Source organism: Algibacter agarivorans (genome assembly GCF_039543245.1).
Lineage (GTDB): Bacteria > Bacteroidota > Bacteroidia > Flavobacteriales > Flavobacteriaceae > Algibacter_G > Algibacter_G agarivorans.
Genome location: NZ_BAABJJ010000009.1, coordinates 1 through 98,811 on the forward strand (window position 1 = coordinate 1; position 98,811 = coordinate 98,811).

The 98,811-nt window shown below is 32.6% G+C and carries 93 protein-coding genes, 1 tRNA gene and 2 pseudogenes; 44 read left to right on the plus strand and 52 right to left on the minus strand.

What is annotated here, in order from left to right:
• Positions 1 to 579 precede the first annotated feature (579 nt).
• The 12 genes and pseudogenes from ABD935_RS16670 to ABD935_RS02830 all read right to left on the minus strand — a co-directional run bounded on the left by ABD935_RS16670 (position 580) and on the right by ABD935_RS02830 (position 10,904).
• A complete protein-coding gene (locus ABD935_RS16670) occupies positions 580 to 774 on the minus strand; it encodes a lipocalin family protein (protein WP_486303758.1) in 195 nt (64 codons plus the stop codon).
• A gap of 364 nt (positions 775 to 1,138) precedes the next feature.
• The gene (locus ABD935_RS02790) at positions 1,139 to 1,300 is read right to left on the minus strand and encodes a hypothetical protein (RefSeq protein WP_345190045.1); all 162 of its coding nucleotides are present in this window, start codon (positions 1,298 to 1,300) and stop codon (positions 1,139 to 1,141) included.
• Between the two features lie 495 nt (positions 1,301 to 1,795).
• Positions 1,796 to 2,275, minus strand: a complete 480-nt coding sequence (locus ABD935_RS02795; protein ID WP_345190047.1) for a CAP domain-containing protein — start codon at positions 2,273 to 2,275, stop codon at positions 1,796 to 1,798.
• A 1,253-nt stretch (positions 2,276 to 3,528) separates the two neighbouring features.
• Positions 3,529 to 4,674 (minus strand): ParA family protein, encoded by a 1,146-nt coding sequence (locus ABD935_RS02800; protein ID WP_345190049.1) that lies wholly within the window; start codon positions 4,672 to 4,674, stop codon positions 3,529 to 3,531.
• Between the two features lie 1,240 nt (positions 4,675 to 5,914).
• Positions 5,915 to 6,124, minus strand: a complete 210-nt coding sequence (locus ABD935_RS02805; protein ID WP_345190051.1) for a hypothetical protein — start codon at positions 6,122 to 6,124, stop codon at positions 5,915 to 5,917.
• Positions 6,125 to 6,128: 4 nt separating this feature from the next.
• Positions 6,129 to 6,920 (minus strand): hypothetical protein, encoded by a 792-nt coding sequence (locus tag ABD935_RS02810; RefSeq protein WP_345190053.1) that lies wholly within the window; start codon positions 6,918 to 6,920, stop codon positions 6,129 to 6,131.
• Positions 6,904 to 7,704: a hypothetical protein gene (locus ABD935_RS02815; RefSeq protein WP_345190054.1), complete on the minus strand. Its 801-nt coding sequence runs from the start codon at positions 7,702 to 7,704 to the stop codon at positions 6,904 to 6,906. Before ABD935_RS02815 ends, ABD935_RS02810 begins: the two co-directional genes overlap by 17 nt.
• A gap of 189 nt (positions 7,705 to 7,893) precedes the next feature.
• Positions 7,894 to 8,568, minus strand: coding sequence for an OmpA family protein (locus ABD935_RS02820; RefSeq protein WP_345190056.1), 675 nt, complete (start codon positions 8,566 to 8,568; stop codon positions 7,894 to 7,896).
• Positions 8,569 to 8,812: 244 nt separating this feature from the next.
• A pseudogene (locus ABD935_RS16585) lies at positions 8,813 to 8,968 on the minus strand (transposase); the annotation flags it as partial.
• A gap of 178 nt (positions 8,969 to 9,146) precedes the next feature.
• Positions 9,147 to 9,512 (minus strand): transposase, encoded by a 366-nt coding sequence (locus ABD935_RS16590; RefSeq protein ID WP_425550191.1) that lies wholly within the window; start codon positions 9,510 to 9,512, stop codon positions 9,147 to 9,149.
• A 154-nt stretch (positions 9,513 to 9,666) separates the two neighbouring features.
• Positions 9,667 to 9,786, minus strand: coding sequence for a DUF4372 domain-containing protein (locus ABD935_RS16595; RefSeq protein WP_425550192.1), 120 nt, complete (start codon positions 9,784 to 9,786; stop codon positions 9,667 to 9,669).
• 383 nt (positions 9,787 to 10,169) lie between these two features.
• On the minus strand, positions 10,170 to 10,904 hold the full coding sequence (locus tag ABD935_RS02830; protein WP_345190057.1) for a LytR/AlgR family response regulator transcription factor: 735 nt from the start codon (positions 10,902 to 10,904) through the stop codon (positions 10,170 to 10,172).
• Positions 10,905 to 11,840: 936 nt separating this feature from the next.
• Here ABD935_RS02830 and ABD935_RS02835 point away from each other — a divergent pair.
• The 9 genes and pseudogenes from ABD935_RS02835 to ABD935_RS02875 all read left to right on the plus strand — a co-directional run bounded on the left by ABD935_RS02835 (position 11,841) and on the right by ABD935_RS02875 (position 25,056).
• Positions 11,841 to 13,259: a T9SS type A sorting domain-containing protein gene (locus tag ABD935_RS02835; protein ID WP_345190058.1), complete on the plus strand. Its 1,419-nt coding sequence runs from the start codon at positions 11,841 to 11,843 to the stop codon at positions 13,257 to 13,259.
• 159 nt (positions 13,260 to 13,418) lie between these two features.
• Positions 13,419 to 15,197: a fibrobacter succinogenes major paralogous domain-containing protein gene (locus tag ABD935_RS02840; protein WP_345190059.1), complete on the plus strand. Its 1,779-nt coding sequence runs from the start codon at positions 13,419 to 13,421 to the stop codon at positions 15,195 to 15,197.
• Between the two features lie 733 nt (positions 15,198 to 15,930).
• On the plus strand, positions 15,931 to 17,262 hold the full coding sequence (locus ABD935_RS02845) for a TlpA family protein disulfide reductase (RefSeq protein ID WP_345190061.1): 1,332 nt from the start codon (positions 15,931 to 15,933) through the stop codon (positions 17,260 to 17,262).
• 631 nt (positions 17,263 to 17,893) lie between these two features.
• Complete coding sequence (locus ABD935_RS02850) at positions 17,894 to 18,652, plus strand: hypothetical protein (RefSeq protein ID WP_345190062.1); 759 nt, start codon at positions 17,894 to 17,896, stop codon at positions 18,650 to 18,652.
• A gap of 1,228 nt (positions 18,653 to 19,880) precedes the next feature.
• Positions 19,881 to 20,627, plus strand: a complete 747-nt coding sequence (locus ABD935_RS02855; RefSeq protein WP_345190063.1) for a LytR/AlgR family response regulator transcription factor — start codon at positions 19,881 to 19,883, stop codon at positions 20,625 to 20,627.
• 120 nt (positions 20,628 to 20,747) lie between these two features.
• Positions 20,748 to 22,742, plus strand: a complete 1,995-nt coding sequence (locus ABD935_RS02860) for an ATP-binding protein (protein ID WP_345190064.1) — start codon at positions 20,748 to 20,750, stop codon at positions 22,740 to 22,742.
• 369 nt (positions 22,743 to 23,111) lie between these two features.
• A complete protein-coding gene (locus tag ABD935_RS02865) occupies positions 23,112 to 23,846 on the plus strand; it encodes an immunoglobulin-like domain-containing protein (RefSeq protein WP_345190147.1) in 735 nt (244 codons plus the stop codon).
• Positions 23,847 to 23,993: 147 nt separating this feature from the next.
• Positions 23,994 to 24,092 carry a hypothetical protein gene (locus tag ABD935_RS02870; RefSeq protein WP_425550193.1) on the plus strand — a complete coding sequence of 33 codons (99 nt, stop codon included), beginning with the start codon at positions 23,994 to 23,996 and terminating at the stop codon, positions 24,090 to 24,092.
• Positions 24,093 to 24,225: 133 nt separating this feature from the next.
• Positions 24,226 to 25,056 (plus strand): annotated as a pseudogene (locus ABD935_RS02875) (ISAon1 family transposase).
• A gap of 130 nt (positions 25,057 to 25,186) precedes the next feature.
• Here the strand turns inward: ABD935_RS02875 and ABD935_RS02880 are convergent.
• The 4 genes from ABD935_RS02880 to ABD935_RS02895 all read right to left on the minus strand — a co-directional run bounded on the left by ABD935_RS02880 (position 25,187) and on the right by ABD935_RS02895 (position 28,471).
• Positions 25,187 to 25,259, minus strand: a tRNA-Met gene (locus ABD935_RS02880).
• A 119-nt stretch (positions 25,260 to 25,378) separates the two neighbouring features.
• Positions 25,379 to 25,561 (minus strand): CPXCG motif-containing cysteine-rich protein, encoded by a 183-nt coding sequence (locus ABD935_RS02885; protein WP_345190066.1) that lies wholly within the window; start codon positions 25,559 to 25,561, stop codon positions 25,379 to 25,381.
• A gap of 75 nt (positions 25,562 to 25,636) precedes the next feature.
• Complete coding sequence (locus ABD935_RS02890; RefSeq protein ID WP_345190067.1) at positions 25,637 to 26,461, minus strand: Two component regulator three Y domain protein; 825 nt, start codon at positions 26,459 to 26,461, stop codon at positions 25,637 to 25,639.
• A 99-nt stretch (positions 26,462 to 26,560) separates the two neighbouring features.
• Positions 26,561 to 28,471 carry an ABC-F family ATP-binding cassette domain-containing protein gene (locus ABD935_RS02895; protein WP_345190068.1) on the minus strand — a complete coding sequence of 637 codons (1,911 nt, stop codon included), beginning with the start codon at positions 28,469 to 28,471 and terminating at the stop codon, positions 26,561 to 26,563.
• Positions 28,472 to 28,622: 151 nt separating this feature from the next.
• Between ABD935_RS02895 and ABD935_RS02900 the strand changes: the two genes are divergently transcribed.
• Positions 28,623 to 29,006: a DUF983 domain-containing protein gene (locus ABD935_RS02900; RefSeq protein ID WP_345190069.1), complete on the plus strand. Its 384-nt coding sequence runs from the start codon at positions 28,623 to 28,625 to the stop codon at positions 29,004 to 29,006.
• Between the two features lie 203 nt (positions 29,007 to 29,209).
• Here ABD935_RS02900 and ABD935_RS02905 read toward each other — a convergent pair whose 3' ends face one another.
• The 14 genes from ABD935_RS02905 to ABD935_RS02970 all read right to left on the minus strand — a co-directional run bounded on the left by ABD935_RS02905 (position 29,210) and on the right by ABD935_RS02970 (position 43,821).
• Positions 29,210 to 30,256 (minus strand): NAD(P)/FAD-dependent oxidoreductase, encoded by a 1,047-nt coding sequence (locus ABD935_RS02905; RefSeq protein WP_345190070.1) that lies wholly within the window; start codon positions 30,254 to 30,256, stop codon positions 29,210 to 29,212.
• Between the two features lie 131 nt (positions 30,257 to 30,387).
• A complete protein-coding gene (gene porN, locus ABD935_RS02910) occupies positions 30,388 to 31,278 on the minus strand; it encodes a type IX secretion system ring subunit PorN/GldN (protein WP_345190071.1) in 891 nt (296 codons plus the stop codon).
• A 55-nt stretch (positions 31,279 to 31,333) separates the two neighbouring features.
• A complete protein-coding gene (gene porM / locus ABD935_RS02915) occupies positions 31,334 to 32,896 on the minus strand; it encodes a type IX secretion system motor protein PorM/GldM (RefSeq protein WP_345190072.1) in 1,563 nt (520 codons plus the stop codon).
• A 61-nt stretch (positions 32,897 to 32,957) separates the two neighbouring features.
• Complete coding sequence (gene porL, locus ABD935_RS02920) at positions 32,958 to 33,596, minus strand: type IX secretion system motor protein PorL/GldL (protein WP_345190073.1); 639 nt, start codon at positions 33,594 to 33,596, stop codon at positions 32,958 to 32,960.
• A gap of 77 nt (positions 33,597 to 33,673) precedes the next feature.
• The gene (porK, locus tag ABD935_RS02925) at positions 33,674 to 35,038 is read right to left on the minus strand and encodes a T9SS ring complex lipoprotein PorK/GldK (RefSeq protein WP_345190074.1); all 1,365 of its coding nucleotides are present in this window, start codon (positions 35,036 to 35,038) and stop codon (positions 33,674 to 33,676) included.
• Between the two features lie 162 nt (positions 35,039 to 35,200).
• Positions 35,201 to 36,367, minus strand: coding sequence for a formimidoylglutamase (locus ABD935_RS02930; RefSeq protein WP_345190075.1), 1,167 nt, complete (start codon positions 36,365 to 36,367; stop codon positions 35,201 to 35,203).
• 122 nt (positions 36,368 to 36,489) lie between these two features.
• On the minus strand, positions 36,490 to 38,994 hold the full coding sequence (gene topA / locus ABD935_RS02935; RefSeq protein ID WP_345190076.1) for a type I DNA topoisomerase: 2,505 nt from the start codon (positions 38,992 to 38,994) through the stop codon (positions 36,490 to 36,492).
• 138 nt (positions 38,995 to 39,132) lie between these two features.
• Complete coding sequence (locus ABD935_RS02940) at positions 39,133 to 39,900, minus strand: hypothetical protein (RefSeq protein ID WP_345190077.1); 768 nt, start codon at positions 39,898 to 39,900, stop codon at positions 39,133 to 39,135.
• 21 nt (positions 39,901 to 39,921) lie between these two features.
• Positions 39,922 to 40,737: a hypothetical protein gene (locus ABD935_RS02945; protein ID WP_345190078.1), complete on the minus strand. Its 816-nt coding sequence runs from the start codon at positions 40,735 to 40,737 to the stop codon at positions 39,922 to 39,924.
• A 75-nt stretch (positions 40,738 to 40,812) separates the two neighbouring features.
• Entirely contained in the window at positions 40,813 to 41,391 is a 579-nt protein-coding gene (locus ABD935_RS02950) for an LVIVD repeat-containing protein (protein ID WP_345190080.1), read from the minus strand.
• 258 nt (positions 41,392 to 41,649) lie between these two features.
• Entirely contained in the window at positions 41,650 to 42,501 is an 852-nt protein-coding gene (locus ABD935_RS02955) for an IS3 family transposase (protein WP_345190148.1), read from the minus strand.
• Positions 42,501 to 42,872, minus strand: coding sequence for a transposase (locus tag ABD935_RS02960; RefSeq protein WP_345190081.1), 372 nt, complete (start codon positions 42,870 to 42,872; stop codon positions 42,501 to 42,503). The genes ABD935_RS02955 and ABD935_RS02960 overlap by 1 nt, the downstream gene beginning before the upstream one ends.
• Positions 42,873 to 42,898: 26 nt before the next feature.
• On the minus strand, positions 42,899 to 43,357 hold the full coding sequence (locus tag ABD935_RS02965) for an LVIVD repeat-containing protein (protein WP_345190083.1): 459 nt from the start codon (positions 43,355 to 43,357) through the stop codon (positions 42,899 to 42,901).
• A gap of 17 nt (positions 43,358 to 43,374) precedes the next feature.
• On the minus strand, positions 43,375 to 43,821 hold the full coding sequence (locus ABD935_RS02970; RefSeq protein WP_345190085.1) for a hypothetical protein: 447 nt from the start codon (positions 43,819 to 43,821) through the stop codon (positions 43,375 to 43,377).
• Positions 43,822 to 43,969: 148 nt separating this feature from the next.
• On the opposite strand from ABD935_RS02970, the gene miaB reads away from it, so the two are divergent.
• From miaB to ABD935_RS03010, 8 genes are all read left to right on the plus strand, one after another.
• Positions 43,970 to 45,418, plus strand: a complete 1,449-nt coding sequence (gene miaB / locus ABD935_RS02975; RefSeq protein WP_345190086.1) for a tRNA (N6-isopentenyl adenosine(37)-C2)-methylthiotransferase MiaB — start codon at positions 43,970 to 43,972, stop codon at positions 45,416 to 45,418.
• A gap of 67 nt (positions 45,419 to 45,485) precedes the next feature.
• The gene (locus ABD935_RS02980; RefSeq protein WP_345190087.1) at positions 45,486 to 46,754 is read left to right on the plus strand and encodes a sigma-54 interaction domain-containing protein; all 1,269 of its coding nucleotides are present in this window, start codon (positions 45,486 to 45,488) and stop codon (positions 46,752 to 46,754) included.
• A gap of 137 nt (positions 46,755 to 46,891) precedes the next feature.
• Positions 46,892 to 47,398 carry an LPS assembly lipoprotein LptE gene (lptE, locus tag ABD935_RS02985; protein ID WP_345190088.1) on the plus strand — a complete coding sequence of 169 codons (507 nt, stop codon included), beginning with the start codon at positions 46,892 to 46,894 and terminating at the stop codon, positions 47,396 to 47,398.
• A gap of 126 nt (positions 47,399 to 47,524) precedes the next feature.
• Entirely contained in the window at positions 47,525 to 48,469 is a 945-nt protein-coding gene (locus tag ABD935_RS02990; protein ID WP_345190089.1) for a hypothetical protein, read from the plus strand.
• On the plus strand, positions 48,469 to 48,828 hold the full coding sequence (gene secG / locus ABD935_RS02995) for a preprotein translocase subunit SecG (RefSeq protein ID WP_345190090.1): 360 nt from the start codon (positions 48,469 to 48,471) through the stop codon (positions 48,826 to 48,828). The genes ABD935_RS02990 and secG overlap by 1 nt, the downstream gene beginning before the upstream one ends.
• Before the next feature lie 149 nt (positions 48,829 to 48,977).
• Positions 48,978 to 49,253 (plus strand): co-chaperone GroES, encoded by a 276-nt coding sequence (locus tag ABD935_RS03000; protein ID WP_345190091.1) that lies wholly within the window; start codon positions 48,978 to 48,980, stop codon positions 49,251 to 49,253.
• 97 nt (positions 49,254 to 49,350) lie between these two features.
• Positions 49,351 to 50,982 carry a chaperonin GroEL gene (groL, locus tag ABD935_RS03005; RefSeq protein WP_345190092.1) on the plus strand — a complete coding sequence of 544 codons (1,632 nt, stop codon included), beginning with the start codon at positions 49,351 to 49,353 and terminating at the stop codon, positions 50,980 to 50,982.
• A gap of 122 nt (positions 50,983 to 51,104) precedes the next feature.
• Positions 51,105 to 53,828, plus strand: a complete 2,724-nt coding sequence (locus tag ABD935_RS03010; RefSeq protein ID WP_345190093.1) for an outer membrane beta-barrel protein — start codon at positions 51,105 to 51,107, stop codon at positions 53,826 to 53,828.
• 176 nt (positions 53,829 to 54,004) lie between these two features.
• Here ABD935_RS03010 and ABD935_RS03015 read toward each other — a convergent pair whose 3' ends face one another.
• The 6 genes from ABD935_RS03015 to xrtF all read right to left on the minus strand — a co-directional run bounded on the left by ABD935_RS03015 (position 54,005) and on the right by xrtF (position 58,996).
• Complete coding sequence (locus ABD935_RS03015) at positions 54,005 to 54,517, minus strand: collagen-like triple helix repeat-containing protein (RefSeq protein WP_345190094.1); 513 nt, start codon at positions 54,515 to 54,517, stop codon at positions 54,005 to 54,007.
• Between the two features lie 166 nt (positions 54,518 to 54,683).
• Positions 54,684 to 55,067, minus strand: a complete 384-nt coding sequence (locus ABD935_RS03020) for a heavy-metal-associated domain-containing protein (RefSeq protein ID WP_345190096.1) — start codon at positions 55,065 to 55,067, stop codon at positions 54,684 to 54,686.
• 143 nt (positions 55,068 to 55,210) lie between these two features.
• Positions 55,211 to 57,475, minus strand: coding sequence for a TonB-dependent receptor (locus tag ABD935_RS03025; RefSeq protein ID WP_345190097.1), 2,265 nt, complete (start codon positions 57,473 to 57,475; stop codon positions 55,211 to 55,213).
• An 88-nt stretch (positions 57,476 to 57,563) separates the two neighbouring features.
• Positions 57,564 to 57,962 carry an HYC_CC_PP family protein gene (locus ABD935_RS03030; protein WP_345190098.1) on the minus strand — a complete coding sequence of 133 codons (399 nt, stop codon included), beginning with the start codon at positions 57,960 to 57,962 and terminating at the stop codon, positions 57,564 to 57,566.
• Between the two features lie 61 nt (positions 57,963 to 58,023).
• Positions 58,024 to 58,452, minus strand: a complete 429-nt coding sequence (locus ABD935_RS03035) for an exosortase F system-associated membrane protein (RefSeq protein WP_345190099.1) — start codon at positions 58,450 to 58,452, stop codon at positions 58,024 to 58,026.
• A complete protein-coding gene (xrtF, locus tag ABD935_RS03040) occupies positions 58,445 to 58,996 on the minus strand; it encodes an exosortase family protein XrtF (RefSeq protein ID WP_345190100.1) in 552 nt (183 codons plus the stop codon). Before xrtF ends, ABD935_RS03035 begins: the two co-directional genes overlap by 8 nt.
• 170 nt (positions 58,997 to 59,166) lie before the next feature.
• Between xrtF and ABD935_RS03045 the strand changes: the two genes are divergently transcribed.
• The 8 genes from ABD935_RS03045 (at position 59,167) to def (ending at position 67,943) form a co-directional block, all read left to right on the plus strand.
• Positions 59,167 to 59,622, plus strand: coding sequence for a GAF domain-containing protein (locus ABD935_RS03045; RefSeq protein ID WP_345190101.1), 456 nt, complete (start codon positions 59,167 to 59,169; stop codon positions 59,620 to 59,622).
• A gap of 237 nt (positions 59,623 to 59,859) precedes the next feature.
• Positions 59,860 to 61,392 carry a bifunctional phosphoribosylaminoimidazolecarboxamide formyltransferase/IMP cyclohydrolase gene (gene purH, locus ABD935_RS03050; protein ID WP_345190102.1) on the plus strand — a complete coding sequence of 511 codons (1,533 nt, stop codon included), beginning with the start codon at positions 59,860 to 59,862 and terminating at the stop codon, positions 61,390 to 61,392.
• A 302-nt stretch (positions 61,393 to 61,694) separates the two neighbouring features.
• On the plus strand, positions 61,695 to 62,723 hold the full coding sequence (locus ABD935_RS03055) for a rod shape-determining protein (RefSeq protein WP_019388210.1): 1,029 nt from the start codon (positions 61,695 to 61,697) through the stop codon (positions 62,721 to 62,723).
• Positions 62,724 to 62,746: 23 nt separating this feature from the next.
• On the plus strand, positions 62,747 to 63,562 hold the full coding sequence (gene mreC / locus ABD935_RS03060) for a rod shape-determining protein MreC (RefSeq protein WP_345190103.1): 816 nt from the start codon (positions 62,747 to 62,749) through the stop codon (positions 63,560 to 63,562).
• Positions 63,563 to 64,069, plus strand: coding sequence for a rod shape-determining protein MreD (locus ABD935_RS03065; RefSeq protein WP_345190104.1), 507 nt, complete (start codon positions 63,563 to 63,565; stop codon positions 64,067 to 64,069).
• Positions 64,066 to 66,003 (plus strand): penicillin-binding protein 2, encoded by a 1,938-nt coding sequence (gene mrdA / locus ABD935_RS03070; protein WP_345190105.1) that lies wholly within the window; start codon positions 64,066 to 64,068, stop codon positions 66,001 to 66,003. Before ABD935_RS03065 ends, mrdA begins: the two co-directional genes overlap by 4 nt.
• Entirely contained in the window at positions 66,003 to 67,280 is a 1,278-nt protein-coding gene (rodA, locus tag ABD935_RS03075; protein WP_345190106.1) for a rod shape-determining protein RodA, read from the plus strand. The genes mrdA and rodA overlap by 1 nt, the downstream gene beginning before the upstream one ends.
• A gap of 36 nt (positions 67,281 to 67,316) precedes the next feature.
• Positions 67,317 to 67,943: a peptide deformylase gene (gene def / locus ABD935_RS03080; RefSeq protein WP_345190107.1), complete on the plus strand. Its 627-nt coding sequence runs from the start codon at positions 67,317 to 67,319 to the stop codon at positions 67,941 to 67,943.
• 66 nt (positions 67,944 to 68,009) lie between these two features.
• Here def and gldC read toward each other — a convergent pair whose 3' ends face one another.
• Entirely contained in the window at positions 68,010 to 68,348 is a 339-nt protein-coding gene (gene gldC, locus ABD935_RS03085; RefSeq protein WP_345190108.1) for a gliding motility protein GldC, read from the minus strand.
• Positions 68,348 to 69,310 carry a gliding motility lipoprotein GldB gene (gldB, locus tag ABD935_RS03090; RefSeq protein ID WP_345190109.1) on the minus strand — a complete coding sequence of 321 codons (963 nt, stop codon included), beginning with the start codon at positions 69,308 to 69,310 and terminating at the stop codon, positions 68,348 to 68,350. The genes gldC and gldB overlap by 1 nt, the downstream gene beginning before the upstream one ends.
• A gap of 92 nt (positions 69,311 to 69,402) precedes the next feature.
• Between gldB and nadE the strand changes: the two genes are divergently transcribed.
• Positions 69,403 to 70,191 carry an NAD(+) synthase gene (gene nadE, locus ABD935_RS03095; protein WP_345190110.1) on the plus strand — a complete coding sequence of 263 codons (789 nt, stop codon included), beginning with the start codon at positions 69,403 to 69,405 and terminating at the stop codon, positions 70,189 to 70,191.
• A 103-nt stretch (positions 70,192 to 70,294) separates the two neighbouring features.
• Entirely contained in the window at positions 70,295 to 70,924 is a 630-nt protein-coding gene (locus ABD935_RS03100) for a response regulator (protein WP_345190111.1), read from the plus strand.
• Here ABD935_RS03100 and dnaG read toward each other — a convergent pair.
• The 3 genes from dnaG to ABD935_RS03115 form a co-directional block, all read right to left on the minus strand.
• The gene (gene dnaG, locus ABD935_RS03105) at positions 70,919 to 72,877 is read right to left on the minus strand and encodes a DNA primase (protein ID WP_345190112.1); all 1,959 of its coding nucleotides are present in this window, start codon (positions 72,875 to 72,877) and stop codon (positions 70,919 to 70,921) included. The genes ABD935_RS03100 and dnaG overlap by 6 nt on opposite strands.
• 345 nt (positions 72,878 to 73,222) lie before the next feature.
• Positions 73,223 to 73,633 carry an IS200/IS605 family transposase gene (gene tnpA, locus ABD935_RS03110; protein WP_345190114.1) on the minus strand — a complete coding sequence of 137 codons (411 nt, stop codon included), beginning with the start codon at positions 73,631 to 73,633 and terminating at the stop codon, positions 73,223 to 73,225.
• 94 nt (positions 73,634 to 73,727) lie between these two features.
• On the minus strand, positions 73,728 to 74,432 hold the full coding sequence (locus ABD935_RS03115) for a uracil-DNA glycosylase family protein (RefSeq protein ID WP_345190116.1): 705 nt from the start codon (positions 74,430 to 74,432) through the stop codon (positions 73,728 to 73,730).
• Positions 74,433 to 74,601: 169 nt separating this feature from the next.
• Here ABD935_RS03115 and ABD935_RS03120 point away from each other — a divergent pair, with 169 nt between their 5' ends.
• Complete coding sequence (locus tag ABD935_RS03120; protein WP_345190117.1) at positions 74,602 to 74,736, plus strand: 30S ribosomal protein THX; 135 nt, start codon at positions 74,602 to 74,604, stop codon at positions 74,734 to 74,736.
• Positions 74,737 to 74,738: 2 nt separating this feature from the next.
• Here the strand turns inward: ABD935_RS03120 and ABD935_RS03125 are convergent, their stop codons facing one another.
• The 4 genes from ABD935_RS03125 to ABD935_RS03140 form a co-directional block, all read right to left on the minus strand.
• On the minus strand, positions 74,739 to 75,467 hold the full coding sequence (locus ABD935_RS03125) for a hypothetical protein (RefSeq protein ID WP_345190118.1): 729 nt from the start codon (positions 75,465 to 75,467) through the stop codon (positions 74,739 to 74,741).
• Between the two features lie 6 nt (positions 75,468 to 75,473).
• Positions 75,474 to 76,232 carry a peroxide stress protein YaaA gene (gene yaaA, locus ABD935_RS03130; protein ID WP_345190119.1) on the minus strand — a complete coding sequence of 253 codons (759 nt, stop codon included), beginning with the start codon at positions 76,230 to 76,232 and terminating at the stop codon, positions 75,474 to 75,476.
• A 405-nt stretch (positions 76,233 to 76,637) separates the two neighbouring features.
• A complete protein-coding gene (locus tag ABD935_RS03135) occupies positions 76,638 to 77,675 on the minus strand; it encodes an RluA family pseudouridine synthase (protein WP_345190120.1) in 1,038 nt (345 codons plus the stop codon).
• Between the two features lie 2 nt (positions 77,676 to 77,677).
• Entirely contained in the window at positions 77,678 to 78,235 is a 558-nt protein-coding gene (locus ABD935_RS03140) for a PASTA domain-containing protein (RefSeq protein ID WP_345190121.1), read from the minus strand.
• Between the two features lie 326 nt (positions 78,236 to 78,561).
• On the opposite strand from ABD935_RS03140, the gene ABD935_RS03145 reads away from it, so the two are divergent.
• The 3 genes from ABD935_RS03145 (at position 78,562) to ABD935_RS03155 (ending at position 81,670) form a co-directional block, all read left to right on the plus strand.
• Positions 78,562 to 79,542 (plus strand): D-alanine--D-alanine ligase, encoded by a 981-nt coding sequence (locus ABD935_RS03145; RefSeq protein WP_345190122.1) that lies wholly within the window; start codon positions 78,562 to 78,564, stop codon positions 79,540 to 79,542.
• A gap of 122 nt (positions 79,543 to 79,664) precedes the next feature.
• Positions 79,665 to 80,120 carry a pantetheine-phosphate adenylyltransferase gene (coaD, locus tag ABD935_RS03150; protein ID WP_345190124.1) on the plus strand — a complete coding sequence of 152 codons (456 nt, stop codon included), beginning with the start codon at positions 79,665 to 79,667 and terminating at the stop codon, positions 80,118 to 80,120.
• Positions 80,121 to 80,131: 11 nt separating this feature from the next.
• Positions 80,132 to 81,670: a phospholipase D family protein gene (locus tag ABD935_RS03155; protein ID WP_345190125.1), complete on the plus strand. Its 1,539-nt coding sequence runs from the start codon at positions 80,132 to 80,134 to the stop codon at positions 81,668 to 81,670.
• A 456-nt stretch (positions 81,671 to 82,126) separates the two neighbouring features.
• Here ABD935_RS03155 and ABD935_RS03160 read toward each other — a convergent pair whose 3' ends face one another.
• From ABD935_RS03160 to ABD935_RS03170, 3 genes are all read right to left on the minus strand, one after another.
• Positions 82,127 to 83,740: a SulP family inorganic anion transporter gene (locus ABD935_RS03160; protein ID WP_345190126.1), complete on the minus strand. Its 1,614-nt coding sequence runs from the start codon at positions 83,738 to 83,740 to the stop codon at positions 82,127 to 82,129.
• Positions 83,741 to 83,852: 112 nt separating this feature from the next.
• Positions 83,853 to 84,212, minus strand: coding sequence for a hypothetical protein (locus tag ABD935_RS03165; protein ID WP_345190127.1), 360 nt, complete (start codon positions 84,210 to 84,212; stop codon positions 83,853 to 83,855).
• 193 nt (positions 84,213 to 84,405) lie between these two features.
• Positions 84,406 to 84,987, minus strand: a complete 582-nt coding sequence (locus ABD935_RS03170; RefSeq protein ID WP_345190128.1) for an NUDIX hydrolase — start codon at positions 84,985 to 84,987, stop codon at positions 84,406 to 84,408.
• Between the two features lie 132 nt (positions 84,988 to 85,119).
• Here ABD935_RS03170 and pyrE point away from each other — a divergent pair, with 132 nt between their 5' ends.
• Positions 85,120 to 85,764: an orotate phosphoribosyltransferase gene (pyrE, locus tag ABD935_RS03175; protein ID WP_345190129.1), complete on the plus strand. Its 645-nt coding sequence runs from the start codon at positions 85,120 to 85,122 to the stop codon at positions 85,762 to 85,764.
• A 90-nt stretch (positions 85,765 to 85,854) separates the two neighbouring features.
• Positions 85,855 to 86,250, plus strand: coding sequence for an SRPBCC family protein (locus ABD935_RS03180; RefSeq protein ID WP_345190130.1), 396 nt, complete (start codon positions 85,855 to 85,857; stop codon positions 86,248 to 86,250).
• A 20-nt stretch (positions 86,251 to 86,270) separates the two neighbouring features.
• Here ABD935_RS03180 and ABD935_RS03185 read toward each other — a convergent pair whose 3' ends face one another.
• The gene (locus ABD935_RS03185; protein ID WP_345190131.1) at positions 86,271 to 87,002 is read right to left on the minus strand and encodes a biotin--[acetyl-CoA-carboxylase] ligase; all 732 of its coding nucleotides are present in this window, start codon (positions 87,000 to 87,002) and stop codon (positions 86,271 to 86,273) included.
• A gap of 93 nt (positions 87,003 to 87,095) precedes the next feature.
• Here ABD935_RS03185 and rsfS point away from each other — a divergent pair, with 93 nt between their 5' ends.
• The 7 genes from rsfS to ABD935_RS03220 all read left to right on the plus strand — a co-directional run bounded on the left by rsfS (position 87,096) and on the right by ABD935_RS03220 (position 93,172).
• On the plus strand, positions 87,096 to 87,467 hold the full coding sequence (gene rsfS / locus ABD935_RS03190; protein ID WP_345190132.1) for a ribosome silencing factor: 372 nt from the start codon (positions 87,096 to 87,098) through the stop codon (positions 87,465 to 87,467).
• Between the two features lie 9 nt (positions 87,468 to 87,476).
• Entirely contained in the window at positions 87,477 to 89,483 is a 2,007-nt protein-coding gene (gene ftsH / locus ABD935_RS03195) for an ATP-dependent zinc metalloprotease FtsH (protein ID WP_345190134.1), read from the plus strand.
• A 132-nt stretch (positions 89,484 to 89,615) separates the two neighbouring features.
• Positions 89,616 to 90,224, plus strand: coding sequence for an LUD domain-containing protein (locus tag ABD935_RS03200; protein ID WP_345190135.1), 609 nt, complete (start codon positions 89,616 to 89,618; stop codon positions 90,222 to 90,224).
• A 1-nt stretch (position 90,225) separates the two neighbouring features.
• On the plus strand, positions 90,226 to 91,047 hold the full coding sequence (locus ABD935_RS03205; protein ID WP_345190137.1) for a phosphatidate cytidylyltransferase: 822 nt from the start codon (positions 90,226 to 90,228) through the stop codon (positions 91,045 to 91,047).
• The gene (locus ABD935_RS03210; protein WP_345190138.1) at positions 91,037 to 91,693 is read left to right on the plus strand and encodes a phosphatidylserine decarboxylase family protein; all 657 of its coding nucleotides are present in this window, start codon (positions 91,037 to 91,039) and stop codon (positions 91,691 to 91,693) included. The genes ABD935_RS03205 and ABD935_RS03210 overlap by 11 nt, the downstream gene beginning before the upstream one ends.
• Positions 91,686 to 91,952: an acyl-CoA-binding protein gene (locus ABD935_RS03215; protein WP_345190149.1), complete on the plus strand. Its 267-nt coding sequence runs from the start codon at positions 91,686 to 91,688 to the stop codon at positions 91,950 to 91,952. The genes ABD935_RS03210 and ABD935_RS03215 overlap by 8 nt, the downstream gene beginning before the upstream one ends.
• A 38-nt stretch (positions 91,953 to 91,990) precedes the next feature.
• Positions 91,991 to 93,172: a DUF6786 family protein gene (locus ABD935_RS03220; RefSeq protein ID WP_345190139.1), complete on the plus strand. Its 1,182-nt coding sequence runs from the start codon at positions 91,991 to 91,993 to the stop codon at positions 93,170 to 93,172.
• A gap of 73 nt (positions 93,173 to 93,245) precedes the next feature.
• Here ABD935_RS03220 and ABD935_RS03225 read toward each other — a convergent pair whose 3' ends face one another.
• From ABD935_RS03225 to ABD935_RS03235, 3 genes are all read right to left on the minus strand, one after another.
• On the minus strand, positions 93,246 to 94,328 hold the full coding sequence (locus ABD935_RS03225) for a hypothetical protein (protein ID WP_345190140.1): 1,083 nt from the start codon (positions 94,326 to 94,328) through the stop codon (positions 93,246 to 93,248).
• 115 nt (positions 94,329 to 94,443) lie between these two features.
• Positions 94,444 to 95,208 carry a hypothetical protein gene (locus ABD935_RS03230; RefSeq protein WP_345190142.1) on the minus strand — a complete coding sequence of 255 codons (765 nt, stop codon included), beginning with the start codon at positions 95,206 to 95,208 and terminating at the stop codon, positions 94,444 to 94,446.
• Positions 95,195 to 95,761, minus strand: a complete 567-nt coding sequence (locus tag ABD935_RS03235) for an RNA polymerase sigma factor (protein ID WP_345190143.1) — start codon at positions 95,759 to 95,761, stop codon at positions 95,195 to 95,197. Before ABD935_RS03235 ends, ABD935_RS03230 begins: the two co-directional genes overlap by 14 nt.
• A gap of 230 nt (positions 95,762 to 95,991) precedes the next feature.
• Between ABD935_RS03235 and ABD935_RS03240 the strand changes: the two genes are divergently transcribed.
• From ABD935_RS03240 to ABD935_RS03250, 3 genes are read left to right on the plus strand one after another with little or no spacing between them, the layout of a single operon-like run.
• Positions 95,992 to 97,434, plus strand: coding sequence for a circularly permuted type 2 ATP-grasp protein (locus tag ABD935_RS03240; RefSeq protein WP_345190144.1), 1,443 nt, complete (start codon positions 95,992 to 95,994; stop codon positions 97,432 to 97,434).
• An 18-nt stretch (positions 97,435 to 97,452) separates the two neighbouring features.
• The gene (locus tag ABD935_RS03245) at positions 97,453 to 98,379 is read left to right on the plus strand and encodes an alpha-E domain-containing protein (protein WP_345190145.1); all 927 of its coding nucleotides are present in this window, start codon (positions 97,453 to 97,455) and stop codon (positions 98,377 to 98,379) included.
• Between the two features lie 8 nt (positions 98,380 to 98,387).
• A complete protein-coding gene (locus tag ABD935_RS03250) occupies positions 98,388 to 98,765 on the plus strand; it encodes a transglutaminase N-terminal domain-containing protein (RefSeq protein ID WP_345190146.1) in 378 nt (125 codons plus the stop codon).
• Positions 98,766 to 98,811: the final 46 nt, after the last annotated feature.

Here is a 98,811-nt window from a genome sequence, read left to right on the forward strand (position 1 = left end):
TAGAAATGTATAATCAAAATGTAGCAGCTTAAATCTCGCAATTAATTGTCCACTTTTTTATTGCAAGTCCACAAAAGAGGAAAAAGGTTTTCTGGAGACAAAACTTCAGAATAACCCAGAAGATATTAAGCAACTCTATTACGAAGGCTTAAGCTTAGTATCATCAGCTGCTTATTATGATAAGAAAGGACTAGATGCAGATTGGGACTCATTGTTACGTAATGAAAAACGACGATTTGAGTTAGAACAACAAGTACATAACAAAGACGAGTTAGAGCGATAAGACTATCGCAACAAATAAAAATACAAGACAGGACGAAGCAATTCTCCTGTCTTCTTTTTTTGGATAAGAACGGATTCCAAAGGTGTCCTTTGGCAAGATCGCTTTTGAAATGGTCGTTAGAACAGTTCAAAAGCAATCTTGCCCTGCTATGTCTTAAAAGTTTCAACGACTTAAGTCATAGCTAGCCGTCTGTTCAAAAAGCCAAATGGTAAGGCGACTTTGGAAAGATTAAATATGTCCTCAAATGCTTAAATGATAAAAGCAGATGAGGACATTTTTTTAAAAGACAATAAGTCTTAAACCGTTCTTCGATACTCGATAATCGAACTACTACTAGATTTTAAACTTAGCATTGTTTTGGTTAAGGTCACAATTCCAAAGGAATCACTTGAGCCACCAATTGTTATTGTAAGCATATCTCCAGATATTGTATAGTTTAATGTTGTTGTATCAAAACCAACACAGGGTAATTCAATATCAATATGATCCAATGCGACGATAGTACTTGTTAAAATTGAAAGTACGTTGGGACAAGAATTTGTATATAGTGTTTCATTCCTATTAGAGTCTGTTGCAGATTAGTGCTCCCATTCTCCTAAAAAACGTGTTGATAAATGCCAATAAAATTCGTTTAAATGTCGTTATTAACTAAGGCTTGACTTACAAGTTTTTGGACTAGACAACTATATATTGCTTAATAATTCTTAAATATATTTAGCTCAAATACTTTTCTCGTTATTAATAACAGTAAAATCGATGTTGATAGTCTTAATTAATTCTTTTTTATATTTGTTTAACATGAAATAGTTTAGAAACGTATAGAGCAAGCCGTTTTTGTAGGGATAAAAGAAATGTTTAGATGTATAACATTGGCATTGTATGCTTATAATAAGCCTCTGTAGTGCTTTTATTTATATGGTTTTTTTCTCTTAATAAATATTCATCTATTCTATGGTGCGCTAATATTTTAAGAAGTAGAAAGCTATTTATGATGTTTGTATCTATTGTTTCTTTCATCCTATTCATTCTTCATAATGATTCTCAAAGGTTCATAATTCAGAAAAACTATATAAAAACATCTAACCCTCAATAAAAAATTATAAAATACAATGCTAGGATAGTAATAATAATTATATTTGGGTTTTTAATTTACTACTGTAATAATAACAAATACAAATTATCGCCAAAATGTGAAGACTCACAAGTGATAACATTGAATTGCAAACGTTTGAGGGCCATATAAGTAAACTAAAACCTAACCAAAAGCCTATTGAAAGGATTATTACTGAATCTACGAATATGGAAACGAAATCATGGGGCTGCATTGGAATAATTGCGACAACTATTAAAGACGTCTTGGAAGAAAAAAAAGTGCAGAAGAATGAGTACGGAATAATTGTTAGTATAAGCCGCCCGCAATACCTATACCTAAGCATCTCAATCAATTATATAGCATATAGATTAGGCTTTAAATTGGTTGTTTTCAGTTTAGTCTTTTTATAAGGCACAACATTATTTATAATAAAGTGTTGTGTAATAGTATCTATTTTCTTCAATACATTTTAATACACCAAAACCAATGTGGGTAAAATTACTTTCTATAACTCCTCTATGCTCTACACTTTTTATCCAAGCATTTACTACAGATTGTGCAGAAGAGTAAGCATATGCGACATTTTCTGCAACTTTTACAGCCCCTCTTTTCTTTAAACCTTCACTTCTCTTATAAAAATTATTATGATTAACGGTTCTAGTTTCTATCATATATTTACTATGTTGTATCGCATATGCTGTGGCGTACAAACTATCAAGGATTAAAGGTTTCTTATTAAGTTCTAATCTATGTAAATTAATGTAAGTTAAAATATCTTTTGACATCTTCCAATCATTATTATTTACCAAAGATAAATCTATAGACATATCACGTATGCCTTCTTCAGGAACACTACAGGAAATATTTAGTATTATGAATAAAAATACTAAATAAAGCAATCCGTAACTATGTTTTTTTGCAATCACAACCTTTATTTTATCTATAAAGATGTATTCAAAAAATTAATAATAGAAATATGAAGTAATAAGCGGGAGCTAATAATTTTAAATGGTTTTTCAATGAATAATTTTAAATAATGAAAATAATTTCAACTTTTTCAATCAGTATATAATTTAAAAGCTTTAGTTTTTTTAGTACAAAAAAAGACAACTACAACCAGCTATCTCTTTGATGTTGCTTTCTATTTCCTGTTGCCTTATTTACTCTAGTCTTACATGGTCAGGGATACGGGTATTTACACTGTACTTTGGTGTAGAAATTTCTTTTGTAGGAAGTGATTTTCCATTAGTACTTCTTTTATTTTTTAAATTTTCCCACTTATTGGGTGACTTTTATATTTTAATTTCGCTTGTGTAACTTCATATTCGGTATTAAAAGATGCCCAAGCCTTAGTGTTCTACATCCACAAAAATCACCAAGTGAGGTGTTGTTTAAAATACTGACACCATAATCATTTGGTAAAGTTGTTTGATTGAGCACAACACCTTCGTTAATTAGTGCTAAATCTGTTAGTCCAGTTATTGAGGATAAAACTCCAGAAAATTCTTATTAATTAGTTGGTTCCACTTAATTTTCAAGACTGGATATATCTCTTGAAGATTTCTTTAAACAAGGATTCTTGGACTAATCTCATTGATTATAATCCCATTTATTAACAATAAGAACCACTTATTACGTTTGATTTAATTACTAGAAAACAGCTAAATAAATTAGTTGTATGGAAAGAATTTATTTTAACTACTATAGAGGTAACAAATTTGTTGAGTTTATAATTTTAGCTTTTATTATATTATTTAGCTTGTTTTACTTAGAAAACTGGAAAATCTCTACTGCCATAGCTACATTAGTTTATTTTGTTTTTTTTGGAAGTTTAAGGAGCATTATTAATAAACACTACGTAAGAATTACCAATACCTTTGTATATATTAAGCTAAATAACTCTAAATGTTTTAAAATTTATAAAAATGAAATCAAAAACACTAGAACACTGGTTGGGAACACATTAGTCATTCTATTAAATGACAACAACCAATTAATATTTAACACAAAAAACATTCACGTGGATGATATAAATTTTTTACTAAAAATAAGTCAAGCCATGAAGGTAAAAAAGAATGACTTGATTTTGTCCCGTAATTAAACTGCTGCCTACAATTCAGCATCTTCAAATTACATATACATTGATTGAAATTTAAGAACCAAAATCTATTTGGTGCTTTAAAAAGTCCTTAATATCAAAGCTATTTTTATATTGATTTACCTTAAACTTTTTTAACACAAAAGTCTCAGCCTTGTTTTTAGAAAAAAATATATATAAATAGTTTTTCTTGAAAAAATTAAATTTATCACTAATTTTATACATCCAAATATCACTATTCATATCGTTATATGCTTGCCCCAATCTATCTTTAATTTCATTTTTCGTTAGCCCTATCAGATGAAAATATTGACTGTTTTTAGATTTGTTTTCCTTTTGGCTACTATTTACATTCAAAATAAAATCCAAATCTTCAATTACACCTTCCCTTTCATAAACTTTAGAAAATGTTTTTGTTGCATTTAAATCGATTTCTACATCATCATTATTATTAGAAATAATTTCATCAGCTAATTCTAAATAACTTATTGCTACAGAACTATTAGCGTCATATTCTATTATTGTTTTTCCTCTACTAGCAGCTTCAGGCAATTTAATGTTTAGGGGTATTTTGGCATTAAAAACTATAAATTTAAAATGCTCTATTATACTATTATAAATATGCTTATGTTCTTTCATGGTTCTGTTATACATCGTTATAAGAATGCCCTCAATATCTATTGCTGGGTTAATTTTCTTTTCAATATTATTAATTGTAATAAATAACTTTCTTAATCCATGAAAAGCAAAATGCTCACATTGTACCGTAACCAACACAGAATCGCATGCCGAAAGTGCATTAATCAAAATAACTCCCATTGATGGCGGGCAATCAATAATTATGTAATCATAACTTGATTTAAAAACACTCAATTTCGTTTTCATTAAATCATAGCCATATACCTCTTTACCTCCCAAATCTAGTTTTGCTAAATCAATACTAGACGGTATAAAATCAAAATATTGACTGCTTTTTAAATCCACAAACTGAGTAGGTTCTTTCTTTTTTTGTGTTAGAAATTGATACATGCCATGTTCCATATTATCAATCCCTAACCCTAAAGAAGCATTTGCCTGAGGGTCAGTATCTACTAGTAGTACTTTATTGTTCAAAATACCTAAAGACGCGGCTAAATTTATGGCTGTACTGGTTTTTCCAACACCACCCTTCTGGTTAGCAATTGCTAATATTTTACCCATAATTGATTTTTTGAAAGAGATAAAATTGTAAGTTAATTCAATAATATAAAGAATCTAAAATCAAGAAAATAAATGTGATTTATAGCTTATAAGTGTTATTTATCTTAAGCATCTGGTTATTATGAATAAAAAACACAACCTAACCTATTAAATTGGGTATTGTGGAAAAACAGGAAATGGATATATTACAACAAGGGTTTCTATCCAATATTTATAATTTAAGAATAGATGACATGAATAAATAGAAAGAGCCTCTCGGCATTAGTATTTACCTTAACTCTTTCATGAATTTTATTCATGTATAATTTAGGTGAAAACTAGTTGAACAGATAAGTAAACATTATTCTAAGCCTCCAGATCCATCCTAGAAAGTGGGATAAGATTAAATTTAAATAAAGATTAAATTTAGATTTAGATTTAAAGAACAACAAATATAAAATAAGCCCTATTAAATTTAGGAAATTCCATAATTACAACCACATATGATTTGGTTTATTTGGCATTAAATGCAGGGTTAAATTACTCTATAATTGATAGATCTAAATTTAGAATTCATAACTCCCATTTATCCGATGATTAGTTAGTTTATGGCGCAATAATTATGAAGATTATACATGTCGGTATTTAAAAGGAATACACATTGAATATTCACTAACAAAATAACAAAACCCATAAATTATAACTCAGAAATAAGTTTTAAAGAAAAACAAAGGCAGTCTAAATGAAGAAATCTATAATTTAAATACAAATGGGCAGGAAATTAGAGCTACCTATAATATCCACTTATATGTATACGGATACAGTTATTACTTTTTATATTAATTACTTATTTTTTATAAATACTTTTGTATTCTACCAGTACCGAAAGTAGGTTAAGTTCATGGTAGATTTGGGGCAAAAAAGGAGTGGTTTTCCACTCCTTTTTCTTTTATATACTATCAAATCTAATATTAAATTAGATGGTAAGCTTACCGTTTATTAAAGCTTGTTTTACCTTAAGATTGCTTTATGAGAAATTCGGTGTCGAATAAGTGTATTATTTGGGACAACTAGAAATGATGCCAGTACTCAAGTATTTTAACCGTCAAAAGGTCGTAGTTCAATTTTAGATTGAAATGCTAGCTTCATTTAAATAATATTAAACGAAAAATTATGTTGTTAAATAATAGAAATACGCTCAAGTGGACGCAACTCAAAATTATTCATTAAATTAACCTTAGCAAAATAGGGACAATATTAATTAAACCTTTAAAGATTGGTAAATAATTATAGCTGAGCCAATATCTTTATTAATAGCATATTTTATATCCAATACATTTACATCTAGTCTAAATAACTCGCCCAATTCTTCATTTATTAAAAACTCAAGTTTAGAAGGGGTACTAGCTACTAGCATTTTGATTTGTTTTTTCAAACCAATCTCTTTAGTTTCATTAATTAGTGTTTCCATGAATTTAAAATTTATATTTCGACAAATACGCTATTTCAATTGTGTGATAAAACTTTAATAAATCGTGATAAATAAAAAGTTGTCTTTCTTTTAAAGAAACGTGTTTAAAAGTTTGTATAGTTATTAGTTTAGCAGAAAGTTCTATAGCTAAAACATCTATATCTATATCTAAATAATCTTGCCATTGAAGAATATCAAATTCAAAAACTTTCTTATAACAATTAAACCAATCCTGTACACCCAACTTTTCAAAAAGATGCTTTTTTAACTTCTCAATACTTTTTTCATCTAACTCAAACTTTATACTTAAATTATCTGTTTCATTTCCATTAAATTTGAATTTTAGAAATTCAATTTCAATCTTAGAAAATCTAGCGGTGTTGTTACCCTTTAAATCCCTATAACAATTGGCTAAGTAATTCAAACAACTAGCTTTTATAGTATTAATACTGATGTGGTCCGAGCCTTCTGAATTTAGTAAATTGTTTATTTCACAACTAAATAAATTAGCTGTATTTCGAACCATGTTATTTACAAAATCTTCGGGTTTAAGTAAATTTAATTGAAAACCTTTTAAAACTAAATCGTACCAATTTGATGTATAAAATTTTATAAACAAACCTTTTTCAATCTCATAAAGGTTTTCCAAATCAACATCTAGAAATTCAGCTATTTCATTAACCGATTGCCCGTGTAGAGTAAGTCTTAAAAAATAGACTTCAACATTAGAAATACTCTGTGGATATTTATGAAAATCGCACAATACGTCTTTATACCTGTTATTGAGCATTATCATATAATAAAATTGCAAATTCTATATTAGAATATAGCTTTAATAACTCATCATAAATACCAAGTTTCTTTTCATTATAATTCAATCGCTTCAATGAAAATAATCTAACAATATTAGTAGCGGTGTTGTTAACTTCTAGAACAATAGACTCATTTGAAATGTTTTGTGGTTTTATAATATCTAATTGTAAAGCTTTTTTGTAAACATTAAACCAATTAGTTACCCCTAATTTTTCAAAAACGGCCTGGTTTAAAACTTTAATATGCTCTTTGTAAAGATTATTTTCAGTTTCAACTTTATTGCGCCTAAAACCTTTATACATGTCTCTTATGTATTCTTTCTCATTTTGACTTAGCTGGTCCTTAATCGCTTTATTTTCTAACTGTGAATGAATACTGTGCTCACAGGCATAATAAAAGCCTAAAATATCAACTTTAACCTCTTTAATTTTTTGGAGGGGTGTTGTAGTCTTAATGTACTTATCGCATATTGATTTTGTGAACTTCAATGCTTGAGTTTTTACTGTTTCATCTAAAAAATCAATCCTCTCAATAAGCCCTTTTTTGAAAGCTTTTGATGTAATTTTGTCGAAATTTGACGTTTTGAATTTACTTTTTAAGCTTGCACGTATCGAATAAGCTTTAGATTTTGGCAATTCTAAAAAATCAATTATTTCTTGCCTTGTATAACCATGTGCATATAACCTTATGTAAAATTGCTCAAAATTATTTAAGATAAAGCTATTTGAATTAGTTCGAGCATTATGCTCCTTAAATATTAGTGCCATAATTTTTATATTTAATCTAAAATCTTAATTTATTTTCAAATTAAAAACGTTGATGTAATACCCGTCGTTATAGGCTAATAATTGAACGTGTTGAATAATTAGATTTGAATCTTTTAAAAAACAAAAAAGTGCTGTTTTTCAACAACATCTTTATTAATTTATATTTAAGAATTGATTTTAAAGAAGTGCTTAATCGTTCTTTATAGTTATTTTTATATCTGATCTTCTGTTTAAAGTCCTTCCTTGCTCAGTTTCATTATTAGCTGCCGGTTGTTTTTCTCCAAAATAAGCCGTAGTAATACTACTTTCAATAATGCCTTTGGAAATCATATAGTCTTTTGTACTATTTGCCCTAGAATAAGATAATGTTTGATTGTAATCTTCTCCTGCGACATTATCAGTATGTCCTTCTGTATGAATATTTACCTTAGTCGCGTTTTCACATTTAGCTATTATATTATCTAAAATTGCTTTTGCATTATTATCCAATAGAGATAATCTAAATTGAAAATATATAATTTGTTTAGTGTTAAAATTTTCGATTTCTTTAGGTTGTAAGGCAACCGTTTCTCTAGCTACTGGGCATCCTCTATCAATGTTTTTATCATTAGGGCATTTATCTAAACTGTCTGGGATGTTGTCTCCATCAGAATCAGGACATCTAGAAAAGACTTTTAAACCTGACATATTTGGACATAAATCGTAAGTATCTTTTACGCCATCATTATCGATGTCAATTGGTTCTTCAATTAGTTTCTCTTTTGGGGTAGAACCGCATAAGTTGTATAATACCCCAATACTATTTTGGGAATGCTTAGTTAAATACTCTTTAAACGAGTGCTTATAAGTGGATTGCACAGCCATCCGAAAGTTTTTAAAAATCTCTAATAAATCTATGTTGCCTCTTGTAAGCGTTGTGGCAATTCATTTTCACATAAGAAAATAAGTTGATTTGTGTTTGTAGCTTGCCCTGAACCCTCTTAGATCATTAGCCCAGGTGATTACTTGCATAGTCTAAAGTAAGGTAAAAACTAAGGCAGATTCTTATTTTCTCCACAAAATTAGAAAACGCATATTTTTTCTTTACCACAGTTCTTTCTACAAGCTGAAGTAATAGGTACGATTTTAGGGCGATATATGTATGTGATCTAAAAGCATTTTTACTTGTACCCACAAAGGTTTTTATTTGTAGATTTTGCTTGATGACTTTAAAGAATAGTTCTATTTTCCAACGCTTCTTATATAAATCTGCCACTGTTATAGCTGTCCAATCCAATTGATTGGTGATAATTGGATGTTATCTTGTTTTCATCTTCTTTTTAGATATCTACAGGACGTAGTTGAGCTTGATCAACATCTGTTTCTTTGGCTTTGTTACGAGATAGGATTATAATCTCATCTTTAACGATATTTTGTTCTGTATCTTGTGGAAGGGGTAGTTCTTATACTGATTTATATATGGTATTTGTTTTTATGCGTATCACAAAAATATTCTCTGCCCTTATTCTTTGCTGCATTAAAGTGAAATCAAAATAAGCCCTGTCCTGTATAATTACTGTGCCTTTAGTAAATATTAATTGCTTTAATCCGAGCCTGTCATGTAGTTTAGCTTCGGTTATGTTTACGATATCTGAAATCATCATAGTATCATCCCAACAGATATGTATTTTAATACCACCTTTAGCTCTCCGAAACTTTGCCCAATTAAACATGCTTAAGCATAAGCAAATTGTAATACTATCGATGAGTTTGATACTTCGGTCTTTTATTCCTTTAATAATATGAGATTGGTAGTGTTTTGAGAGCAAGTGAATATAATGTGTTAGTAAAAAAGCTAATAGAGTGTTTCGAAGGCCTCATAACCACGATTTTTATTACCGTCACTCATTGTTGCGCGCTGAGCTTTGGGTCTATCCTAAATCTGCTATAAGGGCTTGAGACATGCCAATACCAGTAGAAATATCATTTAAAGCTGAAACATTTATTGAGCTGTCTGAAAGTTAAGGCTACTAATTGACGGTAGGTCTTATAGCTACTACAACCTTTGTCACTCTGATGTTCTTGAGTACAACGAGTAAGCAATCAGCGAGGAATTAAATCAATTATTTGGCGAAGTAATGGCTTGTTTGTATTTTTAGTCTGTCTGAAAAGTTTTACAAAAATTATTTTTAGTGTGCAAACCAAAAATAAGGGATTCTCAAGCTAATTTAAATCTTAAAATTTGAGATAGGTTTGGCTATTAATAAAAAGATATTTAATAAATGGACTTAATAAGGAACAAGTGTGTTTCTGAAAAAAAGTTTATATGTTCTGTGTAATCTCAACATTGTTTCCCTGTCCCGAAAGCTTTCGTGACAGCATGACAAAGGGATAGGTTCAGAATAGCCAAGGGCTAGTGCTCAGCATGACAATGGGATGCGCTCCATAGGATATAGAAATAAAATTAATTTAACAAAAGAGATGTCTTATTTTAAATTTAAAAACTTGTTTAAAGATTCCTGCCTTCTTTTTGCAATAGGTAATGCCTTGTTATTTAATAATTCGCAGTAATTCCCAGCAGTTTTATTAATATTATTTACCATATTTAGGTTTACAATATATCTGTGGTGTATTCTAAAAAACACACTTTTATTCAACATTTTTTCATACTCCCCAAGGTTTCTGCTAGAAACCCTGTTACTACCATTAGAAAGGTGAAAAATGGTATATCTGCCATCGGCTTCTAAATATACAATATTTTGCACAGGAACGAGCTCTACTTTACTAGCCGATGGTATAGCAATAATGTTATTACTACTTAATTTATGGCTATCCAAATTAGTAGCTTCTTTTTTTATTTGACTTATTGCCTTATCAACAACTTTAACCAACTCATTGATTTTAATAGGTTTCAATATGTAGCCCACAACATCTAAATTTATCGCCTTTATGGCATACTCATCGTAAGAACTAATAAAAATAGTTTTACTTTTTATGTGTTCTATACTTTCTAAAAAATTAAATGATGTTTCGTTTCCTTCTAGTTCAACATCTAGAAATAAGAGGTCTGGTAGGTAGGTGTAATACGCTTCTATACAGTTTTCTATATCATTTACTGTGGCAATAATATTTATATTCTTAAAATATTTATTAATGTAAATACTTAATAATTTAATGTTTTCAATATCATCATCTAAAATTAAGGCACTATATTTTTTCATTAAATTGATACTTTAAATTAAGTTTGTGACTTTTATGGATAATCTAAACATTAATAAAGAATAAATTGATCCTTATTATTAAAAAGGGAGTTTAATTAAAAAACTCCTTGTCTCAAATTAACCAACCTTAAAAAGGTTATCATAAATTGGCTTACTCAAATTTATGATATATTAAAATGTTTATCAACTCAATGTTTATAAGTGTTGAATATGAAGTATAAGTGTTTATGCAGATTAATTAATAGTATGTTTAAAAGCGGGGTATTTGAAACCAGAATATACTCTGGAAAAAGATAAAGCTCTGTGGTATACAGTTTGTTAAGTGTTATTCTTACAAAACTTATCAAACTATTATACTAATGCGAGCTAAACCTTAAAGAGTAATTGCAAGAAACTGCATTATAAAAAAAAAGGAGTTGAATCTTATCAACTCCTCTAATCAAAAAGCCCCATAAACCAAATGTCTCTCACATTTATTATGAATGTAATCAAATTTAAATTTGTTTAATGTTATTTAATAACATGAAGTAATAAATGTAGTTTGTCGCAGATAGCCGTTTGTAATATATTGAAAGTTTCGATTTGTCATGCTGAACTTGTTTATTTATTGCTATCTATTTTAAATTAAAATATTCATGAATCTTCGATTTCGGCATCTCATTTCAGTACTTCACCTTATCGCACCGCCATGTCAATTTCACGAGTGTACCGTAAAACCTCTGAAACAGATTCAGGATGACAGCGCGGTTTTGTCAAACCCAACCGCTTTCATTCCTTAAAACCTCTGATATCCCCACTTATAATCCACAAGAACCGCTTGTTACTCTATTTTAAAATTTTAGGATATTAACACGCATCTTTGTTTAGGTAAACTTTTTATGGGCAAATTATTGTTTATAAAAATAAGATTACAATTATTTAACCTAAAATTCTTTTATGAAAAAAAATGACTTAAAATCCTTCTATATGAGGTATGGGTTGTCGTTCTTGTTTTGTATGGTTTTGAGTGTTGCCACCGCTCAAATCTATATAGGCAATGGGGCAACATTACATTATTCGGGGGGCAATTTTGCATCTGGCATTATTAACAATAATAACGGAGGTGCATTTTCGGTAAGTGCAGATTATGTGCACAGTGCCACAAACTATGTGGGCGGCCCAGTGTCCTTTTTGGGGGCAGCAGGGCCTTTTAATGTTTCATTGGGCAGTGATGCCGTAAACAGGGCGCCTAATTTCACGTCTACAGATGTGGCAACAGTTAGCTACGATGTGGCAGGCGTGGCAACGGGAACAGTGCCACTCGGCTATAATTTAGCAGATGCCGAGCTTTACACGTTTACGGGATCTATTTCGGCGGTTAGTGCCACACCTTTGTCAACAACTACTTATGGAGGTGCTGCAGGAGCAACTGTGGTTCAGGTGTATGCTGATGCCAATGGTAAGGCTTGGAGCAAAACGCTTACGGTGGGAACATCTAAGGTAATGACTTTTGCTTCAATAAGCGCAGAGACAGATATTTTAACATTTAGTTTTACCGAACAAACAGGAGCTGCTACCATTGATGCTGTGGCACATACTGTAGTTGTTGAAGTGGCAAATGGTACCGACCTATCTGCTTTGGTTTCAAGCTTTACATTGTCAGCAGGTGCTACAGCAGTGGTAGGGAGTACAGCGCAGACAAGTGGAACAACATCCAATGATTTTTCAAATGATGTGACGTACAAAGTTACAGCGGCCGATGGCACAACAACTCAAGATTGGGTTGTAACAGTAACCGAGGCAGCTAGCGCAGAGACAGATATTTTAACATTTAGTTTTACCGAACAAACAGGAGCTGCTACCATTGATGCTGTGTCACATACTGTAGTTGTTGAAGTGGCAAATGGTACCGACCTATCTGCTTTGGTTTCAAGCTTTACATTGTCAGCAGGAGCTACTGCTGTGGTAGGTGTAGCTGCCCAAGTAAGTGGAACAACATCCAATGATTTTTCAAATGATGTAACGTACACAGTTACAGCGGCCGATGGCACAACAACTCAAGATTGGGTTGTAACAGTAACCGAGGAAGCAACTCTTGATATTGATAAGATCAATCTAAATACTTTTGCCCTGTATCCAAACCCAGTAAAAGCATCTAGCAGAAACGTAAACTATAACTTGCCAAATGGAGTGAGCCAATTGAATATTACGGTATATGATGTGTTGGGAAAAGTTGTTAGCCACTATCTTAATGCACCTAACAACTCGGGAGCTAATGAGGTGGCAAAACCACAAGTAGCAAAAGGTATTTATTTATTAAGGTTTTCATTTAACAATGGTGAACAACATATTACAAAACGCGTTGTTATAGAGTAGCCAGTAGTTATGCTAAATGAACACTTGTTACGGAGTTCCAGCATTTCAATTACTAACATTTTATACAATATAAAGTTCCTTAACAAATTTTAAAGAGGAAAAAAATAACAAGGTAATGGCAAACAGCCATAACAATTATAATTTTAAAAACAAAACACAATGAAAAAAATAGTATTATTCGCTGCTTTAATAGCAGTTAGCTTTACAACCTTTGCCCAAATAGGTGTGGGTACTTCAAGTCCAGATCCCTCGGCGGAACTGGAAGTAGCCAGTACAACAAAAGGACTTTTAATCCCTAGATTAAATGCTGCACAAGTAAGCACGCTAGGAGCTACAGCAGCAGAAGGCTTATTGGTGTATTGTACAGATTGTACCGTTCAAGGAGTGGCTTTGCCTGGCTTTTACGGTTTTACAAATGGTGCATTTGTACGGGTAAGCCCAACCTCTAGCACATCATCTAATTTAGATGCCGCATTAAGCGAAATTTATGAAGATCATGCGGGCGGTGACTCTAATGCTAATGGTACTGCGGTAACCTTGGCACAATTGCAAGAGTTGGGTATTACACCACAAGAAATTGTAAACCCTAATTACATTGCAGAATATCAAGCAGGCATTCAAGCAGTTTTGTTACTGTCTAACCCGCCTACTGTTGGAGAAGTAAGAACAATTTTATTAAATGTTAACCGCGATATGGTTTTTGCTGAGATTTTAGAAGACTCCAACTCTGTTGGAGGTGATAATAATGCCAATGGTATTGTTGTAACTTTGGAGCAATTACAATCACTAGGGTTATATGGTGTCAATGCAAATTTAATTGCAGGATACCAAGCAGAAATTCAGGCGGCTAATTATTTTAGCGACCCACCGTTAGCAACTGAAGTGCAAAACGTAATTTTTTATGTTAATGAACAAGCTGCTATAAATAAGATTTTGGCACAAGTGCTAGAAGACTCTGCCTCTACCGGTGGTGCCAGTAATGCCGATGGTGTAGCTGTTACTATAAATCAGCTTGAGGCTTTGGGTCTTAACAATTTAGACCCAGCTTTACTAGCAGACTACCAAGCGGCCATACAGGCAGAAACAGGGTTTAGTAACCTACCAACTATTCTGGAGCTACAGACGGTTATAGATGACACGAACCAAGCTGTGTTTTCAGCTGGGATACTTGCAAAAATAGGCAATGGCGAAACTGTAACAAACCAAGAGCTTCTTTATTTAGGCTTAACAAATTATTACCCACCCTTTGTTAACGAGTACAATACAGAGTTTACGGTTACTACATTTAGTAGTCCTGCTACTGTGGCCGAGGTACAGGCCGCTATAGACCAAGAAAACTCAGACCAACAAGCAGCAACACCTTTTGTATATAGCCCCGAAACTGATAAAATTTGGATGGACCGTAACTTGGGCGCTACTCAAGTGGCAACAGCTTATAATGATGCTGCGTCTTATGGAGGTTATTATCAATGGGGAAGAAATTCGGACGGTCATGAAAGTTCAAGCAGTACTGTTGTAGCGGGTCCTGTAGCTTCAGGTAGTGAAGGCTCTGATTTTATAACTAATGGCACCACGCCTTTTGATTGGTTAAGTACCCAAGACAACTCGCGTTGGAGTGGATCTGTTAAAGGGACAGAAGATCCTTGCCCTACTGGTTACCGCGTACCTACTAGTACGGAATGGGCTAATGAATATAATGTATTTAAAGGAGCAGAGAATAGAGTTGCAGCATTTAATTCTGTTTTGAAATTACCCTCAGGAGGGCGCCGTTTAAATGATAATGGGCTCATTGCCACTGCAGGCGTTTATGGTTTGTATTGGGCCAGTTCGGTGAGTGCTACAAACGGATCTAATTTAATTGTTTATCCTAATGTTGCTGGAGGAATAGGTGCCACTAATCGGGCTGTAGGAATGCTAGTGCGTTGTATCAGAGAATAAAAGTTTTTTTTTGTTATATTACATATAACCAAGCCTATTCAAGTAATGGGCTTGTATATTCTAAATCAAATAAATTATCTGCTAGAGCTGGTTTGCAACTAATGCCAACAGCTGGGTAATAAATAATTAAAGCCAAAAACCGTAGTATTTATTTGCTGCGGTTTTTGTTTTTTTAGGTAAGGTAATTAGCAGAAGTATAAATTTCATGATAAAGTAGGGTTTTACTTTGTTTTATTTATTCGTAACAAATTATTCTATAATAAAGGTGTTCAGGCATATCCTTCGCTCAAGCTCAACCCGATATAGGATAGACATTTATACATGGCAAGTGTATTTTATTGTATTAGCATTATGTTTAGAATATTCTGGAGAAAAAAGGCAGGGTGTTGTTAATAGAATTTAAAATAACATACTGCAAAGCATACAAAACAATTCTCAAAAAAGTGTAAAAGAACGGCGGTTATAAATGTTTAAACGAGCAGGAAAGGAACAAAGTATTTGCACAAAATAACTGTTTTGGCAACTCTTAATACACCCTACAAGTTTTCAGACACATTTAAACAGAAACACTTAAAACAACCCGATTATTCCTTATACCTCCCTATTATTACATAAGTTACAAGATTTAAGCTATTAATAGGTTATTTTGTTAACAAATAGACATGTTATTAGAATTAAATTTTAATAACAGTCAATTAAAATAAAAAACCTAACAGAAACAGCGTTAACACTTATGAAGCCATTTGTTTTATTACTACTACTCATAATAAATTTCAAAGTAAAAGCCCAAACTATAACGGGTAACCTAGTACAACACTCTGGGCAAACCATAACCCTTACAGGATTTAACTATTACCAAAACTACCAACTAGCCATAGATACGATAGATACATACGGAAATTTTGAATTAAAATACCCCGAAACCTATAAAGGTATGGCCATATTAAATACTCAAGATAATAGTAGTTTGGTATTAGTAGCCACAGAGTCAATTATAACGCTAAATGGTACACACCTAACAGAAACAGATAGTTTGGTATATATACAAGGTAGCCAAAACAACCAATACTTGCAATATGCCAAGACAAAAAGTGAAAGAGATGCCGCTTATATGGCATTAAAATACTTAGAGCCTTTATACAAAGGCAAAAAGGAATTGCAAAGCCAAAAACAATTTGCAAAAGCCATTACCAACGAAATAAAACGATTAGAACAAGCAGATGCTACCTTTTTAAATACATTAGACAAAACAGCCTATTTGCATTGGTTTATTCCTATGAAACAGCTAATCCAAGATATGCCAGTAACCTATAACCGCTATACAGAACGCATCCCCCAGAACATAGCTCAATTTAGAAACATTGATTTTAACGACCCAAATTTTAAAACCAGTGGCTTGTTTAGAGAACTTATAGAAGGCCATTATATGTTACTTGAAAACTCTGGTGGGACACTTGAAGAAATTTACGATAAAATGAATTTTAGTACCAATTATTTAATAAACAACTTAAAAGTCAACGATAGTTTGCTAAACATAGCAACAGTGAAATTATTCAATTACTTTGAAAAACGCAGTCTGTTTAAGGCATCAGAGTATTTATCATTACAATTATTAAAAGAAAACAACCAATGTTCATTACAAGATAATGTAAGGACAAAGTTAGAAGCTTACAATAAACTAAAAATTGGTGCAATAGCCCCAGAAATACAGCTAACGGCAAATAAAAAATTAAGTGAGATAGAAACCAACAAATTATTGGTTTTTGGTGCCAGTTGGTGTCCTAGTTGTAAGGATGATACTTTAAAATTACTTAATCATTACAAAGATTGGAAAGAGAAAGGCATAGAGATAGTTTACATAAGTGTAGATACCGATAAAATTGAGTTTGAGGGAGCTTATAGTGATAAACCCTGGAAAACCTATTGTGATTATAAAGGTTGGGATACCCAAGCGGCGCAAGATTATAATATAACAGGTACGCCAACCTATTTTTTATTGGATAAGGATAATACCATTTTAGCACGCCCAAACTCCGTAGTCCATGCCAATCTTTGGATTATGTAAATATTATAAATTCATTGTCCTAGTTATTGGTTTAGTTAGTTACACCTTTTTATTATAAAGGCTGTAACGTATTTCATAAATCAATTAGTAATTAAACATACCAAATATTACTGGTTTTTTTACACTTATTACATTACAATTTGAATACTTAGAAAGGTTATAGAATTTAGGCTTATTTAAATTTTTAGCCTAAGAATCTATAATGTTAAAAACCTTTATTGAAAAAAAACAATTGAATCTGGTAATATCCCAATTCTTAATCATTTAGAATTGTTCTACCTGCGATTATATGCCCATGTTTAACTATAAAATAAATAGTAGAATTTTTAGAGTTAGATCAAGTTGAAATTCCCTGCTAGCGGTCGTTTGCAATGAGTGCCGTAACAGCTAGGTAATAATAATTAAAACCAAGAACCGTAGTATTTATTTGCTTCGGTTTTTGTATTTGTAGGTAATGAGCAGAAGTATACATTACATAATAAAGTAGTGTTATACTTTGTTATGGGCAATTTGACAAACATTACGATTAAAAGAGATTAAGAAATTGAGGCTAACCATCTTTATGTAAAGTGAGTTTTGCGGAAAACCTTAGATAAAAGAGTACGCTAATAAATTACTAAAAATATAAAACATGAAAAAAACAAAACTATTTTTTACACTATTTTTAATTGCATTTACAATAATTAGCTGTTCTAACGATGAATCACAAAGTGAAAATGAAGAAGTAAATGCTACTGATTTAGCTAATACTCATAATCAAATTAAACAGAAATTTGATGATTTTTATTTATCAACAGTTATTCAACAAAAAAGTTCTAATAGTAAACAAGAGCAAAATGAAATAGAAGAATATGTTGATAAAGTTTTTGATGCAAATTATAAATATACTTTAGAAAATGGGCTAGAAGGGCTCTTTTCAGAATATGGTCTAAACCCTGAATTGATAAACGTTGTTGAATGGGCAATGGAAAATATTAATGATGAAGATTTATATTCAAAACTAAGTTCTGAATTTACTATTACCAACCAGCAAGATGTTAATTTAATTTTTTATTATATAGAGATATATAAAAAATTTGAATCAAACAAATTATCACTAAAAGGAAAATTTTCTAAGTATTCAAAAGTTAGTAGTGGTTGTGGTAGAGCTGTAGTTGGAACTATTCTAGTTACTGCAGTATTTATAGGAGTTACAGCAGCTACTGGTGGATTTGGAGGTGCAGGTGCAGCTGGATTTTTAGTTTCTAAGGGGTGGTCTATTTATAATGTAATTGCCGCGTGTTCCGATAGGGCGGTTTTACAAGAACGAGCTCCAGTCCCTTTCTTAGACGAAGAAGCTATTACTATAAAAGATTTGAATGAAATAGATATAGTTTTACCAACATTATAAGATATGAAAACAAAAATCTATTGGTTTATATTTGTTTGTATTCTTATAAGTTTTTGGCTTTATAATTTATATTACTTCGTGTTAGAAATAAAAGACAATAACTGGATATCCCTCATAGGAAATCTATTTATAAACTTATATATCTTAGGATCTATAGTTTATATTATTTACATGAAATTTTATAAAAAAAGCCCATAACAAATTATTCTATACCAAAGGTGTTCATGCATGCGCTTCGCTCAAGCGCAACCGTATATATTGGTTAGACGTTTATACAACTTAAGTTTGATTATTGATTAAAGATATTAAATTTAAGTATATAACCAGAAAGAACAAAAGAGAAAAGTATTTAATATGCACATTATAACAAGATTTTAAAAAAAATGGATTAAAGATCTGGTGGCAAGAAAACAATCTTATTTGATTGGGTTAATGCAAGTCATGTGCACTTAATTTTTAGGTCTGCAAAATAGCAACCCATGGAGTTGTTAAGAGGTTTTAAAAAAACATACGGCAAAACAAGTAATGCAAACCATAGAAAACAATCCTCAAGAAAGCAGAAAATAATGGCTGTTATGGATGTTTAAACGAGTAGGGAAGAAACAAAGTAATTGCACAAAATATCAGTTTTGACAACACAACAATAACACAACAGCAGCAAGCCAATAGAATTGTGGATTACAGAGGTAATAAAACAAAAGATGAAATAAGTAATAATCCAGTAGCAAGTTGATTTGTTGCAAATGCTGTTGATTATAAATACTCTAGTGCAAGAAATTTTGCAGGAGACGATACTATACTAAAAATAGATGAAGCAGGTTTTTTTTAGGGAAGTAACGGCACTCGTTGCAAACGAGCGCTAGCGGAAGTTTTATAAACCTAAAAAACTTTGGATCTGTAAACTATTTTGTGTTTTTACTATTTATTAGTTTAAAAATAGAAAACAATGAACTAAAAGATACTCACATTACCTTTATTTAATATCTCCCCTTCATGTCCAGTTTAAAATGGTAAGTCCAGCATTTAAAACTATTGAGTGTGATCGAGAAATACACTGGAACTTCCATAACTAGATAAATACCAATCCGAGATAAATAACCGAATATTTTTATATATTACCGATTATTACTTTTATAATCCATTTGTAATCTTTGGTTAGTTATCTTTCGGTGTTCATTTTGCGAATTAACTTTTATAAATAGAAGTTAATTATAATATTACAAAATTTATGGAAAATTTTACTGTTTTAATTGTTGATGACGAAATTGAAAACATCGACTTACTTAAAGTTTATTTAAAAAAACATTATAAATCTTTAAATACGGTATATACTGCCGGTAATGTAAACGAAGCCATAGATCAATATATGGAGCATTACCCAGATATTTTAATACTAGATATTGAGTTGGATAACAATACCACCTGTTTTCAAATATTAGAAAACATACCTAATACAACTGCACAAATCATTTTTGTTACCTCTCATAAAGATTATGCTATACAGGTCATAAACTCAGTAAAAACGGCAGCATATTTAGTAAAACCTGTTAAACCAACAGACCTTATTATAGCTTTAGATAAAGCAGTAAGTAATATTGAAACTAACAATGCCTTATCAAATAGTAATATAGATAAGCAAACACATTATTTAGACTATATAGCTATTCCCTCTTCTAACAAGATAGATATTATACATCCTAAAGATATTGTGTATTTACAAGCAGAAGGAAGATATACAATTTTTCACCTTACCAATGGCAATCATAAAATTGCTAGCCGTAATTTAGGTGAGTATGAAAAACAATTAGACCCAAAACTGTTTTTTAGAATTCATCATAGCTATATTGTTAATCTTAATATGGTAATAAATATTAATAAATCTGCAGGCAATTATTGTGAGTTATTAAATAGTAAAGCATTACCTATTGCAAAACGAAGGCAAGAAAAGCTACATAAATTTCTAAAAATTAAATAAGTTAGTCCTGATTTTAGCTTAAAAAAAACATTTTAAAAATTATATTGTCCAATCTTTTCTCATATCGAAAAAAACTTAAATTTTAAGAGAATGATATTATGTGTTAATTATAAAAAACAAATGCTCGTTTTACTATTACTTTTTTTTAGTACTAAATTAATTTGTCAAGATTCTTTAAGTACTTCGCATATAGACACATTAGCTATTATAGACAACCATATAAAAAAAGCAGTGGGTTACCAAAGTGTAAATATAAAAAGTGCACTACAACACATTGAAGCTGCTTATGAACTGGCAGAAAAGATTAATGACACTGCATTAATAATTAAGATTAATTATGGATTTGGGCTTATGTATAAAGGAATTGAAAAAGACAGTTTAGCTAAACAACATCTTCTTAGAGCTATAAATTTATCAATAAAGACAAATGATATAACTTCTACTAGAAATTCATATAATCTTTTGGGATTGATAGAGGATGAGATGTTAAATTATTCTAAAGCCATAGAATATTATAAACTTGCATTAGTTTATGCTGAGGATGAAAAAGACAAGCTAGCTACAAGAACTAACTTGTCAAAGGTGTTTTTCAACTTAGGGAAAAATGATTTAGCCCAACAGTATACTGAAGAAATATTAATTTATTTTAAAGGAAAGGATTATTACGAATTTGGCGTGGATGAAAAGAATGTATTGTTAACAACTTATATCAATCTATCTAACTTAAAAAAACCAAAAGAGGCTATAAAACTTTTAAAAGAGTCTTTAAAGATTATAAAAACAGATTCAAATTTGAATTTTAGATTGCCTCTTGTTTATTCAAGTATTGGGGAATTTTATGCCAAAACATCGTTTAAGGACAGTACTATTTTTTATCTAGATAAAGCATTAAGTAAAGCTAAAGAAATTAATTTAGAAGAAGAAGTATTAATAAATTCATTTCTAATTTCTTATTATTCCCTAAAATATAAACAAAACAATAAAGCTTTAAAGTATCTTGATTCAGTTTTTTATTTTAGCGGTAATAAATTAGGAAAAGAGGTAGTTAATATTCCTGTAGATAGTTTGTCATTTGAAGTTTATAAAGCTAATGGTCTTTATAATAAAGCTACAAAACATGCTGTTAATTTTATAAGTTACCAAGATTCAATATCAAAAAATAAAGTAAACGACTCTTATTTAGAATTTGCTAAAAAATATGAAACAGAGAAAAAGATACAAGAAAATGAGCTTCTTAAAAAAGAAAATGTGATCAAAGAGCTGGAGGTTGGTAGACAAAAAACAGCGCGTAACTACTTAATGATTTTTTCAGTATTAGGTTTTGTAACTTTAAGTTTCACATATAGTCAGCTAAGAAGTAAAAGAAAGACAGCTAGTGCTTTAGCTAAGCAAAATGATGTTATTTTACAACAAAAAATAGCTTTACAAAAAAGCAATGCCAATAAGCAAAAATTATTTGGAATAATTTCACACGATTTGGTAAACCCATTTAATGCAATATTAGGATATACAGAGCTGTTAGATAAAGACTATAACAATTTTAATGAGCAAGAACGCAAAAAATTCATAAGTATTATCAATAACTATGCTAATAACAATTACAATCTTACAAGAACATTATTAGATTGGGCAAAAGTACAGCAAGAGCAATTGATTGTTAATAAACAAATGATAAACTGTAAAGAGCTTATAGAGAATGTTATACAGCCATACAAAGTAATGGCGGATAAAAAACAAATAGAAATAATAACCAAGAACATTCCCAATAATATAGAAGTGAGCATCGATAAAAACATGACGCAAACCATTATTGGCAATTTATTTGTTAATGCCATAAAATATACATCACAAGGAGGTAAAGTAGAGTTTAACCTCATAAAAAATAAAAATGGCACAATAAATATTGAAATTCAAGACAATGGTTTAGGCATGTCTCAAGAACAGCTAGGCAACTTGTTTGATATTACCAAAGTTACTTCCGTTAAGGGTACTAACCAAGAGAAAGGTAATGGTATGGGGCTTATTTTGTGTAAAGAGTTAATTGAGTTGCAAAATGGTAGTTTAAAATTATTTAGCCAATTAAATAATGGGACCAGAGCAGTAGTTAACATTTGAACGTCTTAGTTTTTATTCTCAGTTTTGTGAGGTAAACTTATCTCTCATATTGGGTTTGGTTGTACAAAACTTGTTACAGAAATTTAACCTTTCAATATTATTCATAAAATTGATATTTAGAATAGCCTAAATATTGTTAAAAATTATACTAGCAAAATCCTTGGTAGTTTGTATTCTGTAAAATTAATGTTGGGTTGTATCGAGAGCCGTTAGATAACAAGACAGGTCGTGAAATTACTGCTTGCTTTTATGAACCTGAAGAACTTATTCTTTAAAAGAGGTCTAATTGCAATGAAGCCTAAATAAGATAAAAATGAGCTCTATTTTCCAAATATTAAAAGTATTTGCAATAAGTTTAGGATAGTCGAAATTTTAAGCGGTAGTGACCCAATAACGGTTCCTGTAAACACAACATACTCAGACACTGAAGTAACTGCAACAGATAATATTGATGGTGATATTGCCACAAATATCATAACAGTTAACTCTGTGGACACATCAAATTCAGGCAGTTACACAATTACTTATAATGTAACTGATGCAACAGGAAACAAGGCTATTGAAGTAACACGTACTGTTAATGTTATTGCTTCTTTTACTCAATCAACAAACTCATCAACAGCATCAGAAAATGCAGAAACAACAACCTACACCATTGTTCTTGATGCAGAACCAACATCAGACGTGGTTATTGATGTAAGTTCTAACGACACAGGAGAAGCAACGGTCTTACCAAGTGCATTAATCTTTACTCCAGCAAACTGGAATACACCTCAAAAAATCACAGTTACAGGAGTTGACGACAACCTTGTTCAAACAGATACTATAACCATCACGGCAAGTATTAATGATGCAGCGAGTGCTGATGAATATGATGCTGTTTCAGACCAATCACATACCGTTACACTAACGAATGATGATGCAAGTTCTTCATCTAGTGGGTCAAAAAGAGTTTCAAAAAAAATAGCTCAAATTTTCGAAAATTCATCTGACGAAATATTATCTACTCCAGATATTCTCGGTAAAGAAGAGCCCTGTTCAACTTTACAACCCCTTTCTCAAAACATAAAAGAAGGAGATCGTAATGGCCAACATTCATCATAGGAAGGAGCAACAATTACTGAGGTTAAAATCCTTCAAGCTCATATCAATCGATTAGGGTTTGCCTCAGGAGCTGTTGTTGGAATTCTTGGGCCAATTACTGACGGAGCTATTAAACGCCGTAGATGGCTGAATAAATCAAGCAAAGAAATTGTTCAAAGAGATTGGAATCTAGTAGCACAGGGAACTCGTATGACCATAGAGTTCGCTGCTTTTTTAAAAGTATTTAATAAGTACCAAACCCAATGATTGTCATACTATTGGCGGATTCTATGGCGTTAATGGTAAAAAACTTGGTAGACAATATCGTGGTTATCTAAGTGAATTTAAAGATTGGAAAGATAAGCCTCATGCCAAAGAGTGGCTCATATTTCCTGAGAACATGGGTCAACACCTGTCTATTGATGAAACAGCCCTGTCTAAAGGCGAACTCTATACCATTATTACCAACAAAAAAGCAAAAGGTAAAAAGGGGGCTATCGTAGCTATTCTTGCTGGCACCAAAGTTGAACCTATTATAGAACAGCTCCTTAAAATACCAAAAGGAAAAAGAAACAAGGTCAAAGAGATAACTCTGGATATGGCCAACTATATGAAAATGATTGCTAGAAAGTGTTTTCCCAAGGCTATTTAGGTCACAGATAGATTCCATGTACAAAAGTTTGCTCTTGAAGCTTTGCAAAATATTAGAATAAAACACCGTTGGGAAGCTATCGATATAGAAAATGAACAAATCAAACAGGCTAAATACAGTGGACAAGAATTTAATCCCCAAGCATTTGGCAATGGAGATACCAGAAAACAACTCCTAGCTAGAAGTAGATACTAATTATATAAAGCTCCTGATAACTGGACGCAAAACCAATACCTAAGAGCTAAAATTTTATTTGAGCAATACCCTGATATAAAGAAAGCTTTTAATCTAGTGCAAGGGCTTAGAAATATATTCAATACAGCTACTTCTATACAAACAGCTTATACCAAAATAGCCCACTGGTATAAAGATGTGGAACAAACAGGATTTTGAGCATTTAATACTATTGCAAAAACTATAACCTTAAACTATAGGGCTATCTTAAATTACTTCATCAACAGAAGTACCATTGCTCCAGCAGAATCTTTCAATGCTAAGATAAAAGTGTTCAGAAGTCAATTCAGAGGTGTGAAAAACATAGAATTCTTCCTCTTTAGGTTAACGCAAATTTTTGCCTAAAACACAACAATTAGGAATGATCCGTTTTTTGTTTTACAAATGTTTTACAGAAAATAAAAAAAGCGACTGTATTTTATTAAAACCAGCTTGTTTAAACAGATAAAGCACTGTTTTCAGTGCTTTATCTTAGTAGCGGGAACTGGACTCGAACCAGTGACCTTCGGGTTATGAGCCCGACGAGCTACCTACTGCTCTATCCCGCGATATAATCAAAAATAATTCACTTAGCTTTTAACTTTCGGTTCATAATGCCGACCAAATTATTTCGGACTGCAAATATACAATCCTTTTTATGTTTCTACAAGCATAAATTTAGAAAATATTACTGTTCGATGCTATTTGCCTGAAACTCTACTAATTCAGTATTTACAAACAGTGTAGATACTTGAATTGGATTGCAACAAACTTCACAGTCTTCAATATAGGATTGTTTAAAAACCGAACTATCTAAGAGCACAGATATAGTCTCCCAACAATATGGGCATGTAAAATAATGTTCTAGCATAGAAGTAAAACTAAAAAAAACCATCAAAATTGATGGCTGTTTTTTAACTAAATTATAAAAAATTCACTTTAATATTTATTCTTTTTCAATATCCATAATCGCTGCAGAATTTTGTAATTCCAAATGCATTAAAGCAGGACCGTTTTTACTAGAAATACTTGTGTACTCTTGGTTTAAATTATTATCACTTACCATTATGGTATTTAGTTTTGTTAAGCTCATAAACTCCATTGGTAAATCTCCTGTAAATTGATTAGTCGATAATAATAATTCTTCTAAATCTTTTAATTGAGCTATTTCCGAAGGAATTTCACCATCCATTTTATTATCCATTAAACTTAACTTTTGCAACTTAGATAATGCATAAATCTCATTTGGAATATTACCAGTTAAGAAGTTACTTCCTAATAACAGCTCTTTCAAATTAGTTAAACCCATTATTGCACTAGGAATTTCTCCTGATAATTTATTACTATATAACTTTAAAGATTCTAATTTTTTTAACCCCCCTAATTCTGAAGGAATAGACCCTTCAAAACCATTCATAAATAACTCAAGAGCTTTTAATTCTTTTAAATTACTTAAAGTCGTTGGGAGCGTTCCTTTAAGTTTATTAAAACCTAAGTTCAACACCTTTAAACTAGTTAAGTTTCCTATCTCTTGTGGTAAGTTACCATTAAGGTTATTAAATTTAAGATTAATTTCAACTATTTTATCATTTTCAACTTTTACACCATACCAAGTATCTACAGAAGCATTTAAATCCCAAGTGGAATTCCATTCCGTACCATTAGTAGCGTTGTATAATGCCAATAAAGCATCTTTTTCTGTGGAGGATATATTAGCAAACGAATAAGCTGTTGTAAACAAACATATTGCTATTAGTTTTAGAGTTTTCATGTTTTGGTTTTAATTTGGGATTAATTCTCTAACGAAACTAGCTCAAAAGCAGACGAAAACCTATTTTAATCGATAAAATACACAAAATTTTAACATATTCTAATCGACGAACTGCTCAATTTCAAGCTGAATGACTTCCCATTTATCCATAAAACCTTGTAAGTCAGTCTTCATTTTTTGATAATTCTCAAAGAAGTTTGGCTTAGAAGATGCTTCCTCATAATTAATTTCAAGTTCTAAATCTATCTTTTTAATATCGTGTTCAAGCTGATTGATTTTGGACTCTACATTACTCAGCTTATTGTTTAAAGATTTTATTTTTTTCTGATCGTCATAAGATTGTTGTTTCTTAACCTTAGGCGTTTCTTTAACAACGGTTCTTTTTTCAACCTCACGAAGATTCTCAACTTTTCGCTGATCTAAATAGTAATCGATATCTCCTAAATATTCTTTTAACTTATGGTCTTTAAATTCATAAACTAAATTGGTCAGGCCTTGTAAAAAATCACGATCATGCGATACTAAAATCAACGTCCCTTCAAAACGTTTTAACGCTTCCTTTAACACATTTTTAGATTTAATATCCAGGTGATTGGTTGGCTCATCCATAATGAGCACATTAAAAGGCTGTAACATTAATTTAGCTAATGCCAATCGGTTACGCTCACCTCCAGAAAGTACACGCACGTATTTATCCGCCTCATCCCCTCTGAACAAAAACGACCCTAAAATGTCCCGTACTTTACTTCTGTTAGTTTCATTAGCAGCATCAATCATCGTATCTAAAACAGTCTTACTACCATCTAAATATTCAGCTTGATTTTGAGCAAAATACCCTATCTGCACATTATGCCCTAACTTTAAATGGCCATCATACTTTATATCGCCCACAAGCATTTTAGCGAGTGTAGATTTCCCTTGTCCATTTTGTCCAACAAAGGCCGTTTTACTATCTCGCTCAATTAACAAATCAATATCTTTTAAAACTTGATTATCACCATAATTTTTAGATATCTTTTCAGCCTCAACCACAACCTTCCCTGGTGTTATTGATACTGGAAAATTAAGTGTCATTACACTATTATCATCTTCATCAACTTCTATTCTATCAATTTTATCGAGCTTTTTAATTAACGACTGTGCCATAGTCGCTTTTGATGCTTTGGCTCGAAACTTTTCAATAAGCTTTTCGGTTTGGTCTATTTGTTTTTGCTGATTTTTTTGAGAAGCTAATTGTTGTGTCCTTAACTCTTCACGCAAGACCAAATACTTGGTATAAGGTTTTGGGTAATCATAAATCCGTCCTAAAGAAATCTCAATAGTTCTGTTTGTCACATTATCCAGAAACATTTTATCGTGCGATACAATGGCCACTGCACCGGAATAATTCTTTAAAAAGTTTTCCAACCAAATAATAGACTCAATGTCCAAGTGATTGGTTGGCTCATCCAAAAGTAAGATATCGTTGTTTTGAAGCAGCAACTTTGCCAGTTCAATACGCATACGCCATCCACCAGAAAACGTATCCGTTAGTTTATTAAAATCTTGTCGTTTAAAGCCTAAACCTTGAAGTATTTTCTCGGTATTACCTTGATAATTATAGCCTCCTAATATTTCATATTGATGCTGAAGCTCGTTAATATCGATCATAAGTTGATGATACCCTTCACTTTCATAATCCGTACGCTCAGCCATTTGGGTATTCACCCCTTCCATTTTAGCCTCCAACTCCTTAATTTCTGTAAACGCTTCATAGGCTTCTTCAAGCACCGTTCTTCCTAAAATAAAATCGATATCCTGTTTTAAAAATCCAATTTTAAGTTCTTTATCGGCCGCAATTTGTCCCGTATCAGGTTCCATTTCTTTTGATAAAATCTTGAGCATGGTAGACTTACCAGCGCCATTTTTTCCAATAAGCCCAATCCTATCGCCATTACCAAGTTTAAATGTAATGTCTTCAAACAAGTATTCACCTTGAAATGAAATCGATAAATTATGAATGTTCATCATAGAAATGTAACTTTTATTACAGACCATTTTTATTTAAATGGTATTTTTGTTTTAAATTTTGTCTTTAGGAAAATAACAATTTCAAAAGAAACTTCGACATAAAATCGAGAAATATTTTTTTTATTGCGCATGCAAAAGTACATTAAATTATATGTTTAAAAAAGGAACAAAATTATATAGTATTTTAACGGGAACTTGCCCAAAATGCCATGAGGAATCCATGTTTAAAAACAAGAATCCTTACATCCTTTCTGAAGCGTTAAGTATGCACGAAAACTGTAGTAATTGCAAAACCAAATACAAAATAGAACCTTCATTTTTCTATGGATCCATGTATGTAAGTTACCCAGTAGGCATTGCGTTTGCCACAGCAGCTTTCGTAATTTCATTTTTTGTGTTTAGAGCCAGCTTACATGTTATTTTCATATCTATAATAGCCACTTTAATTATTTTTATGCCTATTATTCTCAGACTTTCAAGAAATATTTGGATCAACTTTTTTATGAGCTACGATAAGTCTTTAGCTAAGAAATAATTTAATTTGGGCGCCTGCAGGCAGGCAGGTTACCACACTACCCTTCGTCTGCGCTCAGGACAGGTGGTCAGGCTTTCTCTACTCGCGCTCTTCGAGAAGCTCAAACAGCTAGCCTGTGTTGAGCGCAGTCGAAACGTTTAATCCTTAACGCAAATCAACCCCCATCTTTTGTTTACAGAACAAACTTCAATATTCTAAAAAACTTATAAACCAAAACGCTTAATATCAATTTCGCTTTCTAAAGGTAATTCATTTTCAATAAAATCGAAAAGTTGTTTAGCCACATAAGGCCCTATCATAACCCCACGAGTACCTAAACCATTGAGTACAAATAGTTTTTCATATTTGCTGTGTTGTCCAACTAAAGGTCTTCTATCCTTAACCGTTGGTCTAATACCAGCGACTTGATTAACGACTTGAAACGGACAATTAATAAGTTTTTTAAGCTTATTCAAAAGAGATTCTTTTGCAACTTCGGTAACGTTATGACTTAAATCTTTCCATTCGTAAGTAGCTCCAACTATATACAAATCGTCACCTATAGGAATTAAAAAAACACCAGCCTTTAAAACATAATTGATATTTAAATCTGGTGCATGTATGATCAGTAATTCCCCCTTTGCAGGTACTAATGGCAAATTATTGAAATAAGGATTTTGTTTAACACCATAACCCTCTGCGAATATTATGTTTGTTGCGGTTATATTTTTGTAATGAATGGTTTCGCTTTCAATTTGTAAGGCATCATAGTTAAAAGCGGCTTCAAATAATAATTCGCTTTTCAACAAATTAGATTTATAAGCCTCAATCATAGTTTTCACATCTATCCGCCCTGTTTCTAAAACTTCTCCAAATCCAAACGGTGCATCAATACTAGCGTTATTATCATTCTTAATAATTTTTGGAGAAAGATATCGTGAAAGCAACGGTTTATCTGAAGCAGCAAACCAATCATTTTGTTCTTCCAGAGAAGCAAATTTTCTATAAACAGGAATTTTATAATCCAACTTGACGCTGAACTCTTTTTCTATTTTGGCGTAAAGTGGCAATGCAATATCTAGTTGCTCTTCGCTCTTCCAAACGGATGTAAAGCGTTTTAACACCACAGGGTTATATAATCCGCCCGCAACTGTAGATGATTGCTGGGAGGCGTTATCAAACACCACAAACGTCTTGTTATTTACTTTTAATTGCTCGCAAAAACTAATACCAGCAATGCCTATTCCTATAACTATATAATCTACTTGCATAATTTGCAGCTAAGATAATTAACTACCTTGGGACAAGCCCACGAGGTATTAAAATTCCAAAAAAAAGAAAAAGAAAAAAAAAACGCCCACTAAAAAAGTGAGCATTTTAAATATTTCTTTAATCTTAAGACTTAATATGTCCACATATCCAATTCAAAATCTCTAATTTTATCTTTAATTCTTTCAGACTCTAGAAGTTGCATCAATGCATTTTGAGTTACATATTCATTAACTTTTCTGTCGCCTTGCACATTTTCCTCTTTATAAATATATCCGTGAAAACGTCTTGCATTTAAAACATGATCGAAAGAATAAGGAATGGAACTGTTTTCATTATTAAATGATTTAGCTTCGTGCAACACGGCTCTAGCATCTGGGAAAAACACCCAAAACAAAGGCACTAAGTCTGGTTCAGCATCATCAATAAAGTTAACATCTGGAGCTACTGGAGCAATACCCAACAATCTGTATTTCATTTCAGCTTGACGCTTATCAAAATACCAAAGTCCTTTAATATGGTACTCCTTAATATCAGCAGCAGTTATACTTCTTTTGTTAATATACTCAGCAGATAACTCTTCACCAGCATTTATTTGTTCAATACCCAATTCTGTAGTATCAACCATGGTTAACGCTGCTTCAATGTCTTTTAAAGTTCGTTTTGTTGTAAAATAAGAATCATCATAAATGTTTTTTATTTTCCCATTTTTAATGTTCTTCATAAGTACATCATACAACGAGCGTCTATTTTTACCAATATTATTGGTATCAATAGGATAGTATAGCGGGAAATTTGAACGTTCGTCAAGAACTACTTTTTCCCAAACCATCTTAGAAAACAAGATGTCTCTATCGTCAACATAACCATATTCTAACGGTTTATCATTGTCAACTGCCTTTTGCGCTTCTGTTCTTACCCCAATTTCCTCAGGGCTTTTAGCGTTTAATATATTAGCTTGAGCAAACATACTTGACGCTGTAAAAACAGTAACTACGGTTAATAAAAAACGCTTTAAATTCATTTTATTTTACATTTTAATTCTCTGTAGTAAAAACTTAATGTTACTACTACTGATTTTAGTTTGTTAACTCAACAAAAACTGGAGATACTTTTTTAAGTATCACGCTAACGCCACTGGCTTTAGCTTCAATATCAAATATTTGAACACCAGACCCACGTTTAGCTTTAGCTAATGCTTTTTGTGCTCTACTATCTAACTTGTTTCCATTAACATTTATTGTTGGTTGTCCTGGAACTTTAAATTTAAATCCAGTAACACGCAATGGCAATTCAAAATCGAAATCATCAAATTTAGCTCCAATAGTTGAAATTTTAAGACTATTACGTTGCATTTTTAATGCTCCATCTTCACCTCTTACCGTTCCTGTTGGTTTTGGTAAATCTTTAATTCTGAATTTTGCGTTATCGCTAACTTTACCGCCATCTGGTAACGTACCTGTAACATTAATAGTTATCTCTCTTCCTTTTATAGTTTGTGCATCCATGATGTATTTACTACCACCTGCCCTAGATAAACCTTGAGCACTAGCAGTAACTTTATTATCAGGAATACCAGCAAATGAAATAGTCATTGGGTTTTTAACACCTCTGTATACTACATTCATCTTATCAGCAGAAATAGTTGCTGAATTAGGTTTTGCAACCGTTGCAAATGATGATTTTACTGGTACAGGAATTTCTTCTCCACCTTCACCAAAGAACAAGTTACCTTCTATTTTGTGTTCACCTACACCGCCACTTCCTATTTTCAACTTTACTTTACCATCTTCAATAGAATATTGGTTTTCCGTAAGCTTTCTACCATCTAAAGTCAATTCAACTCTACTAGGTTTAGTAGAAGCATCTTTACGACCTAAAACGATTTGACCATCAAACTGCTCACCATTAAAATATGCCGATTTCGAGGTCTCCATTAAGGTTGTATAGTTTGTCATGGACACTTCACTAGAAAGTGTTCCTTGTAACATGTTAGATAACACCTCAGATTCAGTCGTTTTAATATCTGCTTGAAGCTGTGTCATTTTAGTTAAAGACGCTACTAAAGGAAATCCTTTGTAGTGGTATTCTAACCAATTAACTTTGATACCATCTCGATTAATAACTTCATCAGTAGCAAACTTGGCATTAACTTCTTTAATTACAGACTCCATGCCTTTCTCGTCTGCTAATACTTTAGCAACACCTTCTCTGAATCCTGTTATTTGATTTAAAAACTCTTGACCATCATCTTTTAACTTGTCGCCTTTAAAGAAATTATTATCAAGGTAATCCCCTTTATCCATAATTTCATAATCCGTAGGGTCATCAAGTTTAGAAGTCATTTTACCTTTTAAATCTTCTAAATAAGCATCAAATTTATGAGCTAAGTCATCTATTTGGTCTGCTTTAGCTTTTAAAGGCTTATATTTTTCTGGTTGATCATCAGCTTTTACTTCTAAACTAGCAACAAAACTGTTATTTCTTGCTTCAGTTGCTACATTAGACTCAGTAAGCTTTTCGTTCATTAATCCGAAGGCTGATAGCACTTCTTTCGACATATTTAAAGCTAGCATTGCTATAAATATTAAATACATCAGATTAATCATCTTCTGTCTTGGTGATAAATTATTTCCTGCCATGTGTAATTAGGTTTTATTTGGTTAATTAAAGTAATTTGGGATTATTTATTAACGCTCCTAATTATTTATTCATTGCAGATAACATACCTCCATACACGCCATTTAAAGACGATAAGTTTGATGCTAAAGATTGCATTTGCTCTTTTAATTTACCAGCATTTTCAATAGACTCTTCGTTGATAGTCGCTTGTTTATTAATGCTTTCTAATTGTACTTTGTATAAGCTGTTTAATGATTCCATTTGAGCTGCAGCTAACGATAATTCCTCACCATATTTTTTACTAGCTTCTATAGAATCTACAGTAGATGACATGTTTTTAGCAGCGCCTTCAAAGTTTTTGATGCTATCGCCTAAACTCGCCATTAATTCGCCATCAATTTGTGCATCTTTTAATAACTCATCTAATTTTTTAGATAATAATCCTTGTGGATTTTCTTTTGCTCCTTTTTTGCCTAATTGTTGACCTCCAGCTAATTCTGGATATACTAAAGCCCAATCTAATTCATCATCAACGGGTTCGAATGCTGATAATGCAAATATAATTGCTTCGGTTACTAAACCAATAGTTAACATAACGTTACCTGTTAGTGGTCCAATTTCGAAGTGAATAATTTTGAATAGTGCTCCAACAATTACAATTGCTGCTCCTAATCCATAAGCCATGTTCATGAACTTTTTGTTTGCTTTTGACTTTGCCATAATTTTCGGTTTTTAATTTAAGTAGGTTATACTTAAGTAGGTTAATTAAATAGTATTATTATTGATTTGATTCTAAATTATTGTTTCCCGTTTTTTGTTACTGCTGTCCCCATATAATCTTGAACGGTTCTGAAACCTATATAACTTCTTGCTGAATCTGCGTATTCGTAATCTCTAGAACTAACTTGTAAAAAATATGCCACATCTTTCCATGAGCCTCCTCTTACCACTTTACGTTTATTATCACGATCATTTACACTCGGATTTATACTTGATGAGTATTCATAAGATGAAGGATCATAAGATGCATTCACCCATTCTGACACATTACCTGCCATGTTGTATAAATTATAATCATTAGGCTCATAAGATTTAGCTTCAACAGTATATAAAGCCTGATCTGCTGCATAATCCCCTCTTACAGGTTTAAAGTTTGCCATAAAGCAACCTCTATCACTTTTAGTGTAAGGTCCGCCCCATGGGTATGTTGCAGCTTGTAAGCCACCTCTTGCGGCATACTCCCACTCTGCTTCAGATGGTAATCTAAACGTATTTACCATAGCAGCTCCTTTTTTAGATTTTTGATAAGAATTTTTGTTAATGGTTCTCCATTCACAAAATGCTTTTGCTTGAGCCCAAGTAACGCCAACTACAGGATAATCACTATAAGCATCATGCCAAAAATAGTCGTTATGCATCGGTTCGTTATAAGAATACGCAAAATCCCTAATCCAAACTGTAGTATCTGGATACACTTCAATTTCTTCTTTAATAATGACGTCTTTACGCTTAACACCTCTGTTCCTAGCAGCTTCCTGGATATCCATATAGCTGTATTGAAACTTAAATTTTGTTACATCCCAAGTACGTTGCCCATTATAAGCTTCTTCCATTGGCAGATACATAGTATCCATAACTTCAGTATAATATTCATCTGGATATTCTGATGTATCAAATATTAAATCTACATCTTTATTAATCTTTCTACCTTCATAACCTGTTGGCCCTAAGCCTGTATAGTTATCAAACATATATTGTTCGTAAACCGACATATTAGCTGTATCTGCATCTTTAAACGCATACTCGCCAATGCCTCCATCTTCAGGTATTTTACCAACCTCATCCGCTAAAACAGCAAGTTTCATCCTAACTATGGAATCTCTAACCCAATTAACAAACTGGCGATATTCGCTATTTGTTATCTCTGTAGCGTCCATATAAATAGCTCTGACAGTAACGGTTTTTGCAGGTGCATCATTTACACCAGCTAAATCATCATCTGCCTTACCCATAATAAACGCACCACCAGGAATAAGTTCCATACCATAAGGTTTTTCTGGATGCCATTTTTTTCCTTGAACACCTACTAGTTCGCCTCTCTCTTTAGAGCCACAACTTGTAAGTATTGCTAATACTGCGGTTAATAATATAAACTTCTTCATATCCATAAAAACTCGAGGTTAATTATTTAAGCTTCAATTTCGAGAGCGTAAACATATTTATATATTTCCTAAAAAACAACTTTTTATCTAAAAAAATAACATTTCATCGTAAAAAAATAACATTTCAACGATGAAATTGGTAGTTTAACTATGCTTTGTCTTTTACACACTATTCTTTTGGAACGCCTTATACCAACGATCTGGCACTTTATTATTGCAAGCATCGAGGTAATCTTGATGCATGCAAGGTAATAACGTATGTCTTTTTAATTTATTATTGACTTCTGCCAAAAAAGGAATCTCAATCCACCATCTTCCTGTTTTATTACTCTTATAAAACACTAATTCTTGAGATTCTACTAGAGTGATGAATTTTTGATAATTTCTATCTTCTGAAAAATCATCATCCTTTACTCTAAAATTAACGCCCTCAATAAAATACCAAAGCATCTGTGACACTAACATTGACGTCATTTCATCATCCTTTGATGGTTTGTATTCATAAATCCCAAAAGATGTTACCTTATTACTAATACCGGCATAACGGGCTATGGCACAAATTTCTTTACCATCTAAACCGTTAGGCGAATATTTTTGTTTTAAACTTACCTCCGAACCTTTTAACGATGTTAAATCAATACTAACAATATTAGCATCTCTTAAAACGGGCTCTACAACAGTAATATCATTTGAAATCTGCCCCAATCTATAAGACTCAAAATATAGACTTTCCATTAAATCTATTTCTTCTTGCGAATTGAAATAGGTTTGGTAACCAATGGTGGCATAATTAAAAAGATTGTAAGGTTGGTCTAAAATAATCTTACCTACAAAACTATTATTTTTTATAGGTTTTGCAGAGTCTCCCAAATTAAATTTAGAATCAACATTTACAATATTGACCATGGGTATCAAACTATCGTAAGCCCTATAATTTGCATAAGTAAGGTCTTGCGAACCTCCTAATATAACTGGGATAATATTCTTTTTAACAAGAATAACAATTGCTTCTTTTAAAGCAAAATAGGTGTCTTCGACGCTTTCTCCCTTATTAATATCGCCTAAATCTGCAACTATTGTATTCCAACTTCCTGGGAAAAGGCCGTAGAATGATTTACGGATTTCATCTAATTGAAACTCTTCTCCTATATAATCAACATCGTTTCTATTTTCTAAAACACCAATTATGGCAATATCAACATCGTCTAAATCTGGAATACCATGCTGATTAGAATGGATCCTAAGTTTTCTTCCTAGTGCTTGTGTTGAAAGCAGCTCGTTGTGAGCTAATACCTGATCTGAAACTGGTGAGAGAAAATTAAAATTCATTAAGGCTTAATTATATCTTTATCTTTTTTACAATTACTATTATAATAAAGCTAAACAGGAACAAAGCTAAAAAATAATATGATTATCCAAATACCTAATAATGGGTATTTTAAGCAAAAAAATTACTTCTTTTTTACAGGAGCTTTCTTTTTTGTTGCTTTTTTCTTGGTTACTCTTTTCTTTGGTGCATTGGCTTCTATTATAGCTTTGGCTTCATCTAAAGTCATTTCAGAAACATCTACAGTTTTAGCCAATTCAACTTTAATCTTACCCTTTAAAACATTATGTCTGCCCCAACGTGCTTTTTCCACACGAATGCCTTCATCTTCCCAATTATGGATAACCTTATCTATTTCTTTTTGAATTTTGGTCTCAATCAATTCAACAATATCTGCATCAGATAAATTATCCCAATCGTATTTTTTATTCACATTAATAAACATATTGTTCCATTTTATAAATGGTCCAAAACGTCCTTTACCTTTTTGAACTGGCAAATCTTTAAACATATAAATTGGTGCGTCTGCTTTTTGTTTTTCTTTGATTAAAACAATAGCGTCATCAAGTTCTACACTTAAGGGGTCTGTTCCTTTTGGCAATGAAACAAAAGCATCTCCAAATTTTACATAAGGCCCAAAACGGCCATTATTTACTAGTATTTCTTCACCTTCATAATTACCTAAGTTTTTAGGAAGCTGAAACAAATCCATAGCTTCTTCATAAGTAATGCTACCCAATTGCTGATCTGGACTTAAACTTGCGAATTGAGGTTTCTCTTCATCGTCGACCGTTCCTATTTGAACCATAGGCCCAAATTTCCCTAAACGCACACTTACACGTTTACCAGTTTTTGGGTCTTCACCTAAAATACGTTCACCAGATTCTCTTTCAGCATTTTCTTTTACATCTTCAACTACAGGATGAAAACCTTTGTAAAACGATTTCATCATTTCAATCCAATTTTCGTTGCCTTCCGCAATTTCATCAAAATCAGCTTCTACTTTAGCAGTGAAATTGTAATCCAAAATCTGTTCAAAATGATTGACTAAAAAGTCTGTAACAATCATACCGATATCTGTTGGCACTAATTTTCCTTTATCTGAGCCTACTTTTTCAGTAAGTGTTTTGTCTTTTACAGTACCAAGTTTTAATATTAACTGAGAATAGTTTCGTTCTTCTCCTTCAACAGTTCCTTTTTCAACATAATTTCTATTTTGAATCGTTGAAATAGTTGGCGCGTAAGTTGACGGACGACCAATTCCTAACTCCTCTAATTTCTTAACTAAAGATGCTTCTGTATATCTTGCTGGTGGACGAGTATAACGTTCTGTTGCTGTAATGTAATTATTAAGCAGTGTTTCATTAATTCTCATTGCTGGCAACATCCCATCTTGCTCTACATCTTCATCATCAGTACCTTCCAAATACACTTTTAAAAATCCATCAAAAGTGATAACCTCCCCATTTGCAGTAAACGTTTCTTTGTGTGTTGAAGCACTAATCTTAACATTGGTACGCTCTAATTCAGCTTCACTCATTTGCGAGGCAATAGAACGTTTCCAAATCAAGTCATATAAACGTGCTTGATCTCTATCTATATCTACAGAATGGACTGAAAAATTTGTTGGCCGAATAGCCTCGTGCGCTTCTTGAGCACCTTTTGCTTTTCCTTTATAATTTCTTGGTTTGCTATATTTTGAACCAAATGCATCTTTAATTTCTGCCTCAGCGCCTTTTCTAGCTTCATCAGATAAATTAACACTATCGGTTCTCATATAAGTAATTAAACCAGCTTCATAAAGGCGTTGCGCCATAGTCATGGTTTTACTTACTGAAAAATATAATTTACGAGATGCTTCTTGTTGTAATGTTGACGTTGTAAATGGTGCTGCTGGAGATTTTTTAGCTGGCTTTTTTTGTAAATCAGCAACTTTAAAATCCGCATTAGCGTTTTGTTCTAAAAATTTCTGAGCTTCTGCTTTAGTTGAAAAATTCTTTGGAAGTTTTGCTTTGAACGTTTGCCCATCTTCATTTGAAAATTCAGCATCTATTCTATATGATGCTACAGGTGTAAAACCTTGAATTTCTCTTTCCTTTTCAACAATTAAACGCACTGAAACAGATTGTACACGTCCTGCTGAAAGCCCACCTTTTACTTTTCTCCAAAGTACTGGAGATAACTCATAACCCACAATTCTATCTAATACACGACGTGCTTGCTGTGCGTCTACTAAATCGTAATCTATCCCTCTTGGATTTTCAATGGCTTTTAGAATAGCCGTTTTGGTAATTTCATGAAAAACAATACGCTTTGTTTTGTCTTTATCTAATTTTAGAGTTTCTGCTAAATGCCACGCAATAGCTTCCCCTTCGCGATCCTCATCACTAGCTAACCAAACCATTTCTGCTTTTTTAGCCAAATCTTTCAGCTTTTTTACAACTGCTTTTTTGTCTTTAGAAACTTCATATTTTGGTTTAAAATCACCATCAACATCAACCCCTAATTCCTTGGAAGGTAAATCGGCAATATGCCCGAAACTAGATTCTACTTTAAAATCTTTTCCTAGAAATTTTTCAATGGTTTTTGCCTTAGCAGGTGACTCTACTATTACTAAATTCTTCGCCATACTTCATTTTTTGAAGCTACAAATGTATATGAAAAAAAGTTTATCTGTAGCATTTTATGGATTATCTGTGTATTATTTAAATAAAAAAACCTGCTTCTAACACTTTAAAAGCAGGTTTCTTGTAGTGAAAAAATATTTTTATTCGGTTATTTTTCCAATTTTATCAATATCACTTTGTTCGTTAAAACCTAGTGTTTCTTTATATATAAAATAAAGCGGTATAGCAGCAAATGATGCCGTTACAAATACCCCTACAAAACACATAAGCATACCCACCATTTGAGCTAAAAATCCAGAAACAACCATTAATCCAAAGGTTATTAGCCATTTTTTGTTCCCTAATTTAAAACCAACTTTTACAATCTCTGACGCAGACATATCTGGGTTAAAGGCATAAATCACATTCATTAACGCAATAGGCACCATAACATATATAATAGGAAAAAAACAAAGCAACATAGCCACTAGACTAACAGCTAACATAATAGCCCCAAGCTTTATAGTTTTGCCTAGGTATGGCTTTTTAAAAAAATAAAAATAATCGTCAGATGTGGCTTCATTAAAATCTTTAGTCTTACATATTCTATATAGTGCAGCTTTTAATCCTAATCCTATAGCCATTGCAAAAAACATAAACACAATCATTACCAAATAAAAAGGAATTAGGAGCGCCATATTTAGCTCCCCTCCCTGTTGCATGGAATCAGGATCTAAAACGCCCATTGCTATTAAAGGTAGATACATAACAAGGTAAAGAGGAAGCATTAATAACATGGTTAACAACATGGTAACCAACCCTTGCACCCATATTTTTTTAAAAAGCTCAATGGATTTGTTAAAAACATCTCCAAAATCTAAATCCTTGGCATGCTCAACTTTTTCTAATAAACTGGTCATTGTATTCATAATATAAAAGGCATTTAAATATTAATAATCTGAATCGTCATTAACTCCTATTTGTTCAATCTCGCTATACGTATTAAAACCTATTACCTCTTTATAAATTAAAAATACAGGCAGATAAACAATAGCAATGGTAAAGAAAAGCCCAATACCACAGGCCAACATACCCAACATTCCTAAAACACCCGTAACAAACATAGTCCCAAATGTAATGAGCCATTTTTTGTTCCCTAGAGCAAAACTTGCTTTTACAATTTCTATTTCGCTTAAATCTGGATTGTTAGCCAGAATGATTGCAAAATAAGCTAATGGCACTAACACATAAATATATGGGATAAAAAGCAACAACTGAGCAACGGCTGATATTAGCGCATGAATAATCCCTAACATAAATACTTTGGTGAAGTAACTTTTATTAAAAAAATAAAAATAGTCGTCGTTTACATTTTCCCCAGAATCTACTTGCTTGCAAATTCTATAAAACGCTGCAACAAAAGCAAGTGTTAATGTACTTATTAAAATTGTTTGAGGTATACTATAAATCGCATTTTGCGAATAGAAACCTGTAACTGTTTCAAAACTAAATCCATTATTTAAATCAAAAGGATCTGGCGCAAGGCCAATGAGCCTAAAAGCAAAGCCAATACAAACAGCAGCAATTACAAGAAACAGCATAATTAAAAAACCTTTGAGCCATACTTTTTTAAAAAGCTCGATAGATTCACTTATAATTGTTCCAAAATCTAAAGGTTTCGCATTGCTTATCTTTTTTAATAAAGTCTCAAAAGTATTCATTCTTGGTGTAGTTAAATTAAGATTTAAAGGTAAATTATTTTTCAAAAACAGTTGCAATATAATACAAACAAAAAATCCCACATAAATGCAGGATTCTTAATTTCTAAAATTTTGGAATATCTATTTTAACGCAAACGTGCTTATAAGATCTACTCCATCATTCACATAATCATATTGATATAATGTATCGTCACCAATCATGAGCAGAATATCCTCTAAAGGAATCACATCTTTAGATTGAATATCTTTAAAAACTTTAGCCATACTTATATTGAGTGGATCAGCTTTGTTAAATAATTTCAAACCAGAAGTCCCATCACAAATAAATAAGGTATTGCCTTTAATACCCAATCCGTAAGGATTATCAAGCCCATATCTTTTGGCTAATGTTGGATTTTTTTTATCGGTAATATCTATAACCTCAAGCACACTTTCCAATTGTCCACAAGCATTGCCCCCACGCAAAGTTACATAGGCATAATTTCCATCAACAACCACAGGGTCACAACCTTCCCAATGTGTAAACTCAGAAACATATTCTGGCAAAGATGGATTAACCAAATCATAAATATACATTCCATTGGTGCTACCTAAATATAAATAATCATCTGCTTGAAACATAGTTTCTATATTCCATCCGGCATATTGGGTATTTGCAAGTACTGGCTCCGCTAAATTCTGAATATTAAAAATACTCATTTCATGGTTTCCTACGGTATATAAATAATTATCTACTATTTGAAAACGCGCTAAAGAACCTCCTGTTCCAGTAGTAGATTCGGCAGCTGAATTTAAAACAGCACCATCTTCAAAAGCAATATCTATTAAACGCTCATCTACTTTTTTACGTCTTTCTGTGCTTAAGGTCCAGCCTAAAACAATATCGGTATCATAATTTATCCGTCCATAATCAACAACATGTCTTATCCTGAAATATGGCTACAGGTTAAAATTGAATTAAGCTGATAATTTATATACCATATTAGGTGTTTTATAGTCTAAAGATAAATGTAATCTTATTTCGTTGTATAATTTAATTGCATTTTTTGCAGCTCTCTTAGCGTGACTCACGTTATCAAAGGTTTGGTCTAAATAAAATTCATCTTTTAAGATTCCGTTTACACGTTCTGCCATAGCGTTTTCATAACAATGATTTTCTTCGGTCATACTAATGTCTATCTTTTTTCTTTTCAATATTTGAGTGTATACGTTGCTGCAATACTGTATTCCTCTATCAGAGTGGTGTATGAGTCCATTACTATTTTTAGCTTGGTAAATGGCCTTATTAAGTGCTCTTACGCATCCTTTAAGTTCTAGGCTGTCACTAAGATCATACCCCACTATTTTCCTAGAGTACATATCAGTTATTAAAGCCAAGTAACAAAATCCTTTTATGGTTCTAATGTAAGTTATATCACTCACCCAAACTTGGTTAGGCCTTGTCACTTCTAGGTCTTTTATAATGTTATTGTACTTATAAAATCGATGATGCGAGTTAGTAGTTCTGCTACTATATTTCTTTCTAAGTGTTAGCATTTGATGTTTTCTAAGGACATTAAATAGTGTGTCTCTACCGACTTTAAGATTGGCCTTTGTAAACTCATCATCCAATGATACCTTAAGTTTACGCACGCCTTCTCTGGGAAGGGATCTGCGTCTTTTGTGTACTATTTCAATAATCTGTTGTTCAAGTTTTAAACGCATATCAGCTCTAGATTTGTATTTATAATACGCATCACGTTTAAGTCCAAAACAATGTGTTATAGTCGTTAAAGAAGCAAATCCCTTAGATTTTTCTTTAGCTTTGATTAAGGCTTTATACTTAGCTTTTTTTTTAGTTCAGCAACAGATTTATAGCCTAGATCTTCAGCAGCTACTTCAAGGTAAGAATCCAGTACTAAAGCATCTAGGTCCTTTTTGAGTAGTAGTTTTTTAAGCTGTTCAATTTCCTTTTGAAGTTCTTTGATTCTAGATATTTCGTCTTTTGTTTCCACTTTTACTCTTGTGTTCATTAAGTCTTTACGATTGTACTTTTTAATCCACTCATTAACGGTTGTAGGGGCAATAGAGTAGAGTTTACATAGTTCACTCTTTGTGTGTTTTCCGGTTGTAAGTTCGGCTAAAATTTTTAATTTGAAAGGTTCACTGTAACGTCTAATTACTTTGTCATTTTTGTACATAATGTTTAAAATTATGTAGCCTTTATTCAGGACGGGTCAACATCTGCTTCAACGGGAATATTATAATTATAAACGTTAAATACATCTTTTAACCGCTCTACTAAAGACACTGTATTAATATTCGAAATATCAAAAACCACCAAATCGGTACCACTATCAGCATATAAGAAATTATCTTTTACAGAAATATCTTCATTAATCGGGATCTCAATAAACTTAATAGCCCTTGGTGATGCTGGATTTGAATTATCAATTACATGAACACCATCTAAATCGCCAATAAAAATATAATCTTTATAGGCATAGATTTTGCCTGCTTCTTTAATAGGCTCTGGCACTGTAACCTTAACCGCGCTCCTAAAGGCCGTTTTACTCATTAATTGCGGGGTTGCTACTTGAACAAATTCATAATCGGCATCGTCGTTTTTATCACAAGACAAAGCCATTATAAAAAGTAGTGGCAAAAAAAGGTGTTTCAATTTCATAATAGATAATTTTTAATTCAATATGTATAATGTAATGAAGACTCCAAGCCTTCTATATGTAATATGACTTCATTACTACCATTAATTTGTAGCTGTGTTAAATCAAATGAAACTGTTCTTTCAAAAAAAGCAAGACACAGTTCTTCATTTATTAATTGAAACTTTAAATAGCGTTGTTCTGGCGATGATTCAGCAACTGCTCCAGAATCCACTAAATTAAATCCCCAAGTATTACCATTGCAACCAGAAGCGCCTATCTCAATATGTAAACAATCGTTTGTTATTTCCGCATCAATAAAAGTGAAATTTGCTGAATTCAGTTTTTCATATAAGTCATGGCTAATAATTGTTGTCTCATCACATATTCCACTAGAACGATTAATATCATCGTTATCATCACATTGCATATTTATAAAACACAATGCGAGAGGAATAAAGAGAAAAATGGTTTTGACAGACTGCATTTTTAGATATTTGGGTTTTATTATAGATACATGAAACGCTTTTTGGTTGCGTAAATTATAAAACAAAATTCAACTGCCACTTTGTCATAACACACAAATAAATTGTATCTTTGCATGCTTATTGAAAGATACGATTTTCTAACAAACTATGGAAAAGATAATAGACGAAAACAAACAGGGCCAATCTTTAGTTTTAGAACAAAAAGAAGATAACAAACGGAAACTTTTTATTGAAAGTTATGGCTGCGCTATGAATTTTAGCGATAGCGAAATTGTAGCTTCCATAATGGCTGACCAAGGTTTTAACACAACTAAAAATCTAGAAGAAGCCGATTTAGTTCTGGTTAACACCTGTTCTATTCGCGATAAAGCAGAACAAACCGTTCGTAAACGTTTAGAAAAATACAATGCTGTAAAACGCGACCATAACCCTAAAATGAAAGTAGGCGTTTTGGGTTGCATGGCAGAACGCTTAAAAACAAAATTTCTTGAAGAAGAAAAAATTGTTGATTTAGTTGTCGGCCCTGACGCTTACAAAGACTTACCAAATCTTTTAGCGGAAGTTGATGAAGGTCGAGACGCTATAAATGTTATTCTTTCAAAAGAAGAAACCTATGGTGATATTTCTCCTGTGCGTTTAAACACCAATGGTGTTACCGCTTTTGTATCCATTACCCGTGGCTGCGATAATATGTGTACCTTTTGCGTAGTCCCTTTTACACGTGGTCGAGAACGCAGTAGAGCCCCACAAAGCATTATAGAAGAAGTCAACGATTTATGGAATAGAGGCTATAAAGACATTACGTTACTTGGTCAAAATGTAGATAGTTACCTGTGGTATGGCGGAGGACTTAAAAAAGAATTCGACAAAGCCAGCGCTATACAAAAAGCAACTTCGGTTAGCTTCTCGAAGTTATTAGAACTTTGTGCCAAAGCACAACCTAAAATGCGAATTCGTTTTTCAACGTCGAATCCACAAGATTTAACTTTAGATGTAGTTGAAACCATGGCTAAATATGATAACATCTGCAATCATATTCATTTACCAGTACAAAGTGGAAGTAATCGTATTCTAAAAGCCATGAATCGTTTACATACCCGTGAGGAATATTTTGAATTGATTGATAATATTCGAAAAATCATTCCTAACTGCGCTATTAGCCAGGATATGATTGTTGGTTTCCCAACGGAAACCGAAGAAGATTTTCAAGACACAATATCATTAATGGAGTATGTTAAATATAATTTCGGGTATATGTTTACGTATTCGGAACGCCCAGGAACTATGGCTGGTCGAAACATGGACGATGATGTTCCTGAAGAAACTAAAAAACGAAGACTACAAGACATTGTAGATTTACAAAGGGCGCACAGCGAAATTAAAACCAAAGCATGGCTTAACACCACTGTAGAAGTATTGATTGAAAAAGAATCAAAAAAATCAGACAAGCAATGGTCTGGTCGCACACCTCAAAATATTGTTTGTGTATTTCCAAAAGGAAATCATAAAATTGGAGATTTTGTAAATGTAAAGGTTACAGATTGCACAAGTGCTACGTTGATTGGGGAGGCAGTAGAATTATCAATGAACAATTAATAATGAAAAATTATTTCAATTAAAAATCCGTTTTTCATTATTCACTTTTAATTTTTAATTAAAAAACATGGAATCAGTTCAAGCTATAAAACAACGTTTTGGTATTATTGGAAATACACCATCACTAAATCGCGCTATTGAAAAAGCAATTCAGGTTGCCCCTACTGATATTTCGGTGTTGGTAACTGGCGAAAGTGGTGTTGGTAAAGAAAGTATTCCTAAAATAATTCACCAATTATCACACAGAAAACACAACAAATACATTGCTGTAAACTGTGGTGCCATACCAGAAGGCACCATAGATAGTGAGCTTTTTGGGCACGAAAAAGGTGCGTTTACAGGAGCAACACAGACCCGTGAAGGCTATTTTGAAGTAGCCGATGGTGGCACTATTTTTTTAGATGAAGTTGGCGAATTACCACTAACCACTCAAGTACGTTTATTGCGTGTTCTTGAAAATGGCGAGTTTTTAAAAGTCGGCTCTAGTAAAGTACAAAAAACCGACGTACGCATTGTAGCGGCCACGAATGCAAATATGTTTGAAGCCATACAAAAAGAAAAATTCCGAGAAGACTTATACTATAGGCTAAGTACCGTAGATATTCATTTACCACCACTACGCGAACGACGGGAAGATATCCATTTACTGTTTAGAAAATTCGCAAGTGATTTTGCTTTAAAATACAAAATGCCAACGGTTAAACTTACCGAAAACGCTATTCAAGTACTTGTAAAACACAGATGGAGCGGTAATATTCGTCAGTTGCGCAATATTGCAGAACAAGTTTCTGTTTTAGAACAGAACAGAACGATTACTGCCGATACTTTAAGAAGTTATTTACCAACAACAGGAAGCAACTTGCCTGCCATTATAAAAACATCAAAATCTGAAAGCGACTTTAGTAGCGAACGCGAAATCCTTTACAAAGTATTGTTTGACATGAAAGCGGACTTAAATGATTTAAAAAAGCTTACCATGGAATTAATGAAGAGCGGCAACGTTAAAGATGTTGAAAAAGATAACGAAACCCTGATTCAGAAAATTTACGGTAGTGGTGATGAAGAAGATGCAGATTACGAAGAATCCATAGACAACACAGAAGTTTTATCCATTCCAGAACACGGTTCAAATAATGATGACATTCCAGTTGCTCTAGATAAATACCACTTTGCTGAAGAAATTGAAGAAGAAGAGACTTTATCTTTACATGATAAAGAATTAGAATTAATTAAAAAATCCCTTGAACGTCACAGCGGAAAACGTAAATTAGCAGCTGCAGAACTTGGTATTAGCGAACGTACTTTATATAGAAAGATTAAACAATATAACCTGTAAAAAGTAAGCAGTTCTCAGTCAATAGTTGGCAGCAAAACACAATCTAACGAAAAATAAATCGTTTAAAATTAAACTTTTGTCATTCCGGAGTTTATGCAGAGCGCAGTCGAAGTAAAGGCAGGAATCCACTTTAACAAATGAATACAATAAAATATTTAATAGCAATAGCATTATCACTAACACTTGTAGGCTGTGGCTTCTACTCATTTACGGGCGCATCTGTCCCAGCAGGAACAGAAACCTATCAAGTAAATCGTTTTGAAAACACATCGCTACTTATAGAACCAGGTTTAGAACGCGATTTTAAATTAGCCCTTGAAGATTTAATCCAAAATCAAACCAACTTAAATTTGGTACCCTCTAAAGGCGATTTAGTTTATGAAGGCGAAATAACAAACTATAGAATTTCACCAACTACTGCCACATCACAAAATACGGCAGCACAAAATAGATTAACAATTAGTGTTAAAGTACGGTTTTATAATACAAAGAAAGAAGAAGACGATTTAGAACAATCCTTTTCATTCTTTTATGATTACCCTGGAAGCGCACAACTTGTAGGCTCACAAAAAACAACAGCTCACGAGGAGATATTTGAACGCCTTACGCAAGATATTTTTAATGCTACACTTGCTAAATGGTAATTATTAGTCACCGTTTTCAGTCGCAGTAACAGTTGTTATCGTTTAAAATTAAATCATTTTGTACTTTTTTTAACTTTGAGTCTTAGCGCCTTTGTGCGAAAAAAATCATTAAATTTGGCTCAGCCAATGGAGAAAACAGATTTCATACATACGCTTCAAAACCCACAGGTTATAACGCATCAGCAAACTGAAGCCGTAAAATCTATTATCGATAAGTTTCCTTATTTTCAATCTGCCCGCGCCATTTACCTAAAAGGCTTAAAAGACCAGAGTAGTATTGAATACAACCAAGAACTTAAAATCACCGCAGCACATACTACAGATAGAAGTATTTTATTCGACTTTATTACTTCGGAAGCTTTTATTCAAAATAAAATATCTCAATTCATAAAGCAAAATACGGCGCATTTAAAAGGTCTTGATGTTAGCATTGAAGATATTTCAGTTGAAAAAAGTGTTACTATTGACGATGCTTTGAAGCAACAAATTAAAGATACCGATGGTGTTTTAGACCCCGCTTTATTTCAACCTAAAGAGGCGCGTCCTAAAAAAGTATCAACTTTTATTTTAGATGAATCTGAAATTATTGAAAATGTTACTGAAGAAACAAAAACCCAAGAAGCATCAGCCGATGACATTTTGAATTTAGGAAAACCACTTCAGTTTGATAAAAGAGAATCCCATTCTTTTAACGAATGGCTTAAGCTAACACGTTTTAAACCTATAGACAGAAAACAAGAAAAGGAAGAAGCTCCCATTGAAATTAAAACTTCAGAAGCATTAGAAAAAGAAAAAAAGTTTGAGCTTATTGATAAATTCATTTCTGAGAATCCCAAAATAAGCCCTAAGAAACCCTTAACGCAAAAAGGCAATTTAGCCAAAGCACAAATGATACAACCTGAGTCTTTAATGACAGAGACTTTAGCCCGTATTTATGTGGAACAAAAGAACTACAAAAAAGCGATTCAATCTTATAAGATTTTAAGTTTGAAATATCCAGAAAAAAGTGGTTTCTTTGCAAACCAAATTAAAGCAGTAGAACAATTACAAGAACAAAATAACAAGGAATAATGAGTACGTTTTCAATATTTTTAGCCTTAATCGTTGTCGTAGCATTTTTACTAATTGTAGTAATTATGGTTCAAAACCCTAAAGGCGGTGGATTATCATCATCTTTTGGTGGCGGTGGCACACAACAATTGGGTGGTGTAAAAAAGACAACTGATTTTTTAGATAAAAGCACATGGACTTTAGCAACATTACTTTTGGCATTAATTTTACTTTCAAATGTAGCAATTAACAGAGGTGGTGATAATTTAGATTCTAAAGCTTTAGACCCAGACGCTACAACAACAGCGCCAATTGCTTTACCAGATGTTCCAGCACAAACAACAAATGATGCTGATATAACAAATGACACACCAGAGTAATTTTGCATTACAATAAAACAAAAAATGCCAACTTTAAAAGTTGGCATTTTTTGTTTCTGCAAGTTTGTCAGTTCCTAAATATTGGCACATTTTTAGTATAACGCTTAAGCGTTAATTTAAATTTTTAAAAATAAAAAAACATATAACAAATGGCATTAAACATTAAACCATTAGCAGATAGAGTTCTTATAGAACCAGCTGCTGCTGAAACTAAAACAGCATCAGGAATTATTATTCCAGATAACGCTAAAGAAAAACCTCAAAAAGGGACTGTTGTAGCTGCTGGAAAAGGCACTAAGGACGACCCTATTACAGTAAAAGTTGGCGATACTGTTTTATATGGTAAATATGCAGGTACTGAGCTTAAACTTGAAGGCACTGATTATTTAATCATGCGTGAGAGCGATATACTGGCAATTATTTAAATTGTCATTCCTGCGAAGGCAGGAATCTTATCAAACAAAAACTAAATTTTAAATACAACAGATTCCTTTTTCCAAAGGAATAGAAAAATTTTTCATTATGGCAAAAGACATAAAATTTGATATTGATGCACGCGATGGTTTAAAACGCGGTGTTGATGCATTAGCAAATGCAGTAAAAGTAACATTAGGTCCTAAAGGACGTAACGTAATTATTAGTAAAAGTTTTGGAGCACCACAAGTCACTAAAGATGGTGTTACTGTTGCTAAAGAAATTGAGTTAGATAATCCACATGAAAATATGGGTGCTCAAATGGTAAAAGAAGTGGCTTCTAAAACCAATGATTTGGCTGGTGATGGTACAACAACCGCTACCGTTTTGGCTCAAGCAATTGTTAAAGAAGGTTTAAAAAACGTAGCTTCCGGTGCTAATCCAATGGATTTAAAACGTGGTATTGATAAAGCTGTTGAAGCTATTACCGCAGACTTAGATAAACAATCTAAGCAAGTTGGTAATTCTTCTGAAAAAATAAAACAAGTTGCTGCTATTTCTGCAAATAACGATGATACTATTGGTGAACTAATCGCTACTGCTTTTGGTAAAGTTGGTAAAGAAGGGGTTATTACCGTAGAGGAAGCAAAAGGCATGGAAACTTACGTTGATGTAGTTGAAGGTATGCAATTTGACAGAGGGTATTTATCACCTTACTTTGTAACTGATGCTGATAAAATGATTGCCGATTTAGAAAATCCATACATTTTATTATTCGATAAAAAGATTTCTAACTTACAAGAAATTCTTCCAATATTAGAGCCTGTAGCACAATCTAGTCGTCCTTTATTAATTATTGCTGAAGATGTAGACGGACAAGCTTTGGCCACTTTAGTAGTAAACAAATTACGTGGAGGACTTAAAATTGCAGCCGTTAAAGCACCTGGTTTTGGAGACAGACGTAAGGCTATGCTTGAAGATATCGCTATCTTAACTGGTGGAACTGTTATTTCTGAAGAAAGAGGGTTTACTTTAGAAAACGCAGATTTAAGCATGTTAGGTACTGCTGAAACGGTAACCGTTGATAAAGACAATACAACAATTGTAAATGGCGCTGGAGATGCTAAAGCGATTAAAGCTAGAGTCAACCAAATTAAATCTCAAATTGAAACTACAACTTCAGATTACGATAAAGAAAAACTTCAAGAGCGTTTAGCTAAATTAGCTGGTGGTGTTGCGGTACTTTACGTAGGTGCAGCTAGTGAAGTGGAGATGAAAGAAAAGAAAGACCGTGTTGATGATGCTTTACACGCAACCAGAGCTGCTGTAGAAGAAGGTATTGTTGCCGGTGGTGGTGTTGCCCTAGTAAGAGCTAAAGCTGTTTTAGAAAAAATCACTACTGAAAACTTAGATGAAACTACTGGTGTTCAAATAGTAAACAAAGCTATTGAAGCGCCTTTACGTACCATTGTTGATAATGCAGGAGGCGAAGGCTCTGTGGTTATCAATAAAGTTTTAGAAGGTAAAAAAGACTTTGGTTATGATGCTAAATCTGAACAATATGTAGACATGCTTAAAGCGGGTATTATCGACCCTAAAAAAGTAACCCGTATTGCTTTAGAAAATGCAGCATCTGTAGCTGGAATGATTCTTACTACAGAGTGTGCTTTAATCGATATTAAAGAAGATGCTCCTGCTATGCCTCCAATGGGCGGTGGTGGTATGCCAGGCATGATGTAGTCGAAAAACGAATCGTCATTAAATATCAAAAACGCTTCCAAAAATTTGGAAGCGTTTTTTTATTTCTAATTTTAAACTTTTTATAATTTCATTAGTCATAAGAACTAATCACAAACCAACCTATGTCTAGAAAACTTGTTTTTTCTATTGTTTTTGCGTGCATTTCAAATTTTATTCTATGCCAATCACAAGTCAGTGGTAATATTATAGACCCTCAAAATCAACCTATCGAATTAGCTTCTGTAGTTTTATTAAACCCCAAAGATTCAACCGTAGTTAATTATTCTATTACAGATAACAAAGGCCATTTTAAAATTATAGAACCCAAACAAGGCCCCTTATTATTCCAAGCCTCATCATTAGGCTTTCAGGCATTTTACAAAACTATTCGGTTAGATGGCAAACCCATAGATTTAAAAAACATAACATTAAAAGACGATATAAGCACTTTAGATGCTGTAATGATATCTGCAGTAATTCCCATTCAAATTAAAAAAGACACTATAGCCTTTAATGCCAATTCGTTTAAAGTGAATCATGATGACACCATTGAATCTCTATTAAGCAAACTCCCAGGTGTTGAAGTTGATTCTGATGGAAAAGTAGTGGCACAAGGAAACGAGGTAGCTAGAATTTTTGTTGATGGAAAGGAGTTTTTTGGCGGCGACCCTAGTATTGTTTTAAAGAATCTTTCAGCTGATGCTATTTCAAAAGTAGAAGTGATTGATAAAAAAAGTGATGAAGCCGAATTAACTGGCGTTGATGACGGTAACAAGGAAGTGATTATTAATTTCACATTAAAAAAGACTAAAAAAAACCAAGGCTTTGGCAAACTATCAGCAGGCACAGGGCTGGATAGTCGATATTTTAGCAACCTCAACTACAACCAATTTAATCCTAAAACACAAATCTCTGTTGTTGGAAAATTCAATAATATCAACATTACAGGTTCAAATATTCGTGGTTTTTTACAAAATGCGAATGGTATAGCCGATGATTCTGATGATGATAAAAATAATAGTTCCCAAATACAGCGACCTCTAAGCGGATTTTTAACCACTGGTGTTGCTGGGCTTCACATCGGGCACGAATTTAAAAAAGATGAATCTTTTAATGCTGACTATTTTTATAATCACACCAATAATAATAGGCTTTCATTTGCCAACCGAATTACCTTTTCTGGAAAAAATAATTTCAATTTTAATTCTGATAATGATTTTAAAAACACCACCAACAATCACAACTTAAATTTCAACTATCAAAACAAATCACATAAAATGCATAGTTTGCACATTAATGGAGGGTTTACTTCGGATATTAGAACAAATGTATTGGATAGAAAGGGACGCTTTATTAACGATTCTAACGAATTGGTAACCACAAATAATTCTGACCTTAACACTAAAAACGACAGACAAACAGCAAGGCTGAATATTAATTATTCCCAACGTTTATTAAAACAAGGACGAAATTTCAGTACAGGTCTTAACACCACAATTGCCAATAGAAATTATGACAACACGCAAAACACATTTATTACGCGTAACATAGGAAAGCCTAATGAATCCGAAAGAGAACAACTTACTTTAAGAGACGAAGCGGTTAAAAACACGCAACTTTATTTGTATTTTAATTATACCGAACCGCTTTGGGAGCAACATTATTTTAAAATTCAAGGAGTCGTTCTCAATAAGATAGACCAAGAAGATGCGCTGCAATCTAGAACAACAATTTCAGATAACAATAAAGAAGAGCGTCTTGATTTTAAATTTAAAAATACTGAAAGACGCTACACTACAAGATTTTCCCATAACTATAACTCAACCAAATGGCATCTATCCTACGGAGCCGAATTACAGGATTTAAACAGAGCGTTTGGTGCAGATGGCGATATGCCTTTAATTAGAAATCAGTTTTACTTAAACCCATTAGCAACTTTGCAATTCAAGCCCAAACGTGCCGTCAAGTATCGTTTTACATACAAACGAATAATAAAAAGTCCGCGAACTTCACAAATTACGACGATTGTAAACGACCTAAACCCCTATTTTATTAGAACAGGGAATCCTAATTTGAGAACTGAAAAGGCAGATGTGATTACTTTAAATAACACGATTCATGATTTTAAATCGTCCTTAAGTTTTTATTCTAGAATTCAGTTTCAGTATATTGAAGATGCAATCATTTCGAATGTATTGATTGATGATGATTTTATAAGAACCAGAACCTATGAAAACGGTGGCAACAATAAACGTTTAAGAACAAATTTAAGTCTAAGTAAAAAAATAAAGACACTAGGGATTAGATATACATTAAAAAACAAAAATCTATTTCAAACATCTAATGCCCTTGTAAATAATGAATTGAACGATGTTACCACCCAAGATTATCTGTTTAGCCTCTCTTTTGAAAATTCTAACAAAAGCACGTTTGATGTCAAAACCGGTGCCTCTTATAGCACTAATAAAACCGCCTTTTCTTTAGTTGATGATTTAGATAGAACCTTTACCAAACAGAATTATTTTGCCTCTTTTGATTATGAATTTTCCAAAAAACTTAACCTCAACACGCAATTAGACTATATTGTTTTTACGGATAACAAATTTACCAATAATCAAGAATTACCAATTTGGAACGCTGCCCTATCCTATGCATTTACAGGAAATAAAAGGAACATTTTAAAATTAGTACTTATTGATATTCTTGATAAAAACGTTGATGTTTTCAGACGAAGTACCGTTAACTATTTTGAAGAAACCACCACCGAAAGCTTGGGGCGTTATGTTATTTTGAGTTATACGTATAAGTTGAATGGTGGAAAACGGAAGAAAACAAAAAGGAGTTGATGAATATTTGAAGGGCGGTTTAATGTAAAGCTAAAGCTCCATTTCTATAGTGAAACAATCCCGATAGCTATCGGGACAACACAAGTGAACTTTATTAGTTGCTAAAAGCAATTTAGATAAATTTTTCTACAAAATAAAAGTTGTCCAGTCTAATATATTAAGTCCACTCTACTCAACTATAAAAAATCATTGATATCGAATGCACTTGCTTGTGCAACAGTTCCAGGAACTAAAACAAATCTAATGTCAGTTACTCCTTCCACAAGAGAAGAAAGAAACACCTTACCAACCTGTATACCAACCATTTCGACAACCGTTACAGAGGCAAATGCTGGCTCTTCATCTGTACCTAAGTTTTGTAATTGGGAAACAGGTAAGGACAACCAAATAGAAGAATCTCCAGTTATATATGCATAAACTAAGCCATTGTCAAAAATATCTTGCGTTAACTGAGGTACATCAAATTCATTTTCCCCTAAAACTAAAGTCTGATCTGCTAACAACACAGATACTATACCTCCATTTCCAGGATCTCCTTGGTCACCCTTTTCCCCTTGTAGTCCCTGTACGCCTTGAGCACCAACTGGTCCTTCTGGTCCTATAGCACCATCTTCAGTTGAACATGAAAAAGCTAAAATTACTAGAAGTGATAATACAATATAATTCGTTTTTGATAAGATTGTTCTCATAAGGTTAATTTTAGTTCTTTTTAAATTCTCTTTTATGTTTTCCAACCAACATTAATTTCATAATATCCAGTTTTAAAACGTTAAAAAAACGAATTTAAACTTTTTTTATTAAAAATGACCTAAACCAAGTAAAAACATGTTGAGCTAAAATCACCTATTACAAATTTCAATGGGCGTCACCCTCATGAGCACCACCTTTATCTTCATGCTCCTCTTTTACCGCTTCATCACGATATTTACAACATGGATGAACCGCAGCATAGGCTTCATCAGTTGCTTTTATTTCTTTAACATCATGTCCTGCAGCTAGCACTTGTTTTTGTATAGTGTTTACATCGGTTTTACGGTCGTCATAAATTAATTTTAATTCATGCGTATCGATACTCCATGTGGCAAATTTCACACCTTTAGTATTTAAACATGCTTTTTCTATACGTGCTTTGCACATACCACAAATACCATCTACTTCCATAGAAGCTTTGGCGTTTTTGTTTTGCGCAAAAGTTGTTGAACCTATTAGCAATAGTGTAATGATTATTAAGTTTTTCATGATTTTTTGTTTTATTTTTTGTCATTCCTGCGAAGGCAGGAATCCACTTTAATCTAATTAAGTTTCTATTTAAAAGATTCCTGCCTTCGCAGGAATGACAGATTGTTTTTAACGCATCCTTTTAATTTATGAGACTCCCTTTTTCAATGGAGTCTGTAACGCAATCCTGCAAAGTACATACTTCCAAAAATGGGACCATATACAAACGTACTATCAAAATTCGCTCCAAACGGGTCCTCCACCCCTAAAATCGGGTTGGGTTGCCTAACGTTAGTAATATTTTCGCCGCCTAAATATACTTCAAATTTTGGAGAAAACACTTTGGTTATTTGAGCGTTTAAAGTTGCTACTGTTGGCGTTCTTTCTGGTAATTGATATTCAACAGCATTAGTAATTGTCGAGGCATAACGTTGGTCGCTTAACCAATTAAACGTAACATCAAATTTCCATCGTCCTAGTTTGCCTTCGTCTTGATGCATTTTATAACCCACATTAGCAAAGAAACGATGCTTTGGTGTTAACGGCCTTTCTAATCTACCCGAATTGTAATCGGTTTTTACATCGTAAAACTTATACGCTATCCGTAAATCGAAATGTTCAAAAGGGTTATAATTAAACTCTACCTGAAAACTATTAGCAAAGCTCTTTCCGTTAAGATTATAAAAATTAATCTCCGTAGGGTTTTCCCAATCTACTACAACTTGATTTTGAAAATCGGTTTTATAATAATCTAAAGTGATGTCCGCTTTGCGTCCAAACAAATTAAAACCTTGCAAATATGACAACCCATAATTCCAAGCAATTTCAGGATCTAAACCATAAACACTACCTCCAGAATTTAAAATATTAATTTGTCTTGAGGTTGAAAACATTTGTTGATTTTCGGTAAAAATATTAGCGCTTCGTTTCCCTCTTCCAAAGGATGCTCTAAATGCAGATTTACTCCAAGGCGAATATCTAGCATGTATTCTTGGAGTTATAAATGTTCCTAATAAATTATGGTTATCTATACGAACACCAGCGGTAAGATTAAACAGTTCTAAATTATTGAAACTATATTCAAAAAATGCCCCTACCGAGTTTTCAGTTCTTTCATAATCCGTTGCATTCACAAATTCGTCATAATGGTCGTAAGTATAACTTACTCCAGTTTTTATTTTATGCCTAGAATCACTAATGATAGAATTATAAATAGCATTTGCATACAAACTATTATGAGTAATATCGTATTGGTTTAGCCCAAAATAGGAGTCTTGTTTATGACTACTAAACGCCGTTTGCACGCCAAGACTTTGCCAAGGGATTTCAGGGTTTACATAGCCAAATTTTGTAGATATTTCGTAACGTCTTGTATCAATTTCACTTCCCCATACTTCGTCTCCGCTCAGCACAGGGCTATTTGTAGTTAGCTTATCCGTTTCAGGTCTAAAATCCAGCTCACCCGTTTGTTTTTCATCATTTAAAAACTTCAAATTAATAAAAGTAACAAAGCCTTTTTTGGTATCGGTATATTGCCAACGGTTCATGACATTAACCTGATTGAATTTTGGCATATCCAAAAAACCATCATTATTTACATCGTGTTCCTTATTGTGCGTGTTTCCATGAATATACAATCCTGTGTGCCACTTATTACTCACTTTAGCATTTATGTGTGTGTTCAGTTCTAAACGCTCACTGGTTGCACCATATAAATTCACAAACAGCTTATCATCGGTTGATGGTTTTACCAATTCGGTATTAATTTGTCCCGCAATACTTTCAAAACCATTAACCACACTCCCGGCACCTTTGGTAATTTGAATACTTTCTACCCAAGTTCCGGGGATAAAACTTAAACCATAGGCTTGTGATGCACCTCGAATAGACGGAATGTTTTCGGTAGCAATTAAAATATAGGGACTCGTTAATCCTAACATTTTGATTTGACGTGTCCCCGAAATAGCATCGGCAAAATTAACATCGATGGACGGGTTGGTTTCAAAACTTTCAGAGAGGTTACAACAGGCTGCTTTCAACAATTCATCACTACTTACGTTTATGACATTTGCAGCTTTAAAATAGGATTTTGCAGTGGTTTGCCTTCTTGATTTTACAGTAACTGCACCTAAATTATCCGTAGGTTCTAACCGATGTTTTATATTTTGTGATGTACTAATAGTTAGCGTGTCTGTTTTAAAACCGACGTAACTAATCACTAATTTATGGTATTCTGGTTTGTATGAAAGCCTAAAATCACCATTAATATCGGTTACTGTTCCAACTTCAGTATTCAACCAATACACATTCGCACCAGCTAAACCAATACGCTCGTTTTTTTCGTTCGTTTCCATAATCACACCCTTAATATTCTCTTGAGAAGTCATAAACATGGGAAGCAGTACTATTATATATAGTAGGTTTTTCATTTGATGTTTTGAAAAATTAATAATGTTTTACACTATAAAAGACAATAGGTTTCTACCTTAGTAGAAATAAAAAAAAAACATTAATAAATCAAATGATGAAAACTTGGTCTAAAACCTGAATATCGGTAACCAAATTAGGTGGGGAATAATCTTTATGAGGAATGATTTGTTTTGGCAAACCTTCAAAATCATTAAGGTAAGCATAAGCAAATGCTGTAATAAATTGTTGTTGTTCGAAGTCTAAATCTTCAAACGAAGAAAACTTTAATTCATCTTGACCTTCAACAACATCTATTTCATCCTTACAGCATGTTTTCTTTTGCAAAATTTCCAAAGCTTCCATTTTACATTTTTCAGCTTCAACAAAAACAGCAACATCTACTAGAACATCACCACAAAAATGCTTTTCAACAGTAAATGACACCGTTGAAAACAAAACGAGTAACGCCATAATAGACGAGAAGCTTTTATATAATAATTCTTTCATTAAGAGACAAAAATACTAAAAAAACAAAAGTTCAACTGCTATTTTATTAAATGATTAACACTTAATTTTTAAGCTTATGATAATAAAACGCTGGCAATAACAAGATTAAAATTATAGGTTGAATTAAAAAACGACGCACATTAAAAAACAAATAATAGTCTTCTTGTCTTGGGTTAACAACAAAATACAAATACACCATCATAAGTAGAACAAACGCTATGGCGTAAATAATGACTGAGAATTTAATAATGCTTTTATCTCTAAAAACAAGAAATAAAATAGCCAATGAAATTAAAGCATTTAAAACATAACGCAAGATTGTAAAACCCACTAATTTCAATACTTCACGCCTAGGACTATCTATGTATAAATAATCGTTTTGAAAGAAGGTTAAATACGGGTCATAAAACAAAACATCTTCAAAAAAGCGAATTAAAATAAGCATTAAGACTAAACCAAAAAGCAATATATATTTAGCAACTTTATGCATTTTTATTTTTTAATTTAGAAAATCGATTCACCCAAAAAATCCATAGTAAAAAAACCATCCCATAAATAATGGCTGGAAAAACAACGGTGTGCATAACATCTTCATATTCTGGATAATGATACATGCCAATAGTTAAAATAACAATACGCAATAAGTTTACAACATAAATTAAAACACTTCCCGCAAGGATGTAAAAAAAAGTAGTTTTAAGTTTTCCTGAAAAAGCCACTATAAAAGACACAAATAGAATAATAACGCTAATGGCATTACACCCTTCAATAACACGTGCTAAATACTTGCCATTAACAAAAACTTTCATGGATGGCTCGTCTGGATGCGGTAAAACTTCCGAATGGTACCCAAAAGAATCAAGTAGCGATTCTGTTTGTTTTGAAACTAAATGCGTCATGTAATCTGGATAGAATTTAGAGCCATCTGAATATTGCAAATACAGTTTATAAACTACAGACAAAACGACGTAAACCAATAAAAAAGTAATGATAAACTTTATAACCGACTTATATTTTACAAAAAGTGCTTTCAATTAATATATGAGTTTTTTCATTCCCACCTTTAGTCTACTCTCAAGATAAACTTCGGTGGAAATCTCTTGTTTTTTTTGAACTCCCCTAGATAAAAGGATTTATTAATTTTATTAAAACGGAATATCGAAATTACAGCTTTTTAAATACTTTTACCAAAACTTTTGTCTTTATGATTTTTAAAAAATTAAAACCACAAGTAGAAACTATTGTATCGGATACTAAAAAAACGGTAAATGAACGCCTTTTGAATATTTGCAAATTACTTGAAACCCATATTAACTATTATAATTGGGTAGGTTTTTATTTTAGAAATGGACATAAAGAAGAACTCCTTTTAGGTCCTTATGTAGGCGAACCTACAGACCACACGATTATACCTTTTGGGAAAGGCATTTGCGGACAAGTAGCCGTTAGCAATAAAAATTTTGTTGTTCCAGATGTATCTGCTCAAGATAATTATATTGCTTGTAGCATAACGGTTAAAGCTGAAATAGTTGTACCAATTTTTGTTAATGGTAAAAACATAGGACAGATTGATATTGACTCTAATACCCCTGACCCGTTTACTGAAGCTGATGAACGGTTTTTAGAGTTTGTTTGTGCTAAAGTTTCTGAATTACTTTAGTGAAATAAATTAGACCTTTAAGTCCACGACAGCTAACGGGATTAATAGCCTGTCAGGTATGGAAACACCGCATTGTTAACAACTCCTTATTTTAGTTAAAAAAACACCTCCTTTTTTAATAATTCTAAGCCACTTTTTTAAAGGAAATAAGTACTTTTGCAATTATTTACAAATTTCGGCATAAAACACTGAAAGACAACAAAAAAATTTCATTTCTAAAAACATAACACAGCACGAATGAGCAACGAAAAAACCATTAAATCGGCATTAATCTCGGTATTTAGTAAAGACGGTTTAGAGCCTATTGTAAAAGAACTTGACAAACAAGGTGTAACCATTTACTCAACTGGCGGTACTGAAAAATTTATTAACGATTTAGGTGTTCCTGTTGTTCCTGTTGAAGATGTGACTTCCTACCCTTCTATTCTTGGTGGTCGTGTTAAAACCTTGCATCCAAAAGTATTTGGCGGTATTTTAAACAGACAAAATCATGATGGTGATGTTGCTGAATTAGCAGAATATGAGATTCCACAAATTGACGTGGTTATTGTGGATTTATATCCGTTTGAAAAAACCGTAGCTTCTGGAGCGAGCAACCAAGATATTATTGAAAAAATTGATATTGGTGGCATTTCGTTAATTAGAGCGGCTGCAAAAAATTATGCTGATGTTATTTGTGTATCATCGGTTGATGATTACGCGGAGTTTTTAGAATTAATTTCTAAAAACAATGGCGTTATTTCAGAAGAAAACAGAAGACGTTTTGCTGGAAAAGCATTTAATGTATCGTCGCACTATGATACAGCTATTTTTAACTACTTCAACAAAAACCATGATGAAACTGTTTTAAAGATCAGCGAAACTAACGGAAAGGTTTTACGTTATGGCGAAAACCCACACCAAAAAGGGTTTTTCTTTGGAGACTTTGATGAGTTATTCACAAAACTTCACGGCAAAGAACTAAGTTACAACAACTTACTAGATGTTGATGCTGCAGTAAACTTAATGAACGAATTTAAAAATGACGGACCAACATTCGCTATTTTAAAACATAATAATGCTTGTGGTTTAGCGCAACGCGACACCTTACACCAAGCTTATGTTGACGCTTTAGCTGGCGACCCAGTTTCTGCTTTTGGCGGTGTTTTAATTAGCAACAAAGAGATTGATTTAGCTACTGCTGAAGAGATTCATAAATTATTCTGTGAAGTGGTTATTGCACCTTCTTTTTCTGCGGAGGCATTAGAAATACTAAAAGGCAAAAAGAACAGGATTTTATTAGTTATTCATGATATTGAATTACCACAAACAAACGTCAGAAGCTGTCTGAACGGTGTTTTGGTTCAAGACAGAAATAATATTACAGATACTGCTGAAGGCTTAAAGAACGTTACTAATACAGCACCTACCGCTAATGAAATAGACGATTTAATATTCGCTTCAAAAATTTGCAAGCATACAAAATCGAATACGATTGTTTTAACAAAAAACAAACAACTGTGCGCTAGTGGAACTGGACAAACCAGTCGTGTTGATGCTTTACAGCAAGCTATTCATAAAGCACAATCATTTAATTTCGACTTAAATGGAGCGGCCATGGCCAGTGATGCATTTTTTCCGTTTCCTGATTGTGTAGAGATTGCTAAAAACGCAGGAATATCTGCCGTTATTCAACCAGGTGGTTCAATAAAAGACCAATTAAGTATCGATTACTGTAACGAAAACGGTGTTGCTATGGTGATGACTGGCACACGTCATTTTAAACATTAAAATTCCTGTGGAAGCAGGAATCTCATTGTTTTTTATTGACAGCCAGAAACTCTAGGTGATGTAGGATTTTGGCAGATAATGCGTTTGGGATTGCAGTAGAAAACCCACAGTGAGGCAAGAGCGAGGATTTGCAACGTAAAGCCCGACCCTTGTGGTAACGCCCAAAAAATTATCGTTAAAACGCATATCGTTTATTGAGTTTATGTCTTTATGAATTTTGAGCGTTATATAACTCAAATATTTAGTAACTTTTATTACATTTACGGGATACGTTTTAAACCACTTAAAAATATTTTTAGCACATGGGATTTTTTGATTTCTTAACTGAAGAAATTGCAATAGATTTAGGTACTGCAAATACACTTATTATTCACAACGATAAAGTTGTTGTGGATGCACCTTCTATAGTAGCTCGCGACAGGATTTCTGGCAAAATAATTGCCGTAGGTCAGGAAGCCAGTTTAATGCAAGGTAAAACCCATGAAAACATTAAAACCATTCGCCCATTAAAAGATGGTGTAATTGCAGATTTTGATGCTTCTGAGCAGATGATAAGTATGTTTATTAAAAACATACCGGCGCTAAAAAAGAAATTTTTCACACCTGCACTGCGTATGGTTATTTGTATCCCATCTGGAATTACAGAAGTGGAAATGCGAGCGGTAAAAGAAAGTGCAGAACGTGTTAATGGCAAAGAAGTATATTTAATTCACGAACCTATGGCTGCGGCTATTGGTATTGGCGTTGATATTATGCAACCGAAAGGAAACATGGTAGTTGATATAGGAGGTGGCACTACAGAAATTGCAGTTATTGCCTTAGGCGGCATTGTTTGTGATAAATCGGTTAAAATTGCTGGTGATGTATTTACAAACGACATCGTGTACTACATGCGTACGCAACACAACTTGTATGTGGGTGAACGAACTGCTGAAAAAATAAAAATCCAGATTGGAGCGGCTACTGAAGATTTAGAATTACCTCCTGAGGACATGAGTGTTCAAGGTCGTGACTTATTGACTGGAAAACCAAAGCAAGTGTCCATTTCTTACCGGGAAATTGCCAAAGCTTTAGATAAATCCATTTTACGTATTGAAGATGCTGTTATGGAAACCTTATCGCAAACACCTCCAGAATTAGCTGCCGATATTTACAACACAGGTATTTATTTAGCTGGTGGTGGTTCTATGCTACGTGGTTTAGATAAACGTTTATCACAAAAAACAGATCTACCTGTTTATATTGCAGAAGACCCATTGCGTGCTGTAGTAAGAGGAACTGGTATTACACTTAAAAATTTACCTAAATACAAAAGTGTATTGATAAAATAGAGCACCAAATAGCTCCATAACCCATGCAACAGATTATTAATTTTATAATTAGGAACAAAAACTTCTTGTTGTTCTTGTTGCTGTTTTGTGTGTCGGTTCTATTCACCATTCAATCCCATTCTTATCATAAAAGTAAGTTTATTAATTCAGCTAACTTTTTAACTGGTGGCGTTTATAATTCCGTGAACAACATAAGTGATTATTTCAATTTAAAAGCGCAAAATCAGTTATTAGCTGAAGAGAATAAAAGATTGCGGGTTCTTATAAGCAATTCAGGAATAAATGCAGACACCACGTATATCGACAGCCTTACTTATAACAAATCATACCGTTTTTACACATCAAATATCATAAAAAACAGTTATTCACTAAACAATAATGTGCTAACCATTAATAAAGGAACAAATGATAGTGTTAAACAAGATTTTGGAGTTATTTCATCTAAAGGATTAATTGGCATCATTGATAAAACAAGTAATAATTATGCCACTGTATTATCTATTTTAAATACGACTAGCAGAATTAGTGCACAGCTAAAAAAAACCAATCATTTTGGAACCTTAACCTGGGATGGAGACTCTCCAGAGTTCACACAACTTATTGATATCCCTAAAATTGCACCTGTGAAAATTGGTGACACTATAATTACATCGGGGCGTTCGTCCATTTTTCCTAAAGGCATACCTATAGGCATCATTGAGGGTTTCAAACTTGACCAAGCTGAAAATTACTATGAAATTAACGTAAAGCTATTTAATGACATGACCAATATTGAGCATGTTTACATTATAGAAAATGTTAATACTGAAGAAATCAATAATTTGTTAATCACTAATTAAATGAACAGTATTTTATCTATACATTCCATTCGCTTTATTGTTTTAGTATTCGTGCAGGTTTTAATATTAAATCATATTAATTTTTTAGGCTATATAAATCCATATATATACATCTTATTTATTGCATTATACCCTGTTAAAAACAATCGTTCTATTTTAATAATATTAAGTTTTTTATTAGGTATAACTATTGATTTATTTTTAGACACAGGTGGCATTCATGCTGGCGCATCTGTATTTATTGCCTATATAAGACCTGTAATTTTAAAATCTTCTTTCGGTACCATTTACGAGCATCAAACCGTAAAATTTAACACTGTAGATTTTGGCACAAAACTCACCTACTTCACTTTACTAACTGTTCTGCATCACATCGTTTTGTTTTCTTTAGAAATATTTAGCATTTCGAAAATAATTTTAGTGCTACAAAAAACGTTATTCTCAAGTATATTTACTATTTTATTGAGTATCACTGTAACTATTATTTTTAGTAGGAAAACCAAATGAGACAATTTTTACTTTTCATTTCCATTATTCTTGTTGGTGTTTTATTTATTTCAAGACTCTTCTACCTCCAAGTTTATAATTCCGATACCCAAACCTTATATGAAGACAATGCGATTAGAAAGGTTTATGACTACCCCAAACGTGGCTTTGTTTACGACAGAAATGGAGAGTTATTAGTAGCCAATCAACCATCGTATGATGTTATGGTTATTCCTCGTGAAGTAGAACCTTTAGATACGCTCGAGTTTTGCTCTTTATTAAAAATTGATAAAGAAAAATTCATAAAGACATATCAAAAAGCAAAGCGATACTCCCCTAGATTACCTTCTGTATTTGTATCGCATTTATCCAAAGAAGACTATGCTGTTTTACAGGAAAAAATGCGAAAATTCGAAGGCTTTTACATTCAAAAACGTTCGCTCAGAAATTACGAAACCTCTATTGGAGCTAATGTACTTGGTGATATTGGAGAAGTAAATAATGCCATTATTAGAAAAGACCCCTATTACAAAATGGGTGATTTAATAGGAAAGCAAGGCGTTGAAGCCTCTTATGAAAACATACTTCGAGGCGTTAAAGGCATTAAGTTCATCCAAAAAGACCGATTTAACAGAAATATTGGCCCTTATAAGGAAGGCAAATTTGACACCATACCTGAACAAGGAAAAGACATTACAATAACTATTGATGCCCAACTTCAGGCTTATGGCGAACTATTAATGAAGAACAAACGTGGCGGTGTTATAGCCATTGAGCCGGCTACGGGAGAAATTTTAGCTATGGTAGCTGCCCCTACTTATAATCCCAATATTTTGGTAGGTAGAGACCGCTCAAAAAGCTTTACAAAACTCTATAATGACTCCATAGCAAAACCACTTTTTAACAGAAGCTTGCAAGGCGTTTACGAACCTGGGTCGCCATTTAAATTAATGAATGCATTGATTGGCTTGCAAGAAGATGTTTTAACTCCAGAAGAAACCGTTACTTGCTATGCAGGTTACAAATATGGTAATCGGTTTATGAAATGCCATTGTAACAGAGGCACCAGAAATAATATGATTAGTGGTATACAACGTTCTTGTAACGCCTATTTCGCAACCACTTACAGAAAAATTTTAGATAAAGAAAACAATGCATCTAAAGGTATCGACAATTGGAGCAAACATGCCAAAAGTTTTGGTTTAGGTCAATTTTTAAACAACGATTTATATGTAGGTCAAAAAGGTAGAATTCCAGACAGAGCCTATTACAAGCGTATATATCCAAAAACATTTTATTCCACTTATACCATATCCAATGCTATTGGCCAAGGCGAAGTGGCCACAACACCAATTCAATTAGCAAATATGGTTGCCGCTATTGCTAACAGAGGGCATTATTACACACCACATATTATAAAAAACATAGAAGGAGAAACGCTACCTGAGCAATTCACAAAACCAAAATACACGACTATAGACAAACAACATTTTGACCCTGTAATTGAAGGTATGCTACAAGTGTATAAAAAAGGAACAGCAGCTTCATTACAAGTAAAAGATATTGATATCTGTGGAAAAACAGGAACGGTTGAAAATTTCGTAAAAATTGATAGTCTTAAAACACAATTAACCGACCACTCTATTTTTGTAGCTTTTGCGCCTAAAGACAACCCTAAAATTGCTATTGCCGTTTTTGTTGAAAATGGGTATTGGGGAAGTAGGTTTGCAGGTAAAGTGGCAAGTTTAATGATTGAAAAACACATAAAAGGGAACATTACAAGAACAGATTTAGAAGAATGGCTTTTAAAACATAGCTTAGAAAAAGAATATGCTAAACCTTATTCTGGCGAACCATTTAAAATTAATGGATATACAACTTTACAAATAGTTGAAGAACAAGAATATTATAAGCTAAAAAAAGAATTAAACAGAATTAATAAATCTACAAATTGATGATTAGGGATACTAACAGACATTTTAAATTCGATTGGATTACCATTATTCTTTTCTTTCTATTAGTTGGGTTTGGTTGGTTAAATATATTATCTGCTTCGCACACAGGTACGACGGTTAATTATTTCGATTTCTCGCAACCTTTTGGTAAGCAACTTATTTTTATTTTCTTAACCTTTGGTTTAATTATTCTTTTATTGGCTATTGACTCTAAATTTTACGAACGATTTTCCAGTGTTATATATATCGTCTCGATGCTGTCTTTAGTTGGTCTTTTTATATTCGGAAAAAATGTAAATGGCGCAACGTCCTGGTATGCTATTGGAGGGATGACTATCCAACCCAGTGAATTTGCAAAAACAGCAACAGCACTTGCCGTAGCCAAATATGTTAGTGACTTAAACACTAATATTAACTCACTTAAAGATCAAATACGAACTTTTATAATCATCATTATCCCTGCAGTTTTAGTATTACTGCAAAATGATACTGGCAGTACCATAGTTTACGGTGCTTTCTTTTTTGTTTTGTATCGAGAAGGTTTACCAAAATATTATTTAACTATTGGTGTTGCGGTCATTCTACTATCTATTTTATCATTAAAATTCGGAGCAATAATAACTACTGGAATAGCGTTTCTTTTCGTTATTGGCTTTCATTTTTTAAGCAAGAAAAAATTAAGAATATTTCAATCTGTATCTATTTTAATTGCTGCTATAGCGATTTCATTTGGTGTAAAATTCTTTTATCAAAGTATATTACAACCGCATCAACAAGACAGGATAAGCCTATGGTTACGTTTAGAAAAAGACCCTGAGAAGCTTGAAAAAATGAAGCAAACCTTTGCTTATAATTTAAATGAATCCGAAAAAGCCATTAGTTCTGGCGGGTTTACCGGTAAAGGTTTTATGGAAGGCACCAGAACTACAGGAAAGTTTGTTCCAGAACAACATACGGACTACATTTTTAGTACAGTTGGCGAAGAATGGGGCTTTTTAGGAAGCGCCTTTGTTGTCATCACCTTTGTTCTGCTCTTACTGCGCATTTTGCATTTAGCCGAATTACAAAAATCGCAATTTAGTAGAGTATATGGCTATGGTGTAGCCTCAATTATATTTATACATTTCCTTATTAATATTGGTATGGTTATGGGTTTAATTCCAACCATTGGTATTCCTCTGCCTCTATTTAGTTACGGTGGCTCAGGGCTTTGGGCATTTACTATTTTAATATTTATCTTTATTAAATTAGATTCCAACCGCATCAACGAATGGTAAGTCGGTCGATAATCGACATTTTATAATCTCACTCAAATGAAGAATCATCTCTTTTTAAGTTTTACACTGCTTTTCATTTTTAACTGTTCCAGTACTAAAAACACTGTAAAGTATAGTTTTTCTGCGGAAGAAGTCAAGTTGATTATGAATGCCGATAGCTTAAAACCCATGCGTGTTTATAAAATAAACAATAAAAAAGATTCATTATTATTAAGAACAAAAAGTGCGTACATAAAAGTAAATCCAAAAGATGTTATTCTTCAAAATTTCGTAAAACGTCTTTACGTTACGGTTAGAGATAGTATATCTATGGGTGTGGGTATTGCAGCACCTCAAGTTGGTATTCTAAAAAATATTATTTGGGTGCAACGTTTTGATAAAGAAAACTTCCCGTTTGAGGTGTATTTGAATCCTAAAATCACTAAATACTCCAATAAAAAACAAACCTATAGAGAAGGGTGTTTATCAATCCCTAACAGAACAGATACCTTAAACAATAGAGCTTATTCAATTACTATTGAATACAACAAAATGAATGGTGAACACAAAAAAGAAAGCATTGAAAGCTTTACATCCGTTATTTTTCAACATGAGATAGACCATTTAAATGGAATTTTATATTTAGATCATTTAAAGAAAGAAATAAGTGATTTAAAAAACTAACGCTATTTTTATTTTTTGGCTTATTAAGAAAATCTCAAAACAAAAATAACATAGAACTCATTTTAACTACTTCTTATTAATCTCCAGCTTTTCAGCAAAATAATCACAAAAATCTTTCATGGTTGCTGTCATTTTTTCATCTTGAGTGGCTCGATTAAACGTATCGCTCATAGCGACTAAGGTTTGATGAAAAAACACTTTCATTTCATCAACGGGCATATCTTTAGTCCATAAATCTATACGCAGGGTTTCTTGGGTTTTAGCATCCCAAACAGCAAGCATCATGGCTTTGGCTTCTTCATTGGTTATACCGCCATCTTGCGCAGTCCAATGTAGTTTTTCGGGCACACGATTTTCATCCAATTCAACATTAAGTTCTATTTTAGAAGTCATTGTATTTGCCATTATTTACGGGGTTTAAACTTTGAGTTGTTAAAAATATCTTCAGTACTTGTTATCAGCATCTCTTTTAAAGTCACATCATTTTGTTGCATATATGCGCGCACAATTTGCCAACCAATATACTGGCCTAAACGTCCTGGTGAATCGGCATCAATTTCTTCTAAATAAAACTTAGAAAATGGTGCAGGATTTATAAATCTACTTGGCAATTTAGAATCGGTACTAAAAAGCAATTCGCGTTCTACAAAAAAACGCCAGATATAACTTTCGTTAGCTATGGCCCAATCTAATTGTGTTTCTGTATATCCAATACGTTCTGAATCGGTTTTAAACGGGACAACTGCTTCTTTAAAGTAGAGTTGCTTCCCGAAATAAATCATTTCATCCAATAAGGTTTTATTCTGAGCTTGATAGATATGTTTTTTGGCATACGCTTCAGCCAAATCAACAACCATTTGCTCCTTCTTTAAAAGGGCTCTTAAATATTTGGGGATGCTTCCGTAAAACTCATGGTCATTTCCTAAATATGTATCTAAAGCTATCACCACAATGCTATCTGTTACAATAACTTTATTTCTGTAATCTACATCGTTTGTAGTGGTAATAATTCTTGGTGGATTAAACTCAGGAAAATAATATTTTAGATGATTGAATAACGATGCTATTTCAAATTCAATGCTTTCAAAATTCTCAAACGTTTTACCAACTTCATGAAACAATTGAACTTGTAAAGTATCTGCTTTTTTAGCTAACCAAAAAGAATCGTTAAACTTTTCTGAAAACATAAAAGGGTAGGCCGTTTTTAATTTCGGCAAATCATTTGGGGCAACCTGAGCAAATAATTCATCAAAACGCTCCACTTTAATATCCGTATTTATTTCAGCTATATCATGCTCTAACTGGTTTTCTTTTTTACAAGAAACAGCTATTACAATAAGTAGTAAAAACAATAATTTTGATTTCATATAAAACTTAAACGACATAAATTTTTATAAATTGGGCGTATGCGCTATTTTTGTTCGCAAAGGTACTACTATTAGAAATAAATTCATTTAAAATGCAAACAGAAAAAGTTGTTGATTATATTGTAAATTGGCTTAAAGATTATGCCACAAATGCTGGTGTTAATGGTTTTGTAATAGGAATTTCCGGAGGTATTGATTCTGCGGTAACATCAACTTTATGTGCAAGAACAGGTCTGCATGTTTTGTGTATTGAAATGCCCATTCATCAAGCCGAAAGCCATGTTACTAGAGCGCAAGAGCATATTGAACAGCTTAAAGCCAGTTTTAGTAATGTTAGTGATGCGCGTACCGATTTAACACCTGTTTTTGAAGAATTTAAAACTGAAGTGTTTTCTGATGCCGACCAAGCTACCGTAGATATGGCATTAGCAAATACCAGAGCTCGTTTACGCATGACAACCCTTTACTACTATGCTGGACTATATAAATTATTGGTTGCAGGAACTGGAAATAAGGTTGAAGATTTTGGTGTTGGCTTTTATACAAAATATGGCGATGGCGGTGTAGATTTAAGTCCGATCGCAGATTTGCTAAAATCGGAAGTATATCAATTAGGTGAATTTCTAAAAGTATCTGAATCTATTATGAATGCGGCTCCAAGCGATGGATTGTTTGGTGACACTAGAAGTGACGAAGACCAAATAGGTGCCTCTTACCCAGAACTGGAGTGGGCTATGAAAATGGATGACCAAGGCAAGACTGCTGATGATTTTTCAGGAAGAGAGCAAACCGTTTTCAAAATATACAAACGTTTCAACAACAGCAATAAACATAAGATGATTCCTATACCAATATGCGAAATTCCCAAGAATTTTATATAATTTTTGCAGAATATTTAAAAAATTTATATCTTTACATTCAGCTTATTCTCTCAGATATATCTATAACTCAATAAGATATACATAAAAAAAAAGCTACAATATTATGATAAAATTATTAATAGCAGACAACCACCCGATTACAAGAAAGGGACTTGAAGTTCTTTTCTCAGCAGCACCCAACATAAAAGTTGTTGGAAGTGTTGATGATGGCGAAGCCATCTTAGAATTTGTTAAAAAAAACCCTGTAGACATTATTTTAACTGAAGTCGATTTCCCTAAACTTAATGGGTTAACGGTTTTGCGTTATTTAAAAAATGATTATCCAGACATTAAAACAATTATTTTTAGTGCGCAACCCGAAGAGGTTTACGCCATTAACGCCATTAAAGCTGGTGCATCAGGTTACTTAAACAAATCCGTTAATGTAATAACCATTAACGAAGCCATTTTAAAAGTAGCAGATGGTGGGATTCATTTAAGTAATGATTTAACACAACAATTAGCCTTTGGCACTAGAGTCAATAAAGGCGGTACTTTTTACAAAAAACTATCTACTAGAGAAGCAGAAGTATTAAAACTTCTAACTATTGGTAGAAAAAACAAAGAAATTTCTAAAGAGTTAGATATTAACGAAAAAACAGTTAGTACTTATAAAGCGCGCTTAATGCGAAAACTTAAAGTTACTAATTTGGTAGATTTAGTTAATCAAGCTAAACTTAGCCAACAATTATAGAACTCGATTTAGTTTTCTGGACAACAACATTTTTAGACCCGAATAGTCTTTTACTTCTTCAAGTATATTTCTATTCGTGTCTATTTTGTTTTGTAGTGTTTCTTGCTGGAATTCTTTTACCTTTTGGTCTATTAAATAACACCGAAGACTCAAAATAGTTTCGCTAACAAGTTGTGCAACACTTTGTAGTTTTTCCTTTGGAAAAATATTCATACGGTTCCAGTCATCGAGCGTATAACGTTCGTCTTCCATTAAAATAGTTGTAATTTCATTAGACATTTCTGTATCTACAGAATTGATAAATGTCTTTAATTTAAAATCCGCGTCTTGATTTAACCGATCTATAATAATGTAATACAGGGTTTTAAATTGCTCATTTGTAAACTCCATTTCATCGTCTTGCAAATCTAAAAACACTTTTTCGAATACTTTAGCTTGATGAATTACAGGCTCTAAAACCAATTCGCCTTTATCATTTTCTTTTAAAACCAAATCTTCAAAGTCTTCTGTTTTATTTCCATAAAGCAATAACACTTCAATAATTTTTCGCTCTAAAACATATTGAACATCAACTTTCTCAAGAGGTTGTTGATGCTTGATAACCTCAAAAGCTTTTTGTTCTTTTTGGTACTGTTTATTTTCTTCTTGAGATTCTTTTTTATTAATTTGCGCTAAGGTACTGAACAAGACATCCTCACTAATATCCATAATTCTAGCGCACTCTTGTATATAAATCTCTTTTTTGATTTGATCGGGAATTTTAGAAATACTATTTACAATATCTCTAACCGTATCCGCTTTTTTTATAGGGTCATTTTTAGAATCTTCAAATAAAATAGACGCTTTAAATTGAATAAAGTCTTTAGCATTATTTTCTAAATATTCAGATAACTCTTGAAGCGTATTTTGTTTAGCAAAACTATCTGGGTCTTCGCCTTCCGGGAAACTACAAACCTTTACATTCATACCTTGCTCCAATATCAAATCTATACCACGAAGCGAGGCTCGCATACCGGCAGCATCTCCATCAAAAAGTACGGTAATATTTTTTGTAAGTCGGTTTATCAATCTAATTTGCTCCGAAGTTAAAGCTGTTCCAGAAGATGACACCACATTTTTTATTCCTGTTTGATGAAACTGAATCACGTCCGTATAGCCTTCAACCAAATAACAATTATCCTCTTTTGCTATGCTTTGTTTTGCATGATAAATACCATACAACACTTTACTTTTATGGTAAATATCGCTCTCTGGCGAGTTTACATATTTTGCGGCTTTTTTATCGGCAACAAGGATACGTCCGCCAAACCCCAATACACGACCACTCATACTTTTTATTGGGAACATAACACGCCCTTTAAATCTATCAAAGCGCTTATTTTCCTTAACAATGGTAAGCCCTGTTTTTGCTAAATAATCAATGTTATAACCTTGCTTTAAGGCTTCATCCGTAAAGGCCTGCCACTCGTTTAATGAGTAACCCAAATCGAATGATTTTATAGTGTCTTCTGTAAACCCACGCTCTTTAAAATAACTTAAACCAATCGATTTTCCTTGGTCGGTTTTATGTAGTATTTTTTGAAAATAAGTATTAGCAAACTCACTTACCAAATACAAGCTTTCACGTTCGTTGGCTTGTTCTTTTTGTTCGTTTGATTGCTCAGTTTCTTCTATTTCAATATTATATTTTTTGGCAAGGTATTTAATAGCCTCGGGATAAGTAAAATGCTCATGCTCCATGAGAAATGAAACGGCGGTTCCTCCTTTACCTGTTGAGAAGTCTTTCCAAATTTGCTTTACTGGAGACACCATAAAACTTGGTGAACGCTCATCACTAAACGGACTTAAACCCTTAAAGTTACTACCCGCTTTTTTAAGCTGCACAAAATCACCAATAACCTCCTCTACTCGGGCGGTATCAAATACTTGATCTATGGATGATGGTGATATCAAACGCTTTAAATTTTCATGGCTTATATACCAATTCTGTATTGAAATGACCGCAATAAAACGCCCTTTCCTCCTTTCTTCATCAATATAAAAAGAAACCGTAACTATGGCTATGCTTTATTTTTCTATTTCGTAGAAAGAAAAAAATCATCATTTTCATTTACAGTAATTTCAATACAGAATTGGTATTAGACCGTAAATGTAATACAAAATAAAACATTTCTCAATAGTTAACTACTATTGCCAAATTAAAAACAAAACTAAAAGTAATCTTTTTGAGCACAGTAAAAAACCACCGTTAAAAACGGTGGCTTTGGTTTTCAGATTAGACCCAAAGGGTCATAACACTCATTTTGAATCATGATGCTCCTGATATTTTACATATCGTCTTATCATAGCTTCATCTAAGCCTACTGTACTTACAAAATAACCTCTTGACCAAAAATGATTGCCCCAGTAAGGTTTCTGCTTTAAATTTGGATAGGTTTTAAAAAGTTTGATGGCCATCTTTCCTTTCAATATACCCATATATTCTGAAACGGAAACCTTTGGCGGTATTGAACAAACCAAGTGGATGTGGTCTTTTTGAACATTCAATTCAATGACTTGAACATCTTTCCATGTACTGATTAATTGCAAATCATGCTCAACCAATGATTTGACCATTCCCTCAAGTATCTGAAAACGATACTTGGGCGTGAAGACAATGTGATAGTCACATTTGTAATACTCATGCGTTAATTTTCTATATTTACTCATCTTAAAAAGTTTTAGATGGGCAAAGCTAAAAAATGGCAGAGCCTTTAAAACATGACCACCGTCAAAGACGGTGGTTTTTCAATGAGAAATAAATTTAAAAGAACTCGCGATACTGCATCACTCGAAAATCGAAAGTATTAAATTTAGGGTTTTTAGCCTTGAGTTGTTTATAAAGTGGTATTCTACTTATTGAAATATTTGCAGCTCCAGATCCTGAGGTTAAAGAAACCGTTTTTATTATTTTATTTGAGGCTCCAATGGAGCTTGTGCTTGGCGCAGTAGAAGTAATCAATCTAACAGGTAGTTCAAATTTATGTATTCGTGGCACTTCATTAGAAACCAATTCCAATTTTAAATTATAGGTTTTTAAATGTCTTCTAAAAAAATACTCCGGACCATTTTTACTGTTTCCCCCGGTAAACAAAAGGGTGTCTATGTTTGGATATTGCTCTAAATAACCAATAACATCTCTAAGTTTGATGTTTTTCATTCCTAAATCTGAGGCATCAATTTTATCGCGTTCAGCACTTTCAACAATATCACAAACCCCTATTTTATTTTTAATAAAAAATGCTTTCCGTTCTTCAATAGCCTCATTAGAATTATCATACCGTAAATTCAAATTATGAATTTTATCGAGAAATAACCAAAGTGAATTATAATAACTTCCATAGCAAAAATCTACGTCCTTTTCTAAAAGTTCCCTAGTAGAAAATCTTGGTGGTGGTAAAGTACCAACAATAAGTTTTGTGGTATCCTTTTGAATAAATGGTTTGTATGGATGTTTGTGTTTGAACATAGTTGTCATTCCTAGCAAAGGCAGGGGTCGTATTAATTAGAACGTAATTTAAATATGGATTCCGAACTTCTAAGGAATGACAGTAATTTTAGAAAATTCAGTTACTCTAAGTTATACCAAACCACATTATTTTTGTATTTTATGAATGTATCAAATAAAACTTAAAATTATGGGAAAAGGCGATAAAAAAACAAAACGTGGTAAAATAAACAGAGGCACTTTTGGTGCTAGACGACCTAGAGTAAAAAAAAGACGTTCCATTGAAACTAAAATAGGCATTGGCAATAAGGCGAAAGTGAAATAGCATTAACTATCTAGCTCTTTTAAAAGTTTCTCAACTTCTATGATGGTTGTTCTATAAATACGTTTGTTTGGTTTAGTCATATGATTTGATTCGGCATAGACATCATTTAAAATTTCTTTAGCATCTTCATCTTTTTTTATACTCAGCAGAAATTTGGCTAATATGAGTCGCTCTTCATAAAACGAGTATCTTATATCAATTTGTCTTAAATTGGTTTCTGCATTTTCCATTTTACCTAGACGTTCCAAGGCTAATCCGTATAAAAACTGTGTTCTAGATTTTTTAAATTCTGGATGATTTTTAATTTTTTCAGCATAAAAAACAACCTTGTCACAATCTTCAATATTAAAATAAGCTTCAATTAACTGCTTGGTCACATAATAATTATTTTGGGATCGATCCTCTAAAGCTTCTAAATATTGCTCAATGGCATGGTTATAATCTTTAATTTCTAAATATGCATCAGCAAGATTTACTCGATTTTGATAGGATTCTGAAAATTCTAACCGCTTTTCTAAATCCCTAACTTTTATTGTTGGATTAATAACCTGTGCAATGTCATTGCTAATTTTTTCAGCGTCACGCTTATTATAAACTTGGGTGATTAAATAAATAATACATCCTATAGGTCCTAAAAAAAGAATTACAAACCACCAATAGTAAGCATTTCTATGGGTATATAGGTGATATAAACAATAGGCTTGTAAGGCAATGATTAAATAATAGTACATATAAACCTATCTAATAAAAATCAACTCTGTTTCGCTGCTCATAGGCTCGCTAAAATTATAACCTTCATAATTAAAGCCTTTTAAATCGTCTAAGGTTTTTGCATTAGTATCAACAATATAACGCGCCATCATGCCACGAGCTGCTTTTGCAAAAAACGAAATCACTTTATAGTTACCGTTTTTAAAGTCTTTAAAATTAGCGGTTATCACGGGAACTTTTAAGGCTTTTGTATCTACAGCTTTAAAATACTCGTTACTGGCTAGGTTTAAGAATAACTCATCATCTTCAAGTTCTTCGTTTAAGGCTTTGGTAATATCTTTTTTCCAGAATTCGTAAAGATTCTTTTTCGCACCAACTTTTAATTTTGTTCCCATTTCTAAACGATATGGTTGTATTAAATCGGTTGGTTTTAGCAAACCGTATAAACCAGAAAGAATCCGTACGGTGTTTTGAAGGGTTTCTATTTTGTCTTGTGGAATGGTGTAAGCATCCAAACCACGGTACACATCGCCATTAAAAGCATATACGGCAGGTCGTGCATTTTCTGGATTAAAAGGTAGTTCCCATTCTTGATTACGCTGATGGTTTAATTGCCCCAAAGCATCAGAGATACTCATGAGTTTTGACAAACTTTTTGCCGATTTACTTTTAAGCAGTTTATTAATACGTTCTGATTGTGGCAAAAAAACAGATTCTGTATGCTGAGTGGTTGGCAGCGGGCTTTCAAAATTGAGCGACTTTGCAGGAGATAATACTAATTTCATAGAAAATTTACTTTTTCATTTCAAATTTACAATTACTATTTTACTTTAAAACTTTAAGGTTAGAATTATTTGTAATAGGGCTATAAATCGAATTGATGTTCTTGACTTAGAATTGGTATAAACATTTTTGATTGAAGCTAAAAACAGAAAAAACAATTATAGATTTATGAATTTGATAGTGAATAAAATACATCGTTATAGCGTGAATAATCCATCTGCTAGAATTAGTTATGCATTCAAACATTAACACCCCTTCTATTTTCTAGTATTGTCTCGTCCTTCATCCTCATTATGAAGTCCCCAAAAGACCTACCTGTCAGCCTTTTTGTAAAATAACATTTAATTATTAAAATTTGATGAGATGTTGAAACAAGTTCAGCATGACAAACTGAAAACGGTAAAAAACTAATTCAACTCTTGATTCTTTGTGTAATTACGCCACTTTTCAATACACTGCTGCATATCGTCTGGAATTTCGGTATCAAACTGCATAAACTTACCTGTTGTAGGGTGCTCAAAACCCAATGTTTTAGCATGTAGAGCTTGCCTTGGCAATACTTTAAAACAATTGTCTACAAACTGCTTGTATTTAGTAAAAGTGGTACCTTTTAACACCTTTTCGCCTCCGTAACGTGCGTCATTAAATAACGTATGCCCAATGTGTTTCATATGCACACGTATTTGATGCGTGCGCCCCGTTTCTAACTTGCAAGACACTAGAGTAACATACCCCAAACGCTCTAAAACCTTATAATGGGTTACTGCGGGTTTGCCTTTTTCGGCTTCATCGTCAAGAAATACAGTATTTTGAAGTCTGTTTTTAGGGTGGCGCCCTATATGGCCTTCAACAGTACCTTCTTCTTCGTCCATATTTCCCCAAACTAGGGCAACATATTCACGTTCACTGGTTTTATTGGCAAACTGCGCCGATAAATGCGCCATGGCTTCTTCGGTTTTAGCAACTACTAAAAGTCCGCTGGTATCTTTATCAATTCTATGTACCAACCCTGGGCGTTCGCTAGAGTTATTTGGTAAATTATCAAACCTATGGATTAATGCGTTTATTAATGTTCCAGAATAATTTCCATGACCTGGATGCACAACCATTCCAGGGGATTTATTGACTACTAAAAGATCGTCATCTTCATAAACGACATCGATATCAATGTCCTCACCTACCAATAAATTTTCGAATGGCGGGTGTGAAAACAATACTCTGATGTTATCAAAAGGCTTTACTTTATAATTAGATTTTACAACGACATCATTAACAAAAATACTTCCGTTTTTTGCTGCAGATTGAATTTTGCTTCGTGTAGCGTTCTCAACAAAATTCATTAAATATTTATCGATACGCAAAGGCGCTTGCCCTTTATCTACTGTAAATGCGTGGTGCTCGTAAAGATCGTTTTCGTCCGGTAATTGCGGTGTATAGTCGTCCATATTTACTGCCTGTTGCCGTTACCAAGAACCAAATCAATAATAGAGGTTTTGGCCAACTTATCACCTGCTTTAAGCGTTTTCCCTTTATGGGTTAATTTTAATACCATGTCTTTTCCAATATTATCAACATAAGTTATTTCGCCTACTTTAAAGCCTAAAGCTTCTAAGGTTGGTTTCACCTGTCTATAGGTCTGATCTATTAGGTTCTCTGGAATATTCATTTTCCTGTAACCCGATGGATTAAGCGTGATATATATTTTTCTGTTTTCCTTTACTTTAGTTCCCGCTAATGGCTCTTGCTCAATAACCGAAAACTTAGGATAATCTGGATTGTAGTTCGCGGAGTCTTGAATTTTCATAACCAGATTATTATCTTTTAATTCTAATTCTGCCACTTTTATAGATTTTCCTTTAAGCTCTGGCACAGTTTCAAAATCGCCATGATTTGTCGTTACATTTAACCACTTTAAAAGGATAAAACACAAAACAACTACTGCCACAACTGCCAATAAAATTTGCTTAAAAAAGGTTTTACTGGTAAGAAATTTAATGATGCTCATTTATAGAATTTTCAATTAGGCAAATATATAAAAACAGAACTGTTTTTTCTTTTGCAATATATATGATATTTTAGCTTAACTAATAATAGATACGTTTTATTGTTGGTTTTTGGTTGTAAGTTCACAGAATTAGTTTTAAAGTTTAAATGTTTGGGCGTTACCCAAGGGTCGGGCTTTTGGCAGTCGCTCTCTGCGAGGAGCTTCAACAAATGCCTCAATCCCTAACACGGTGAATAACTCCATTTAAACGATATTGAACTAAGGTTCATGTTTGCACCAATTAAAAGAAAGATTCCCTTCTTCAAGGGAATGACAAAAGAATATATATGAAAAATATTGCTATCATCATGGGAGGGTATTCAAGCGAATACAAAATCTCATTAACAAGTGGAAATGTCGTTTTTGAAACGTTGGAAACGTCAAAATACACGCCTTACCGCATCCACATCTTTAAAGACAAATGGGTTTATGTTGATGAAGACGACATGGAATTCCCTATCGATAAAAATGATTTCTCAATAAATGTAGGCAGTTACAAAGTTACTTTCGATTGTGTTTTCAATGCTATTCATGGTTCGCCAGGAGAAGATGGTTTCATGCAAGGTTATTTTGAGCTGTTGAATATCCCGCATACCAGTTGCGACATGTATCAAGCCAGTTTAACATTCAACAAACGTGATTGTTTAAGTGTTTTAAAACCTTACGGCATAAAAACGGCAGAGTCGTTTTATTTAAACCTTGGAGACACTATTAATGAAGATGCTATTATTGCTAAAGTTGGTTTGCCTTGTTTTGTTAAAGCCAATAAAGCCGGAAGTAGTTTTGGCATAAGCAAAGTGCATAAAAAAGACGATTTGCAAAAAGCCATTGATGTTGCTTTTAAAGAAGATGATGAAATTATAATCGAATCGTTTTTAGATGGGACTGAAGTTTCTGTTGGCGTGATTACCTATAAAGGTGAAACCAAAGTGTTGCCAATTACTGAAATAGTTTCTGAAAATGATTTTTTTGATTATGAAGCAAAATATTTAGGAAAATCTCAAGAAATAACACCTGCTAGATTAACCAAAGAACAGGAAGAAAAAGTAAATAGAGAAGCTAAAAAAGTCTACGAAGTTTTAAAAATGAAAGGTTTTAGTAGAAGCGAATTTATTTTTAAAGATGGTGAACCTCATTTACTTGAAATGAATACCGTTCCAGGATTGACTAGAGAAAGCATTCTACCACAACAAGCTGCCGCTGCAAATATTTCTTTAGCTGAATTGTTTGACAATGCTATTAAGGAAGCTTTGAAAAGCCTCCCTTAATCCCTCCAAAGGAGGGAAACTAATTATGAATAATAAATTTTAGAATCTTATATTTACAATATTTTAATTTCTCCCCGAGCCTGTATTGAGCGCAGTCGAAATAAGGAGATTAAGAGAAGCATATGAAACGAGCATTATTTCCAGGGTCTTTTGATCCACTAACTTTAGGACATTATGATATTATAAAACGTGGCGTTACGCTTTTTGACGAAATCATAGTTGCCATAGGCGTAAATGCCGATAAAAAATATATGTTCACCGTTGATCAGCGTAAAACATTTATTGAAGAGGCTTTTGCAGACGAACCCAAAGTAAAAGTGGTTATATACAAAGGACTTACTGTTAATTTCTGCTTAAACATTGGTGTTGAATTCATTTTACGTGGACTAAGAAATCCAGCAGATTTTGAATTTGAAAAAGCCATTGCTCATACCAACAGAGACCTTGCCCCTATTGAAACTGTGTTTCTTTTAACCTCGGCCGGCACGTCTTACATTGCGTCTTCTATTGTGCGCGATGTGATTAGAAACAATGGAGATTACACCAAGTTGGTTCCGGATAATGTTAGGGTGAAATAATAATTCATGGAATGAAATCTAAACTAAAATTCAAGATTTATGTTCTCGCCTCTCTAATTATATTAGCATCTTGTACTGATAAGAAAACTTCAAAAACTGAAACAGATTTTTGCTCAAATATCCACAGAAATGAAAGTATGATGCTTTCTAAAGAACTTGAAGATTTCACGCCTTTAATGCAAGACAAAACTGGCGTATATGTACTTGAAGATGGAAGTGGTTCCATGGTTGTAAGAGCTTGGCTAACTGAATATGCTGAAAAAACCATAGATATTCAATACTTTATATTTTCAACAGATAATGTAGGGCTTATTGCTTGCGATTATTTAGTAAGAGCAGCAGACCGAGGTGTTAAAGTGCGCATAATTGTTGATGATATTATGGTTGATGCTGAAGCATCAGATATATTAACGTTTAATTCTCATGAGAATATTTCGGTTAAAATATATAATCCTGGAGTTAATTTAGGTAAAAACATCTTTCAGAAAATTGGAAAATTTGCTACAGATTTTAAATCTGCTAACCAAAGGATGCACAACAAAACCTTTATTGTTGATGACCAAGTAGTTATTACAGGCGGCAGAAACATTGCTGATGAGTATTTTGATTACGACCATGAATATAATTTTAGAGATAGAGATATTCTTTTAATAGGCAAAGAAACTAAAGCTGTAAAGAAATCTTTTAATGCATTTTGGAATAGTGAATTAAGCATAGATATTACCCGTGTTGTTGAAGATGAATCTAAAAATACACCTAAGAAAAACAGGTTTGATAAACTTCATGAATATGCTTGCAATCCTGAAAATTTTTGGCCACAAGTAAGAAAACGAATTGAAAATTTGCCAGAAACATTTAATGCCATTAAAAATTCTGGCGATTTAGTTTGGCTAGACCATGTTAATTTTATTTCTGATATGCCTGGTAAAAATGATGGACAAAATGGCTTAAGTGGTGGCGGCATTTCTACTTCTGCACTCATTGATTTAGTTAAAAGCGCCAAATCATCAATTGCCATTCAAACACCTTATTTAATTACCTCAAAACTGAGTCAAGATCTATTTAAAGAAGCTGTTGACCGTGGCGTAAAAATCAGAATACTAACCAATAGTTTAGCATCGACCGACAATTTAGAAGCTTTTAGCAGCTATCAAACGGATAGAGAAGACTTATTAAAAACTGGAGTACGAATATTTGAGTTTAGACCAGACGCTGCCGAACGAAAAAAAATAATGACGGGAGAACTACAAGCAGAGTTAGCGTATGCACCTATATTTGGGCTTCATGCAAAATCTATGGTTATTGATAAAAAAACGACCGTTATAGGCACTTTCAATCTTGACCCTAGAAGTGCTAACTTAAATACAGAATGCATCGTTATAGTCGAGTCTAAAAAAGTGTCTGATGGCGTTTTAAAAGGCATGGAAATAGAATTTAAACCCGAAAACTCTTGGGAAACTACATTAGATTTCAATCCCGATTCTGAAGTAAGCAACTATAAACGCTTAAAAACTTGGACTAGAAAAATAATCCCTAAATCGATTTTATAAATAGCAGTTTTCAGTAACAATAGCAATTTTCAGTTTGAGTACGTTTAAATTAATAGTTTGAAATAAGCTTGAAACTTTAAGAGGTTACAAATATCTCTTTTGGCTTTCGATATTACTCATTTACAAATTTGTAATACCGATTTAGATCATTACTTGACTTTGTAAAAAATTTCAGCTACCTTCGTTTACATGTGCTGAACTTGTTTCAGTAACGTCGGATATAAAACATTAAACGAACCTTACAAAAACAAAATAACATTCAAATAAAAATAAGTTAGCAAATAAATGCGTTAGGGATTGAAGTGGAAATCCTTTTTAAAAATTGACAGAAACAAAGTATGGATAAGAACTAAAATTTAACAGATTGCCACAGTCGTTCCTCCTTCGCAATGACGTTTTAAAAAGATTGTATCGTAAAGCCCGACCCTTTTCGGGGTAACGCCCAAAAAATCAAAACTAAAACTTATATTCTGAAAGCCCTTTGGTGAATGACTCTGGGTTTTCCGCTAGGTGATAGCGTGGGTCGTCAATATCTTCGACAATTACTTCTCTAAACTTTGGGTTTGATTTATACAACAGTATTTTACAATCTTCGCTTAAATGTTTTAATTTAATCTTCTTACCCGCTGCTTCGTATTTTTCTACTAAACTGAAAATAGCTTCGATAGCGGAATGATCGCTTATTCTGGATTCAACAAAATCTACTTCAACATGTTCTGGATCGGTTTTAATATCAAACTTATCGTTAAAAGCTATTATAGAACCGAAAAATAAAGGCCCCCAAATTTCGTAAATCTTAGTACCATCTTCTCGTAAACGCTTGCGAGCACGAATGCGTTTTGCGTTTTCCCAAGAGAACACCAATGCACTAATAATAACACCTGCGATTACGGCAATTGCCAAATCGAAAATAACCGTTAATGCAGATACCGCTATTAAAACAATAACATCGCTTAAAGGGATTTTATTAAGAATCCTGAAACTACTCCAAGCAAATGTGCCGATAACAACCATAAACATAACACCTACTAGTGCTGCAATAGGTACTTGCTCTATAAGTCCGGATGCGAAAAGGATAAATATTAACAGTAATACTGCAGCAACAATACCTGAAAGTCTGCCTCTACCTCCTCCTTTAATATTTATAAGTGATTGCCCTATCATTGCACAACCGCCCATACCTCCAAAAAATCCGGTAACAATATTGGCACCACCTTGTGCTAAACATTCTCTATTTGCGTTACCTCTAGTTTCGGTTAACTCGTCAACTAAATTTAAGGTCATTAAAGATTCAATTAAACCAATGGCTGCTAGAATTAAAGCATAAGGAAAGATAAACTTAAGAGTTTGCAGGTTAAAAGGTACTTTGCTAAAAATATCTGTTTGAAATTGAGGTAATCCTCCTTTTAAGCCTTCTCCTCCACCATCACGAATAAAACTTCCAACAGTAGCGACATCTATATTTCCAAAAATCGCAATTGCTGATACTACCAAAATAGCTATTAAAGCTTCGGGTAATTTTTTAGTAAGCTTTGGCAACCCAAACATAATTCCCATGGTAAGACCTACTAAACCTAGCATAACCCATAGTTGATTACCTGAAAACCAATCGCCATTTACATCTTTAAACATCCCCAATTGTGATAAAAAAATCACAATGGCCAATCCGTTTACAAAGCCCATCATTACAGGGTGTGGTATCAATCTCACAAACTTGCCGAGTTTAAAAACACCGGCTAGCATTTGTATAATTCCCATTAAAATAACGGTTGCAAACAAATAATATAAGCCCAACTGCTCGCTTGCTTCGCCCATAGCGTTACCTTCGGCAACCAAACTCACCATAACAACCGCTAATGCTCCTGTTGCTCCGCTAATCATACCTGGACGGCCACCAAAAATAGAGGTTATTAAACCAATCATGAATGCTGCATATAACCCAACCAGAGGGTCAACACCTGCAACAAATGCAAAGGCTACAGCTTCGGGAACCAAGGCCAACGCAACAGTTATTCCACTTAAAATATCGTTTTTTGCGTTGGCTGCACGCTTTCTAATAAATTCGGTCATGGTTTATTTTTTGAAGGTGCAAATTTACGCTTAATATGTTGGTGTGCAAGTTAGAAGGATTATAATTTACTTTCCATTGATACTACAACGTTTAAGGAATTAAACACTTCCGTTATTCTAACCAAGATAAGGCTTCATCTCTTTTTTGAAATATTTTAATATTCCAACTACTATTCTTATTGATATCTATTAAGGTTTCAGTGGACATTAAACCACCATTAGTACCAATTACTACTGCTATAGCTTTTAGCTCGTTTAACTTTCCAATAAGCTTTTGAGCTTCAAAAGTATAACTATAAGGATGTTTTTTATTGATTAAAACTGAAAATGGTGCTTCAAGGTTGGTAAGTAAAAAATCATGATATTCATCAACCATAATTTCATCCATAACAATACCTTCTTCTACTATAACTTCAGCTAAGTTCTTTTTCAGAATATCAATAGTACCAAATGACAACTTATAACTTCTCATAAATATCGTTCTATGAGAGCATTAAACAACACATTCAGACTAAATAATTACGTGTAATAGCACTTACAAACCCAAGTCAATCATTTTATTTAACACAAAGGTTAATTATAAAGTTATTTCTAAAGAAATTGTAGTTTTGAAAGTATTCATTTTATGAAGATGAATATTTACTATACCTTATTTAATAGCAAAATTAGACCAACGACTTAATATTGGCATAAGAGTTCCCTAAAGCCTTTTCAACTTGCCCGTTGTTTAGCCATTCCACTTTTGTAATGCCCTCTTCTTCTTGGGCATATAAATTACCATTAAAACTGGTTTTCATTTCAAACCAATAGGTTATTTTTATTTTATAACGTCCGTTGCGTTTAAAAATATGATATGTAGTTTCTAAAGGCTTAGTAATTTGTAATCCAGCAACACCTGTTTCTTCACTAACTTCCCTAAGCGCTGTTTCCTCAATAGTTTCTTTACCTTCTGTTTTTCCTTTTGGTAAGTCCCATTTATCATTTCTGTATATAAACAAAATTTCGCCATTGTCATTATAAACTTTTCCGCCGCCAGCAATGACATTGGGTAATTTTTTTAAAAACTTTTTTAAAAGCTTATCTTCATTTTTGTGAATCAATCGTGCTTCACTTATAGCTGATGTGTTAAGTTTTCTTATAATCTTCACAATATTTGCCGTACTCAGCAAATAATTTTTAAAGTTAGTTTCTTTTTCTACTACAGTAGTTAAAACCATTGGCTTATCTCCAACAAAAACTTTATACATGCTTAGTTATGATTAATAATTTGATATGGTAAAAATATCATTTTTAGTTACAAACTATACATTGTTGAAAAAAATATTTTTAATAATCAACAACTCCTAAAAAAAATTAAATTTATATGTAATTTTGCTCACATGATTTTTAACAAAGACACCGCCAAAAAAACCGCTGAAGTTTTATTACAAATTAATGCTATAAAACTTAGCCCAAAAGCCCCGTTTACTTGGGCATCAGGTTGGAAATCGCCTATTTATTGCGACAACCGTATTGTATTATCTTTTCCACCTATCCGTAATTACATTCGCGAAACCATGGGGAAACATATTGAAAAAGAATATGGAAAACCAGATGCTATAGCAGGTGTTGCCACAGGTGCCATTGGCATAGGTATGCTGGTTGCAGAATACCTAGGGTTACCATTTATTTACGTAAGACCAGACGCTAAAGGTCATGGCCGTAAAAACCAAATTGAAGGTTTTATTGAAAGCGGACAAAATGTTGTGGTGGTTGAAGATTTAATCAGCACAGGAAAAAGCAGTTTAAATGCAGTAAAAGCATTGAAAGAAGCAGGCGTAAAGGTAAAAGGCATGGTTGCCATTTTTACTTATGGGTTTGATGTGGCAGCCAAAAATTTTGAAAAAGAAAACATACGCTTAAATACTTTAAGTAATTACGAAAACTTACTTGAAGAAGCTTTAGAAACCAATTATATTTCTGAAAAAGAATTAAAAACATTACTGGAGTGGAACACTAATCCTAGTGAATGGAACGCTAATTGATACACTAACGTAAAGCTGTTTGAGTTGTTAAGACGTTTAGTCGGATACAAATTTTCAATCAACTTAACAAATAATAACTTAAACACCATTATGAATTTAGAATCCCCAAAAGTTAGTGTTAGCAAATCGCCAGAAGATGTTTTTAACTTTTTAGCTGATGTTAAAAATTTCGAATCTTTAATGCCTGAAAACATTAGCAAATTTGAAGTTTTAGGTGAAGACAAATTTCTTTTCGCTTTAAAAGGCATGCCAGAGATTATCCTTAAAAAGAAAGAAGTTATCCCACCAAACAAAATTATTCTAGGTGCTGCTGGAGGAAAAATAGATTTTTCACTTATTGCAAATATTACAGAAGTAGATGCCGCTTCAAGCGATGTAAAACTTGATTTTACTGGCGATTTCAATCCTATGATGGCGATGATGATAAAAGGGCCGATCACTAAATTTATTGAAACACTTGTTACTAGTATCCCTAAAGCTATTTAGGGTCTAGTAGTAAACACTAGTTAGTACAACAATGAAACTTCTTTTAAATCGAATGATTTTATAATATTATCTTCTAACAATATTTGAAGATTTCCAGAATCGGAAATACCTTTTATAAAACCAGAAAACATCAAACCTTCTGCATCTTTAAATGTTGACGGTTTATTTTTTCTAAAAAGACGCGTTTCATATTCAGCTTTTAAAACATCGTACTTTCCGTCTTTCAACAATGAAAAACAATCCTTTAAATTATTTAGAATAGCGATTGCTAATTCATTTAGATCATAAACTTTGCCAGATAGTATTTTTAATGATGATGCTTTAGGTAAATTTTCGAATTCTGTTTGATTTACATTCAAGCCAATACCAATAATAGACGCATTAATTTTGTTCTGCTTTATGACATTTTCAATCAAAATACCACAAATTTTCTTGTTTGCTGACAAAATGTCGTTAGGCCACTTGATACTTAATCGAGAAATTGAAGAAAATTGAAGCGTCTTCAACACGGCCAAAGCCGTAACTATACTGATATAAAAAGGGTGTTCCAATTGAAATTCGGACATATCCTTAAAGACACTAAACGTGAGGTTTTTAGACGACTGAGAACTCCAAATCGTTCCCATTTGCCCTCTACCCTCTGTTTGTTTTTCCGTAATTATCGCGGTATAATCATCCACAGTTTCACTAGCACTAAGCTTACGCAAATAGCTATTAGTAGAATCGGTGGCATCAAGTTTGATTATATGCATATTGAAGTTCTTTTTAGGCTCTAAAATCTTATGATTATTTTAAAGTATAAAGAACTAAAAAAATAATAACTTTGCACAAATTAAATAAATTTAATGGCGAAAGAAAAAATAAGCTCAGACCAATTAATATCAGTAGTAATTAGTGGCATTGAAGACGTTAAAGGTAAAGAAATAAACATACTAGATTTAAGAGATATTGAAAATACGGTTTGCGATTACTTTATTATATGCGAAGGAACTTCAAATACACAAGTAAACGCCATTGTAAACTCCATCCAAAAAAAGGTAAGCAAAACGCTTAAAGACAACCCTTGGCACACAGAAGGTCTTGATAATGCAGAATGGGTATTAATAGATTATGTAAATGTTGTTGTGCATGTGTTTCAAAAACATATTAGAGAATATTATGATATTGAAAGCCTTTGGGGTGATGCAAAAACAACAGTTATAGAAACTAGTTACTAAAAAAACGAAATGGCAAACGATAAAAAAAATATAAAAGATAAAAAACCGAAATTTAGTCCATACTGGATTTACGGAATACTTATAGCTATTTTCTTAGGTTTTCAACTGTTTAGTAGTGGAAGCTACCAAGAGGGTAATCTAACAACACCTTCAGACTTTTTTAAATATTTAGAAGATGGTGATATTGAAAAAGTTGACATTGTAAAAAATACTCGTGTAGCAAAAGTGTATTTAACTAAAGATGCCGAGGCAAAAGAGATTCATAAAAACTCAAAACCTCAAACCTTTATACCTTCTGCTACGAAATTACCGAACTATAAATTTGAATTTGGAGATCTTCAAAATTTTGAAAATCAACTAAATGAAACCACTAAGGACCTTGCAGTAAAACCTGTAGTTACGTTTGATACCGAAACTAATGATTGGGGCAATTTATTGATGGGAATCCTTCCTTTTATCTTATTAATTGGCGTTTGGATTTTCATTATGCGTAGAATGTCTGGAGGTGCTGGTGGAGGTGCTGGAGGACAGATTTTTAATATTGGAAAATCCAAAGCAAAACTTTTTGACCAAAATACCGAGGTTAAAACAAGCTTTAAAGATGTTGCAGGACTTGAAGGCGCTAAAGAAGAAGTTCAAGAGATCGTAGACTTCCTTAAGTTTCCAGAAAAATACACGACACTTGGTGGTAAAATACCAAAAGGCGCATTGCTTGTAGGCCCTCCAGGAACAGGTAAAACGTTATTAGCAAAAGCGGTAGCTGGCGAAGCTCAAGTCCCTTTCTTTTCATTATCTGGTTCAGATTTTGTTGAAATGTTTGTAGGTGTCGGTGCATCTCGTGTTAGAGATCTATTCAAACAGGCAAAAGAAAAATCTCCTTCTATCATTTTTATAGATGAAATTGATGCCATTGGTCGTGCAAGAGGAAAAAATGCCATGTCAGGAAGTAATGATGAGCGTGAAAACACTTTAAACCAATTATTAACTGAAATGGATGGTTTTGGCACAAACACAAACGTTATTGTGATTGCTGCAACAAATAGAGCCGACATTTTAGACAAAGCCTTAATGCGTGCAGGACGTTTTGATAGACAAATCTTTGTTGATTTACCAGATGTTCGAGAACGTCAAGAAATATTTGAAGTACATTTAAGGCCTCTAAAAAAAGCTAAGAATTTAGATTTAGATTTCTTATCTAAACAAACCCCTGGTTTTTCTGGTGCCGATATTGCTAATGTTTGTAATGAAGCTGCTTTAATTGCAGCTAGAAACGGAAAAAAAGCTGTTGACAAACAAGATTTTCTTGATGCAGTTGATAGAATTATTGGTGGTCTAGAAAAGAAAAACAAAATCATCACACCTAGCGAAAAACGCGCTGTTGCTTTTCATGAAGCTGGTCATGCTGTTACAAGTTGGATGTTAGAACATGCAGCGCCATTGGTAAAAGTCACTATTGTGCCTCGTGGTCGCTCTTTAGGTGCCGCTTGGTACCTGCCAGAAGAACGTCTAATTGTTAGACCAGAACAAATGCTAGATGAAATGTGTGCTGCACTTGGTGGTCGTGCTGCAGAAAAAGTGATTTTCAATAAAATATCTACTGGTGCATTAAGCGATTTAGAGAAAGTAACCAAACAAGCTAGAGCTATGGTTACCATTTATGGTCTTAGCGATAAGGTTGGGAATTTAACCTATTATGATTCTTCAGGGCAAAACGAATATGGTTTCACAAAGCCATACAGCGAGCAGACTGCAGAATTGATTGATAAAGAAATTTCAGATATTATTGAAAAGCAATATAAACGTGCTATAAAATTGCTTGAAGCCAACAAAGACAAACTTACACAACTTGCAGAAGTACTTCTTGAAAAAGAGGTTATTTTTAAAGATAATCTTGAAAAAATATTTGGAAAACGTCCTTTTGAAAAAGAAGAAGCTGAAAAACCAAAAGTAGATACTGAGAAACCTAAAGAAGAAAGTGTAAAACCAAAAGAAGCAAACGAAACTATTGAAGAATAACTTGAAAGCGAAAGCACAACACATCATAAATGTTAAGCTTTTAGTAAAAATCTTAAATTAATCGTAAGGTTAATTTAAGATTTTTTATATTTGATAAAACTCAAAAAAAACCTCTCATTAGCAATAAATTAAATGAGTCTTTTTAGAAAAATATTTGGCTCCAAATCTGACCGTTCAGAAGAAGAATTAAAATCTGACGACAGAGGTAAATATATGCCAGAAGTAAAACTACCAATAGACGAAAGGTTTACTATAAACTTTAAGGCTAATGGCGGAAAGTTCTTGTATTGCGAAAATTTAACTGAAGTTTACACTAATTTAGATTATATCCTTGCTGAAAATGATTGGGAAGAAGAGCAGGTATTATTACTTGATGACAATTTAAAGGATAAGTTTAAAAATTCTAATTTACTCCCAACTAAAAAGATAAGTGAATCTACTTTTTTCTTAACTACTTGTGAAAACTTAATTGCCAACGATGGCTCTTTACTTATCTCATCGAAACAAATTTTTGAAAAAAAACTACATGAATTACCTTTTAACTTTATTGTATTCGCTACAACGAGTCAAATTGTAGAAAATATAGGTGAAGGTCTACGTGGTATAAAATCTAATAACAGACAAAAAATCCCAACTAATATTACAACCATAAAACATTTTAAATCTGGTGATGAAAAAGATTTTTTGAGTTATGGAAGTAGCGCAAAAAACCTATATTTGTTGCTTTTTGAAGATTTATAGAATGAAAGAAACGCTTACCCGATCACTTTCTGGTTTAATCTATGTTGTTTTATTGCTTGTTTGTTTATGTTTTGAACAACTACTTAGCGCACTATTTTTTGTGTTTGGCTTAATATGTATGGGTGAATTCAAAAAACTCATCCAGCTTAAAAGCTATATCCCCTATTTAATTTTCATTGCCTTATATGCAGTTTTCGGCTATTGGCAATCTATTTTAAATACTAACACGGGCTTAAGCGAAGCTACACAGATACTTTTAGTACTTTCTATTTTTGTTGAGCTATTTTTAATAAAGGATTTATTTTCTGAAAAAGCTATACCACTTTTTGCTACCAAACGATTTTTACTCACAACATTCTACCTATCAAGCGCTTTTGTTTTTTTAATCTTGATTGCAAATTATTATGAAGATTACAAACCTGATATATTGCTTGGTGCTTTCGTTTTAGTTTGGGTAAATGATTCTTTTGCCTATTTAGTTGGTAAAAACTTTGGAAAACAGAAGCTTTTTGAAAAAATTTCACCTAAAAAAACTATTGAAGGTTTCCTTGGCGGTTTGTTTTTTTCATGTGTAGCAAGTTATTTTATCGCTACCTTTACCGAAACATTAAGCTTCACAAGCTGGCTAATATTAAGTATTATAATTAGTGTTTTTGGCACATTAGGGGACTTAATAGAATCTAAGTTTAAAAGACAAGCAAACGTTAAAGATAGTGGAGCAATCATGCCTGGGCATGGTGGTTTATTGGATAGATTAGATAGCATTATTTTTGCAGCACCATTTATATATTTATTTTTAAGAATTTTACATTATGTTTCATAAAGAAGGTCATAAAATTATAATCACAACACTTATTATTGTTGTTGGATGCATCCTATTAGCTGATAATCTTATAGCTATTACATGGCTTAGAACTGTCATTATGATTGTATTATTGGCGTTTTTGATTTTAATTCTTCAGTTTTTTAGAAACCCAAAACGAAATACCGTTCCAAACAACAAACAAGTAGTATCTCCTGTAGATGGTAAAGTGGTGGTTATTGAAGAAGTTTTTGAAAAAGAATATTTTAAAGAAAAACGTTTACAGGTTAGTGTATTTATGTCGCCACTGAATGTTCACGTTACCCGCTACCCGATTGCTGGCAATGTTATTTTTAGCAAATACCACCCTGGTAAATATTTAGTAGCATGGCATCCTAAAGCGAGTGAAGAAAATGAGCGAACTACAGTAGTTGTAGAAAACGAAACTTATGGTAAAGTGCTACACAGACAAATTGCGGGAGCACTTGCAAGACGTATTGTAAACTATGCAAAACTTAACGATAAAGCATCTCAAGGTAGTGAATCTGGATTTATAAAGTTTGGTTCTAGAGTAGATTTATTTTTACCTTTAGATACTAATATTAAAGTGGTATTGAATCAGAAAGTTCGTGGGGGAGAAAGTATTATTGCAGAAATTAATGGGTGATAACGCTATAGACATAGAATTCCAACAAGCTGTAGATCGGGTAAATGCACACAACGAACCCTTTCCTGCAGACACGCTTTTAAAGCTTTATGCATACTATAAAAAGGCAACAAACAATTACAGCAAACCTAAAAGCAAGAAGCCTATTATAAACGCCTTTAAAACTAATGCTTTATTTCAGGTAAAAAATATTAGCGAAGATGAAGCCAAACAAGAGTATATAGATTTGGTAAATAATTATTTTTTATATAGAACATAACAAATCTTCTTAGAAGATTAGAATGATAAATAATTAAAATGAAATACTTCTTTTATCTTCTAGCATCTTTTTTTCTTTTTAATTGCAACAACTATAACTATCTAAAAGACAATTACAAAAACAACATTAACTTGGTAAAGACACACACCAAAGTTATTGAACTAACAACTAATTACGGTAATTCTAGAATTTCTATAGTGCCAGAATTACAAGGCAGAATTTTAACCAGCTCTTTTAATGGAATAGACGGAATATCTAATGGCTGGATAAATAAGAAAGAGTCTTTGATAAATTTACAAAATATTGGAGGAGAAGAACGTCTTTGGTTAGGTCCATTGGGGGGGCAATATTCCTTTTATTATCAAAACATAAATCCCTTAGACGAAAATAACTGGAAGGTACCGGATGCCATTGCTAATGGTGAATTTGAAATTACAAATAAAAACGAAACCTCAGTTACAATGACAAAAGGCATGAAGCTTATAAACCATTTAGGAACAACTTTTAACTTAAAAATCAATAGAAAGATAAGTATTTTAGATAAGTCTGAAATTAAAAACAAACTATCAATAAATTTTGATGAAAGCATAAAACATGTAGCTTATAAAACCACTCATAGTTTAGTAAACAAAGGATTAAGTTCATGGTACAAACAAACTGGTTTGGTATCACTATGGAGCGCAAATATGTTTGTGGGCACAGATAATACCACAGTTATTATCCCTTTAAAAAAGGCATCATCACTTGATAGCATCTATAAGTACATGGGGGACCTAGATGCAAATAGATTGCAAATTAAAAACTCTAATATTCTATTATTTAAGGCAGATGGTAAATACCGAAGTAAAATTGGAATCCCTAAAAGCTTAGCACCTTCCGTATATGGCTGCTATACGAAAGACAAAAAAAGATTAACCATTGTACAGTATTTGGAAACCAATGATAGTTTATATGCTAACTCATATGTTACCAAACAAAAAACCCCGTATAAAGGCGAAGTTATCCCAATATACAATGATGGACCAATGGATTACTCTCCTACCAACAAACACAGCTTTTTCGAGCTAGAATCCACATCCTCAATGCGAGAATTACAACCAAAAACAGATACATTAAAACACTGGCATAGTGTCTACCATTTCTCGGGTGATGAACATAAACTAAATGAACTGTCTAAAACACTTTTAGGTATTGATTTAAAAGATTGTTATTTGGACTAGTTAACCTTTTTCGATAACGGCAACTTGACATTTAAGAGAAAAAAATGCTGCTTTGGCTATTTTTAAGTTTCGACTAATCCATATCAAAGCGTATACCTAAAGAAATATTATTCTGATCTATAATCTGATCTTTAAAAATAGGAGACAAATCATATTTTATATAAAGTGCTGTATCATCAAACGCTAAATAAGCACTTAATCCATAAACTAAATTAGACGTGTTAAAACCGCGTTTTTGCTTGTCTTTAATACGTTCGCCGTCTAATTCGTATTTTAGTTTCTGACGTGTACCAATATTAAAACCCGCATAACCACCAACACCTATTTTAAATTTATTATCGGTTGAATACCTAAAATACGTATCCTTATCTATTCGTTTTGAAGGACCGAACTCAAAATGCATTGGAAACACTAAGTTGGTCATTGATAATTTTGATTTTTTAAGATCTTCAGGAAACTCTTCTAAAACTGTTTGGTTGCCTTGTTGTGCAAAATAGGCATTTTTATCGGGCTTTAACCCATTTATTTGAATGGAATAACCATATTTAAAGCGTAAAAAATTAGCATTATTAAAAACGCGTGTTTTCCATGCCCAACCTATTTCAAGAAACCGTGAACCGCCAAACTTATATGGTGAATCGTCAAGTTTTTTTCCTTCAACGATGGCATTGTTTAATCCAAAGGCTAAAACGAAATCGCTTGAAGTACGCCTATCATACTTTCTGTTTTTTGGTTTATCATCCTCTTGTTTTCCAAAATAAACAAAGCTAGTATCACCATCTTCACTTCCACCTATTCTAAACATCATTTTATCCTCATCGGATGAAGACCTATCCGGATTTCTGTTTAATAAAGATATTTTATTTTCTAAAATGATAATACGATTCTCAATATTTAAGGCATGTTTTTTAGCAGCCTCTTTTTTAAGTTTTTGAGCTTCTTCAGTAGTAACTTCACCATTATATAACTGTTTATTAATAGCTTCAACTTTTTCTTTCAAAAAATTTCGTTCATCATTTCTAATATCTTCTTTTTTAGCTTTTAATTCTTCGATTTTATCTTTGTTATTCACATTTTGAATCGTGTATTGTGCATTGATTAATTGCACGCTCAAAGCTAGTATTAGTAGCACTAAATACTTAATAATTGTTTGCATAACTGTTCGTTTTTGCCCATAATGGGCATTTATTAAAGATTGATTTGATGATTTTTTATAAATTCAAATGTGAGTTTTCAATGATGAGATTCCTGCTTTTACAGGTGTATAAAAATTAATCGTTACGTTGCGCTACAGCAGTTTTTACCGAATTGTAACTTGATCTTAAGGCTTCAAAAACCTTACTTCTGAATGACTTATCTAACTCTGCTTCAACGTCTTGAAGCAAATAATCAGCGTCAACCACACCGGTAGTTTCATTAATTAGTTTATTTAATCGTATTTCTTTTTGCGCTTCAATTAACAATGCATCAATGTCTTCATCTGTAACATTTTTATTATCAGCTTTCAATGCTTGTACTTGGGCAACAATATTTTGTATTCTTTGATCTTCAAACGTTAGATTTTCTTTTGGCAACTCAATTAAGCCCATTTGAATATCTTTTTCCTTTGAATTCGTTTTTCCCTCAACAACTTTTGTTACGGTGCCTTTTATCCTGTTTTTGTTTACTAATTTTTCAGGTTTTGATTTCTCAATGGTTTCAGCTTTATCAATATTATTTACCTTTTCAATCGTGTTCAAGCCTTTTTCTCCAATATGTTCTGAAATAATTTTAATGGTTTCTTCTTGCTGAACAACCTCTGGAGTCACGACTATTTTTGGTATTTCCTCAAAAACTACATCATTATTTAAAAATTGAGAAACCACTAACAAAACCCCAATAATACTTGCTGCTATACCAATCCACCAATAGGTTTTGTTATTTTTATCTTGATTATCTAATCGCTTTGACAATATATTCCAAGCATCTGCTGATGGCTTTAAAGACCTTTTATCAAGCTTTTCCTTTATATGTTCTTCAAATTTAATTGGTGCCATAGTCTGAAGTTTTATTTAATTTTTTAATTTTTTCTTGAAGCATTTTACGTGCTTTAAATAACTGCGATTTTGATGTGCCCGCTGTAATGTCTAGCAAATCTGCAATTTCATGATGCTTATACCCTTCAATAGCGTACATTATAAACACCATTTTATACCCCTCTGGCAAGGTATCTATTAGTCGTTGTATATCTGCAACTTCAATATTGGTATTTATGTTATTGGTATAATTATGTTTAATCGTTATATCTTCAATAGAGAACTCAATTTTTTTTTGCTGTCGTAAAAACGAAATAGACTCCCTTACCATAATGCGCCTTATCCAACCTTCAAAACTGCCTTTGTTTTTAAAACTCTTTAAATTAGAAAACACTTTAAAGAACCCGTTAAGCATAGCTTCTTCGGCCTGCTGAATATCTTTTGTATAATACCTGCAAATACTTAACATTTTTGGCGCATGCATTTCAAACAATACATGTTGCGCTTCACGATTATTTTTAATCGCTTTTTTAATCAATGCTGATTCGTTTTTATGGAGTTGAATAACTTTCAAAAAATGATTTTAATTGGTACTCTATTTATAAAGACGCAAATTTTATGCAAAAGGTTGCCTAATGATTTATTTTTTATTGAAACTATAAAAATCACAATTTAAAACATAAAAAATAATTAAATTTAAAATTATTATCAATAAAAATTATAAATCATTGATTAATTTACAGCAATTATCATAATTCGTTGAAAATTACTTAAAATATTACTACATTTATGAAAAGTGATACTATGAACAATAAACACTTATTTTCTTCTTATGATTTACTTCCAAATACTTGGGACGAAATGTATAGCATTGATTCAGACATACGTTCTCAATATGATATTATCAATGAATATCTACGAAGTACATCACCGGAGATTCTCTTTAAAAAAGAAGAACTTTCCAAACAATTATTTATGAATCAAGGAGTTACATTTACAGTATATAATAACAATGAAGGTATTGAAAAAATATTTCCTTTTGATATTGTTCCCAGAATATTAACAGCATTTGAATGGGAGAAAATTGATAAAGGTATTAAACAGCGTATAAAGGCACTCAACCTTTTTATTAAAGATATTTATCATGATCAATTCATTATTAACGATGGCATTATTCCTGCCGAATTAATTTATTCTTGTCCTAATTTTTTAAGACAAATGAAAGGGGTAAAAGTACCTCATGATATCTATGTTCATATTGCAGGAGTTGATTTGATTAGAAATAATGACGGAGAGTTTTATGTACTTGAAGACAATTTAAGAACACCTTCAGGAGTGAGTTATATGCTTGAAAATAGAGAAATTTCTAAACGTATATTCCCAGGAGTTTTATCCAAGAACCAAATAAGACCTGTAGCAAATTACCCTAATTTATTGTATAATAAACTTAAAGAGCTTTCTGACCAAAACGACCCTAACATAGTATTACTAACTCCTGGCATTTACAATTCGGCTTATTATGAACACACAACTTTAGCACGGCTTATGGGTATTGAATTAGTAGAAGGAAGTGATTTGGTGGTAAAAGACCATTTTGTTTTTATGAAAACTACCAATGGTCTAAAACGGGTTGATGTTATTTATAGACGCGTTGATGACGAATTTTTAGACCCCTTAGAATTTAACGCGTCGAGTACATTAGGCGTTGCCGGTATTATGGCTGCCTATAGAAAAGGTAATGTAAACATTGTAAATGCACCAGGCACCGGTATTGCTGATGATAAAGCCATCTATATTTATGTGCCTGATATGATTAAATATTATTTAGAAGAAGACCCCATTTTAAAGAATATTGAAACCTATCAATTAGGAAAACCTGATGAGTATGACCATGTGGCTAAACATATTAAAGACATGGTTATTAAAAAAACTGATGGTAGTGGTGGTTATGGCATGTTAATGGGGCATGAAGCCTCGGATGAAGAAATTAAAGACTACCTTGAAAACGTTAGAAAAAATCCAGATAATTTTATAGCACAGCCCATTTTAAGGTTATCAACAGCCCCATGTTGTATTGATGGCAAACTATCTCCACGCTGTATAGACCTAAGGCCTTTTGCGCTTTCTGGAAAAGACGGTATTGATATTACACCTGGGGGACTTACCAGAGTGGCATTAAAAAAGGGATCCTTAGTAGTTAACAGTTCGCAAGGTGGCGGTAGTAAAGATACTTGGGTGATTCAATAAAACTAAAAAACATAAAAAATGTTAAGTAGAGTTGCAAATAATCTAATTTGGTTAGATAGATATATGGAGAGAGGAAATGGAATTTTAAGTTTACTTAAAGTGAATTTTTATGCGAATCAAGACTCTCCAGAATTATTTTCATGGTCGCCTATTATTAAAAATTATACAAGAGCTGATAATACGTTTTACACTGAAGACGCCATTGAATGTATTGATTTCATGGTGTTTAACATTAATAATCCCAACTCTATTTTAAATATAGTTACTAAGGCTAGAGAAAATGCTAGAAGTGTGCAAGAGCACATCTCTAAAGAATTATGGTTATGCATTAATAGCTATTATCTATTTCTTACAAAAAAAGACCTACGTGAAAAACTTAAAGAAGAAGATCCACTTGTTTTTTTAGATAATCTTTTAGACTTTCATTTAAAATTTTATGGCAATATAGAAATTACTCTAGAACGTGGTCCAGCATATTTCTTTATGACTATTGGTAAATATTTAGAACGAGTTCTTCAAATTTCAGATTTTACTGCCATGAAACTTATTGAAATTGCAAAAACATCAGATAGTTTAGAGCAAAGTTTCTATTGGAAAAATTTATTACTTTCTATTGGTGGCTATCAGTTATATCTAAAAAAGCATAAATCATCTTTTAAGGAAGACCATATTATAACCATGATATTTCAAGACACCTTGTTTCCACGATCCGTTTATTATTGTATTAATAAATTAAATAGACATGTGAATTTATTAATAGAAACTGGCGAACTTGAAAAAAATAATATTGAATTTTTACTTGGAAAACTTGAAAGCACAATAAAATACACTACTATTGATAGTATCAATGACCAAGGCCTTGATAATTTTATTAAAGGCATAAAAGAAGATATTAAAAATATTTCTTTTAGTATTAATACCGTTTACTTTTCTAATGTTAATTAACTAAACTAATGCCAACATTTTTCATTAAACATCTTACTAAGTATAGTTATAGTAATTTGATAATAGATGGTGCCAATCAAATCATGTTACACCCTATACAGGATGAGTTTCAAATTGTGGCTTCCCATACTTTAAGCATTAATAAAAACCCTATAATAGAAACCTATACCGATTTTTTTGATAATACAGTGGGTACTTTTATGATTTTAGAACCACATAATTTTCTTTCCATCATTTCTGAGATTGAAGTTACAACCAAAGAAAAAATATATCCTAATGATTTAAAACCTGTTCACGAACAATGGGAAGAATTAAAACGAATAAAACACAAACCAGAATTTATTGATTATTTAAAATACAAAAACAATAGCGTCCTAAACGATTAAAAAAGAGAAAGGGAAATTTGTTCCGCAAAGTTACCTTTGTGGTGCA

Excerpts from the sequence above, each read along its gene's own strand:
- ABD935_RS02790 (WP_345190045.1), bottom strand. The coding sequence starts at position 1,300 with ATGAAAGAAACAATAGATACAAACATCATAAATAGCTTTCTACTTCTT.
- ABD935_RS02800 (WP_345190049.1), bottom strand. The coding sequence starts at position 4,674 with ATGGGTAAAATATTAGCAATTGCTAACCAGAAGGGTGGTGTTGGAAAA.
- ABD935_RS02805 (WP_345190051.1), bottom strand. The coding sequence starts at position 6,124 with ATGGAAACACTAATTAATGAAACTAAAGAGATTGGTTTGAAAAAACAA.
- ABD935_RS02810 (WP_345190053.1), bottom strand. The coding sequence starts at position 6,920 with ATGATAATGCTCAATAACAGGTATAAAGACGTATTGTGCGATTTTCAT.
- ABD935_RS02815 (WP_345190054.1), bottom strand. The coding sequence starts at position 7,704 with ATGGCACTAATATTTAAGGAGCATAATGCTCGAACTAATTCAAATAGC.
- ABD935_RS02820 (WP_345190056.1), bottom strand. The coding sequence starts at position 8,568 with ATGGCTGTGCAATCCACTTATAAGCACTCGTTTAAAGAGTATTTAACT.
- ABD935_RS02830 (WP_345190057.1), bottom strand. The coding sequence starts at position 10,904 with ATGAAAAAATATAGTGCCTTAATTTTAGATGATGATATTGAAAACATT.
- ABD935_RS02835 (WP_345190058.1), top strand. The coding sequence starts at position 11,841 with ATGAAAAAAAATGACTTAAAATCCTTCTATATGAGGTATGGGTTGTCG.
- ABD935_RS02840 (WP_345190059.1), top strand. The coding sequence starts at position 13,419 with ATGAAAAAAATAGTATTATTCGCTGCTTTAATAGCAGTTAGCTTTACA.
- ABD935_RS02845 (WP_345190061.1), top strand. The coding sequence starts at position 15,931 with ATGAAGCCATTTGTTTTATTACTACTACTCATAATAAATTTCAAAGTA.
- ABD935_RS02850 (WP_345190062.1), top strand. The coding sequence starts at position 17,894 with ATGAAAAAAACAAAACTATTTTTTACACTATTTTTAATTGCATTTACA.
- ABD935_RS02855 (WP_345190063.1), top strand. The coding sequence starts at position 19,881 with ATGGAAAATTTTACTGTTTTAATTGTTGATGACGAAATTGAAAACATC.
- ABD935_RS02860 (WP_345190064.1), top strand. The coding sequence starts at position 20,748 with ATGCTCGTTTTACTATTACTTTTTTTTAGTACTAAATTAATTTGTCAA.
- ABD935_RS02885 (WP_345190066.1), bottom strand. The coding sequence starts at position 25,561 with ATGCTAGAACATTATTTTACATGCCCATATTGTTGGGAGACTATATCT.
- ABD935_RS02890 (WP_345190067.1), bottom strand. The coding sequence starts at position 26,461 with ATGAAAACTCTAAAACTAATAGCAATATGTTTGTTTACAACAGCTTAT.
- ABD935_RS02895 (WP_345190068.1), bottom strand. The coding sequence starts at position 28,471 with ATGATGAACATTCATAATTTATCGATTTCATTTCAAGGTGAATACTTG.
- ABD935_RS02900 (WP_345190069.1), top strand. The coding sequence starts at position 28,623 with ATGTTTAAAAAAGGAACAAAATTATATAGTATTTTAACGGGAACTTGC.
- ABD935_RS02905 (WP_345190070.1), bottom strand. The coding sequence starts at position 30,256 with ATGCAAGTAGATTATATAGTTATAGGAATAGGCATTGCTGGTATTAGT.
- porN (WP_345190071.1), bottom strand. The coding sequence starts at position 31,278 with ATGAATTTAAAGCGTTTTTTATTAACCGTAGTTACTGTTTTTACAGCG.
- porM (WP_345190072.1), bottom strand. The coding sequence starts at position 32,896 with ATGGCAGGAAATAATTTATCACCAAGACAGAAGATGATTAATCTGATG.
- porL (WP_345190073.1), bottom strand. The coding sequence starts at position 33,596 with ATGGCAAAGTCAAAAGCAAACAAAAAGTTCATGAACATGGCTTATGGA.
- porK (WP_345190074.1), bottom strand. The coding sequence starts at position 35,038 with ATGAAGAAGTTTATATTATTAACCGCAGTATTAGCAATACTTACAAGT.
- ABD935_RS02930 (WP_345190075.1), bottom strand. The coding sequence starts at position 36,367 with ATGAATTTTAATTTTCTCTCACCAGTTTCAGATCAGGTATTAGCTCAC.
- topA (WP_345190076.1), bottom strand. The coding sequence starts at position 38,994 with ATGGCGAAGAATTTAGTAATAGTAGAGTCACCTGCTAAGGCAAAAACC.
- ABD935_RS02940 (WP_345190077.1), bottom strand. The coding sequence starts at position 39,900 with ATGAATACAATGACCAGTTTATTAGAAAAAGTTGAGCATGCCAAGGAT.
- ABD935_RS02950 (WP_345190080.1), bottom strand. The coding sequence starts at position 41,391 with ATGAGTATTTTTAATATTCAGAATTTAGCGGAGCCAGTACTTGCAAAT.
- ABD935_RS02960 (WP_345190081.1), bottom strand. The coding sequence starts at position 42,872 with ATGTACAAAAATGACAAAGTAATTAGACGTTACAGTGAACCTTTCAAA.
- ABD935_RS02965 (WP_345190083.1), bottom strand. The coding sequence starts at position 43,357 with ATGAAATTGAAACACCTTTTTTTGCCACTACTTTTTATAATGGCTTTG.
- ABD935_RS02970 (WP_345190085.1), bottom strand. The coding sequence starts at position 43,821 with ATGCAGTCTGTCAAAACCATTTTTCTCTTTATTCCTCTCGCATTGTGT.
- miaB (WP_345190086.1), top strand. The coding sequence starts at position 43,970 with ATGGAAAAGATAATAGACGAAAACAAACAGGGCCAATCTTTAGTTTTA.
- ABD935_RS02980 (WP_345190087.1), top strand. The coding sequence starts at position 45,486 with ATGGAATCAGTTCAAGCTATAAAACAACGTTTTGGTATTATTGGAAAT.
- lptE (WP_345190088.1), top strand. The coding sequence starts at position 46,892 with ATGAATACAATAAAATATTTAATAGCAATAGCATTATCACTAACACTT.
- ABD935_RS02990 (WP_345190089.1), top strand. The coding sequence starts at position 47,525 with ATGGAGAAAACAGATTTCATACATACGCTTCAAAACCCACAGGTTATA.
- secG (WP_345190090.1), top strand. The coding sequence starts at position 48,469 with ATGAGTACGTTTTCAATATTTTTAGCCTTAATCGTTGTCGTAGCATTT.
- ABD935_RS03000 (WP_345190091.1), top strand. The coding sequence starts at position 48,978 with ATGGCATTAAACATTAAACCATTAGCAGATAGAGTTCTTATAGAACCA.
- groL (WP_345190092.1), top strand. The coding sequence starts at position 49,351 with ATGGCAAAAGACATAAAATTTGATATTGATGCACGCGATGGTTTAAAA.
- ABD935_RS03010 (WP_345190093.1), top strand. The coding sequence starts at position 51,105 with ATGTCTAGAAAACTTGTTTTTTCTATTGTTTTTGCGTGCATTTCAAAT.
- ABD935_RS03015 (WP_345190094.1), bottom strand. The coding sequence starts at position 54,517 with ATGAGAACAATCTTATCAAAAACGAATTATATTGTATTATCACTTCTA.
- ABD935_RS03020 (WP_345190096.1), bottom strand. The coding sequence starts at position 55,067 with ATGAAAAACTTAATAATCATTACACTATTGCTAATAGGTTCAACAACT.
- ABD935_RS03025 (WP_345190097.1), bottom strand. The coding sequence starts at position 57,475 with ATGAAAAACCTACTATATATAATAGTACTGCTTCCCATGTTTATGACT.
- ABD935_RS03030 (WP_345190098.1), bottom strand. The coding sequence starts at position 57,962 with ATGAAAGAATTATTATATAAAAGCTTCTCGTCTATTATGGCGTTACTC.
- ABD935_RS03035 (WP_345190099.1), bottom strand. The coding sequence starts at position 58,452 with ATGCATAAAGTTGCTAAATATATATTGCTTTTTGGTTTAGTCTTAATG.
- ABD935_RS03045 (WP_345190101.1), top strand. The coding sequence starts at position 59,167 with ATGATTTTTAAAAAATTAAAACCACAAGTAGAAACTATTGTATCGGAT.
- purH (WP_345190102.1), top strand. The coding sequence starts at position 59,860 with ATGAGCAACGAAAAAACCATTAAATCGGCATTAATCTCGGTATTTAGT.
- ABD935_RS03055 (WP_019388210.1), top strand. The coding sequence starts at position 61,695 with ATGGGATTTTTTGATTTCTTAACTGAAGAAATTGCAATAGATTTAGGT.
- mreC (WP_345190103.1), top strand. The coding sequence starts at position 62,747 with ATGCAACAGATTATTAATTTTATAATTAGGAACAAAAACTTCTTGTTG.
- ABD935_RS03065 (WP_345190104.1), top strand. The coding sequence starts at position 63,563 with ATGAACAGTATTTTATCTATACATTCCATTCGCTTTATTGTTTTAGTA.
- mrdA (WP_345190105.1), top strand. The coding sequence starts at position 64,066 with ATGAGACAATTTTTACTTTTCATTTCCATTATTCTTGTTGGTGTTTTA.
- rodA (WP_345190106.1), top strand. The coding sequence starts at position 66,003 with ATGATTAGGGATACTAACAGACATTTTAAATTCGATTGGATTACCATT.
- def (WP_345190107.1), top strand. The coding sequence starts at position 67,317 with ATGAAGAATCATCTCTTTTTAAGTTTTACACTGCTTTTCATTTTTAAC.
- gldC (WP_345190108.1), bottom strand. The coding sequence starts at position 68,348 with ATGGCAAATACAATGACTTCTAAAATAGAACTTAATGTTGAATTGGAT.
- gldB (WP_345190109.1), bottom strand. The coding sequence starts at position 69,310 with ATGAAATCAAAATTATTGTTTTTACTACTTATTGTAATAGCTGTTTCT.
- nadE (WP_345190110.1), top strand. The coding sequence starts at position 69,403 with ATGCAAACAGAAAAAGTTGTTGATTATATTGTAAATTGGCTTAAAGAT.
- ABD935_RS03100 (WP_345190111.1), top strand. The coding sequence starts at position 70,295 with ATGATAAAATTATTAATAGCAGACAACCACCCGATTACAAGAAAGGGA.
- tnpA (WP_345190114.1), bottom strand. The coding sequence starts at position 73,633 with ATGAGTAAATATAGAAAATTAACGCATGAGTATTACAAATGTGACTAT.
- ABD935_RS03115 (WP_345190116.1), bottom strand. The coding sequence starts at position 74,432 with ATGTTCAAACACAAACATCCATACAAACCATTTATTCAAAAGGATACC.
- ABD935_RS03120 (WP_345190117.1), top strand. The coding sequence starts at position 74,602 with ATGGGAAAAGGCGATAAAAAAACAAAACGTGGTAAAATAAACAGAGGC.
- ABD935_RS03125 (WP_345190118.1), bottom strand. The coding sequence starts at position 75,467 with ATGTACTATTATTTAATCATTGCCTTACAAGCCTATTGTTTATATCAC.
- yaaA (WP_345190119.1), bottom strand. The coding sequence starts at position 76,232 with ATGAAATTAGTATTATCTCCTGCAAAGTCGCTCAATTTTGAAAGCCCG.
- ABD935_RS03135 (WP_345190120.1), bottom strand. The coding sequence starts at position 77,675 with ATGGACGACTATACACCGCAATTACCGGACGAAAACGATCTTTACGAG.
- ABD935_RS03140 (WP_345190121.1), bottom strand. The coding sequence starts at position 78,235 with ATGAGCATCATTAAATTTCTTACCAGTAAAACCTTTTTTAAGCAAATT.
- ABD935_RS03145 (WP_345190122.1), top strand. The coding sequence starts at position 78,562 with ATGAAAAATATTGCTATCATCATGGGAGGGTATTCAAGCGAATACAAA.
- coaD (WP_345190124.1), top strand. The coding sequence starts at position 79,665 with ATGAAACGAGCATTATTTCCAGGGTCTTTTGATCCACTAACTTTAGGA.
- ABD935_RS03155 (WP_345190125.1), top strand. The coding sequence starts at position 80,132 with ATGAAATCTAAACTAAAATTCAAGATTTATGTTCTCGCCTCTCTAATT.
- ABD935_RS03160 (WP_345190126.1), bottom strand. The coding sequence starts at position 83,740 with ATGACCGAATTTATTAGAAAGCGTGCAGCCAACGCAAAAAACGATATT.
- ABD935_RS03165 (WP_345190127.1), bottom strand. The coding sequence starts at position 84,212 with ATGAGAAGTTATAAGTTGTCATTTGGTACTATTGATATTCTGAAAAAG.
- ABD935_RS03170 (WP_345190128.1), bottom strand. The coding sequence starts at position 84,987 with ATGTATAAAGTTTTTGTTGGAGATAAGCCAATGGTTTTAACTACTGTA.
- pyrE (WP_345190129.1), top strand. The coding sequence starts at position 85,120 with ATGATTTTTAACAAAGACACCGCCAAAAAAACCGCTGAAGTTTTATTA.
- ABD935_RS03180 (WP_345190130.1), top strand. The coding sequence starts at position 85,855 with ATGAATTTAGAATCCCCAAAAGTTAGTGTTAGCAAATCGCCAGAAGAT.
- ABD935_RS03185 (WP_345190131.1), bottom strand. The coding sequence starts at position 87,002 with ATGCATATAATCAAACTTGATGCCACCGATTCTACTAATAGCTATTTG.
- rsfS (WP_345190132.1), top strand. The coding sequence starts at position 87,096 with ATGGCGAAAGAAAAAATAAGCTCAGACCAATTAATATCAGTAGTAATT.
- ftsH (WP_345190134.1), top strand. The coding sequence starts at position 87,477 with ATGGCAAACGATAAAAAAAATATAAAAGATAAAAAACCGAAATTTAGT.
- ABD935_RS03200 (WP_345190135.1), top strand. The coding sequence starts at position 89,616 with ATGAGTCTTTTTAGAAAAATATTTGGCTCCAAATCTGACCGTTCAGAA.
- ABD935_RS03205 (WP_345190137.1), top strand. The coding sequence starts at position 90,226 with ATGAAAGAAACGCTTACCCGATCACTTTCTGGTTTAATCTATGTTGTT.
- ABD935_RS03210 (WP_345190138.1), top strand. The coding sequence starts at position 91,037 with ATGTTTCATAAAGAAGGTCATAAAATTATAATCACAACACTTATTATT.
- ABD935_RS03215 (WP_345190149.1), top strand. The coding sequence starts at position 91,686 with ATGGGTGATAACGCTATAGACATAGAATTCCAACAAGCTGTAGATCGG.
- ABD935_RS03220 (WP_345190139.1), top strand. The coding sequence starts at position 91,991 with ATGAAATACTTCTTTTATCTTCTAGCATCTTTTTTTCTTTTTAATTGC.
- ABD935_RS03225 (WP_345190140.1), bottom strand. The coding sequence starts at position 94,328 with ATGCAAACAATTATTAAGTATTTAGTGCTACTAATACTAGCTTTGAGC.
- ABD935_RS03230 (WP_345190142.1), bottom strand. The coding sequence starts at position 95,208 with ATGGCACCAATTAAATTTGAAGAACATATAAAGGAAAAGCTTGATAAA.
- ABD935_RS03240 (WP_345190144.1), top strand. The coding sequence starts at position 95,992 with ATGAACAATAAACACTTATTTTCTTCTTATGATTTACTTCCAAATACT.
- ABD935_RS03245 (WP_345190145.1), top strand. The coding sequence starts at position 97,453 with ATGTTAAGTAGAGTTGCAAATAATCTAATTTGGTTAGATAGATATATG.
- ABD935_RS03250 (WP_345190146.1), top strand. The coding sequence starts at position 98,388 with ATGCCAACATTTTTCATTAAACATCTTACTAAGTATAGTTATAGTAAT.